The organism is Hymenobacter humi, assembly GCF_042665855.1.
Lineage (GTDB): Bacteria > Bacteroidota > Bacteroidia > Cytophagales > Hymenobacteraceae > Hymenobacter > Hymenobacter humi.
The window spans coordinates 1-111129 of record NZ_JBHTEK010000005.1; the positions used below are offsets into that span (position 1 = coordinate 1).

At 61.3% G+C, this 111129-nt stretch carries 115 protein-coding genes and 15 pseudogenes (1 of these 130 only partly in view); 74 read left to right on the forward strand and 56 right to left on the reverse strand.

Annotated elements, in window-relative coordinates:
* Positions 1 to 236: hypothetical protein (locus tag ACFQT0_RS28805; RefSeq protein WP_380206757.1), on the forward strand; the 236-nt coding region annotated here is incomplete at its 5' end.
* A 44-nt stretch (positions 237 to 280) separates the two neighbouring features.
* Here the strand turns inward: ACFQT0_RS28805 and ACFQT0_RS28810 are convergent.
* Positions 281 to 769: a hypothetical protein gene (locus tag ACFQT0_RS28810; RefSeq protein ID WP_380206758.1), complete on the reverse strand. Its 489-nt coding sequence runs from the start codon at positions 767 to 769 to the stop codon at positions 281 to 283.
* A 435-nt stretch (positions 770 to 1204) separates the two neighbouring features.
* Here ACFQT0_RS28810 and ACFQT0_RS28815 point away from each other — a divergent pair.
* A pseudogene (locus ACFQT0_RS28815) lies at positions 1205 to 2094 on the forward strand (glycoside hydrolase family 53 protein).
* A 55-nt stretch (positions 2095 to 2149) separates the two neighbouring features.
* The gene (locus ACFQT0_RS28820; protein ID WP_380206760.1) at positions 2150 to 2986 is read left to right on the forward strand and encodes a T9SS type A sorting domain-containing protein; all 837 of its coding nucleotides are present in this window, start codon (positions 2150 to 2152) and stop codon (positions 2984 to 2986) included.
* Here the strand turns inward: ACFQT0_RS28820 and ACFQT0_RS28825 are convergent.
* Positions 2926 to 3348, reverse strand: coding sequence for a nuclear transport factor 2 family protein (locus ACFQT0_RS28825; protein WP_380206762.1), 423 nt, complete (start codon positions 3346 to 3348; stop codon positions 2926 to 2928). The two genes, ACFQT0_RS28820 and ACFQT0_RS28825, sit on opposite strands and share 61 nt — an antisense overlap.
* A 1009-nt stretch (positions 3349 to 4357) precedes the next feature.
* On the opposite strand from ACFQT0_RS28825, the gene ACFQT0_RS28830 reads away from it, so the two are divergent.
* The gene (locus tag ACFQT0_RS28830) at positions 4358 to 4792 is read left to right on the forward strand and encodes an alkaline phosphatase family protein (protein WP_380206763.1); all 435 of its coding nucleotides are present in this window, start codon (positions 4358 to 4360) and stop codon (positions 4790 to 4792) included.
* A gap of 113 nt (positions 4793 to 4905) precedes the next feature.
* Positions 4906 to 5991: a hypothetical protein gene (locus ACFQT0_RS28835; protein WP_380206765.1), complete on the forward strand. Its 1086-nt coding sequence runs from the start codon at positions 4906 to 4908 to the stop codon at positions 5989 to 5991.
* 25 nt (positions 5992 to 6016) lie between these two features.
* On the opposite strand, the gene ACFQT0_RS28840 is transcribed toward ACFQT0_RS28835, so the two are convergent.
* The 5 genes and pseudogenes from ACFQT0_RS28840 to ACFQT0_RS28860 all read right to left on the reverse strand — a co-directional run bounded on the left by ACFQT0_RS28840 (position 6017) and on the right by ACFQT0_RS28860 (position 8698).
* On the reverse strand, positions 6017 to 6532 hold the full coding sequence (locus tag ACFQT0_RS28840) for a DUF4112 domain-containing protein (protein ID WP_380206767.1): 516 nt from the start codon (positions 6530 to 6532) through the stop codon (positions 6017 to 6019).
* 87 nt (positions 6533 to 6619) lie between these two features.
* On the reverse strand, positions 6620 to 7519 hold the full coding sequence (locus tag ACFQT0_RS28845; protein WP_380206768.1) for an alpha/beta hydrolase family protein: 900 nt from the start codon (positions 7517 to 7519) through the stop codon (positions 6620 to 6622).
* Positions 7520 to 7616: 97 nt separating this feature from the next.
* Positions 7617 to 7835 (reverse strand): annotated as a pseudogene (locus ACFQT0_RS28850) (TolB family protein); the annotation flags it as partial.
* Positions 7787 to 8011: a hypothetical protein gene (locus tag ACFQT0_RS28855; RefSeq protein ID WP_380206770.1), complete on the reverse strand. Its 225-nt coding sequence runs from the start codon at positions 8009 to 8011 to the stop codon at positions 7787 to 7789. The gene ACFQT0_RS28855 and the pseudogene ACFQT0_RS28850, both read right to left, overlap by 49 nt.
* An 81-nt stretch (positions 8012 to 8092) precedes the next feature.
* Positions 8093 to 8698, reverse strand: a complete 606-nt coding sequence (locus tag ACFQT0_RS28860) for a TolB family protein (RefSeq protein ID WP_380206772.1) — start codon at positions 8696 to 8698, stop codon at positions 8093 to 8095.
* 548 nt (positions 8699 to 9246) lie between these two features.
* Between ACFQT0_RS28860 and ACFQT0_RS28865 the strand changes: the two genes are divergently transcribed.
* From ACFQT0_RS28865 to ACFQT0_RS28905, 9 genes and pseudogenes are all read left to right on the forward strand, one after another.
* A complete protein-coding gene (locus ACFQT0_RS28865; RefSeq protein WP_380206774.1) occupies positions 9247 to 9417 on the forward strand; it encodes a hypothetical protein in 171 nt (56 codons plus the stop codon).
* Between the two features lie 1083 nt (positions 9418 to 10500).
* Positions 10501 to 11289, forward strand: a complete 789-nt coding sequence (locus ACFQT0_RS28870; protein WP_380206776.1) for a hypothetical protein — start codon at positions 10501 to 10503, stop codon at positions 11287 to 11289.
* Positions 11204 to 11806: a hypothetical protein gene (locus tag ACFQT0_RS28875; protein WP_380206778.1), complete on the forward strand. Its 603-nt coding sequence runs from the start codon at positions 11204 to 11206 to the stop codon at positions 11804 to 11806. Before ACFQT0_RS28870 ends, ACFQT0_RS28875 begins: the two co-directional genes overlap by 86 nt.
* Before the next feature lie 14 nt (positions 11807 to 11820).
* Positions 11821 to 12159: pseudogene (locus tag ACFQT0_RS28880) on the forward strand (carbohydrate binding domain-containing protein); the annotation flags it as partial.
* Positions 12160 to 12204: 45 nt separating this feature from the next.
* Positions 12205 to 12537 carry a T9SS type A sorting domain-containing protein gene (locus ACFQT0_RS28885; RefSeq protein ID WP_380206961.1) on the forward strand — a complete coding sequence of 111 codons (333 nt, stop codon included), beginning with the start codon at positions 12205 to 12207 and terminating at the stop codon, positions 12535 to 12537.
* A 504-nt stretch (positions 12538 to 13041) separates the two neighbouring features.
* Entirely contained in the window at positions 13042 to 14475 is a 1434-nt protein-coding gene (locus ACFQT0_RS28890; protein WP_380206780.1) for an SBBP repeat-containing protein, read from the forward strand.
* A gap of 7 nt (positions 14476 to 14482) precedes the next feature.
* On the forward strand, positions 14483 to 15130 hold the full coding sequence (locus ACFQT0_RS28895) for an Ig-like domain-containing protein (protein WP_380206963.1): 648 nt from the start codon (positions 14483 to 14485) through the stop codon (positions 15128 to 15130).
* Between the two features lie 131 nt (positions 15131 to 15261).
* On the forward strand, positions 15262 to 16002 hold the full coding sequence (locus tag ACFQT0_RS28900) for a lectin-like protein (protein WP_380206782.1): 741 nt from the start codon (positions 15262 to 15264) through the stop codon (positions 16000 to 16002).
* Positions 15993 to 16205: a T9SS type A sorting domain-containing protein gene (locus ACFQT0_RS28905; RefSeq protein WP_380206784.1), complete on the forward strand. Its 213-nt coding sequence runs from the start codon at positions 15993 to 15995 to the stop codon at positions 16203 to 16205. Before ACFQT0_RS28900 ends, ACFQT0_RS28905 begins: the two co-directional genes overlap by 10 nt.
* Positions 16206 to 16457: 252 nt before the next feature.
* On the opposite strand, the gene ACFQT0_RS28910 is transcribed toward ACFQT0_RS28905, so the two are convergent.
* The 8 genes and pseudogenes from ACFQT0_RS28910 to ACFQT0_RS28945 form a co-directional block, all read right to left on the reverse strand.
* Positions 16458 to 16865, reverse strand: coding sequence for a hypothetical protein (locus ACFQT0_RS28910; RefSeq protein WP_380206786.1), 408 nt, complete (start codon positions 16863 to 16865; stop codon positions 16458 to 16460).
* 406 nt (positions 16866 to 17271) lie between these two features.
* On the reverse strand, positions 17272 to 18810 hold the full coding sequence (locus ACFQT0_RS28915) for an aldehyde dehydrogenase family protein (protein ID WP_380206788.1): 1539 nt from the start codon (positions 18808 to 18810) through the stop codon (positions 17272 to 17274).
* A gap of 252 nt (positions 18811 to 19062) precedes the next feature.
* Positions 19063 to 20295 (reverse strand): NADP-dependent isocitrate dehydrogenase, encoded by a 1233-nt coding sequence (locus tag ACFQT0_RS28920; RefSeq protein WP_380206790.1) that lies wholly within the window; start codon positions 20293 to 20295, stop codon positions 19063 to 19065.
* Positions 20296 to 20756: 461 nt separating this feature from the next.
* A complete protein-coding gene (locus ACFQT0_RS28925; protein ID WP_380206792.1) occupies positions 20757 to 21209 on the reverse strand; it encodes a hypothetical protein in 453 nt (150 codons plus the stop codon).
* A 278-nt stretch (positions 21210 to 21487) separates the two neighbouring features.
* Complete coding sequence (locus ACFQT0_RS28930) at positions 21488 to 21757, reverse strand: hypothetical protein (protein ID WP_380206793.1); 270 nt, start codon at positions 21755 to 21757, stop codon at positions 21488 to 21490.
* A 13-nt stretch (positions 21758 to 21770) separates the two neighbouring features.
* Positions 21771 to 22457, reverse strand: coding sequence for a replication initiation protein (locus ACFQT0_RS28935; protein ID WP_380206794.1), 687 nt, complete (start codon positions 22455 to 22457; stop codon positions 21771 to 21773).
* An 899-nt stretch (positions 22458 to 23356) separates the two neighbouring features.
* Positions 23357 to 23797: a hypothetical protein gene (locus ACFQT0_RS28940; protein ID WP_380206796.1), complete on the reverse strand. Its 441-nt coding sequence runs from the start codon at positions 23795 to 23797 to the stop codon at positions 23357 to 23359.
* A 4-nt stretch (positions 23798 to 23801) separates the two neighbouring features.
* A pseudogene (locus tag ACFQT0_RS28945) lies at positions 23802 to 24527 on the reverse strand (ParA family protein); the annotation flags it as partial.
* A 1324-nt stretch (positions 24528 to 25851) separates the two neighbouring features.
* Between ACFQT0_RS28945 and ACFQT0_RS28950 the strand changes: the two are divergent.
* Positions 25852 to 26928 carry a site-2 protease family protein gene (locus ACFQT0_RS28950; RefSeq protein WP_380206798.1) on the forward strand — a complete coding sequence of 359 codons (1077 nt, stop codon included), beginning with the start codon at positions 25852 to 25854 and terminating at the stop codon, positions 26926 to 26928.
* A gap of 228 nt (positions 26929 to 27156) precedes the next feature.
* Here ACFQT0_RS28950 and ACFQT0_RS28955 read toward each other — a convergent pair whose 3' ends face one another.
* The 3 genes from ACFQT0_RS28955 to ACFQT0_RS28965 form a co-directional block, all read right to left on the reverse strand.
* A complete protein-coding gene (locus ACFQT0_RS28955; protein ID WP_380206800.1) occupies positions 27157 to 28590 on the reverse strand; it encodes a cell shape-determining protein MreB in 1434 nt (477 codons plus the stop codon).
* Positions 28591 to 29224: 634 nt separating this feature from the next.
* The gene (locus ACFQT0_RS28960) at positions 29225 to 30226 is read right to left on the reverse strand and encodes a TonB-dependent receptor domain-containing protein (protein WP_380206801.1); all 1002 of its coding nucleotides are present in this window, start codon (positions 30224 to 30226) and stop codon (positions 29225 to 29227) included.
* Complete coding sequence (locus tag ACFQT0_RS28965) at positions 30144 to 31475, reverse strand: TonB-dependent receptor (protein ID WP_380206803.1); 1332 nt, start codon at positions 31473 to 31475, stop codon at positions 30144 to 30146. The genes ACFQT0_RS28960 and ACFQT0_RS28965 overlap by 83 nt, the downstream gene beginning before the upstream one ends.
* Before the next feature lie 448 nt (positions 31476 to 31923).
* Here ACFQT0_RS28965 and ACFQT0_RS28970 point away from each other — a divergent pair, with 448 nt between their 5' ends.
* Positions 31924 to 32457 (forward strand): hypothetical protein, encoded by a 534-nt coding sequence (locus tag ACFQT0_RS28970; RefSeq protein ID WP_380206805.1) that lies wholly within the window; start codon positions 31924 to 31926, stop codon positions 32455 to 32457.
* 183 nt (positions 32458 to 32640) lie between these two features.
* Positions 32641 to 34458, forward strand: coding sequence for a sensor histidine kinase (locus ACFQT0_RS28975; RefSeq protein ID WP_380206807.1), 1818 nt, complete (start codon positions 32641 to 32643; stop codon positions 34456 to 34458).
* A 149-nt stretch (positions 34459 to 34607) separates the two neighbouring features.
* Here the strand turns inward: ACFQT0_RS28975 and ACFQT0_RS28980 are convergent, their stop codons facing one another.
* The 10 genes and pseudogenes from ACFQT0_RS28980 to ACFQT0_RS29025 all read right to left on the reverse strand — a co-directional run bounded on the left by ACFQT0_RS28980 (position 34608) and on the right by ACFQT0_RS29025 (position 41383).
* Positions 34608 to 35291 (reverse strand): DUF2254 family protein, encoded by a 684-nt coding sequence (locus ACFQT0_RS28980; protein WP_380206964.1) that lies wholly within the window; start codon positions 35289 to 35291, stop codon positions 34608 to 34610.
* Positions 35183 to 35416, reverse strand: coding sequence for a hypothetical protein (locus tag ACFQT0_RS28985; protein WP_380206979.1), 234 nt, complete (start codon positions 35414 to 35416; stop codon positions 35183 to 35185). The genes ACFQT0_RS28980 and ACFQT0_RS28985 overlap by 109 nt, the downstream gene beginning before the upstream one ends.
* Positions 35380 to 35931: a DUF2254 family protein gene (locus ACFQT0_RS28990; protein ID WP_380206809.1), complete on the reverse strand. Its 552-nt coding sequence runs from the start codon at positions 35929 to 35931 to the stop codon at positions 35380 to 35382. The genes ACFQT0_RS28985 and ACFQT0_RS28990 overlap by 37 nt, the downstream gene beginning before the upstream one ends.
* A gap of 196 nt (positions 35932 to 36127) precedes the next feature.
* Complete coding sequence (locus tag ACFQT0_RS28995; RefSeq protein ID WP_380206810.1) at positions 36128 to 36628, reverse strand: hypothetical protein; 501 nt, start codon at positions 36626 to 36628, stop codon at positions 36128 to 36130.
* Positions 36628 to 37340, reverse strand: a pseudogene (locus ACFQT0_RS29000) (acetate/propionate family kinase). The gene ACFQT0_RS28995 and the pseudogene ACFQT0_RS29000 overlap by 1 nt, the downstream one beginning before the upstream one ends.
* Positions 37337 to 39198: pseudogene (pta, locus tag ACFQT0_RS29005) on the reverse strand (phosphate acetyltransferase). Before pta ends, ACFQT0_RS29000 begins: the two co-directional pseudogenes overlap by 4 nt.
* Entirely contained in the window at positions 39195 to 39434 is a 240-nt protein-coding gene (locus ACFQT0_RS29010; protein WP_380206812.1) for an AAA family ATPase, read from the reverse strand. The pseudogene pta and the gene ACFQT0_RS29010 overlap by 4 nt, the downstream one beginning before the upstream one ends.
* Positions 39435 to 39523: 89 nt before the next feature.
* Positions 39524 to 39688: a DUF3606 domain-containing protein gene (locus ACFQT0_RS29015; RefSeq protein ID WP_380206814.1), complete on the reverse strand. Its 165-nt coding sequence runs from the start codon at positions 39686 to 39688 to the stop codon at positions 39524 to 39526.
* Positions 39689 to 39852: 164 nt separating this feature from the next.
* Positions 39853 to 40614 carry a pyruvate kinase gene (locus ACFQT0_RS29020; protein ID WP_380206816.1) on the reverse strand — a complete coding sequence of 254 codons (762 nt, stop codon included), beginning with the start codon at positions 40612 to 40614 and terminating at the stop codon, positions 39853 to 39855.
* On the reverse strand, positions 40607 to 41383 hold the full coding sequence (locus ACFQT0_RS29025; RefSeq protein ID WP_380206818.1) for a pyruvate kinase: 777 nt from the start codon (positions 41381 to 41383) through the stop codon (positions 40607 to 40609). The genes ACFQT0_RS29020 and ACFQT0_RS29025 overlap by 8 nt, the downstream gene beginning before the upstream one ends.
* Before the next feature lie 17 nt (positions 41384 to 41400).
* On the opposite strand from ACFQT0_RS29025, the gene ACFQT0_RS29030 reads away from it, so the two are divergent.
* From ACFQT0_RS29030 to ACFQT0_RS29070, 9 genes and pseudogenes are all read left to right on the forward strand, one after another.
* On the forward strand, positions 41401 to 41541 hold the full coding sequence (locus ACFQT0_RS29030) for a hypothetical protein (RefSeq protein ID WP_380206820.1): 141 nt from the start codon (positions 41401 to 41403) through the stop codon (positions 41539 to 41541).
* Positions 41542 to 42060: 519 nt separating this feature from the next.
* The gene (locus ACFQT0_RS29035; protein ID WP_380206821.1) at positions 42061 to 42747 is read left to right on the forward strand and encodes a phosphatase PAP2 family protein; all 687 of its coding nucleotides are present in this window, start codon (positions 42061 to 42063) and stop codon (positions 42745 to 42747) included.
* 986 nt (positions 42748 to 43733) lie between these two features.
* Positions 43734 to 44489 carry a hypothetical protein gene (locus tag ACFQT0_RS29040; protein ID WP_380206823.1) on the forward strand — a complete coding sequence of 252 codons (756 nt, stop codon included), beginning with the start codon at positions 43734 to 43736 and terminating at the stop codon, positions 44487 to 44489.
* Positions 44490 to 44530: 41 nt separating this feature from the next.
* Positions 44531 to 45184 carry a hypothetical protein gene (locus ACFQT0_RS29045; protein WP_380206966.1) on the forward strand — a complete coding sequence of 218 codons (654 nt, stop codon included), beginning with the start codon at positions 44531 to 44533 and terminating at the stop codon, positions 45182 to 45184.
* 290 nt (positions 45185 to 45474) lie between these two features.
* Positions 45475 to 45756, forward strand: a complete 282-nt coding sequence (locus ACFQT0_RS29050; RefSeq protein ID WP_380206825.1) for a universal stress protein — start codon at positions 45475 to 45477, stop codon at positions 45754 to 45756.
* On the forward strand, positions 45729 to 46187 hold the full coding sequence (locus ACFQT0_RS29055) for a hypothetical protein (protein ID WP_380206827.1): 459 nt from the start codon (positions 45729 to 45731) through the stop codon (positions 46185 to 46187). The genes ACFQT0_RS29050 and ACFQT0_RS29055 overlap by 28 nt, the downstream gene beginning before the upstream one ends.
* Entirely contained in the window at positions 46157 to 46354 is a 198-nt protein-coding gene (locus ACFQT0_RS29060) for a hypothetical protein (RefSeq protein ID WP_380206829.1), read from the forward strand. Before ACFQT0_RS29055 ends, ACFQT0_RS29060 begins: the two co-directional genes overlap by 31 nt.
* An 80-nt stretch (positions 46355 to 46434) precedes the next feature.
* Positions 46435 to 47076, forward strand: a complete 642-nt coding sequence (locus tag ACFQT0_RS29065; protein ID WP_380206831.1) for a hypothetical protein — start codon at positions 46435 to 46437, stop codon at positions 47074 to 47076.
* Positions 47077 to 47159: 83 nt separating this feature from the next.
* A pseudogene (locus ACFQT0_RS29070) lies at positions 47160 to 47741 on the forward strand (L,D-transpeptidase family protein); the annotation flags it as partial.
* A gap of 293 nt (positions 47742 to 48034) precedes the next feature.
* Here the strand turns inward: ACFQT0_RS29070 and ACFQT0_RS29075 are convergent.
* The 3 genes and pseudogenes from ACFQT0_RS29075 to ACFQT0_RS29085 form a co-directional block, all read right to left on the reverse strand.
* Positions 48035 to 49063 (reverse strand): HAD-IC family P-type ATPase, encoded by a 1029-nt coding sequence (locus ACFQT0_RS29075; RefSeq protein WP_380206832.1) that lies wholly within the window; start codon positions 49061 to 49063, stop codon positions 48035 to 48037.
* The gene (locus ACFQT0_RS29080) at positions 49027 to 49473 is read right to left on the reverse strand and encodes a hypothetical protein (RefSeq protein WP_380206834.1); all 447 of its coding nucleotides are present in this window, start codon (positions 49471 to 49473) and stop codon (positions 49027 to 49029) included. The genes ACFQT0_RS29075 and ACFQT0_RS29080 overlap by 37 nt, the downstream gene beginning before the upstream one ends.
* Positions 49474 to 49603: 130 nt before the next feature.
* Positions 49604 to 50533: pseudogene (locus ACFQT0_RS29085) on the reverse strand (HAD-IC family P-type ATPase); the annotation flags it as partial.
* A gap of 502 nt (positions 50534 to 51035) precedes the next feature.
* Between ACFQT0_RS29085 and ACFQT0_RS29090 the strand changes: the two are divergent.
* The 21 genes and pseudogenes from ACFQT0_RS29090 to ACFQT0_RS29190 form a co-directional block, all read left to right on the forward strand.
* Positions 51036 to 51875, forward strand: a pseudogene (locus ACFQT0_RS29090) (BON domain-containing protein); the annotation flags it as partial.
* Between the two features lie 112 nt (positions 51876 to 51987).
* Positions 51988 to 52098, forward strand: a pseudogene (locus ACFQT0_RS29095) (hypothetical protein); the annotation flags it as partial.
* Positions 52099 to 52252: 154 nt separating this feature from the next.
* Positions 52253 to 52486 carry a BON domain-containing protein gene (locus ACFQT0_RS29100; protein ID WP_380206836.1) on the forward strand — a complete coding sequence of 78 codons (234 nt, stop codon included), beginning with the start codon at positions 52253 to 52255 and terminating at the stop codon, positions 52484 to 52486.
* A 155-nt stretch (positions 52487 to 52641) separates the two neighbouring features.
* A complete protein-coding gene (locus ACFQT0_RS29105; RefSeq protein WP_380206838.1) occupies positions 52642 to 52788 on the forward strand; it encodes a hypothetical protein in 147 nt (48 codons plus the stop codon).
* Between the two features lie 20 nt (positions 52789 to 52808).
* Positions 52809 to 53633: a universal stress protein gene (locus ACFQT0_RS29110; RefSeq protein WP_380206840.1), complete on the forward strand. Its 825-nt coding sequence runs from the start codon at positions 52809 to 52811 to the stop codon at positions 53631 to 53633.
* A 118-nt stretch (positions 53634 to 53751) separates the two neighbouring features.
* Positions 53752 to 54630, forward strand: a complete 879-nt coding sequence (locus ACFQT0_RS29115; protein WP_380206842.1) for a universal stress protein — start codon at positions 53752 to 53754, stop codon at positions 54628 to 54630.
* A gap of 230 nt (positions 54631 to 54860) precedes the next feature.
* Positions 54861 to 55433: pseudogene (locus ACFQT0_RS29120) on the forward strand (P-type ATPase); the annotation flags it as partial.
* 13 nt (positions 55434 to 55446) lie between these two features.
* The gene (locus ACFQT0_RS29125; RefSeq protein ID WP_380206844.1) at positions 55447 to 56634 is read left to right on the forward strand and encodes an HAD-IC family P-type ATPase; all 1188 of its coding nucleotides are present in this window, start codon (positions 55447 to 55449) and stop codon (positions 56632 to 56634) included.
* A gap of 118 nt (positions 56635 to 56752) precedes the next feature.
* On the forward strand, positions 56753 to 57523 hold the full coding sequence (locus ACFQT0_RS29130) for a cation transporting ATPase C-terminal domain-containing protein (RefSeq protein ID WP_380206968.1): 771 nt from the start codon (positions 56753 to 56755) through the stop codon (positions 57521 to 57523).
* A 368-nt stretch (positions 57524 to 57891) separates the two neighbouring features.
* Positions 57892 to 58131, forward strand: coding sequence for a YgaP family membrane protein (locus ACFQT0_RS29135; protein ID WP_380206846.1), 240 nt, complete (start codon positions 57892 to 57894; stop codon positions 58129 to 58131).
* Positions 58132 to 58276: 145 nt separating this feature from the next.
* Positions 58277 to 58537 (forward strand): hypothetical protein, encoded by a 261-nt coding sequence (locus tag ACFQT0_RS29140; protein ID WP_380206848.1) that lies wholly within the window; start codon positions 58277 to 58279, stop codon positions 58535 to 58537.
* A gap of 48 nt (positions 58538 to 58585) precedes the next feature.
* On the forward strand, positions 58586 to 59041 hold the full coding sequence (locus ACFQT0_RS29145; protein ID WP_380206849.1) for an Hsp20/alpha crystallin family protein: 456 nt from the start codon (positions 58586 to 58588) through the stop codon (positions 59039 to 59041).
* Positions 59042 to 59187: 146 nt separating this feature from the next.
* On the forward strand, positions 59188 to 59337 hold the full coding sequence (locus ACFQT0_RS29150; protein WP_380206851.1) for a universal stress protein: 150 nt from the start codon (positions 59188 to 59190) through the stop codon (positions 59335 to 59337).
* Complete coding sequence (locus tag ACFQT0_RS29155) at positions 59334 to 60014, forward strand: universal stress protein (protein ID WP_380206853.1); 681 nt, start codon at positions 59334 to 59336, stop codon at positions 60012 to 60014. Before ACFQT0_RS29150 ends, ACFQT0_RS29155 begins: the two co-directional genes overlap by 4 nt.
* Before the next feature lie 89 nt (positions 60015 to 60103).
* On the forward strand, positions 60104 to 60526 hold the full coding sequence (locus ACFQT0_RS29160; protein WP_380206855.1) for a spore germination protein GerW family protein: 423 nt from the start codon (positions 60104 to 60106) through the stop codon (positions 60524 to 60526).
* A gap of 154 nt (positions 60527 to 60680) precedes the next feature.
* Positions 60681 to 62461 (forward strand): annotated as a pseudogene (locus tag ACFQT0_RS29165) (ABC transporter ATP-binding protein).
* A gap of 49 nt (positions 62462 to 62510) precedes the next feature.
* Complete coding sequence (locus tag ACFQT0_RS29170; RefSeq protein WP_380206857.1) at positions 62511 to 63371, forward strand: multicopper oxidase domain-containing protein; 861 nt, start codon at positions 62511 to 62513, stop codon at positions 63369 to 63371.
* 3 nt (positions 63372 to 63374) lie between these two features.
* Positions 63375 to 64541, forward strand: a complete 1167-nt coding sequence (locus ACFQT0_RS29175; RefSeq protein WP_380206858.1) for a multicopper oxidase domain-containing protein — start codon at positions 63375 to 63377, stop codon at positions 64539 to 64541.
* A gap of 206 nt (positions 64542 to 64747) precedes the next feature.
* Positions 64748 to 65179 carry a hypothetical protein gene (locus ACFQT0_RS29180; protein ID WP_380206860.1) on the forward strand — a complete coding sequence of 144 codons (432 nt, stop codon included), beginning with the start codon at positions 64748 to 64750 and terminating at the stop codon, positions 65177 to 65179.
* 56 nt (positions 65180 to 65235) lie between these two features.
* Positions 65236 to 65400 carry a hypothetical protein gene (locus ACFQT0_RS29185; protein ID WP_380206862.1) on the forward strand — a complete coding sequence of 55 codons (165 nt, stop codon included), beginning with the start codon at positions 65236 to 65238 and terminating at the stop codon, positions 65398 to 65400.
* The gene (locus ACFQT0_RS29190; protein ID WP_380206864.1) at positions 65397 to 65618 is read left to right on the forward strand and encodes a hypothetical protein; all 222 of its coding nucleotides are present in this window, start codon (positions 65397 to 65399) and stop codon (positions 65616 to 65618) included. Before ACFQT0_RS29185 ends, ACFQT0_RS29190 begins: the two co-directional genes overlap by 4 nt.
* 52 nt (positions 65619 to 65670) lie before the next feature.
* On the opposite strand, the gene ACFQT0_RS29195 is transcribed toward ACFQT0_RS29190, so the two are convergent.
* The 13 genes and pseudogenes from ACFQT0_RS29195 to ACFQT0_RS29255 form a co-directional block, all read right to left on the reverse strand.
* Complete coding sequence (locus ACFQT0_RS29195) at positions 65671 to 65913, reverse strand: hypothetical protein (RefSeq protein ID WP_380206866.1); 243 nt, start codon at positions 65911 to 65913, stop codon at positions 65671 to 65673.
* Positions 65914 to 65921: 8 nt separating this feature from the next.
* Positions 65922 to 66686 carry an MlaD family protein gene (locus tag ACFQT0_RS29200; RefSeq protein WP_380206868.1) on the reverse strand — a complete coding sequence of 255 codons (765 nt, stop codon included), beginning with the start codon at positions 66684 to 66686 and terminating at the stop codon, positions 65922 to 65924.
* Between the two features lie 54 nt (positions 66687 to 66740).
* Complete coding sequence (locus ACFQT0_RS29205; protein WP_380206870.1) at positions 66741 to 67034, reverse strand: hypothetical protein; 294 nt, start codon at positions 67032 to 67034, stop codon at positions 66741 to 66743.
* Positions 66944 to 67450, reverse strand: a complete 507-nt coding sequence (locus tag ACFQT0_RS29210) for an ABC transporter ATP-binding protein (RefSeq protein ID WP_380206872.1) — start codon at positions 67448 to 67450, stop codon at positions 66944 to 66946. The genes ACFQT0_RS29205 and ACFQT0_RS29210 overlap by 91 nt, the downstream gene beginning before the upstream one ends.
* Positions 67451 to 67539: 89 nt before the next feature.
* Positions 67540 to 67962 (reverse strand): MlaE family ABC transporter permease, encoded by a 423-nt coding sequence (locus ACFQT0_RS29215; protein WP_380206874.1) that lies wholly within the window; start codon positions 67960 to 67962, stop codon positions 67540 to 67542.
* Complete coding sequence (locus tag ACFQT0_RS29220) at positions 67953 to 68297, reverse strand: MlaE family ABC transporter permease (protein ID WP_380206875.1); 345 nt, start codon at positions 68295 to 68297, stop codon at positions 67953 to 67955. The genes ACFQT0_RS29215 and ACFQT0_RS29220 overlap by 10 nt, the downstream gene beginning before the upstream one ends.
* 51 nt (positions 68298 to 68348) lie before the next feature.
* Positions 68349 to 68630, reverse strand: a complete 282-nt coding sequence (locus tag ACFQT0_RS29225) for a universal stress protein (protein ID WP_380206877.1) — start codon at positions 68628 to 68630, stop codon at positions 68349 to 68351.
* A gap of 5 nt (positions 68631 to 68635) precedes the next feature.
* A complete protein-coding gene (locus tag ACFQT0_RS29230) occupies positions 68636 to 68905 on the reverse strand; it encodes a hypothetical protein (RefSeq protein ID WP_380206879.1) in 270 nt (89 codons plus the stop codon).
* Complete coding sequence (locus ACFQT0_RS29235) at positions 68883 to 69248, reverse strand: universal stress protein (protein WP_380206881.1); 366 nt, start codon at positions 69246 to 69248, stop codon at positions 68883 to 68885. Before ACFQT0_RS29235 ends, ACFQT0_RS29230 begins: the two co-directional genes overlap by 23 nt.
* Before the next feature lie 231 nt (positions 69249 to 69479).
* On the reverse strand, positions 69480 to 70625 hold the full coding sequence (locus ACFQT0_RS29240) for a putative PEP-binding protein (RefSeq protein ID WP_380206970.1): 1146 nt from the start codon (positions 70623 to 70625) through the stop codon (positions 69480 to 69482).
* The gene (locus tag ACFQT0_RS29245) at positions 70510 to 70959 is read right to left on the reverse strand and encodes a PEP-utilizing enzyme (protein ID WP_380206972.1); all 450 of its coding nucleotides are present in this window, start codon (positions 70957 to 70959) and stop codon (positions 70510 to 70512) included. The genes ACFQT0_RS29240 and ACFQT0_RS29245 overlap by 116 nt, the downstream gene beginning before the upstream one ends.
* Positions 70957 to 71927 (reverse strand): annotated as a pseudogene (locus tag ACFQT0_RS29250) (PEP/pyruvate-binding domain-containing protein); the annotation flags it as partial. The pseudogene ACFQT0_RS29250 and the gene ACFQT0_RS29245, both read right to left, overlap by 3 nt.
* 43 nt (positions 71928 to 71970) lie before the next feature.
* Positions 71971 to 72912 carry a universal stress protein gene (locus tag ACFQT0_RS29255; RefSeq protein ID WP_380206883.1) on the reverse strand — a complete coding sequence of 314 codons (942 nt, stop codon included), beginning with the start codon at positions 72910 to 72912 and terminating at the stop codon, positions 71971 to 71973.
* 78 nt (positions 72913 to 72990) lie between these two features.
* Between ACFQT0_RS29255 and ACFQT0_RS29260 the strand changes: the two genes are divergently transcribed.
* Genes ACFQT0_RS29260 through ACFQT0_RS29270 form a run of 3 tightly spaced genes read left to right on the forward strand, consistent with a single transcriptional unit; the run spans position 72991 to position 75329 of the window.
* Entirely contained in the window at positions 72991 to 73671 is a 681-nt protein-coding gene (locus tag ACFQT0_RS29260; RefSeq protein WP_380206885.1) for an MBL fold metallo-hydrolase, read from the forward strand.
* Complete coding sequence (locus tag ACFQT0_RS29265; protein WP_380206887.1) at positions 73632 to 74468, forward strand: MBL fold metallo-hydrolase RNA specificity domain-containing protein; 837 nt, start codon at positions 73632 to 73634, stop codon at positions 74466 to 74468. The genes ACFQT0_RS29260 and ACFQT0_RS29265 overlap by 40 nt, the downstream gene beginning before the upstream one ends.
* A 30-nt stretch (positions 74469 to 74498) precedes the next feature.
* Entirely contained in the window at positions 74499 to 75329 is an 831-nt protein-coding gene (locus ACFQT0_RS29270; protein WP_380206889.1) for a DUF6544 family protein, read from the forward strand.
* Here the strand turns inward: ACFQT0_RS29270 and ACFQT0_RS29275 are convergent.
* Positions 75326 to 75757: an LOG family protein gene (locus ACFQT0_RS29275; protein ID WP_380206891.1), complete on the reverse strand. Its 432-nt coding sequence runs from the start codon at positions 75755 to 75757 to the stop codon at positions 75326 to 75328. The two genes, ACFQT0_RS29270 and ACFQT0_RS29275, sit on opposite strands and share 4 nt — an antisense overlap.
* A complete protein-coding gene (locus ACFQT0_RS29280; protein ID WP_380206893.1) occupies positions 75655 to 76101 on the reverse strand; it encodes an LOG family protein in 447 nt (148 codons plus the stop codon). The genes ACFQT0_RS29275 and ACFQT0_RS29280 overlap by 103 nt, the downstream gene beginning before the upstream one ends.
* 311 nt (positions 76102 to 76412) lie before the next feature.
* Here ACFQT0_RS29280 and ACFQT0_RS29285 point away from each other — a divergent pair, with 311 nt between their 5' ends.
* From ACFQT0_RS29285 to ACFQT0_RS29295, 3 genes and pseudogenes are all read left to right on the forward strand, one after another.
* Complete coding sequence (locus ACFQT0_RS29285; protein WP_380206894.1) at positions 76413 to 76913, forward strand: DUF1003 domain-containing protein; 501 nt, start codon at positions 76413 to 76415, stop codon at positions 76911 to 76913.
* A 99-nt stretch (positions 76914 to 77012) separates the two neighbouring features.
* Positions 77013 to 77907, forward strand: a pseudogene (locus ACFQT0_RS29290) (2-hydroxyacid dehydrogenase).
* Between the two features lie 237 nt (positions 77908 to 78144).
* Entirely contained in the window at positions 78145 to 79116 is a 972-nt protein-coding gene (locus tag ACFQT0_RS29295) for a YihY/virulence factor BrkB family protein (protein WP_380206896.1), read from the forward strand.
* Positions 79117 to 79163: 47 nt separating this feature from the next.
* Here ACFQT0_RS29295 and ACFQT0_RS29300 read toward each other — a convergent pair whose 3' ends face one another.
* On the reverse strand, positions 79164 to 79541 hold the full coding sequence (locus ACFQT0_RS29300; RefSeq protein ID WP_380206897.1) for a cupredoxin domain-containing protein: 378 nt from the start codon (positions 79539 to 79541) through the stop codon (positions 79164 to 79166).
* 11 nt (positions 79542 to 79552) lie between these two features.
* Positions 79553 to 81817 (reverse strand): heavy metal translocating P-type ATPase, encoded by a 2265-nt coding sequence (locus tag ACFQT0_RS29305; RefSeq protein WP_380206899.1) that lies wholly within the window; start codon positions 81815 to 81817, stop codon positions 79553 to 79555.
* Positions 81818 to 82228: 411 nt separating this feature from the next.
* Between ACFQT0_RS29305 and ACFQT0_RS29310 the strand changes: the two genes are divergently transcribed.
* The 11 genes and pseudogenes from ACFQT0_RS29310 to ACFQT0_RS29360 all read left to right on the forward strand — a co-directional run bounded on the left by ACFQT0_RS29310 (position 82229) and on the right by ACFQT0_RS29360 (position 91117).
* The gene (locus ACFQT0_RS29310; RefSeq protein WP_380206900.1) at positions 82229 to 82669 is read left to right on the forward strand and encodes a hypothetical protein; all 441 of its coding nucleotides are present in this window, start codon (positions 82229 to 82231) and stop codon (positions 82667 to 82669) included.
* Positions 82670 to 83100: 431 nt separating this feature from the next.
* Positions 83101 to 83592 (forward strand): heavy metal-binding domain-containing protein, encoded by a 492-nt coding sequence (locus tag ACFQT0_RS29315; protein WP_380206902.1) that lies wholly within the window; start codon positions 83101 to 83103, stop codon positions 83590 to 83592.
* Positions 83528 to 83881, forward strand: a complete 354-nt coding sequence (locus ACFQT0_RS29320; protein WP_380206904.1) for a hypothetical protein — start codon at positions 83528 to 83530, stop codon at positions 83879 to 83881. The genes ACFQT0_RS29315 and ACFQT0_RS29320 overlap by 65 nt, the downstream gene beginning before the upstream one ends.
* Positions 83882 to 83930: 49 nt before the next feature.
* On the forward strand, positions 83931 to 84734 hold the full coding sequence (locus ACFQT0_RS29325; protein WP_380206906.1) for a DUF305 domain-containing protein: 804 nt from the start codon (positions 83931 to 83933) through the stop codon (positions 84732 to 84734).
* A 130-nt stretch (positions 84735 to 84864) separates the two neighbouring features.
* Positions 84865 to 86079 carry a TolC family protein gene (locus tag ACFQT0_RS29330; RefSeq protein ID WP_380206908.1) on the forward strand — a complete coding sequence of 405 codons (1215 nt, stop codon included), beginning with the start codon at positions 84865 to 84867 and terminating at the stop codon, positions 86077 to 86079.
* 1 nt (position 86080) lies between these two features.
* Positions 86081 to 86695: a hypothetical protein gene (locus ACFQT0_RS29335; protein ID WP_380206910.1), complete on the forward strand. Its 615-nt coding sequence runs from the start codon at positions 86081 to 86083 to the stop codon at positions 86693 to 86695.
* On the forward strand, positions 86679 to 87431 hold the full coding sequence (locus ACFQT0_RS29340; RefSeq protein ID WP_380206912.1) for an efflux RND transporter periplasmic adaptor subunit: 753 nt from the start codon (positions 86679 to 86681) through the stop codon (positions 87429 to 87431). Before ACFQT0_RS29335 ends, ACFQT0_RS29340 begins: the two co-directional genes overlap by 17 nt.
* A gap of 38 nt (positions 87432 to 87469) precedes the next feature.
* Positions 87470 to 87823, forward strand: a complete 354-nt coding sequence (locus tag ACFQT0_RS29345) for a hypothetical protein (RefSeq protein ID WP_380206914.1) — start codon at positions 87470 to 87472, stop codon at positions 87821 to 87823.
* Between the two features lie 72 nt (positions 87824 to 87895).
* A pseudogene (locus ACFQT0_RS29350) lies at positions 87896 to 90049 on the forward strand (efflux RND transporter permease subunit); the annotation flags it as partial.
* Between the two features lie 25 nt (positions 90050 to 90074).
* Positions 90075 to 90953 (forward strand): efflux RND transporter permease subunit, encoded by an 879-nt coding sequence (locus ACFQT0_RS29355; RefSeq protein WP_380206916.1) that lies wholly within the window; start codon positions 90075 to 90077, stop codon positions 90951 to 90953.
* 8 nt (positions 90954 to 90961) lie between these two features.
* Positions 90962 to 91117: a hypothetical protein gene (locus ACFQT0_RS29360; protein ID WP_380206918.1), complete on the forward strand. Its 156-nt coding sequence runs from the start codon at positions 90962 to 90964 to the stop codon at positions 91115 to 91117.
* Between the two features lie 319 nt (positions 91118 to 91436).
* Here ACFQT0_RS29360 and ACFQT0_RS29365 read toward each other — a convergent pair whose 3' ends face one another.
* On the reverse strand, positions 91437 to 92429 hold the full coding sequence (locus ACFQT0_RS29365; protein WP_380206920.1) for a 2-hydroxyacid dehydrogenase: 993 nt from the start codon (positions 92427 to 92429) through the stop codon (positions 91437 to 91439).
* Between the two features lie 967 nt (positions 92430 to 93396).
* Here ACFQT0_RS29365 and ACFQT0_RS29370 point away from each other — a divergent pair.
* Together ACFQT0_RS29370 and ACFQT0_RS29375 are read left to right on the forward strand one after the other, a co-directional pair.
* Positions 93397 to 94086: a site-specific integrase gene (locus ACFQT0_RS29370; protein ID WP_380206922.1), complete on the forward strand. Its 690-nt coding sequence runs from the start codon at positions 93397 to 93399 to the stop codon at positions 94084 to 94086.
* A gap of 84 nt (positions 94087 to 94170) precedes the next feature.
* The gene (locus ACFQT0_RS29375) at positions 94171 to 95871 is read left to right on the forward strand and encodes a M28 family metallopeptidase (protein WP_380206924.1); all 1701 of its coding nucleotides are present in this window, start codon (positions 94171 to 94173) and stop codon (positions 95869 to 95871) included.
* Positions 95872 to 96253: 382 nt separating this feature from the next.
* Here ACFQT0_RS29375 and ACFQT0_RS29380 read toward each other — a convergent pair whose 3' ends face one another.
* Positions 96254 to 96799, reverse strand: coding sequence for a hypothetical protein (locus ACFQT0_RS29380; RefSeq protein ID WP_380206926.1), 546 nt, complete (start codon positions 96797 to 96799; stop codon positions 96254 to 96256).
* Between the two features lie 384 nt (positions 96800 to 97183).
* On the opposite strand from ACFQT0_RS29380, the gene ACFQT0_RS29385 reads away from it, so the two are divergent.
* Both ACFQT0_RS29385 and ACFQT0_RS29390 read left to right on the forward strand, forming a co-directional pair.
* Positions 97184 to 98125, forward strand: coding sequence for a glycoside hydrolase family 53 protein (locus ACFQT0_RS29385; protein ID WP_380206928.1), 942 nt, complete (start codon positions 97184 to 97186; stop codon positions 98123 to 98125).
* 55 nt (positions 98126 to 98180) lie between these two features.
* On the forward strand, positions 98181 to 98885 hold the full coding sequence (locus tag ACFQT0_RS29390) for a T9SS type A sorting domain-containing protein (protein WP_380206929.1): 705 nt from the start codon (positions 98181 to 98183) through the stop codon (positions 98883 to 98885).
* A 72-nt stretch (positions 98886 to 98957) separates the two neighbouring features.
* Here ACFQT0_RS29390 and ACFQT0_RS29395 read toward each other — a convergent pair whose 3' ends face one another.
* Positions 98958 to 99380 (reverse strand): nuclear transport factor 2 family protein, encoded by a 423-nt coding sequence (locus tag ACFQT0_RS29395; protein WP_380206762.1) that lies wholly within the window; start codon positions 99378 to 99380, stop codon positions 98958 to 98960.
* A gap of 609 nt (positions 99381 to 99989) precedes the next feature.
* Between ACFQT0_RS29395 and ACFQT0_RS29400 the strand changes: the two genes are divergently transcribed.
* Positions 99990 to 100826, forward strand: a complete 837-nt coding sequence (locus ACFQT0_RS29400; RefSeq protein WP_380206974.1) for a sulfatase-like hydrolase/transferase — start codon at positions 99990 to 99992, stop codon at positions 100824 to 100826.
* A 113-nt stretch (positions 100827 to 100939) separates the two neighbouring features.
* On the forward strand, positions 100940 to 102025 hold the full coding sequence (locus ACFQT0_RS29405) for a hypothetical protein (RefSeq protein ID WP_380206765.1): 1086 nt from the start codon (positions 100940 to 100942) through the stop codon (positions 102023 to 102025).
* Positions 102026 to 102050: 25 nt separating this feature from the next.
* On the opposite strand, the gene ACFQT0_RS29410 is transcribed toward ACFQT0_RS29405, so the two are convergent.
* From ACFQT0_RS29410 to ACFQT0_RS29430, 5 genes are all read right to left on the reverse strand, one after another.
* Entirely contained in the window at positions 102051 to 102566 is a 516-nt protein-coding gene (locus ACFQT0_RS29410; protein ID WP_380206767.1) for a DUF4112 domain-containing protein, read from the reverse strand.
* A gap of 243 nt (positions 102567 to 102809) precedes the next feature.
* Entirely contained in the window at positions 102810 to 103436 is a 627-nt protein-coding gene (locus ACFQT0_RS29415) for an alpha/beta hydrolase family protein (protein ID WP_380206931.1), read from the reverse strand.
* On the reverse strand, positions 103433 to 103651 hold the full coding sequence (locus ACFQT0_RS29420) for a hypothetical protein (RefSeq protein ID WP_380206933.1): 219 nt from the start codon (positions 103649 to 103651) through the stop codon (positions 103433 to 103435). The genes ACFQT0_RS29415 and ACFQT0_RS29420 overlap by 4 nt, the downstream gene beginning before the upstream one ends.
* 4 nt (positions 103652 to 103655) lie before the next feature.
* Positions 103656 to 104138 carry a TolB family protein gene (locus ACFQT0_RS29425; RefSeq protein ID WP_380206935.1) on the reverse strand — a complete coding sequence of 161 codons (483 nt, stop codon included), beginning with the start codon at positions 104136 to 104138 and terminating at the stop codon, positions 103656 to 103658.
* A complete protein-coding gene (locus ACFQT0_RS29430; RefSeq protein WP_380206772.1) occupies positions 104126 to 104731 on the reverse strand; it encodes a TolB family protein in 606 nt (201 codons plus the stop codon). Before ACFQT0_RS29430 ends, ACFQT0_RS29425 begins: the two co-directional genes overlap by 13 nt.
* A gap of 547 nt (positions 104732 to 105278) precedes the next feature.
* Here ACFQT0_RS29430 and ACFQT0_RS29435 point away from each other — a divergent pair.
* The 4 genes from ACFQT0_RS29435 to ACFQT0_RS29450 all read left to right on the forward strand — a co-directional run.
* On the forward strand, positions 105279 to 105449 hold the full coding sequence (locus ACFQT0_RS29435; protein WP_380206774.1) for a hypothetical protein: 171 nt from the start codon (positions 105279 to 105281) through the stop codon (positions 105447 to 105449).
* Positions 105450 to 106531: 1082 nt separating this feature from the next.
* Positions 106532 to 108568, forward strand: a complete 2037-nt coding sequence (locus ACFQT0_RS29440) for a T9SS type A sorting domain-containing protein (protein ID WP_380206937.1) — start codon at positions 106532 to 106534, stop codon at positions 108566 to 108568.
* A 504-nt stretch (positions 108569 to 109072) separates the two neighbouring features.
* The gene (locus ACFQT0_RS29445) at positions 109073 to 110506 is read left to right on the forward strand and encodes an SBBP repeat-containing protein (protein ID WP_380206780.1); all 1434 of its coding nucleotides are present in this window, start codon (positions 109073 to 109075) and stop codon (positions 110504 to 110506) included.
* Positions 110507 to 110512: 6 nt separating this feature from the next.
* A protein-coding gene (locus ACFQT0_RS29450; RefSeq protein WP_380206976.1) for an Ig-like domain-containing protein crosses the window boundary here: on the forward strand, positions 110513 to 111129 show its 5' portion. 259 nt of this gene lie beyond the right edge of the window; 617 of the gene's 876 nt are visible here — the first part of the coding sequence; the start codon lies at positions 110513 to 110515; the stop codon falls past the right edge of the window.

Here is a 111129-nt window from a genome sequence, read left to right on the forward strand (position 1 = left end):
AGTCGAAGCATCACTACCGCGCCATCTGTCATGCTCAGGCACGAAGCATCTTCTCCCGGCTCACCGATTCGTACAAACGTGAGAAGGTCCTTCGCGCTGCTCAGGATGACAGCCGTAGCGTGCAAGATGCTTCGACCAACTCAGCGTGGTCTCCCATTTTACTGCCTATGCGGTTGAGCTACTTCCGTGGTTCAACCTTGAAATCTTACAAGTGCCCCTGGCTCAATATTCAGTAATTGCGCATGCGGGCATTAAGGTGCTAAAGCCATTGGGCAGACGCCTACCGGGCCGGAGTGCTGAGCAGGTCCGGGAGTCCTTTACGTTGAGCCGCGCAAACTTTTGGACTCGGCTGAAGCGTGCGGTTGTTTGCTCCAGGCTCGTCGTCTTTCGGCAGCCGGTCGGGTACCTGGGTTTGCAGCCGCTCAAAGACGGTGGCGGCAATGTCCATGTAGCCGAGCAGTAGCAGGTAGAGCTGTTTTTTCTCGTCATCGGCGTAGCCTTTTACGCGAATGGCTTTGGTCAGCGTGTCGAGTTGCGTGGTTTCGTCGATAAACAAGTCCTGAAGCGCGCGACGTTGCCGCCAAAAGCCGTCAAGCTGCTCGGCGCTGGCCGTTGATGTAGAAAAGGGAAATTCCAGGGTAAAAGCTACAGCCTGGACAAACTTTGCCTCGGCCTCATACACGGTGGCCAGGTGCTTTTGAAGACTGGTCCACAACCCTGTCCGGGCTTTGTCGAAGGTGCTGGAGACGGTCGGGGCGTTTTCACTCATGGGAATGGCTCGAATGGGTAACGCTACAAAGGTACCCGCCAAAGGCCCTGCTGTTGAGCCCGTGGCTCAACCTGCCCGAGAGGCAGGCGGCCATTTGCGCCGAGGAAATGTATGCTGACTGACAGTAAATCCTCGAGTTGCTTGAGAAGATATTGATACAGCGGGTTTGGTGTGCAATCAGTAACCGTCGAGTAATTTGCAGGCAGGGATGAATTCGTAATTGCGCCCGACTGCTGCAAAAACGATGGCCAATTACATGGCTTATTGCCAAAAGCTAGCCGCTATATCTGATTTCACTACATGAAGAATAATCTACCTTTTTACTCCGTCCGCCAGGGATTATTACTGAGTGCCTGCCTTTTCGCGTCGCTCTTTTCTTTTCGAGTGAGCGCGCAAACGTTTGCCAAAGGCGCCGATACCGGCTGGCTTCAGCAGATGGAAGCCAACAACTACCTGTTTTACAACGACCAGGGCGTGCAGCAAGACTGCTTTCAAATCCTGAAAGACAAAGGCATCAACTCCATCCGGCTGCGCGTGTGGGTCAATCCGTCGATGGTGGACTGGGTGAACGGCCATTGCAGTCCCGCCGAGGTGGTGACCATGGCCACGCGAGCCAAAAACATGGGTTTCCGCATCATGATTGACTTCCACTACAGCGACAGCTGGGCCGACCCAAGCAAGCAAACCAAGCCCGCCGCCTGGGCCAGCCACAGCTTCCCGCAATTGCTGGACGATGTGTACAACCATACCTACAGCGTGATGAACGCACTGAAGGCCAACGGCGTGACTCGGAATGGGTGCAGGTGGGCAACGAGATACCCAACGGCCTGCTCTGGCCCGAAGGCAGCACCTCCAATTTTGCCCAGCTCACCCAGTTCCTCAACAAGGGCTACGACGCCGTGAAGGCCGTGAGCGCCACCTCGAAGGTGGTGGTGCACCTCGACAAGGGCAACGACAACGCGCGCTTCCGCTCGTTCTTCGACCGCCTCACCACCAACGGCGGCAAGTACGACGTCATCGGCATGTCGTATTACCCCTACTGGCTCAACCAGGACTACACGGCTTCCATCAGCAGCCTGCAGTACAACCTGACCGACATGGCCAGCCGCTACGGCAAGGAAGTGGTGGTGGCGGAAGTGGGCGGCGACTGCACCAACGCGCCCCAGAACGCCTACGACATGCTGGTGGCCGTGCAAAACGCTGTCTTTGCCGTGCCGAACAGCAAGGGCCTGGGCCTGTTTTACTGGGAACCCGAAGGCTACCGCAGCTTCAGCGGCTACCAGCTTAGCGCCTGGGGCAACGACGGCAAGCCTCGCCTGCACTAAACGCATTTCTGGTGACGCCCGCCATGCCGGCTCCCCCGCCCCCAGCACCAACCTGGTGGCCAATCCCGGCTTCGAGGCCAACGGGGCCGCCACCCAAACCCCCACAGGCTGGACCAGTTGGGCCAATACCACCGCCAACTACGCGGCCGACTATACCGAAACAGGCGGCCAGGCCAGCACCTACCGCCTCACGCACTGGCTGGGCTCGGCCTACCAGGCAAGCACCTACCAGCTGAAAACCGGCCTGCCGACTGGCACCTATACCCTCAAGGCCTGGGTGCAGAACGGCGGGGGCCAGAACGTTTGCCAGCTCTACGCCAAGAACTTCGGCGGCACCGAGAAGAACCTCGCCCTGCCCGTTACCAGCACCTGGACCCAGATTCAGATTACGGGCATTCAGGTGAGCAACGGCCAGTGCGAAATCGGCCTCTGGTCCGATGCCAACGCCGGCAACTGGTGCAGCATCGACAACGTGGAGCTCATCTCGACGAGCACGGTTACGGCAGCAGCTAAGACTTTAACGGACTCAAACACCAGCCTCTATCCAAATCCGGTGGCTGAGTCGCTCACCCTAAAGCTTCCCGCCGGTCTGGCCGCCGCGACCATTCGCATCTACTCGGCCACCGGGCAAATCGTATTCACCCAGGCCCTCACGGCCACGGGGCAGCGCGTGGACACGTCGCGCCTGCCCACCGGTATCTACCGCTGCGGCTGCTGGGCAACGGACGAACCGAAACGCACAAGTTCGTCAAGCTGTAGCGCCCTCCGCGTGATAAGCGGAAGGGCCAACATAGTAGCTTCCACGCAGAAGCCAAGGCCCCGACCTATGCCCTACATTGCCATATGGCTGCTGCGCTGGAACGCCTGCCCAACCGCGGCAGTATCGGTGTAGACCTGGAAGTGCGCCACTTTGCCATCGCGCAGGCGTAGGACGTGGGCCCACTCCTCTTCCATTGGCTGCCCAGTGGCGCGAACGTGGCCTTTGCCGTAACCCAGGGCCACTACAGTATCGCCTTGGGCGATGCACTCCTGCACTTCAAAGCGCTCAAAATCCATGGCCTCGTGCAGCTTGGCAAAGAACCGGCCCACTTCTTCCTTGCCCCGGTACACGCCGGCATAGGGTATAAGCGCCGCCGAGCCGGGAACAATGAATTCAATGTCTTCGGTGTACAATTTCAGCAGGTTAGCAATGTCGCCTTTGCTAAACAGGGCGTATCCCTCCTGCGCTACTTGGGTGTTTTGCTGCTCGTTCATGGCTGGGGAGTTGGAATAAGTGAGTTTTCTGGAGCGTCTTTTCCTTGCGCTTTCGGCAACCGCTTCTTTAGAAGGTTGAGCTAACTCAAGCCGCAGAGATAAGGCTCTCTAGGTCAATGCCGTCGCTCTGTGAATTTAACCAAATTTGCGCTGCTTTGCAAGAGGTATTCCTGCGAGCCGCCTGGTGGGGCTGCCCCTAATAAATAGAAAGCAATGCCATACCATCGGGGTGCAGACGAGCATTGGTGGACCAACTTTATTCCCTAGACTTCACAATGAAGGCCTTCAGCTTAGGGAGGCAAAGCAGCATGGCTCAATTCCATGCTGGCACGGTATGATAAAGACGCGAAAATATTGTAACTTAATAATGAGATTAGCAGTCGCTTGTGCTTGGTGGAGCCAGGTAGGGCGTTGCGTGACTTAGATGATTGGCCTGATTCCACGTTGAATTCTGTCCTGAGCCATGGCTTTCTTTTCACCTTCCGGGCGGTGGAGCCGCCTTCGCATATCCGCCCGCTGGGTGAAGTATGGATTATGCAGTTGGTTTTTCTGTTTTCCGGTGCGGTGCCGGCGCCTCCTAAAAAAAGCTTCGCACCAAGAATGTCATCATCGTGGTCATCGACGGGCCCCGGTATTCCGAAACCTGGGGCAAGGTGCCGGGCCTCATTCCCAACATGGCCACCCGGCTCAAGCCGCGGGGGGTGTTCTTTCCCAACTTCTACAACAAAGGATTCACGTACACCAATTCAGGCCACGTGGCCCTGACCACGGGCATCAACCAGCCGATTGACAATTTTGACCAGGAACTGCCGGCGCAGCCGTCCATATTCCAGCTCTGGCGCAAGGCCACCGGCAAGCCCGCGACTGCCGCCTGGCTCATCACCAGCAAAGACAAGCTGCACATACTGGCCAACACCCTGAACCCGGAGTGGGCTGACCAGTACCCTCCTTCCATCGACTGTGGCGTGAGCGGGCCCGGCACCGGCTACCGCGCCGACTCCTCACCCTGGTGGCCGTCAAGCGCATTCTCACGACCTACAGCCCCAACCTGGTGCTCATCAATTTCATGGAGCCCGATGGTTTTGCTCACGCCGCCAACTGGCCGTACTACCTCCGGGGCATCGAGCGCGACGACCGCTACGTCATGCAGCTTTACGACTTTCTACGCAAGAGCAAAACCTACCGCAACAACACGGCCTTGTTCATCACCAACGACCACGGCCGCCACCTCGATGGCATTGGGGCGGGGTGGGTAGAGCACGGCGATGGCTGCGAGGGCTGCCGCCACATCAGCCTACTGGCCCTGGGGCCTGATTTCAAACAAGGACGGACGATAGCTGATACCACTACCCTGGTAGACATCCCGTCCACCATCGCTACTATGCTGGGCTTGCCTTTCCCACAAGGCCAGGGCAAATCCATCGGCGGTCTTTTTAAGCGTTGAAAACCATGAGTATTAGACCGGGCGCCTAAACGCTTTCAGGCCGCTCCGCCGTTGGGCAATGCCCTCGTTGCGTAGTTCCCCGAACGGCCGCCCGGCGCTTTCCTACTGCTGCGATGCATGCGCTGCTACAGGTTCTGGCTAGCTTCGTCCTGCTGCTTTTTCAGCCGGTAGCGGCTCCTGTCGGCCTGGTGCAGCCGTCGGGCTCATCCCCTTCCGCTAATCCTTTCTTTGCTAAGGAATCCCTTGTTGAGCTCACGCTGACTTTACCGCACGACTGCATCCTCAATGACCGCGGGCCCTCCCCGGGTACCCATTCGGCTGCGCTTTCCTATCAGGAGGCCAATGGCGCCCCGCGGTCGGTTCCGGTACTGGTTCAGGTGCGCGGCAACCGCCGCAAAGACCCCGCCGTGTGCGACTTTCCGCCGCTGCTGGTCATCTTCCCGCCCGCTTCGAGGACCGGTACGATATTCGGTCCGGTCGAGGAGCTGAAACTGACCACCCACTGCCTTTCAGATACCTATACGCTACGAGAATACCTGGTGTATAAGCTCTACAACGTCCTGACGGACTTCAGCTACCGGGTGCGGTTGTGCCGCATCACCTACCAGGATGCCGAAAGACGAGAGAAGGCCTCGGTGCACTACGGCTTTTTCCTGGAGAATACCGGTGCGCTGGCCCAGCGCAATCAGGCCAAGGCGGTGCCCAAGCAGCTGTTTATCACCATGGATAATCTGGACCAGACCACCGCCGCGACCATGACCATTTTCCAATACATGATTGGCAACACGGACTGGTCGGTTCCTTTTCGCCACAACATCCGGCTCCTGACTCAAAACGTGCAGACCCCGCCCCTGCCGGTGGCGTATGATTTTGATTATTCCGGACTAGTGATGGCCCCATATGCCGTGCCGCCCGAGCAGCTGGGCATTACCTCGGTCCGGCAGCGTCTTTATCGGGGCTTTGACTTCCCGCCGGCAACCTTCGCCCATGTGCGCGACATGTTCAACGCCCGCCGGGCTGCGCTGTACGACGTGTACCTCCGCTGCCCTTACCTCAGCGCCGAAGAACAGGAGTTTGCCACCCGCTACCTCAATGGGTTTTACAAGGTGCTCAACGACCCCAAGGACTTCGAGCGCAACATCGTGCGGGTGGGGCGCCGCAACCAGAAGCAGTACACCCACATCCGCGGCTACGATTAAAGTTGAGCCAGCGAAACGTGCGGGGCTACGTGTTTATAATCGGATGGGCATCGAAGTAGTGCCACACCCACCGCAGCACGGCCACGCTGCCCCAGGCCACTAGCCCAAACACCACCAAAAAGCCCAATAGCAGGAGTGCCACCAGCCCCTTGCCGCTGCCCCGGTGCCGGCCTTCGGCATAATGGCGCCGCAGCAGGGCCACGTTGCGCTCATTGCTTTTGTAGGCGAAATCAAACAGGTTGCCCAGGATGGGAATGGCGCCCACCACGGTATCGAGCAGGATGTTGAGGGCCATGCGCACCACCACCGCGCCGCTGGCCCCGTGGCGCAGCATGGTCAGTAGCAGCGTGACCGAAACGGCCATGGTCGATAAATCGCCGACCACGGGCAGCAGTCCCAGCAAGGGGTCGAGCCCAAACCGGAACCGCGTGCCGGGCAGCTGAAACTGGCTGTCCATTAAGCGGGCCACGCGCGCCACCCAGCGCAGCCGCTCATCGGCCTCAAAAGGCGGAGACTGGTGCGGACGATTGGGCTGGAGCATGTACTTGAATGTGTTGATTATTGACGCCTATGCGCCACTCTGCAAACGAAGGACGCTGCTGCTAGCAAATGGCCCGATGCTGCTTTGTCAAGCTGGAGTACCTGGAATTAGCTCACCGCGGCTACTCCCCGACGAGACAGCACCTTTCGGCATGAGGTACTGGTTGTACCAGGCCAGGTAGCGGGCGTAGCGGTCTTTCACGTAGCTGGGGGTGGTGATGCCGTGAAACTGCCCAGGATAGATTACCAGCTGGGTGGGCACGTTCAGGCTCTTCAGCGCTTGGTACATCTGCTCGGTGTTGAGCAAGGGCACGTTGTAATCCTTCTCCCCGCACACAAAGAGCGTGGGCGTTTTGATGCGGTCGGCGTGGAAGAAGGGGTAGGAAACGCGCATGTACACGTCGGGATTTTTCCAGGGTGTGCCCAGCTCGGTTTCGTAGTCCCGGATGTACTGGTCGGTGCCGTAGCCGGCCAGCACGTTGGCGATGCTGGCGCCGCTCACGGCGGCTTTGAAGCGCTGGTCGCGCGCGATAACCTGGTCGGTCATGATGCCGCCGTAGCTCCAGCCGCCCACGCCCAGGCGCTCGGGGTCGGCCAGGCCCTGCGCCACGGCGTAGTCCACCACGGCCAGCACGTCGTCGGTGTCCTTGTTGCCCCAGTCGGCATAAATAGCCTTGCTGTACTCCAGGCCCCGGCCCGAGCTTCCGCGCGGATTGGCCACCACCACGGCGTAGCCGTTGGCGGCGAAATACTGCCACTCAAACGAAAACCCGTGCCCAAACTGTGCCACCGGTCCTCCATGTATACGCAGGAGCGTGGGATACTTGCGGCCCGCCGCATACCCCACGGGCTTCACCATAAAGCCGCTCACGAGCGTGCCGTCCTTGCTCTTGGCCTGGATGGGCTCGACGGCGCCGAGCGTAATGCCGCGCAGCCACGTATCGTTTTGCTTGGATAGGGCCGCAGCGCCGCTTTTTGCTGAGGGCATACACTTCGGTAGGCTGCTGAGCCTGGCTGCTGAGCACCACCAACTGCCCGGTGCGGGCCAGCGAAAAGTCGTTTACCTCCCGGGCACCGGCCAGCACCCGCTCAATTTTGCCGCCCGCGACTGGAACGCGCGCCAGCGATAAGGCGCGGTCGTCTTCGAGCAGAAAGTACAGGCTCTTGCCATCGCGCGCCCATTGCGGCTTGGTGGTGTTGCGGTCGAGGCCGGCGGTGAGGGCGCGGGCGGGCCCGCCACTCACGGGCACCACCATCAGCTGGTGCAGGGCATACACGAGCTGCTCCCGCGGGCCGCCTTGCACAAAGGCGATGGTACGTCCGTCGGGGCTCCAGGCCGGGCGGCTGCCGTAGCCGGGGCGCTATCGGGCACTTCGTTGGTGAGCAGAGGCCGGGCGGTGGCGCCGGCCTGGGCATCGATGAGGTACAGGTCGAAGTTGTCGTGCCGGTCGGGGTCGGGGCCGCGTTTGCTGGAAAACACCAGCCTGCTTGCCGTCGGGGCTCCAGGCCGGCAGGTGCTCGTCGTACTGGCCCGGGGTGAGGTTGACGAGCTTGCGGCTGGCTACGTCGAACACGTAGAGGTGCTGACGCTGCTTGTTGAGGTAGCCATCGATGTCCTGCTTGAACTGGAACCGGTCGATGACGATGGGCGGTGCGGTTTTCTTTTGGTTTTCTGGGCGGCCGTGAGCGAGTCGGGGTCGGCGTCGCGGATGATGAGCGCCAGACGCAGACCATCGGGCGACCACACGTAGTCCGAGACGCTGCCCTTGAGCTTCGTGACTTTCTCGGCTTCCCCGCCCGCGCGGTTGAGCAGCCAGAGCTGGGCGTCGCCGCCATCTTCCTCGCCGCGGCTCGACACGAAGCTTAGGTATTTGCCGTCGGGGCTGAAGCGGGGCTTGCTCTCGCTGCTCGGGCTGGTGGTCACGCGCAGGTTCTGGGAGCCGTCGGTGCGGGCCATCCACACGTCCGCATCCCGTTTATCAGTGGCCGAATCGGCGCGGGTGACGGTGTAAGCGGCCCATACGCCATCGGGCGAAAGCTGCGGGTCGGCCACGTCCCGCATCCGGCTCAAGTCGCTTAGCCTCAGGGCCCGCGGGGCGGTCTGGGCCAGAAGCGTGGTTGAGGGCAGCGAAAGAGCCGCGAGCAAAGTCAGGGTATAAAGTCTCATATCAATATGCAAGAAAACAGGCCGGCAATGGGCAGGCGCATCCGTTTGGCGAAGCTACGGCGCCCTGCCGCATTTGCGCGAATGTAGCAGGGCAAGCATCCTGATTGTCACCTTCTATATGAGATAGGCTCGCCCGGGGTGGCCCTCCAATCGAGCATTTGAGCACGACTCCAAACTACTCCCTCTACCAGCACGGCTAAAACAGCAGCTTACCATGTCTGCCCTTCATTTCCCCATTACTGCCGACCTTTGCGGAAATATACCTTCACCTATTCTTCTGCTTTCTGGTTATGGCTGATGATTCGTCGCGTTTGTATTTCGAGAATTCTGTGGGCCGGGTATCCGAAAAAGCGGTGGGCCGCCGGGGAGGCCACGTGATAGTAGAGTACCATGCCGGCCCCCGCCGTATGGGCGAGCTTCAGACCTTGCTTGGCCACGCCAAGCAGGCTGCTAACCCGCCGCGGCTGGCACAAATTCCTCGGTGACCAGCGACTGCTCTCTCCTTCACCGACGAAGAGTTTGAGTGGCTTTCGCAGTACTGGCTCCAAATGGCCCAACAGCGCAACCGGGCCTGTTACGGTGCCGTGCTGCTGCCTACGCCCGTTTTCGCCACTCTGCCCAGCGAGCAAGTCAGCAGCGAGGGGCAGGTGGCGGCCATGACGTACCGGCTCTTTGAGGACCACGCCTCTGCCGAAGAGTGGCTGGGTTCTTTGCCTTAATTATCAGGGAGAGTTCTCTGAATTAAATTGAACTATTGAAATAGTCAACTTGGTGAAATAACCAATTTCTTAACGAATATGGGTTATAAAGAGATTCAAACAGTAATCAATATAGCGCAGCTCAAATAACAGCTCAATTAGGTGATTAAGTATAGAGTAATCACCTCTTATTCGAGCCAGAAATGTTGCGCAGGTTTTATTAAAACAAATAGTACTAATTGGTACAAACTGCATTAGGGCTTTGTACCAATTTAGACTGCATATTGAGTTGTGTGATAAATTTATCTTAGTTACTCCTAGAACTCGGTATATAACTTTTGGCACTCCAGAATCTTTAGCTGCGCCATGGTTCAAAAGCTTTACTTTCAAGTTATTAATTCATATTAAATAATTTGCTTGAGGTATATATAAAGTAGCTTTAACAAGCTCCATTGGTCGCTCGAGACTCAGGTATAAATACCTCCCGGTTGATACCACTTTAAGTCTGAATAGCACACCATAAATTGGATAGAGCCAAGGCATAAAATGCCCTGGCATACCAGTTATCTATTGGCTGATAACTGTAACTCAAGGCTAATTATAGCAAGGCATAACAGCTGATTGGACCAGCTACATCAGGCTGTTTCCATTCATGGCTGCCGTAGGGCTAACTTCAGTATTATATATATTGATTAACTTGGTTAATCTCCTGTATTTCAGTTGCCTGAGAATGTTTCAGGCTAGTTCAATATGCATGGCAGCATCAATTAATTAGGTGCTCAAATTGTTGAGCAGAACGCCTTAAGGGGCGATTTGCCCAAAATTGTACTTACAACATTTTGGCATCGTGGCACTGTCGGGGTTATGTTGCTGTTAAGCGCAACACTCGACCCGCCAGATGTATGCTGCTGCCCAAATGGGCCTATATGGTGACGGGGACGGGCTTCGGCCGCTGCGAATACGGCTTAACCAGCGCCGATTTCTTGGACTTAACCAACCCCTTATACCATGAACACCTTTACAAAATGGGCCTGCTTGCTTCTTGGGGCAAGCCCTGTCTTAGCCAGTGCCCAAAGCACCCTCCCTGTAAAAACGGATTCCATCGTGGCGAATGGCGTCGCCAACAAGTTTGGCATCAACCTCAACGCTGGCATGGACGCCGACGCGAACCGGGCCGGCGGCGCGCGTCCGCTGGCTCAGGCCTTGAAGGAAATGGGCGCACGCCGGTTGCGCTTCCCCGGGGGCGAGAAGTCAAACTTTTACGTGTGGGCCTCCGCGCCGTATTCCTCGGCTGCCTCGGCGCACTGGGTGCCCGGCAGCTATTATGCCGGCGTGTCCCAAAACACCCAGAACGTTGACCAATTTATGACCATGTGCTCGGAGGCGGGGGCCCAGGCGCATATCAACGTGGCGTATAACCCCGCCGCAGGCCTCGATGAGCAAGTGGCCGCCGCGTGGGTCCGGTATGCCAACCTCACGAAGGGCTACGCCATCAAGTACTGGGAAGTGGGCAACGAGATGTGGAACGGCAAGGGGCTGAGCGCGGAGCAGGCCGGTGCCATTGCGGCGCGCTACGCCGCTGCCATGAAAGCAGTCGACCCCAGCATCAAAGTGGGCATCAGCCTGGAACAACCAATGGGGCTATCAGACCATTCTGCAGGCTGCGCCGAATATAGATTTTGTCACGTGCAGCAATTATTCCACGTCGCGGTACGCATCGTACAGCACGTATGCGAACACGCCCAACGTGGACCTGCTCGAAGATGCCCGCAAAGCAGTCAATGCTGTGGGGAGCTCGGGAAAGACGGTGGTGGTTTCGGAATTCAACGCCATCAACTGGTACGAGGGCTGGGGCAAGACCAACGACCTGGGCCATGCCTTGGTCAACTTTGAAACCATCGGCCAGCTCATGACGGCCCCCACGATTGACTACGGTGCTTTGTGGAACACCCGCTGGTTTGAGCAGGGACAGAATTCTGTCAGCCTGTACACGGCCCTGGACAACTCGAATGGCCTGCAGGCTTCGGGGATGGCGCTGGCCGTGTGGGGCCGGTTTATAAAGGACCAACTTGTTCGCAGCAGCAGCAGCCCTACCGTGAAAACGTACGCGGCCTACGATGCCCGAACCGGCCAGCTCAACCTGTTTTTGGAAAACAAATCCGAACAGAATCAGCGCGTTACGGTCCCCATCACCTCGCCCAATACCTACACCTCTGGTGCCGTGTGGCAGCTGCGCGGCACCAGCCCCGGCGACCCCTCCCCTACCTGGTCGGCCACTGGCTCAGTAGCCTTGGCAGGCAATACCCTTGCGAACCTGGAGCTGCCCGCTGTTTCCGTAACGGTGGTTTCGCTTTCCAGCGCTGGAGCTAGCCCCTCCCTGCCCCCGCCCCTGTCCCCACCCCCTCCTTAAACCGGGTAAGCAATGGCGGCTTTGAAGATGGTTCGCTGGCGCCGTGGTCTTCCTGGCTCAATGGCGGCCAAACCGGCCTGAGCAACGCCACCCGGCGCGCCGGCAGCGCCGCGGCGTGGGCCGGCGGCGGAATGGCCTATTTGTACCAGGTGGTGCAGGGCCTGACGCCCAACACCACCTATACGCTGACGAGCGATGTGGCCGTGCACACCACCAGCGGTGCATCGGCCTGGGTCGGCGTAAAAAACACGGGTGGCACCTCGCCGAGCCAGGAGGTATTTGAAACCAACGGCAGCTGGCGCCCGACGTCCCTGACCTTTACCACCGGCAGCAGCCAGACCACGGCAGAAATCTACCTCTGGAACAGCGACCCCACCACCTGGGCCTGGATTGATGAAGTGCATCTCTACGAAACCGCTAATAGCAGCCAAAGCGCCAGTAATGCGGCATCGCTTCGCTCGGCTGAGGCCAACCCACTCGCCAGCACCGCACCGCAGATATATCCCAATCCCTTTCACTCGACGTTGCAAGTTGAGCTGAGGGATTCGCAAACCGTAGCCAACGTGCAGCTGCTGGATGCGCGTGGAGCCGCCATTCAAGGCATTAAAGTTCAGAAAGACGGCCAGCGTGGTCAGGTCTTCGCCCCGGCTACGCTGCCGGCAGGATTGTACCTGCTTCGTCTGACTACCAAGGAAGGGAAAACGACGGTTCACAAAGTTGTGAAGCAGTAAGCTGCAGGTTGGGGCAATTTCTGACTGAGCTAATTCCGGGTGTAAATGTTCGCAAGCATTTACACCCGGAATTAGCTCAATTCTTAAGGATTGAACAACCTTCTGGCGTAACGAGACGCCAGTCGCCTGACAACTGCAGGCAAGCAGCAATGGCGTAGTTATACGGATTGTTTTGCAAGTGTAAAATAAGGATATTTAGTTAATGCTCAGGGCTTAACCTCCTCCCTGGCGTCTATCCTTATGCTGGCAAACAATACGCGCTATCTAGCCTCCGTAATCAGCTTGCTGTTGCTGGCGCCTTCCGTCTTCGGCAGCTCCTGCATTGGCCTTGCTGATGTTCCCCAGCTGGGAAAACGGGTCCCGGGCTTTGACGAGAGGCTCGGCGCCCGGCCTTCAGCCTCATGGTGGCTGCGTGACGCCCACGTTTCCCACAAGCCGTCTGCACCTGCCCGGAGTGTTGCCCACCAGCAACAACAAGCGTCAGAACAGGTGCAACCCGAATGGGTGGCCCGGTACAATGTGCTTACTAACTCGAACCGGGTAGGCAGCTACGAGCTAGCGCGGGATGTAGCTGTGGATGCGGCGGGCAACGTGTATGTCACGGGTCTCTCGGTGGTGGGCAACAGCCAGGCCGGGCTGGACTATGTGACGGTGAAGTATGCCCCCACCGGCCAGCAGCTGTGGGCTGCCCGCTACAATGGCCCAACCAATAACCAGGACGAAGCCCGCGCGCTGGCCGTGGACGCCGCCGGCAATGCCTACGTCACGGGCATCACGACTAGAGCGGCCGGCAACACCGACTATGCCACGGTAAAGTATTCGCCCACCGGCCAGCAGCTCTGGGTAGCCTACTACGACGGCCCAGCCAACGGCTCAGAGCAGGCCTGGGCCATTGCCGTGGATGCCGGCGGCAACGTGTACGTAACCGGCGACTCGGCCGGGGCCGGCACCTCGGGCGACTATGCCACCGTCAAGTATTCGGCGAGCGGCCAGCAGCTGTGGGCAGCTCGCTACAACGGGCCCACCAGTGGCGGCGATTATGCCCAGGCCCTGGGCCTGGACGCCGCCGGCAACGTGTTTGTGACGGGCATCTCTTACCGCGACGATAACAGCACCTCGGGCGATTTCGCCACGGTGAAGTACGCACCCACCGGCGAGCAGCTGTGGGCCGCCGTGTACAACAGCCCCGCAAATGGCTACGACGAAGGCCGCATCATCGCGGTGGATGCGGCCGGCAACGCCTACGCCACGGGCTACTCTCACCCGGAGGCTGTGGACAGCCCCGGCGACTACCTGACCATTAAGTATTCGGCGGGTGGGCAGCAGCTCTGGACGGCCCGCTACAATGGGCCGGGCAACGACTTCGACTACCCCGAAGCCACGGCTGTGGATGCCGGCGGCAATGTGTACGTGACGGGCCTGTCCACCGGCACGGCCAGCGGCACGGACTATGCCACCATCAAGTATTCGCCCGCAGGCCTGCGGCAGTGGGTGGCCCGCTACAACGGCCCGGCCAATCAAGCCGACGCGGCGCGGGATGTGGCCGTAGACGCAGTAGGAAACGTGTACGTCACAGGTTCAAGCATGGGCGTGAGCAGCGGCAACGACTACGCCACAGTGAAGTATGCTCCCAATGGCGCCGAGCTCTGGGCAGACCGCTACAACGGCACAGGCAATGGCAGTGACGAAGCCGAGGCAATTGCCGTGGATGCCGCGGGCAATGCGTATGTCGCCGGTTTTTCCACCGCGCCGGATTTCGCCAGTGGGCTCGATTTTGTTACTCTCAAATATGCGTCTTCTACCACGCCCTGCAGCCCAACGGCCCAGCAGCCCATGGCTGCCCCCGACGAGTTTACGACCCTCTGCGGCCCCCTCACCTTTACCGCCGCTCAATTGCTGAGCAACGACACCTACCCCGGCGGCCGCCCCTGCAAGTAGCCCAGGCCTGAGCAACCCCAGCTCGGGCACACTTGTGACCAAGTCCGACGGCAGCTTCGCCTACACACCCCCGCCCGGGTTTGTGGGCACGGCCACGCTCACCTACACGGTGCAGGAAACGGGGCCGGTGCTGGCCTCGCCGGCCACGGGCCACTACTACGAGTTCGTGAACGCCCCCGGCATCTGCTGGACGGCTGCTCAGGCTGCCGCCGCTGCCCGCAGCTACCTAGGCATGCAGGGCTACCTGGCCACCATCACTTCTGCCCCTGAAAAAGACTTTCTGGTGGGCCACGGCGCGGGCCAGTACTGGTTCGGAGCGTCGGATGATGCCTTGGAGGGTGACTGGCGCTGGAAAACCGGGCCCGAAGCTGGCCAGCTGTTCTGGCGTGGGTTGGCCGGCGGCGTGAGCTCGGGCTACGCCAACTGGCTACCCGGCGAGCCCAACGACTTCAAAAACGAGTGGCGGCCGGCCGGCGAAGACTTCAGCATGCTCTACGCGAATTCGGGGTGGTGGAACGACCTGGCTCAATGCGGCGAAGGCGGCACCGTGAGCGGCTACCTCGTGGAATACGGAGGACTGGAAGCCTGCACCCCGGTGCTGTTTGCTACGGGCACCATTACCATTACGGTACCCGGGCCCTGGCGGCGCCCGTAGTCAATCCGGAGTTTTACCAGTTCAGCCGGCTCACGCCCAGGCCGTCCTTTGCCCTTACGCCAGCCGGCCTGTTAGCCAACGACGTTGACCCTGGGACGCCCCTGCAGGTAGGCGAGCTCGGCCCGCCCCGCGTGGGTCAGCTCTACCCCTCCATCGTGGGTGGCGCCAGCGACTTCCGCTTCAACTACTTACCGCCCTACTGGTTTGTTGGGACCGACACGATTAATTACGTCGTAGAGCTGGCCGGGCCGGTGCACGCCTCACCGGCCACGGGCCACTACTACGAGGTGGTGAGCGCCCCGGGCATCTGCTGGTCGGATGCGCAGGCCGCGGCCGCAGCGCGCACCTACCAGGGCATGCGGGGCTACCTGGTCACCATCACCACGGCGGCCGAATCAAAATTTCTGAAGCGCTTTGGGGGCAACCGCTGGATAGGTGCCTCCGATGAGGCCGTGGAGGGCGACTGGCGCTGGAAAACGGGCCCTGAGGCTGGCCAGCTGTTCTGGCGCGGCGGCCCCACCGGCGCGGCGCTGGCCTACAGCAACTGGAGCCCCGCTCAGCCCGACGATTTCCGCAACCAGTGGCGCCCGGAGGGCGAAGACTACGCCATGCAGTATTCCGGCTCGGGCTTGTGGAACGACTTGTCAGACTGTGCCGACGGCAGTACCATTGACGGGTACATCGTGGAGTACGGGGGACTGGATGCCTGCACCCCGGTGCTCTATGCCGTGGGCACTATTACCATTGCCGTGCCCTCGTACTCCGGGCTGTTCCTGACCGCCGATGACACCGCAGCGCCTTCCCCGGCGTTGAGCCAACCCGGCTCGAAGCCGCGCCCAACCCCAGCTCCGGCCACTTCCGGGTGCAGGTGACGGCCGGCGCAACCGGCCCGGCCCAACTCGACCTGTTTGACGTGCAAGGGCGGCGGCTTCGTTCGCTCTTCGCGGGAGAGCTGTACAGCGGCGAGCGGCGCGAAGTAAGCGTGACGGTGCCAGAATTAGCCCCGGGACTCTACTTGGTGCGCCTGCAAACCGGCCAGCAGCTGCAGTATCTGCGCGTACTCATCCAGCAATAGCCCGTTTGGCGCTATCCGCGCTTCTGCCCACCAGTAGCGCTGCTTTGAACCACGCTGTGGCAGCCTGCTGGTCGTTTGCGGCGTCTTCGAGCAACTCACGGACCTGGTCATCTTTGCCACCTTTCTCTTTACTTCCTGCTGGCCGGGGCCGTCCTGCGGATGACGTCGCATACAGCAAAATGGGCATTCCGGCAAGCAAGGGCATATATGCCCCGGCCTGCCGGAATGGCCTACCTTGTCAATAACGTTGAGCTAATGCCGAACATTGGCGACTGCCTCGCCAGCCTTGGGCTGCGCGAGTTCGGGCACCGAAATGGTGGTCTGCGTCTGGCTCTGCACCTGCACGTTGTAGCGGTATTTCTCACGTCCTACGCGCAGCAGGACAGCGTACCGGCCGGCAGGCACATTCTGGAAACTAAGCTTGGAACCGTAGGAAGGTTGGTAGTTCACCTCGTTGACCAGGCAGTTGTTGTTGTCGAGCGACACCACCTTGAGCTGCATGCGTTGCTGAGCGGGATTGTCGACGGTCATCCACAAGCTCTGGGCGTTGGGCTGTTGCGCCTTGACTGAAGGAACTTCCTGAGCCGAAGCCGAGCCGGCACAGCCCAAGGCCACCAGCCCACCAAGCAAGAGGGCCCGGAAAGAGGACGCGGAGCGCAAGGACTGAGCGCGTGAGGAAATGGCAGCAGCGGCGAGCGGCTGTATAGTGCGGAGGGAGGTTGAACGTTTCATGATTGCAGAAAAAAGGTGAGGTTGAAAAAAGTAGCAGCTTAGACACTCATAGTACTGGGTGACCAACAGTACAAATGTATCACAAGTACTGTGTAAAGCAAGGTACTGTTTCAAAGAATTTGACTCAACCTGCTGTACTGTCAGATTACCCACTGATTACCAGTTATAAAATTTTTCAACTAACCGTGTATACCCACAATACCTATTTCTCTTGAGCCACAAACAAGTGAACCCCTCTTTTAGCAGCACCGCGAATGGTGAGCTAAAAGAGGGGTCCGACTATGTGAAAGCTGCTTACCGCTCCGGCCAGGAGCGTGGGTAGCAGCCAGGCAGCTTAAATCTTCTCCGGTAGCAGCAAGGCATCTTCAAAGTTGCCCAGCACTACTTTCTTGCCTTCCGTTACGGCTTCGACCAGCAAGGCGCCACCAACGAAAGCGCCTTTCCAGGACTCGCCAAGGCCGCCGAACACTTCGTCGCGGTCGCCGCGCGAGCGGAGCTTGTTGATGCCCACCTTGAAGGCCCGCACCTCCTTGGCCGTGCGGGCGGCCCACTTGGCGTCGTCGCTGGCAAGGGCGGCCACCAGAGCCCCGTTGGAGATGTTCATTTCGCCCACCAGCTCTTCTACCCGGTCCACGAGGATAATGGAATCGATGGGGCCGAAGGGCTCTTTGAAGTAGAGCTCACTCTGGCGCGGCAGGTTCACTAGGGCCCGCGGGGCGCGGTAGGCCGACATGTCCTGGTTGGGCAAAAACAGGCTCTCGTCCAGCTTGCCCTCGAAGATGGGGGTGGCACCGGTTTTCAGCGCGTCGGCGTAGAGGCGGTCGAGGTCCTCGGCCTGGGCTTTGTTGATTACCGGGCCAAACGCGAGGTCGGGCAGGGGGTCGCCGGCACCATCCACCAGCGTGGGGTTGCCCACTTTCAGGCTGCGAATGGAGTCCCAATAGGTTTCCAGGAACTGCGGAAACAGCCGCCGCTCCACCACGAAGCGCACGTAGGCCGTGCAGCGCTGCTTGCCGTAGTCGTAGCCCTTCTTGAGCTGGTCGCCCAGGCTGGTCCAGTCCGAGTAGTTCCAGATGCCGTAGGTGTTCACGCCTTCCATCTCCAGCATGTAGCGCTTGTCGACCGAGGTGAGGGCGTCGGCAATGTTGCGGCCGTTGTAGCGCCCGCCCACAAAGCTCAGGCAGTCGACCGCGGGGTTCTTCACCAGTACATCGCTCAGCTCGCCGCCGGAGCCGCTCACCAGGGTTACGGGCAGGCCGCAGCGCCGGGCTATGGCGAAGGTCAGGCTGAGGGAAATAAAGCCGCCGTCGGTGGGCGTTTTGGCAATCACGGCATTGCCGCAGAGCACCTGCACCAGCACTGCGTGCAGCAGCACGGAGAAAGGGTAGTTCCAGGAGGCAATGTTGCTCACCAAGCCCAGCGGGGTGCGCTCGGCCAGCATGCGCTCGATGTTGTCGAGGTACCATTGCACGCCTTCGATGCAGCGGTCGATGTCGGTGAAGCCCAGCTTGTAGGTTTTGCCGATTTCCCACATCACGAGCTTGCCAATCAGCTCCACGTGCTCGCGCAGCTGGTTGAGGCAGTCCTGCACCTGGGTTTTGCGCTGGTCGAGGTCGGTGGCGGCCCAGCCGGCCGCTTCGCCTTTGGCAAAGTGCACGGCGCGCAGGGCGGTGGCGTGGTCGAGCATGGGCAACGCGCCCAGGGTGCTGCCGTCGATTGGCGAGGTGAAGTCGCGGGGCTGGCCGGGCTCCTGCCAGCGGCCGCCCATCAGGTTCAAAAACTTGCCGTCGGCGCCGAATACTTCCGGCGTAATGGACTTCATCTGGTTCAGCAAACCGCCGAACTCGACCTGAGGCGAAACAATTTTGGGCATACGTGACGTCGAAAAATGGAGTAAAGGTGGCCGGCCTGCTGGCTCAACCTGGCGCAGCCCCTGGGGCGCAGCCGCAAGGTATTACGCAATGCGGCTCTGCCCTAACCGTGTGTTGTCATATCTGTTTGGCGACCTGTGCCGAAGCCCTGCACCGCCAAGAGGGTTCTCTGACACGCCCTGGTCTTGCGCCGCCACAAAAAAGCCCACCCGGAAACCGGATGGGCTTTTTGTCATCGGTCAAGGGCCTTGAGTTTACTTGCCCAGTTTTGCCTTTAGGTTTTCGTCGAGCGCCGCCAGAAACTCCTCGGTGTAGAGGTAATCGCGGCCGTGCTCTACTTTGTTGCCGTGGATGCAGACGGCGAGGTCCTTGGTCATCTTGCCGCTTTCCACGGTTTCGATGCACACGGTTTCCAGGGCTTTGCAGAAGTCGATGAGCTCCTGGTTGCCGTCGAGAATGCCGCGGAACTCCAGGCCGCGGGTCCAGGCGAAGATGCTGGCGATGGGGTTGGTGGAGGTAGGCTTGCCCGCCTGGTGGTCGCGGTAGTGGCGCGTCACGGTGCCGTGGGCGGCTTCAGCTTCCATGGTCTTGCCGTCGGGCGTTACCAGCGTCGAGGTCATCAGACCCAGCGAGCCGAAGCCCTGCGCCACGGTGTCGCTCTGTACGTCGCCGTCGTAGTTTTTGCAGGCCCACACGAAGTTGCCGTTCCATTTCAGGGCCGAGGCCACCATGTCGTCAATCAGGCGGTGCTCGTAGGTGATGCCGGCCTCCTTGAATTTGGCCGTGTAGTCCTGCTCGTAGATTTCCTGGAAGATGTCCTTGAAGCGGCCATCGTATTTTTTCAGGATGGTGTTTTTGGTACTCAGGTACAGCGGCCAGCCTTTCATCAGCGCTTGGTTGAAGCAGGCGTGGGCAAAGCCCCGGATGGACTCGTCGGTGTTGTACATGGCCAGGGCCACGCCGTCGCTTTTGAAGTCGTAGACGTTGAACGACTGCACTTCGCCGCCGTCTTCGGGCGTGAAGGTGATGGTGAGCTTGCCCTTGCCTTTGGTCACGAAATCGGTGGCGCGGTACTGGTCGCCGAACGCGTGGCGGCCGATGCAAATCGGGGCCGTCCAGTTGGGCACGAGGCGGGGCACGTTGCTCATCACAATGGGCTCGCGGAACACGGTGCCGTCCAGGATGTTGCGGATGGTGCCGTTCGGCGACTTCCACATCTGCTTAAGATTGAACTCCTTCACCCGCTCCTCGTCGGGCGTGATGGTGGCGCACTTGATGCCCACGCCGTACTGCCGGATGGCGTTGGCCGAATCGATGGTGACTTGGTCGTTGGTTTCGTCCCGGTGCTCAATGCCCAAATCGAAGTACTTGATATCCAGCTCCAGATACGGCGTAATCAATTTGTCCTTGATGAATTTCCAGATGATGCGCGTCATTTCGTCGCCATCCAGCTCAACTACCGGGTTTGCTACTTTAATTTTTGTCATTTCTTATTGGCTTCTGGTTTGTGGAGTTCCCCTACAACCTGGTACGCTTGGGTTGAAGCCCGCCAGGTTTTTCGTCTGGAATTCGACGAAGTGGTAACGACCGTTACCAGCGCCAATATTAAGGGACATTTACTTTTCCGGTTGCGCTTACGCTCCGGGCTCGTCCGGCAGCGGTGGAATGTTAGCCCAACCCGAAATTGATTTGACAGGCTTCCCGATAACCGGTTACGCCAGCGGAGCCCTGACAGCTTGCGCGTTATCAGTTCCTTCCAACGCCCTTGCGCGCATGCCTCACTTCCTTGCCCGGATTACGGAGCGGGCTCAATTAGCAAACACAGCAGCCAAATTCTTACCTCCTGGCTCAATGTTTTCGCGCTCGGTTGAGCTAATTGCAGGGCAGCGCAAGCCCCTCAGCCAACATAACCGTGCCCTTACCCGCCGGAAAAGCAATAATCATCGGCTTACTTTCTGATTTTATGCGGGCGGCGTAGCTCCTTGCCCTCGGGCGTAAAGGCAATGATGCTGCGGAGGCTGCTTTCGCAGACTTCGGCTTCGTAGGTCATTTCCCCCGAAGCCGCATTTACTACTTTGGCCGCTTTGCAAAAGTTGAGGTCCGGGTAACGGGTGGCCAGCCACTGGCGAATGGGAGCGGGCAGGGCGCTGGTTTCAATGGCGGTTACCGTGGCATCCAGGTCCCCGTTGTCGCGGTACCGGAGCTCGTGCTCGTCATCGCCCACCACGAAGTGGACCTCATACAGCCCGTGAATCCGGTTCCACTGCACCTTTGAGGCTGCCGGGTACTGCTTTTGCAGGGCCAGGAAAGCGAGCGGCGGCACTTCCTCGGAGGGAATTTGCTGGGCCAAGCCAACAATCGAGTGCACAAGAATGCCACAGAGCAGCAGGATGGTTTTCATGCCTGGTAAAGAGGGCTCCTCGGCGCCCACGACTTTAGTCAAACTGGTTTGGTCACGCTGTACGCCTGCGTGTGAAAGCCATCGCAACGGGTGTAAATGACATGGAGGACCACCGTACGCGCAGCTCCCGGCGCTGGGGCAAAGATGCAGCCCCTGCCCTGCCATTGCATTGACTATGCTCAGCTCAGGAGTTGAGTCTCGTCAGGCTTTTTCGGGTTGATTGCTACCCTGGTCGCACCCCTCCGTTAATTGAAATCAGCCGGCGTAATCTTCGCCCTCTAAGCGCCGGCGACTGACTTGCGCAGGCCCACCACCGTCAGAAACAGCCCGCCGGGGTTGCTCGTGGCCTTAACCTTCCCGGTTTTGAGCTTATAGCAAAACGCAAACAACTCATCTACCAACCGGGCCTCGCCCAGCACCTGCGCCACCAGCCGGGCATCGCGGATGTCAAGCTCCGCCAGCCGTTGGCGGGCCATCTGCTGGCGCGCATCGTCGAGTGGTTGCTCAAATGCCAGCGGCAGCTGCTGCGGAGCCTGCTGCTTAATCAAAAAGCGGATGCTCTCAAACGAGCGGCCTTTCTTGAGCAGGCTCGTAGCCGATGTGCAGGTCGGTGTGCTGGTTGATTTGGGTCACCGCCACATCGAGCACGTACTTCTGAAACATCGACACCTTGGTGTACTGCTCCGGTTCGAGGCCCTTGGGGTCCTTCAGGGCCAGCATCACCTTCAGGTCGTGCAGGCTGAAGGTGCGCGACTCGGACTTGTCTTTCCATTGGGAAACAATCTGATAGACGCGCTTGGCGTACTTGCTGCTCAAGCTAAAGGCCGCCTGCAGCCGGAAGCTGGTGAAGTTGCGCTTTAAGTCAATCAGATAGGGCCGGATTTTCTCCGAGATTTCCAGCTCAATTACCCCTTCTCCTTTGATGTATTCGGCCGAAGCCAGCAGGCCCACCTGCAGAATGCGCTTGTTGTCTTCGATAACGTACTCGCGGGTGCGTAGCGCCGAGGTGGCTTCCAAAAACTGCTGGTAGTTCCACTGCCGGCCCGTGAGGTGCTGCAGGTCCAGCACCCGTACCCGGTAGAAGGTGCCCACCCGGTCTTCCTTTTTGAGCAGCGAGAGCAGGTAAAAGACGATGTCCATCTCACAGGCCGTCATCTCATACCGGGCGGTGGTGATGGCGTTGTGCTGGCGGATTTCCAGCCCGGTGGTCGAACTGACGGTAGGATTCGTTAGGTCAGATACTTGCATACCCTGGCATTCGTGGAAAGGAAAGTAAAGATAGCCGCGAGCAGCCACAATGAAAGCGGAAAGGAAAGCTTTTTCTCAACGTGCTTTCCTTTCGCTTATAAAACCTTTCCTTTCCACTTATAAAACCTTTCCTTTCGCTTATAAAACCTTTCCTTTCCGCTTATAAAACCTTTCCTTTCGCTTATAAAACCTTTCTTTACGACCTCTGGGGGCCCTAACAATCAATCACTTATAACGCATACAAATAAGACAAATAACTAACAAATCTCACAACCTTGTGTGGGCGAAAAAAGCATTTAGAAAAAGGCAGGCCATCAGACGAGAAACAGACAACAAAAATGGGAAATGCACCCAGGCGCATTACGTGATTGCACTTTAATAATATTTATTATTAATTTTAATCCCAACCCTTCCTAACTGCTGCATTTCCAGCGTTAATTCAGCGCGTTCCATGCTCTTTGCCACACACCAAAGCCTAGCTTGAACCTTAGCGGGGCAAATAATAAGCTGGACCTAACCAACTTACTCTTTCTAAAGGAAAGTTTTTATAAGTGCCGCTGCAATCGCTACCAACTGCCCTCATTCAAATGACTCAAGCGCCCCTACAGCACATCTGCCCCTGCTAAAGGAAAGGTTTTATAAGCCACTTCTAGGTTTCTGCCAAGGCAAGCGAGAACGAAAGGAAAGTTTTTATAAGCCGCGAAACAACCTGAGCGGTTGAGAAAGCCTATTCCCAGCGCTACCGGAGCATGGCTACTTTCCTTTCGCTATAGCATGGACGTTTCACCCAAGAGCCCCTGCAGCCATGCAGCAGCGTAAGCCGGCAACCCCTCCCCTACCCTGGCTTTCAGCTTCAGCCAAAGCCTCATTCAACGTAAGCGAAACAAAGCACCACAGCCCTACCGATTCACCGTAGGCAGCTTGCCGGACTTGCGGAGTTGAGCATCCAGGAGGCGGTGGGCCATTTCCAGGTACTGCTTGATGTTAGTCGGATTATCGGTTCCGCCTTGCAGCAAGGCCAGCGTTAGCTTGATTTCGTGCACCACCGACTTCGAGAGCTTCACCGAATGCTCCTGGTCAGCAACGACGGCGGCCACGGGCGCAGGCGCCGCCTTAGCCGCCCGTGGCCGGGATACGGGCGCGGGGGCTGTGGTAGCCTCTACCGGAGGCTCGGGCGGGGCCACAGCCAGCTCAACCGGAGTGGGGGCCACGGCGACTGCCGCTGTACCGGCGGCCAGGGCGGTCTGCTCTCCTCCCATTCCGGCGCGGGCTTCCCGGCGGGCTTCTTCGGAAACCGGGATTCGGCCCCGGCGGGTTTCAATTTTGGCGGGCTTGAACATAGAACTAGGCGACAGAGGTGGTGGAAGAGGTGACAGTGGTGCCGGTTGAAGCCTGGCGGGCGGGCGGCTCGAGGCGAGCAATCAGCTCTTCGCAGAGGCGGCGAATTTCATCGGCCGTTTCCTTGTTGCCGCCGGCGTAGCGCAGCCACGCGGGGTTGAGCAGGCTGTAGAGCGTCGAGGCTCGCGAATAAGCCACGCGGTGGCTCAGATACGACCGGAAGCGCGCCAGGCCCAGCCCGTCGATGTAGTCGTCCATCTGCTTTTCCTCCCGGCGACCCGCCACACGCTTCGTCGACAAGCCGAAATACTGGAAGGCGATGCCGTGCGTATCGGCCGATTTCTTGATGGCCTCCAGGATGTTCATAAACTCGGCCGTAGACGCCCGGTCCAGGTAATCAGACACCAGAGGGATGATAACGGCGTCGCAAGCCGTGAGCACGTTGAACACGTCGTCGCCATCGGCCCGCCCCGGTACGTCGATGATAATCAGGTCGTAATCCTTAGCCGGGTCATCGATGAAGTCAAACACCTGCTCGAGCCCCAACGCAAATACCTCGTAGGGATATTGAGCCGTCGGGTTGGTTTTGAGGAGCTCGGCGTAATTGTCGGCGTCGACCTGCTCGCGGGTCTTCACGATGCTCTGCTGGTAGTCGCAGTCGAGCACGGCCACGCGCAGGCCGTATTCGGTGGCCAGAGGCGCGGCAAGCACCAGGGCCAGGGTAGATTTTCCGGAGCCCCCTTCTGGGTGGCGAAGCTGATGATTTTAGCCATTGGTTGCAACCAGGGGTTTGCCGGCAGGGCTTACTGTTTGGCCCGCTCGCACCCCTTGACAACAAATGTATGGTTGCGCTAGGAGAAGTGTACTAATGGAGAAAAATATTTTAAGAGAAGAAGAGACGTGTATAAGAAGAAATACAGAGAAGTAGTAAAGTAGAGAAGTGTAACTAGTGGATTCGGTAATAGATGCAGAAAAAATAGCTGGAAAGTAGAATAAGGGAAAAGTAGAATAAAGGAAAAGTAGAGAAAGATAAAAGTAAACTTCGATTCTTCTCTTTAAGTAGACACGTAGAGAAGAGTAAGCCAGAGAAACGCGTTTCTCTAAAGCGGAGATGATGTAGAGATAAATGGAATAGGAGAAGTAGAGAATAATACGAAGGGTAAGATAGAGAACTCCACCATTTTTATAAACTATGCTGATGTAATCAATTAGTGTAAAAGTGGATTTTGAGAAAAGTAGAGAAGTAGAACAAAATACGATGCAACGACAACTCACCGTTGGGCATGCATCCGATAAGGTAGAAGAAGAGAAGAGTAATGTTATAAAAGTAGAAAAGTAGAGGTTAACCCGTTTTTTAATTGAAGGACCTGAGTATTACAAGTACTAATTAGATAGAAGTGTATTTAAAGAGATGTAGAGAATCACCCGGCTATTTTCGGTCTAATTAGAGCTGAATGTTTTCGTGTAATAGTAGAGAAAAAGAGAAGTAGAACAATGATTGCATAAATTATAACTGCCTGATAGTAATAATTTTGTATATTAATTGATGGGTCGCTACCTGAGCAAGGCAAAGAATTTTATTCACGCCTCCTGTCATGCTGAGGTACGAAACATCTTCTCACGTTTGCACGACCTATTCAGCGGTGAGAAGGTCCTTCACGTTGCTCAGGATGACAGCCGTAGCGGTAGAAATGCTTTGACCAGCGCCCGCCAGATAAAGCAGGACCTTGCATCTTGCTGGCCATGTAGATTACCTCTTGGGGCCGGTTTTTTAATACCGTACTGCTGCTAAAGAAAAGCATGCAGGTGCAGGAATGAAGCGAAAGCAGGAGGGGAGGTGTAAGACTGTTCAGCTCAATTTATGACCTGATATCGGAGTTGCTTCAATGATATAAATCAATGCCGCTCATAACTGCTGTCATCGCCGGAACCTACTCAGGCGCCTATCTTTTGATTCCGATAATTCTGTCTCAACCACGCTCTTTGCCAAAGCTGCGGCCCGCGCAGAGCACAGCCTCCGGACCTCTTGGCTATTCATTTTTCTAGCTTCCATCACATGAAACATTCCTTGCGGATTGGCCGGATTGCTGGCATTCCAATCTTAATTCACTGGACCTTCCTGCTGCTGCTCGGCTTCATTATCTATTCCCAGGTGCTGCGCGGCAGCAGCACCGCGGCTACTTTGGCGGCGGTGGGCTTCGTGCTGGTGCTGTTTGCCTGCGTGGTGCTGCACGAGCTGGGCCACGCGCTTACGGCCAAACATTTTGGCTTTGTTACCCGCAAGATTACGCTGCTGCCCATTGGGGGCATTGCGAGTCTGGAGCAGCTGCCCGACTCTCCCCGGCAGGAGCTATTGGTGGCGCTGGCCGGTCCGGCCGTCAACGTGCTCATCGCGCTGGGCCTGTACCCTTTTGTATCGGGCGCGGCGTTTGCGGTGCCGGACATCGGCCGGTTAACCACGGCGCAGGATTTTGTGTCGGCGCTGTTTCAGCTCAACCTGACGCTGGCGCTGTTCAACCTGCTGCCGGCTTTTCCCATGGATGGGGGTCGGGTGCTGCGGGCCCTCTTGTCCTTCTGGCTCGACCGCCTGCGGGCCACCCGCTTCGCCGCGGGCCTGGGCAAGCTGATGGCGCTGGCCTTCGTGTTTTTTGGGCTGTTGAGCAATCCGTTTCTGGTGCTGATTGGGCTGTTTGTGTACTTCGGGGCCCACGCCGAAGCCCTGTCGGTGGAGTTCAACGAATTGCTGCGGGACTATACCGTGCGCAACGCCATGATGACCAATTTCCTGACCCTGGCGCCCACCGACAATGTGCAGGCCGCCGCCGACAAACTGCTGGCCGGCTCCGACCAGGACCTGCTGGTGGTGGACGCGGAGCGGGTGGTGGGAGTGATGCCGCGGCAGCTGATTTTGGAGGCCCTGCGCGAGAAGCGCCAAAGCGCGGCGGTGACCGAAGTGATGAAACGGGATTTTGAGACGGTGCAGGTGGGCGACAAACTGTCGCAGGTATTTGCCAACGCCATGCAGCAGTCGAACGCCTTTTATCCGGTGCTGGAAAACAACCGCCTTCAAGGCATCATCGACCTGAATAATCTTACCGAATTTGTGGCTATCCGGGCGGCTTTGAGTGCCTAGCCAATAAGATGAGGAGGATTCAAATGCAGGCAAGGAGGTTGAGCCGCTTGTTGACTTTATACCTGATAAAGCTTTGGCAACCACGGCTTGCTACCCAGCCATCAGTGATAAATGGCTCAATGCAATCTCACTCCCGCACCGAAACATCAGCTCAAGAAGACAGAAAAAAGACCGAAGCCTTTTGCAGGCTCCGGTCTTTTGATTTGAAACGCGGCTGGCCGCAGGTAGCTAGTAGGCGGTGTTCTGCGGGTCGAAATTGGTCCAGCCCTGGGTCCAGTTGGCGGTGCCGTTGAAGGCGCCCCGGTAGGTTACTTTGTCGAAGAAGCTGTCGGCTGCTTTGCCGGTGAAGACGGCGCCCGTGAGTAGGGGAGAGGTGCTGGCGAGCAGCAGGCCGGGGGCCGTCAGGTTGAAGGCGGTGGCGCTCAAGCCCAGCGTGCTCAGGTTGGCCCCGGCCACGACGGAGTTGTTTTTGCCAGCGGCGCTGAACCACTGCTCCACGTCGGCATCGGTGAAAGCGCCGGTGCCGGTGTTGTTGGCGGCTCGCAGCGGGCGGCTCGAATTGGCCAGCACCACGCCGGCCAGGTTCAGCCCGCCGTCCTGCACGTTAGCCCACGTGGCGGTGCCATCAAGGCGCAGGCCTTCGGGGTGGCCCACAAACACCGAATTGTAGACGCTGGTGGCGGTGTTGCGCCGCAGGTGCAACGCCGACTGGTACACGCCGCTGCCCGACTGCTGCGTGGCCGGGGGCGTGCTGCTCGTCAGCAGTACGGTTATGTTGCTGAAAACGGGGGCCGTGAGGGGCAGGCCGGCGTTGCTGCCCGTGGCGGGCGTGCCGGGGTTGAAATTGTCGGACTCGAAGCCGTTGGAGCCAGATTGGTCGGCGTACTGCGGGTCGCGCAGCGAGAGCCCGTACTGAATTTTGCCGGTGAAGCCAAAGTCCGTGTCGAAATCGTCGTCGAAGCCGCGGTAGGCCACCAGGTGCTTGGCGTTCACGGTGCCGCCAAACCACTCGTAGGAGTCGTCGCCGGAGTACGACACCTGCACATAGTCGATTTGAGTCCCCGAGCCCACGCCGTAGAGCGTCAGGCCGTTGATTTCGCTGTTAGCACCCGAGGAGAGAGGAATACCCGCAAACTCGATGCGCACGTACTTCAGGGTTCCGGAATTATCTGCAGAATTAGTGCCCCCGAAGGTGCCGCCGATGCCGCCCTCCGGCTGCGTAGACAGCGACTGGTTGATGGGCGCCGAGCCAATGAGTACTATGCCGCCCCAGTCGCCGTAGTTGCGGCTGCCGGGGGCTTTGGCCGAGGTAAATACTATCGGGTTAGTCTGGGTGCCCTCGGCCATAATCTTGCCCCCGCGGTCGATGATGAGCGCTCCTTTAGAGGCCTGGTCACCGAAGATTTTCGTGCCCGGCTCAATGGTGAGCGTGGCGCCGCTGCGCACGTACACGAAGCCTTGTAAAAGGTATTTCTCGTTGGCCCGCAGGGTGCGGCTCGTGGTGATGTCGCCCGTGATGATGACGCGGCCCGAGCCGTCGATGGGGCCGCTGGGCTCCTGCGCGGTAGGGGCGTTGTCGTTGTTGTCTTCGCAGCTGCTCAGCGAGGCCGTGGAAGCCAGGGCCAGCATGGCCAGCAACAACATTTTGGGGAAGCGTTTCATAGAGGAACTTGGGTGAAATGAACCAGGAGGAAGGGAAACCCGCTTGCGCGGGCTTACCAGGTGTAAGTCACACCCAGAGAGGTGTTGGAGCCGCGGCGGAAGCTGCGCACGGTCTGGTCGCCTTTGGAATACTGGTCGTTGCGGTCGGAGTCCTGCACCAGCTTCACGGGCTGGTTGAACAGGTCCTGCAGGGCGGCGCGCAGCTCCCAGTGCTTGGCCAGGCGCTGGGTGGCCACCAAGTCCACCACGTTGCGGGAGGCCTCGTACACGGTGGGGTTTACCACGGTGCCCACGGCGTAGATGCGCGGGCCGGCCACGTTGTACATGGCGCTGAGCTGGGTGCCGTGCGCTTCGTCGGTGTAGTAGGCGCCTAGGTTGATGAGGTAGGGCGACTGGTTTTGCAGCGGCCGGCGGCGGGTTTGCGTGTCGGTCACGTTCTGCGGCTCAACTCGGCCGCTGGCGTCGGGCACGCGCACGGTCTCGCCGAGGTCGATGCGGCTGAAGATGTAGGAGCCGTTGCCGACCACCGAAAAGCGCTGCAGCAGCGGGAGGTCGGAGAAGGAGCCCAGGGACTTGCGCACTTCCAGCTCAACCCCGTAGTTCTGCGCCGACTTGGTGTTCACAAACGCGTAGCTCAGGCTGTTGGCGCCCGAAGCCGTGGTGAGCAGGTAGTTTTCGATGGGGTTGGTGAAGTGCTTGTAGAACGCGCCCACCGTAATCTGCTCGCCGGTGGTGGGGTAGAGCTCCCAGCGCAAATCCAGGTTTTGCACCTTGGCCGTCTGCAGGGCGTAGTTGCCCTGGATGTCGGCGTTGAGGTTGAAGTCGTAGAAGCGGAACGGGGCCACTCGCGGAACTCCGGGCGGTTGATGGTGGAGGCGTAGGCCGCGCGCACCAGCATCCGGTCGTTGAGGTTGTAGGTCAGGTTGAGCGAGGGCAGGGGGCTGAAGATGCGCCGGCCGCCGTCGGTTAGGCCGCCGCCGCGCAGCTCGCTGGTCACCTGCTGGTCGTTGTATTCGCCGCGGAAGCCGGCCGTGCCCGTAAACTTGCCCACTGGCACGGTCACGCTGGCGTAGCCGGCCAGCAGGGTGTTGTGGGCGGCGTAGGAGTCGTTCGGGTCGGTGCCTTCTTCCAGCGTAAAGCCGCCATCGCGGCCCGTCAGGTTTTCGGGGGCAAACACCTGGCCCACCGGCAGGGTACGGGCCACACTGGTGTTGCCCACGCTGCCGTAGCCGAAGAACCGGGCGCTGAAGTCGCGGTCCTTGCGCTCGGTGTACAGGCCGGCTTTCAGCTTGATGCCGCCCTCGCGGTTGGTCGTGTCCTTGGTAAGCTGGTGCACCACGTTGACGGCCAGCGTGCTTACCCGCTCGTTGAGGTTGGAGAAGTAGCGGCCCGATTCGGTCAGGCTCGGGTCGTTGGGGGTCGAGACGCCAAACGGCGCGGGCGTGCTTTCGCCCTGCACCACCCCCAGGGGCCGGATGTAGCGCACCCGGCGCCAGTCGGGTTCGGTGCGGTGGGTGTAGGCAAAGCCGCCTACCCAGTTCAGCGTGGTTTTATCATCGGCCAGGCTCGTGGTTGCCGGCCAGCTGCCCGGAGTAGATGCTGCGGCTTTCGAAGCGCTGAGAATAAGCGCGCACATCGTTGCTGGTTTGGGTGATGTCCTGGCCTTCGCGCAGCACCGTTTCCGAGGTGCCCAGCTGGTTGAACAGGTTCTTGAATTCCAGCGTGTTGCGGCCGTTCAGGCGCAGCCAGAAGTTCTGCACCACGCCCAGGCGCACCTCGTTGCTGAAGAGCCGGTCGTTGTAGAACGAAGCCGCCTGGTTGCGGTCGGCTCCGTTTTCGTAGAAGCTCAGGCGGGCGTTGGTCGACTGGTGATAGTTGCCGTAGTTGAGGCTGGTGAGCGTGCCCACCTGCTTTTGGCCCGGCTCGAAGCGGCGGCCCATGTTGAACGACAGGCGCAAATCGGGCGCGGCTTTCAGCGAGTTCACACCCCAGCGGTTGGGCAGCTGCCGGGCGTAGGCCGCGCGCAGTCCGGTGGAGTAGTCGTCGCTCAGGCGCGTGGGCCAGTTGTTGGGAATTGTGCGCTTGCCGCTGTCGAAGCCCAGGAAGTCGTACTTGCCGCCCTCGGCCTGCTGCACCTGCTGGAAGGTGGTGCCCTGGCGGTAACCGCCCTGCAGGCTGAAGTTGGTGAAGTTCTCTTCCGGCGCGCGCTTGGTATACAGCTTGATAACGCCGCCGGCAAAGTCGCCGGGCAGCTCGGCCGAGCCCGATTTGAAAATCAGCATGCGGTCGATGACGTTGCTCGGAATCATGTCGAAGGCAAAAGCCCGGGTGTCAACTTCCGAGCTCGGCGTCATGACGTCGTTGAGCATCACGGCGTTGTAGCGCTGGGTGAGGCCGCGCACCAGCACAAAGCGGTTGTCCTGAATGGAAACGCCCGGCACCCGGCGCGCAATCTGCGCGGCGTCGCGGTCCTGGGACCGTACGATTTGCTCGGCCGAAACGCCCACGGCCACCGCCTGCGCGTTGCGCACTTCCGAAATCACGGCCACTTCCGTGTTGGTGCGCCGCTGGGCCGTTACCACCACCTCGTCGAGCGCTGCGGCGGCATCGTCGAGCGTCGTGTTGACCACGACCACCTTGCCGGCTTCCACCTGCAGGCTGGGGATGCTCTTGGGCTGGTACGACACCGAGCTGATGCGCAGGGTGTGCATGCCAGCCGGTACCTTGGCCAGCGAAAACGTGCCGTCCAAATCCGTGGCGATGCCGATGCTGGTACCGTCCACCACCACGCTGGCGCCAATAACGGGCTCCTGGGTTTTGGCCTCGCGCACGGTGCCCCGGATGGTGCCCCCGCTCTGCGCAAGGACAGTAAAGCTTGCTCCCAATGACAGGAATACAAGGGAAGTAACGAACGGGAGTCGAGGAGTTGCCATAGCAGTGAATTATGCTGCAAAGGTCCCCGGCTGGTGTTGCTACAAGTTGTTCGGAGTATTATCAAATCGTTGCTAAATGCCAGAAAACCATCCCTCGTCCAGCCCGGGCAGTAGCCCGATTGGCTAAGAGGCAGGCGCCTGGGTTCGGTAATCGACGGGTGAGCACAGCAGCTGAAAGTTGAGCCGTTTCCATACCCGGGTCGTTTGAATGGGATGTAGCACTGCCCCCTTTCATCGGCTGGGAACCGGTTGGTTTTAGCTCAACTTTCTACCCAACCAAGGCGGAAGGGGAGGGCTTGGCTTATCTCATAATTTATAATATATAGGATAATTAATTGCATCCTAAAAAGTAATGGCCACGTAAGCAAATACATTCCAATCACCTCTTAACCTCCGCATTATGAAAGCATTGCTGCTAATAATGCCCTTCGCGGCCTGCCTGTTGGGTAACTGTTCGAAAGAGGTGGTGCTGGAAGGGCCCCGCGCGGTGCAGGCTGCGGCGGGCTTCTCCCCACTTAGCCGGGCGGTGGTTATCAGCCACGCCGTACCGTTTAAGGGTGTGTTTGAGACAACCTCGGTTTCCCTCAGTGGTCCGCCCCGGCAGGAGCAGCGCATCACCGGCACGGGCCAGGCCTCGCACGTGGGCAAGGCCACCTTCGAGGCCTATTCTACGGTGGTGCTTACCCAAACGCCACCCTATGCACTGAGCGGTACCTCGACCATGACGGCCGCCAACGGCGACCAGCTGTTTTCGACCTTTACGGGCACTTCCATGCCGCAAGCCGATGGAAAGTTGCTGGTCACAATCCGGCACATTATCTCTGGCGGCACGGGCCGGTTCGACCGGGCCAGCGGCTACTACGTGGGGGTGACGCTGGCGGACCGGGCCAGTCCCAACGCCACCCTGCACCTGGAAGGTGAAATTGCGTACTAGCGACTATCCGGGCCGAGAGGAGAAGATTCTGGTTGTAAGTAGTATACTTCTGCTTGTAACACGCTGCCCGGATTCCTAAATTTGGAAATTACGGTCGACTCCGCTGCACCCGCCCCAGGCGAAGCAGATGGAAGCGGGTCGTTGGCAAAACCTGAAACCGTCTGGAGATGGCTTTACATCAGCATGAGCGCCGACCACCTGTTCAACGCCCCGCGGCCCACCGACACCGGTGAGCCCGCTTTGCTGCCCCAGCAGGTGCTGCAGGCCTTGCCGTGGGCCGTGCTGGTGCTCCAGCGGTCGGGTAAGTTCTCGCTGGTGAACGCACAGGCCGAACACCTGTTGGGCTGTGCGGCCGGCGCGCTGGTGGGCCGGCCGCTGGCCGAGGCGCTGCCCGACGACCTGCCCGCCGAAGTGCAGGAAGCCCTGCACGAAGCCGCCCGCGCGCCCGGGCCCGTCACCGGCGAGTTCTGGTTGCCCCGCCCCGAGTGCTGGATAGAAATGACCACCCAGCCCGGCCCCACCGAAGTGCTGGTGTACTGGCAGGACATCACCCGGCAGGTAAACCAGCGCCGGCAGCTGGGCACCGAGCTGCATTCCAGTCAGAGCCTGCTCGAGGCAACCTTCCACCGCTCGCCCCTGGCTATGCACCTGTTGCGCAGCGTGCGCGACGCCGAGGGCCAGATTACTGATTTCGAAGTGGTGATGGCCAATGCCGCGGCCGACGCCTTGGCCGGCCAGGCCATAACGGGCCGGCGCATGCTCGTCGACTGGCCCTTTGCGAGGGAAATTGGGCTATTCGATGCCGTGGTGAACACCACCGAAACCGGGGCGGCCCTCGACCTCGAACACTTCTTTCGTGCCCCCGGCATAGAAGGCTGGTACCGCTGGACGGCCGTGCAGCTCGGCGACGGTGTGGTAATGGCCATCGAAAACATTACGGCCCGCAAGCAGACCGAGCACGCAGTACAACAAACCAAAGACCTGCTCCAGGCAATGTTCAACGCCACCCTGGACAGCTTCGAAGTGCTGCAATGCGTGCGCGACGAAGCCGGCCACATCGTCGATTTTGAATGGGTGCTCACCAACGATGCGGCCCACCGCCTGCTCGAGCGCCGCGACTTAGTGGGCCTGCGCCTGCTGCAGGAAGAGCCCACGATGCGCTCCAGTGGCGTGTACGCGCGGTTTTGCGAGGTTGTGCAGCAGCAGCAGCCCCGCGACTTTGAGCTTTCTTACCCCGAGCCGCGCACCGAGACGTGGTACCACGTGGCCGCTGCGCCCTTCGGCGACGGCCTGGTGGTGAGCTGGCACGACATCACCGCCCGCCGCAACGCCACCGCCGAGCTCATGCGCCTGCAGCTGGTGCAGCAGCAGCAGCTGGCCAACGCCGTGCTCCATGCCCAGGAGGTGGAGCGCCGCCGCATTGCCGAAAGCCTCCAAAATGGCCTGGGCCAGCTGCTGTACGCCGCCCAGCTGCAGTTCGGCCAGCTGCCCGCCCTCACCGACCCCACGGCGCTGGCCTCCAGCCACGGCAAGGCCCTGCAGCTGCTCCAGACGGCCATTGCCCAAACCCGGACCATCTCCCATGAGCTCATCCCCACCATTCTGGAAGACTTTGGGCTGGTGGCGGCCGTGCGGGAAATATGCCAGGCCACCAGCACGCCCCAGTGCCGCCTCACCTGCGTGGCCGACGCCCTGCCGCAACTGCCGCCAGCCCTGGCGCTGGCGCTTTATCGCATGGCCCAGGAGCTGGCCACCAACATTGTAAAGCACGCCCAGTCGAGTACCGGCACTTTATCGCTGTTTCAGCGCCAGGGCTGGCTGGTACTGCAAGCCTACGACAAAGGCCAGGGGTTCGACAGCTCCCAGCCCCGGAATGCTGGCTCCGGCCTGAAAATAATCCAGAACCGGGTGCAGCTGCTCAACGGGCAGTTCCGGCTCCGCTCCTCGGCCGGGCGCGGTACCCTGGTGAGCGTGCTGCTGCCTCCCGCACCACAGCCCTAGCCTGCTCAACTATTGCCTGGGGTTGGCGGGCGCCTGGTCCTAAAGTTGAGCTAAAAGCCATGGCCACCGGCCGCTAAGACCCGAGCCAAAACATCGAGCCTTCGCCGTATGCGGACAAGCCTTCGCCGGATTCAGCTCAACCCATTCATTTACTCCCAATTAGGGCACAGCTCGTGGTATAGGGAGTGCACCTGCTCTCGCTCGTACTCCGTCTGAACGGTTGATAGCCCGCAGGCCAGCACCATTTCTGCCTGATGGCGCAACACCGTTTTGCGCTCGGCACGGATAACCTGCCCACCGGCCAGGGCCAACGCCCGCAACATGCGTTGCAGTACGGCCGGATTGCCCTGGGCATTAATGCGCACCAGGTCAAACGAGAGGCGGATATAGTCCTCAAAGGTGGGGGTGCTCACCACCAGGCGCAGCTGGCGGCCGTCGCCGCGCAAGGGCACCGGAAACTCCTGCCGGGCCAGCTGCCCACTGATTTCGCCCAGGTGGTCGACAGCCATGATGGCCGTGGTGGTGTCGTTGATGCCCGGCGAGAGGGCCTTGAGGGCAATGTCGACCAGCTGCTGGATGCCAAAGCCGATGTCCTGCTCGATGTTGCGGTGCCGGCCCAGGCTCACGTACTTCATGAAGTTTTCGGGCCACTCCGCGGGCCGGGGTGCATCCGGCTCGGGGTGCACGCTGAACAGCGGCTGGCCCTGTCCCACAAACGAGCCCACTATGAAATTGAGCCGCAGAATGGCCCGGTGGCGGATGGCCCACTGCAGCAGCCCTTCGACGTCGATGCGCTGGAGGTAGCCGAAGGCAGTGGCCGGCAGGGGTGCCAGCCGGCCTGCTCGGCCAGCAGGCGCTCGGCGGCGGCGGCCTGCGATTCTTCGGCCACGGGCTCGCCAAGGTGGTTGGGAAACAGGTCGTTTATTCCCTCCACGGTTTCGAGGGTGATGCGGCGCACGAGGGTGCCCGTTTGCAGCGATTCGGCGATGTGGTGAATGAAAAAACCAGGGCCGCCACGCCGCCCATGGCCAGCACCAGGCCCGCCAGCACGGCCGTGGAAGGCACGAACTTGCCTTCTTCGGGCCCGCGAATGGTGCCCAGCACCGCCAGGCAGTAAGCAAACACCCCGACGAAGTAGCCCATGATGAACTGGTTCACATCGTCGCGCATGAAGTTGCGCAGCACCCGCGGGGAGTACTGAGTGCTGATTTGGGAGAAAGCCGACAAGGTGACGGCAAAGGCAAGGGTAGCCACCGTGAGCATCGAGCCGGCGATGGCCGTGAGCATGCCGCGCGAGGCATCGGCCCCGATGCCGAATAGCAGCGGGAAAAACTTGGTGCCTTCCACCGTAGTGCGCGCGTCGTATCGCACCAGGCCATAAGCCCCCGCAATGGAGATGACCACCATCAGGCCCGGCACAAACCAGAGCGATTCGCGTAGCAGCTGCCAATATTTGAGAAATCCGAGCTTCATGCGAACGTTAGGTTAAAGCCAATAGGGCCAAGCGAATATAGCGTTGCCAACGCGTGTAATCTTCTCCCTCAAATTGAGCCGAGCCAGCAGGGAAGCAATTCACCCCGGGCCGCGCTCAGCTCAGGCCGAAAGGCTTTGCAGGGACGGCTCCGCCATGGCCCCACGTCTCGGGTGGTAAGTCTAGCCTGACAGCCGCCTAGTGGCTGGGTTCAGGACTTTCGAGCAGCGAAGCACACTGCCGGGCTATTTCCAGCTCTTCGTTGGTGGGAATCACCAGAATCCGCACCCGCGACCCGGCCCGGCTGATGTCGCGCAGCCCGGCCGAGCGTTGCTGATTGAGGTCTTCATCCAGCTCAATTCCGAAGAAGTTGAGCTGCTGACAGGCGCGGGAGCGCACCAGGGCATCGTTTTCGCCCACGCCGGCCGTGAATACCAGCGCATCGAGTCCGTTGAGCACGGCCGCGTAGGCCCCGATGTACTTGCGAATGCGGTAGGCATACAGGTCGTAGGCGAGCTCGGCTTTGGGGTCGCCCTGGTTGAGCGCCCGGGTGATGTCGCGCATGTCGCTGAAGCCCGTGAGGCCCAGCATGCCGCTTTCCTTGTTCAGCAGGGTGCTGACCTGGGCCGGCGTGTAGCCCAACTGGCTTTGCAGGAAAAGCACCACCGCGGGGTCGAGGTCGCCGGAGCGGGTGCCCATCACGAGGCCCGCCAGGGGCTGAAGCCCATGCTCGTATCCAAGGACCGGCCCTGGTGCACGGCGGCCATGCTGCAGCCGTTGCCGAGGTGCACCGTGATAATCCGGGCGTCGGGATTGCCGAGGTAGGCAGCGGCCTGGGCAGCCACGTACTGGTGGCTGGTGCCGTGAAAACCGTAAACGCGCAGCCCGTGCTCGGTGTACAGCCGCTCGGGCAGCGCGTAGCGGTAGGCGTACTCGGGCAGCGTTTGGTGGAAGGCCGTGTCGAACACCGCCACTTGCCGGGCCCGGGGAAAAGGCGCTCGGCCACTTCGATGCCGAGGTAGTTGGCGGGATTGTGCAGCGGGGCCAGGGCAAACAGCCCGCGAATGGCGGCTTTCACGGGCTCGTCGAGCAGCGTGGTGGCGGCAAAGGCTTCGCCGCCGTGCACCACCCGGTGGCCCACCACGTCGATTTCGCCGGGCTCGCGCAGGGCGCCCGCCACGGGGTCCGTGAGCAAGGCCACGACTTCGCGCAGCCCGGCTTCGTGGTCAGGCAGAGCCAGCGTCCGCTGCGTCACCTGCTCTTTGCCATCACGCTGGGTTTTGTGGGTGATGACCGCATTCTCCAGCCCAATGCGTTCGGCCAGGCCGCTGCACACGGGCTGCTCGGCCGGCCAGCGAAACAGCTGGTACTTGATGGAGCTGCTGCCCGAGTTCACGACGAAAATATTCATGCGGACAGCTGCTGGCTCTGAATGGCCGTGATGATGACCGTATTGAACACGTCTTCGACCGTGCAGCCGCGGCTCAGGTCGTTCACGGGTTTGTTGAGCCCCTGCAGCACGGGCCCGATGGCCAGGGCCCCGGTTTCGCGCTGCACGGCCTTGTAGGTGTTGTTGCCGGTGTTCAGGTCCGGGAAGATGAGCACGCTGGCCTGGCCGGCCACTTCCGAATCGGGCAGCTTCTGGCGGCCCACCAGCGGGTCCACGGCCGCGTCGTACTGAATGGGGCCTTCCACTTTCAGGTCGGGCCGTTTTAGGCGCACCAACTCGGTGGCCCGGCGCACTTTGTCGACGTCGGCCCCGGCCCCGGAATTGCCCGAAGAATAGGAGAGCATGGCCACGCGGGGCTCGATGCCAAATGCCTGGCTGCTGTCGGCCGACGAAATGGCGATTTCGGTCAGCTGCTCGGCCGTGGGGTTGGGGTTCACGGCGCAGTCGCCGAATACGGCCACCCGGTCGGGCAGGCACATGAAAAACACCGACGACACCACCGACACGCCCGGCTTGGTCTTGATGAACTGCAGCGCCGGCCGGATGGTGTGCTGCGTGGTGTGCACCGCCCCGGACACCATGCCGTCGGCGTGGCCTTTGTACACCATCATCGAGCCGAAGTAGGACACGTCGCGCAGCAGGTCGCGGGCCATGTCGTGGTTCACGCCTTTGTCCTTCCGCAGCTCGTAAAGGTCTCCACATAGTCGGCGTACTCCTCGGAGTGCACGGGGTCGACGATGCGCAGGTGGCCGGAGGGGAAGCTCAGCCCCAGGCGCTTGGCCGAGGCGGCTACCTCGGCCGGGTCGCCCAGAATGGTCAGGTCCACGATGTCTTGGGCGAGCAGTTGCGCGGCGGCTCGCAGAATGCGGTCGTCGTTGCCTTCGGGCAGCACCACGTGGCGGCGCTCACGCTTGGCCCACTGCAGCAGCCGGTACTGGAACATGTGGGGCGTGAGGCCCTGAGGGCGGAAGCTGACCAGCTTTTCTTCCAGGGCCCGCACGTCCACGTACCGTTCAAAGGTGCTCAGAGCCAGCTGAATCTTCTTCGGGTTATCTGGCGAAAAGCGCGAGCGAATGGCCGCCACCCGGGTAGTGGTTTCGAAGGAGCCGGTAGGCACCGCGAGGATGGGCAGCACGTTGGGCAGGCCCTCGAGCAGGCGGCGCAGGGGCTCGTCGGGCTCGGCCCCGGCCGTGAGCACGATGCCCGCCACCCGCGGATACGTGGACGACAAATTAGCCTGCAGCGCACACAGAATGATATCGCCCCGGTCGCCGGGCGTCACAATCAGCACGTTTTCCTGGAGGTAGTTCAGGAAGTTGGGCACCTGCATGGCCCCGATGACGTAGTGGTCGACCTGCCCGCCCAGCTCCGGCTCACCAAACAGGAGCTTGCCGCCGAGCTCGGCGAAGATTTCGCGCACGGTGGGGTGCAGCAGGTTAGGGTCGTCGGGGATGAGGGCGAGCAGCACGCCCTCGGGCAGCTGGCTGCGCAGCAGCGTGCGCACGTCGTCGACTTGCGCGGGCGCCACGCGGTTGGCCACTACCAGCAGCACCGGCACCTCGCGGCTCTCGAAGCCCTGGAGCTGCGTGAGCACCGCGCTGATAAGCTGGGCCGTGCTCTTGTCTTCGCCCGTCACGACCAGCACGACGGGAACCCCGAGGTTCTTGGCAATGGAGACGTTGGCGTCGAACTCGAACGCGATGCCGGCGCCCAAAAAGTCGCTGCCCTCCACCACGGTGAAATCGCAGCTGTCTTCCCACTCTTTGTACTTGCGGATGACCGTATCAATGAGCTCGCCTTGGGCACCGGCTTCCATCATCCGCAGGGCCTCGGCCCGGGTAAAGGCGTAGGGGAGGGGGAAGCAGGCGGCAGCTTGAAATACCGGTTTACGGTGTTGATGTGGGCGTCGGGCTGCTGCGCCGGGTCGTGGTCGATGAGGGGCTTAAAGAATCCCACCTGGCGGGCCTGGCGCAACAGCATGTTCACCAAACCCAGCACCACGAGGGACTTGCCGCTGTAGGGCTCCGCGGCGGCAACAAAAACAGCTTTCGTCATGCCTTAGCTAACGTAGCGGCCCGGCCCGACGTTGGCCATGTTCAGGTTTAGCTCAATTTCAAGCGCAAAGCTGGCCGGGCACCGCTGGCTTAGCGATTGAGGTAGGCTTGCACGTCGGCGGGCAGGGTGCCAACGGCCAGCACGGCATTGCGGAGCTGGGTTTCGGAGCAGCGCATGGCCTGGCACCAGTAGTTCACGGCAATGGTGGACTGGAGGTTGATGCGGGTGGGGTCGACGGTGGCGGGTGGTTGCAAGGGCAAAAGCAAAAGTGGAGAAAAGCAAAAACTTGGCAAGGCCAAACGGGAAGCGGGCCGCTAGGGTAAGGCCATCCCTAGGCTTCTTAGTTCCGCAAATGTCGGCCCAAGAGTTCAGCTTAACGCCGGGCGCCCGACATTCATTGCCCTAAAGCCGATTAATTTCATAGCCGCGCCGGGTCTGGTTCGGGCAGGAGTTGGGCTACGTGCAGGCTCCGGAGCATGGCGCTTTTCTTGTGCTGGTGCTGCTGCATGCGCCGGAAGATGCCGTCGAGGGTTTGCACGGCCTGCACCACCCGCGGGCCCTTGTTGAGCATGACGCACTCGGCCCGGTCGCTCATCGCCGCGTCGCTGATTTCGGCGCGCGAAGGCAGGCCACCGCTGGCCAGGCTTTCGAGCACCTGCGTGGCCCAGATGGCCGGCACGTGGGCCGCTTCGCACAGCCACAGGATTTCTTCCTGCACCTCGGCCAGCCGCTCAAAGCCACACTCCACGGCCAGGTCGCCGCGGGCAATCATCACGCCGCAGCTACGCGCCTGCATAGCGCTCAGCAAAAGGACTGGCAGCTGCTCGAAGCCCCGCTGCGTTTCGATTTTGAGGATGATGGACACGGGCCGGTCGGTGAGTTGGGCCAGGTGGTGCTGGAGCTGCTCCACGTCGGCCGGGCTGCTGGCAAAAGACAGCCCCACCATATCGGCGTGTTGAACTACGAAGGCCAGGTCCTCCAGGTCTTGGGCGGTCAGCGACGGCAGGGGCAGCCGGGTGTCGGGCAGGTTGATGCCCTTGTCGTTGCGCAGCTTCTCGCCCTTCAGCCGGGCCTGGGTGATGCGCACGTGCAGGGTGTCGGGCTCCACCTGCTCCACCACGCCGCCAATTTTGCCGTCGTCGAACCACACCCGCTCGCCTGGCTGCACGTGCTCAAGCACCTCCGGCAGCGAGCAGCCAATGGCCAGGGGCGGGTCGAGGGGGCGAGGGGCAGTGGCCGGCGGGTGAGCTGCAGCACATCGCCGGGGTAGAGCAGCAGCGCAGCTTCGAGGCGTGGCAGCCGAAGCAGGGTCGCCTTAGAATGGTGGGCCGAGAACTTGATTTCGGGAGCCAGGTAGGCGGTTTTTTCAGCTCAACCCACCAGCCGGCCTCCCCGCCGCTGCGCACCCGCAGCTTGCGCCGGCTGCCCCGCACATCCCGGAACCGGATAACCTCGCCGGGGCGTAGATTCTGCAGCCAGGCCTGCGGCAGGGCCAGGCTGGCGGCCGGCAGCGTCGGGGCCGGCGCGGGGTGTTCCTGGCTGGTCAGCCACAGGTGGGTCGGGGCCAGTACCCGCCCAAAATCGTCGCGGGTGGGGTTGAGGCGCAGCACGGCCGGGCCCGGCGGGAGGCCCGCGGTGCGCAGCTTGGCGCCGCCCAGGTCCATGCAGAGCTTGCAGGTTTTGCCGGTTTCCTGCTCGGCGCGGCGCAGGTGCGCTATCATCTGCTGCCACACGGCCACGTCGTCGTGCGCGCAGTTGATGCGCACGCAATCAGTGCCTTCGCGCAGCAGCTCCCGCACCAGGTTATAATCCGTAGCCGCCTCGGTGGGCAAGGTGACCATAATGCGCACGCCCCGGCTGGCGGGCACCGGCCCCAGCACGGCCTCGCTGTGTTGGGCCAGCAGCAGGGCGCCCCCGCGAAGGTTGGGGCGTCCGGGCTGGCGGGCCACGGGTCGGGCGCCCCGGGGTGGGCCAGCTCGTGCAGCACGGCCCACACCGCTTCGACACTGGCCAGGGCGTGGGCTTCGGCGCGGCCCAGCGACGAGAGGCCCAGCACGGCCAGCCGCTGCTGCAGGGGCGCAGGTCGCGGCGGCGCAGGGCCAGGTAGTGCAGCAGGTTCCGGGCGCTGCCGCGGAAGGCCGGATGTACTGGGGTTAGCCGGCCAGCGGCTTGCGCCGCAGCGTCCACCAGCTCCTGGCGAAGGCCGGTGAGCTCGGCCAGCAGGCTCGGCCACCTCGGCGGCGTGCCGGCTGTTAAACGAAGTGTCGAGAGGTTGGTCCGTCATAACTACGCGCTTGGGCAGCTCCTGCTCGGGTTGCCGCGCTGCCGCGACCTATAGGATTGTGTAAGGTCGCGATAATGCTCATTCCTTCAAAACACAGCTATAGTTTATGCGTCGAAAACGGGCCAGGGCCGCAGAAAATAGCCTGAGGGAAGGCAGCTGGCCCGGCTCCACTTTTTTACTTGTCCTTCCTTGGGTGGAGAGGTATTCCGAAACTATTATTTTCAAATGCCTGAAGCTTTAGGTAACTTCTGGCCCCTAACGAGAATGCGCACACGCCGTTCTGAGGGAAAACGATAAAGCATGGGGCTGCTTGCGCGTCCCTATCCGGCAGGTATTACGGTTATGGCCAGTCCGCGCTTTGTGATTGACACGCTGTACTGGCTTCGGCGCCACCAGGCCGGGCTGGGCCTGCTGGTGCTGGGGTGGCTGATTCCGTGGCTGATATTCGTGGATTTGGCGGAGAATGTGTGGCAAAGCGAGGGTTTCGTGCGCGACAAAGCCATACTGGCCTGGCTGCAAGCCCACCGGCACCCTTCCCTCGATGCCGGGGCGGTGCTGCTTTCCCGCCTGGGCGGCACGGTGGCCATGTGGACGTTTTGCCTGGGGCTGATAGGAGGGCTGCTGCTGGCCCGGCAACGCTGGCAGGCCGGGCTGGTGGGCGCCAGCATGGGCGGTACCTGGGTGCTGCACCTTACCGTGAAAGCCTGGCTCGAGCGAACCCGCCCCGCCGAGTGGGCTCCCCTCGTTGATGAGCCTCCTATTCCGGCCACGGTGTACTCCTTTCCGAGCGGCCATGCCATTGCAGCGGCGGCCCTCGCTACGGCGCTTATTCTCCTGCTTTGGCCCACACGCTGGCGCTGGCTGGCCTTTGCCCTGGGCACCACGTGGGCAGCGGCCATGGGCGTGGCCCGGATGTACCTCGGCGCGCACTATGCCTCTGATGTAGCCGCCGGCTGGGTTGGGTCCATTGGGTGGGTGATGGGCGTGTACCTGTTGTTTTTTCGAGCTTATGCGGCAGGCGAGAGGTAGCAGCGCCACCTCGCATTGCACCGGCTCGCTGCCATTATTGCTTAGCCCGCTGGCGGTTGCTTTTCCGGCCTTTGACTATTATCGTGTCTGCGCGGTGGCCTGCCGCTGGCTTTATGATATTGTTACCCTCCGTTTCCGGGGTAAAGCACCGCTGTCGTTCGGGTTTGTCGGCTCAGATTCTGTGGTACAGGCCGGAAGCACAACCAGCAGGATTCCCAGAGTTAATGCGGAGGTTGTCATGAGCGAAGCGGGTGACGGGTAAACGAGCAAATGCAGCCAACTGGAGATGTGTACTGGGCCGGAAGCAGGCTATTGAGCTACCCATCCTGCATCCTGGTACTGTACCACAAACGCAGCGGTGGCCTCGGGGTGCTCCATAGTAAATGCCTGTCAAATATCGGCCGCTAACCGACGCATGTCCCTGAGCAAGATTATGTCTATCAATAACTTTGCTCAATTGACTTAAGCTCTGCTCGCTAGCGGAGTCTGGCGTACTGCGCTCAGCTTGATGGCCTATTGGTATAGGCTCTTGGCGTTTTGGAAACAGATGCTGCGGCGTTGCTCGGCGGCTATCCTCACCAGCTCAGTAGTTATTCATGCAGGCTGCAGGCTTCCAGCATTTCAGGCTTGACAAAGGTCAGATAATGAGTTGAGGAGCATCATGGAAGCTCTGCAGATGCAAAAGCTACTTTTGGCCCAAGTCGCTCACTAGTACCATCCCCCTTCTCACACTTGCCGGCCTGGGCAAGCATCTGGTAAATATTTGCTTGTGCGGTTGCCGCAGGTTTCTGCCCAGAGCATGGTGGCGGCACGCGGGCCACTCAACGCCCAAGGCTCGGGCATAAGATTACCAGGCGAGCTCAGCCAATTAAGTGCTTTGCGCTACAAAATTGAGCTGACTTTCAATCCGGCTTTGTTTCAAAAGCAGGTACCGAAGCGAAAGGCGCGACGGGGATTTATCTCATCTTTTGCCTGGAGGTATGCGAATGTCTGCGTGTTTGTTGCTGGTTGTGGCCCTGTCGCTGGTGGCTCCGGCGCTTTGGCCAGCCAGTGGCCAGTCCGCCGGCGTGCAGCAACAGCCCATGCGCACTTTAGCTGCGGCCGACTCGGTGGCCGAACGCATCAAGGCCCGGTTCGATACGGCGGCCCGTTCGACTGGCTTCGGGGCACTGGCCGAGCCAACCCAGGCGGCCAGTTTTTATAGCCGACGAAATTTCCAGCCGGCCTGGACTGCGGGCGCCCAGCCCAATGCCACCGGGCAGGCGGCCCTCTCGCTGCTGGCGCAGGCCGCGGACTATGGCTTGCAGCCCCAGCGCTACCACTCCGCCACGCTTCAGGCCTTGGCCGACTCGCTCGGGCTGCCGGCGCCCCTGCCCGTGCAGGTAGACCGGCAAGCGCGCTTCGACGTGCTTCTTACCGATGGCCTGCTGCGCTTTGTGCGGCACCTGCGCCGCGGCCAACTCCACGCCCAGGTGGCCTCCCCCTGGAACGGAAAGGCAACTCGTTTCAGCCCGCGGCGTGGGTGGCTCAGGCGCAGGCCGCGCCTCAATTCCAGGTGGCCCTGCTGCGCTGCCAGCCCCAGCACCGCGAGTACCAACAGCTGCAAAAAGCCCTGGCCCGCTGGCGGAAAGAATCGACCGGACCCGCCACTCCGGCCCGGCTCCGGCAAGCCCAGCAGCTGGCCCTCAATCTGGAGCGCTGGCGCTGGCAGGCCATTCCCGACGCCGAATACGTGCTGGTGAACCTGCCCGCCTACCGGCTCGAAGTGGTGCGCCGCGGCCGGGTGCTGCACGCGCACCGCGTCATTATCGGCAAGCCCGGCACGCCGACGCCCACGTTCAGCAGCCGGTTTACCTCCTTCACGGTGGCGCCGGAATGGCACGTTCCGCAAAGCATCGCCACCCGCCAAATCCTGCCCTACCTGCAAGCCAACGCCCGTGCCGGTTCCGACCAGGACTTTCTGGCCGAGAACAACTACACGCTCTATAACGCCAAGGGCCAGCAGGTAAAGCCCACCGCGGTGAACTGGCTCAAGGTCACGCCGAAGAACTTTCCGTACACCATTCGCCAGAACCCGGGCTGTGGCAACCTGCTGGGCAACATTATTTTCCACTTCAGGAATCCCTACGGTTTGTACCTGAGCGATGCGTCGGAATTCCGGGAATTTGAGCGCCCGTACCGAGCGCTGGAGCAAGGCTGCATGCACCTGGACCGTCCCATGCGGCTGGCCGCCTACCTACTGGGCCCCGACACGGCCCGCGCGGCCCTACCCACCGAGGCCGAATGCGAAGTAGCGCCCACGCCGCGCAGCTTTTACCTCATGCGGCCGGTGCCGCTGCACGTGCGCTACGCCACCTGCGCGGTAATCGCGGGCAAGCTGCGGTTTTACCCCGATGTCTACGGCCAGGATGCCATCCTGCGCCGGCAGCTTTTTTAACGCAAATCATGTCCTGGCTTGACTTGCGTCATGGCGTTTGCCCTGGCTTTTCTGATAATTGCAGCCAGTATAGACTGTACCAGCGTAATTCCCCGCCGGACATGCTTGCTTTCTGCTTCCCGTCTGGGCCGGTTGATTCCTGCCTCGCCGACCTCGTTGCGCTACCCGCCGCCAAGCAACCCGCCTTGTTGGGCTAAGTCTTTAGCTGGGTGGCCCGGTTGCTACTGAGCAGAATTCTGCTGCATTCCTGCCGACGCCAGGCCCCCACTTCCCTCACTCAAGGTGCCGCCATGAAAACCATCCTTGTTCCAATCGACTTCACGGCCGCTTCCGACAACGCCTTGGTGTATGCTAACAAGCTGGCCGCGCGGCTCCCGGCCGAAATTGTGTTGGTGCAGGGCGGCTGCGGCGATGAGCTCACCCCGAGCAGCGTACGGCCGGGCTGCTCCGGCTCGAAGCACTGGTCGAGCGCCTGCGCTTTAAAGAATTGGACCGTCAGAGCGGAAGCCGCATTAAGTATACCTACCACCTGGCCACCGATGCCATGGCTGACGTGCTGCCCCAGGCGGTAGCTGTCTACCGGGCCAACCTCATCGTGACCGGGCTGGCCAATTGCGCCTCGTGCACCGCCGTCGGCGACACCTCCACGCTGCGGCCGAAGCTCCTAAGCTGCCCCGTCCTGATTGTGCCTCCCGGCCCCCAGGAATTGCCCGCGTACGTGGTAATAGCCGGCGATTTTGCCCATTTTCAGGCCCGCCAGCTGGCGTGGCTGCCGGCCATGGCCCGCAATGCCATCGCGCACTTCGACCTGCTGCACCTGCAGCCGCCCGGTGGCACGGGCCTGGTGCCCTTAAAAAGCCCTGCTGGTAGCCCACGCCTACCTGCCCAGCGCGGCCGTGAACCTGCTGCCCTGCGAAGATGCCCTGGACGGCATCAGCGAATTCTGCGCCCAGCAATCGGCCGAGCCTGCTGGTGCTGGCCACCGCCGACGCCGGTTTGCTGAGCCGCTTCTTTAATCCGCTGGCCACGCGGCACAATCCCTACCACCTGTGCATACCCGTGCTGCTGCTCCCCACCCGCAGCCCGCTCCCCGAAACCCCATTGAGCCAAGCCGAATGGAGTTTAGTAGCCGAGACGCAGCTCTTCGATATGTCCATGGAAACGCTGTAATCAAGCGTGAGCCTCCACCGTTTCCTGCTAAGGAATAAGCAGTTCAGTAACCCGAAATAGGGTGGCGCAGCCACTTTCAGGTGTTCTGGTTTCTAACTTTCCAAACGGTGTTCATCCGGATAGTATCGCTGATTTCTATCTTGCTGGTAGGCATTCTGCTGGTCTGGCAGCGCCGGCCTACCGTTCAGCCAGCGGGGTTGGAGCAGCATAGCCGGGGCCGGGTGCAGGCTTTCGCTGCGCCGCCTGCTCCGGAGCCCTCGGTCGATAGCCTGCTTAAGGTGCTGCTGGCTGTTGACACCACCGGCATCGGGAAAGCAGATACCCGATTGGGCTTGCAGGTTGGGCCAAGTGTACGAGCGTTTTACAGGGAGGCGCCCCAGCCGGTCTGGACGGCCGGCGCCGACAGCATCAATCCCAATGCAACCAACGCTTTGGGCCTGCTGGCCGATGCGGCCGCCTATGGCCTGCGTGCCGCCGACTACGGCGGTTCGCGCCTGCCGGCTCTGCGCGACTCGCTGAGCCGGTTTCCGGCCGGGCCCCGGCACCATCTGCAACAGGCGCGGCTCGAGATTTACCTGAGCGACGCCCTCCTGCGCTTTACGCTCGATTTGTACCGGGGCCGCTTGCGTTCGCAAACACTGTCGCCGCGGGAAAAGAGAGCAAAGCATCCTTTGAGCCGGCCAGGGCATTGCGCGCCGGCCTGGCCCGCGGCCGGCTGGTAGCGGCCGTGCAGGCCTGCCAGCCGCAGAACCGCGAATACCAGCAGCTGCAGGCGGCCCTGGCGCGTCGTTTCAAAGCACCACCGATGCCGGATACTGCCGCCCGCTGGCACGCCCAAAACCAACAAATCGCCCTAAATCTGGAGCGCTGGCGCTGGGAGGCAATTCCCGATGCCGAGTACGTGCTCATCAACATTCCGGCCTTCACGCTGCAGGTGGTGCGCGGGGGCCGGGTAGTGCAGCAGCACCGCGTGATTGTGGGCAAGCCCGAAACGCCCACCCCCACGCTCAGCAGCGCCATCTCCTATTTCACCACGGCTCCCGACTGGCACGTGCCCCGCTCCATTGCTCTTAAGGAAATTCTGCCCGCCCTCCGCAAAAACCCCGACTACCTGGCGCGTAACAACATGGTGCTCTACAGCGAGCGGGGCACCGTGCTGGACTCACACGGCATCAACTGGCGCCGGGTGACGCCGGGCAATTTCACCTATACCATCCGGCAGTCGGCGGGCTGCGACAATTCGCTGGGCAACATCGTTTTTCGCTTCCCAAACCCCTATTCCATCTACCTGCACGACACGCCGTTTCGCGACCTGTTTGCCCTGCCCGGGCGGGGCCTGAGCAGCCACGGCTGCATCCGGCTGCAGCAGCCCCTGAAGCTGGCGGCTTACCTGCTGCGCCGCGATGGGAGCAAGGAGCAGCTGCCCAACGAGGCCGCCTGTGCCCGTCAGGTGCAGTCCCGGGACTACCGGCTGAAGCGGCCCATGCCGCTGTACGTGCGCTACGCCACCTGCTCGGCCGAAGCCGGGAAGCTCACCTTTACGCCGACCCCTACCGGCGCGACCAGGCGCTGCGGCAGGCGCTTTTTCCCGCGTCGTCGGCCCCTGCGCAGCTCAATTAGCGAGGCGCCTGATTACTGGCTGATTCAAAAGCCGTGGCTTATTGGGGCTTGGCTACAGCTTTATAAAGCTCGAACCAGCCCGTGCTCAGGGCGGCCACGCCTGCGCAGGCCGCGAGCCTGTGGCCAGGTGAGCGACTGCAGCTGGAAAAACTCCTGCAGTGCCGGCACCGTCAGGCACAGGGCCAGCAACAGCAGCGTGAGGCCGAGCATGGCGGGCAGCAGCGGGTTGTGGTAGCGCCAGGTGGTGCGCAGCGTCTGCCCCCGGGAGCGGCTGACGAGGGTGAGCAGCACGTTGGCCAGCACCAGCGTGCTGAAGGTGAGCGTGCGGGTCAGCGTTTCCGAATAGCCCTGGGCTATGGCGTAGGCTGCCGTGCCCAGCACACCGGCGGCTACTACCAGACCTTGTACAATGCTGACGCCCAGCTCCCGCAGCTGCAGAAAGGATGAGGTGGCGGGCCGGGGCGGCCGCTGCATGGTGCCCGCTTCCATGGGCTCGTTTTCGAAAACAATGGAGCAGGTGGGCCCCATGAGCAGCTCCAGGAAAATGACGTGCACGGGTCCCAGCAGCACCGCGTACTGCCAGGCCAGGAGGGAGGGCACCAGCACCGTCAGTATCAGCGGGATGTGAATGGTGATGATGTACTGGACGGCCTTTTTGAGGTTGTTGTAAATCTTGCGTCCGAAGGCAATGGCGGTGACCATGTCGCTCAGGTCATCGTCGCGCAACACCAGGGCCGCGGCCTCGCGCGCCAGCTCGGTGCCGCGCTTGCCCATGGCCACACCGATGTGGGCCGCTTTCAGGGCCGGGCCGTCGTTCACGCCGTCGCCGGTCATGGCCACTACTTCTCCGTTGGCCTTCAGGGCCTCAATCACGCGCAGCTTGGCTTCCGGAAACATGCGGGCGTACAAGTCGACTTCGCTTACGCGCTGCTGCAGGGTAGTGGGGTCCAGTGCCAGCACTTCAGTGCCGGTGAGCACGGGCTCGGGGTGGCGCAGGCCTACCTGACGGGCGATGGCCGCGGCCGTGAGGGCGTTGTCGCCGGTTATCATCTTCACTTGCAGGCCGGCCTCGTAAAACTGCCGGAGCACAGCGGCGCTGGTGGGCTTGGGCGGGTCGGAAAAGCCACCAGCCCCACAAATTCCCAATTGAAATCTTCCTGGTCGTCGGGGAAAGTGGGCGGCGGAGCGGGGCAGTGCGCCACTCCAAGTACCCGCAGGCCGGTGGCGGCCATCTGGGTTAAAACTTCCAGGACGGCGGCCTGGGCCGTTGCCGGCAAGTGGCAACGTTCAACGATGCCTTCGGCAGCGCCCTTGCACGCCACGATGCGGTGGCCGGAGGCGTCGGCAAAGACGTGCGTCATCATGGGTGGGCGGCCGTCGAGCGGGTACTCGTGCACCATGTGGTAGTCGGGCCGCTCGTCGGGCGCGGCGGTTTGGGCGTAGGCCTGGTGCAGGGCTTGCTCCATGGGGTCGAAGGGCTGGGGCTCGCTCGCCCACATGGCCGTGGCCACCAGCCTGCCGGGCCGCTGGGCCCAGCGCCTGGCCTTCCTCAAAAGCCTGGGGCAACGGCTCGCCCGGGCAGTAGAGCTGGCTCAAGCTCATGCGGTTTTGCGTGAGTGTGCCGGTTTTGTCCACGCCGATGACGGTGGCTGAGCCCAGGGTTTCCACGGTTTGGGGGCGCTTGGTGATGATGCCCAGCTGCATAAGCCGCCAGGCCCCCAGGGCCATAAAAGAAGAAAGCGCCACGGGAATCTCCTCCGGCAAAATGGCCATGGCCAGGGTGAGCCCGTGCAGCAGCCCGTGCACCATACTGCCCGATTCCCACCAGTTGTAAACCCACACGAGCACGAAAGCCACCGCCCCGACGAGGGCCATGCGCCGCACAAACGCCCCCACCTGCTGCTGCAGGGGCGTGGGTGGGGTTTTAACATCGCCAATCAGCCCACCGATGCGCCCCAGGCGGGTGGCCGGCCCCACCGCCGTCACGCGCAGCACGGCCGTGCCGCCGTACACCGAAGAGCCGGCCAAAAGCTGCTGCTGGCCATCGGCGGTTTTGGTGACGGGCAAAGACTCGCCCGTCAGAAAAGACTCGTCGGCTTGCAGGTCGTGGGCATCGAGCACCAGGCCATCGGCCGCCACCTGTTCGCCTTCGGCTACCAGCAGCAGGTCGCCCACCACGACTTCGGTGGTGGGTATGGCGGCTTCGCGGCCCGAGCGGCGCACGCGGGCATGCGGCCGGGTCAGCTGCTGCAGCGCCTGCAGGGCGCGGTCGCTGCGGGCTTCCTGGTAGAGCGAGATACCGGCCACCAGGCCCGTAGCACACAGCAGCACAACGGCTTCGTGGTAGCTGCCAATTGCCAGGTACACCCCGGCCGTTACCACCAGCAGCACAAACATGGGCTCGAGCACCACACCGCGCACCAGGGTTGCCAGGCGGTTATTGCGGGCCGGCGCGAGGATGTTGGCCCCGAAAGCGAGGCGCTGCTGCAGCACTTCGGCCGGTTCCAGCCCGGCGAGCTCGGCAGTCATCGGCACGGATGCGGGAGGCGAAGGCAGCATGAGGTTAAGTGGGAAAGCCGGGGGCGGCCGGAGGAAAAATCGCGGGCGCCGGCTCAATTTACAAGACCCCGCCGGTACCAAAGTTCGGTTGGGCCGGCGGAACTGTGTGTTGACTAAAATCAAAGTCAACCTTGATAGTAGTCAAGGCTTAATGCAAGTGCATCGGGCATTTTTGCAATAGTCAACCTGCCTGGCAGGCCGGGCCAGCGGCACTGGCATCACCTCAGCTTTTACAGTCATGCTTACTACCTCGTTTTGGCTTGCCATGCTGCCCGTGGCCCTGATTTACCTCGCGGTGGCGTCTTTGGCGATGTTCGGATTGCGCGGCCGCAGCTCAGCTCATATGCCCCTTCACAGCGCGTAGGGCGGGTTTTCGATTTCCTTTTGCACTGGCCAGGGGCTGTGCAGCTCGGGCGGCCGTCGCTGGCTCTGCCCGGTTTCGGCCCCTGCTCAGGTCGCCTTTTTCTTCACCCCCATGAATCCGAAACCTGCTTATCCAGCCATGGAGGACCGCCTCTCCGATGCCGACATCACGGCGGCGGTAGAAATGCTGCTCATGAAGAAGGGGGTTTGCTCGTACCTGCTCAAAACCACCTGCCGCCATGGCATCGTGGAGCTGGTGGGCTTCACCGACAGCCTGCTTTCCCGCGAGCGGGCGGTTGACATTGCCAAGGCCGTGCGCGGCGTGCGGGGCGTTATCACCGAAATCAGCATCCGCACGCAGGACGTGCCCGACGAGGAGCTGCAGCTGCGCGTGGAGCACGCCATCCGGCAGGACCCGGCCGCCGGCGAATACAACGTGCGCTGCCACGCCCACGACGGGAAAGTGACCCTCGACGGCACGCTGCAAACCTGGGCCGAAGCCCGCCTGGTGCTGCGAGTGGTAAACGGGGTGCCGGGCGTGCGCCAGGTTATCGACCACCTGCGCGTGCGCGGCGGCGACGTCATCAACTCCGACGAGGAAATAACGGCCCAGATTCGGGAGTTTCTCATTTGGGACATCCGCGTGAAAAGCGCGCTGGTCGACATTCGCACCGAGCACGGCGTGGTGCACCTCTCCGGCACGGTGGGCACCAACGTGGAGCGCGACCAGGTGGTGGCCCTGGCCTACGTGGCCGGCGCGACCCGCGTGGACGCCCGCGATTTGGTGGTGGCGTACTGGGCCTTCGACAAAGCCCTGCGGCGCGAAAAATTCACCCCCAAGGCCGACGAGGCCATTGCCGAGGCCATCCGCGACACCTACCGCTACGACCCGCGGGTGCGGCAGCACGCGCCCACGGTGCGGGTGCGGGGCGGTGAGGTCACGCTGTCGGGGTCGGTGAGCAACCTGCAGGCCCGCCAGGCCGCCGAGGCTCGACGCCCGCAACGTGGTGGGCGTGTGGGACGTGCACAACCTGCTGCAGGTGCGCGCCCCGCAGGCCGCCACCGATGGCCACATCCAACAGCAGGTGAAGGTGGCGCTTGCCGCCGATTCGTTTCTGGGCCGCTACACCTTCACGGTGAATGTGAGCAACGGCAAGGCCCAGCTCTACGGCACCGTCGACTCGCACTTCGACCAGGAGCGGGCCGAGGAAGTGGCCAGCGGCGTCAATGGCGTGGTGGAGCTGGTAAACCACGTGCGCCTTTCGGCCGCCCGCGACGAGCCTTTTGCGCCGTCGTCGGCCTTCGTGGGGGCGCCACACACCCTCGCCACTGAGCAGCACCGAACCCGACTTTGTGATGGAGCAGCGCATTCGCACGCACTTCTACTGGTCGGCCATGCTGCACGACCAGGACATAAGCATCACGGTAGTCGATGGCCGCGTGACCCTCACCGGCACCGTGGAAACGTGGGTCGAGCGCAAGCGCGCCGCCACCGAAGCCTACGACTGCGGGGCCCGCGACGTGAACAACCACCTGCAAGTGCATGCTGCGGCAAAAACTTCCACTTCAGCCGAAAGCCAAGGCACATAAACTTGGCCTCAAGTAAAGATGTTCCGGTATTAATGATGTAAATTCACAGTTTATCACTAATAAGCTGAGCTATGAACTATCCTTCGTTGAAAACTTCAGCCCCCGGCTTTTTCAGAATGCTGCCGAGCTTGCCACGGCTACCCGCTACGGTTCGCATGCTCATCAGCGGCCCACCGGCTATATCCAGCCCAATATGTCGCGGGAAGCCGGCCAGCCTGCTGCTTGATGATACCCTCACAGAAGCCGCCGGCCTGGCCCGCAACTACGGAAGTGAGATGGATGCCTACGCCGGGTCTTACTAAGCCCTTTTTCCCTTCTTGCCATGACACCTGCCATCGTAGTTCTCACTGATTTCTTTGCCGTATCCAACCGGGCCCTGGCCTTTGCGGCGGGGCTGGCCGTGCCCCTGAAGGCCCACCTGGTGCTGCTGCACGTGCGGCACGACGGCCTGCTCTCGCCGGAAGAGTACGCCAAGAGCGAGCGGCACGATGCCAGCGAAGCCGAGCGGGCGCTTAAACAGCTGGCCAGCAGCCAGCCCGTGCCCACCGAGGTGGAGATATCAGATGACTTTCTGACCGATGCCGTGGCGGAGGCCGTGCGCCACCACAAACCCCAGATGCTGGTATTGGGCCGGCCCGGTACCGCCGCCACGCCGGTCGAAATCATCGCCGGGGCGGCCATGGATTTGCTGCGCACTGTGCCCTATCCGTTGCTGATAGTGCCCACGGTGGGTTGGGCTGGCTTTACGCCGCGCCGCCTGGTGATGGCCGTCGACGGCAACGACTTTGTGCTTTATGAACACCAGAACATAGTGGCTCAACTGCTGGAAGCCCTGCCCGACAGCACCCTCACCGTGCTGTACGTAAGCAATGAGAGAGACCAGCGCCAGGAAGACCAGCTGCGGGTGACGCATGCCATTCGAGAAAGCGGCTTCGATGCGCTGACCAAGGATGCCGAGCCCCGGATACTGTACCACTCCCACCCGGCGCAGGGCATCATGCAGGGAGCCACCGAGCTCGATGCCGATATGCTAGTGGTAGTAGCCCGGCGCCATAGCCTGCTGGGCAGCCTGTTTCATCGCAGTGTCACGGCCCAGCTCATTGGCGAATCGGCGCTTCCCATCCTGTTGCTGCCGGCTAAGGATTAACACTTTATCTGATATTTCGACTTCAGCAGAGAAACGCGGCTCAACTTCGGATTGGGCTCCAAGTTCTCCCGCCGTTTTCCACATTCACTCCCATTCACCAGCCCAAAGCCCCCTAGCCATGAATATTTCGCTGATAGTGATGACCAGCTTTTATCCGGCCGCGCAGCAGGCGGTGCAGTATGCCGACGTGCTGGCCGGCGCGCTAGGCGGGCAGGTGGTGCTGCTGCACGCCAACCGCGTGGCACTGTTCGACCCCTACGTGTTTGCGGGGGAAGGCTGGCGGCGGCAGGAGCTGGAAGGGGAGAAGGAGATTGAAACGCTGCTGCAGCGCCAGGCCGAGCAGCTGTGGTCGCCGGCCTCGGTGGAAATTGCCACCGACCTGCTGCCCGACGTAGCCCGCGACATGCTGGCCCGCTACCATCCGGCCCTGTTCGTGATAGGCCGCCCGGCGCCCGACCCCACCGGCCCCGAGCAGCTGAGCACCATTGTGCTGGAGCTGCTGCAGGCCGCGCACATCCCCATTCTGCTGGTGCCGCTGGGTAGCAAGGCGCACAACCCCGCTCAGAAAGTGCTGGTAGCGGCCGATACCGAAGAGTTTAACACGGCGGGCCCGGCCGATGCGGTGCACCTGCTGCTGGGCAGCGTGGGCACGCAGGGCGTGACCGTGGCCCACGTCTCGGTGCTGGAGGAGGACGAAAGCTGCGCCCACGCCCTGCAGGCCGTGAAGCGGAGCGGCCTGCTCGAGGGCATGCCCGAGCCCAGCCTGCGGGGCTACCAGTCGAAGAACCCCGCCGATGGCGTCTTCGAGGGCATACGCGATACCCAGGCCGATATGGTGGTGATGATGGCGCGCCCGCGCAGCTACCTGGGCGAGCTATTCCATAAGAGCGTGACCGTGCAGGTGATGCACGAAAGCCCCGTACCCGTGCTGGTAGTGCCCGCCACCAACCCGCCCGAGGAAAAAAGCCGGGCCGGCACCTTCAGGCCGAAGACGTGACTGTATGGCCCGGACTATCCTGATATTCACCCGGTAGCTTACCTTGTTCTGCCGCTTGCAGCTCACCGCCCCAGCCGTATGGCAGGCATAGGCAGAGCTGCGAGCGGCAGCACGTTTTGTTGAGCCAGAATGGCTGGTCGGCAAAGGCCGGAAGGGAGTCTTTCCAAAGGAAACCAGCTCAATTTGCGGCCAAATATTTCAGATAATCTTCTCGCTCAACTTTTCCCGAGATGTCTACCCTAGTTGAGCCCCAGGTTATCGAAAGCACCCCGCGCGCCACGGGCCTGACCGAGGCGGAAGCGCAGGCGCGACTGCGCCAGTACGGCCCCAATTCCGTCGACGCCCTCCCGCCGGAAAGCTGGGTGCGGGTGCTACTGCGCCAGTTCCGCAGCGTGATTGTGCTGGTGCTGGGCGCGGCGGCCCTGTTCTCGTTTATATTTCAGGACTACGCCGAGGCCTACGCCATTCTGGCCGTCATTGTCATCAACGCCCTGCTCGGCTTTGGGCTTGAGCGCAATGCGCAAGCCTCGATGGCAGCCCTGCGCCGGATGGGCATCATCACGGCCCGGGTGCTGCGCGACGGCCAGGTGCGCGCCGTGCCGTCGGACCAGCTCACCATGGGCGACGTGCTGCTGGTGGAAGCCGGCGAGGTGGTGGCGGCCGACGCCGAGCTGTACGAAGCCCAGCAGCTGCAGGTAAATGAATCGGCCCTTACCGGGGAATCGATGCCCGTGGAGAAAAGTCTAGCGCCGGTCGGCGCCGAAGTCGCCCTGGCCGAACAGCAGCACCAGCTATTTAAGGGCACGGCTGTGGTAAATGGCACGGGCCGGGCCCTGGTCACGGGCGTGGGCCGCAATACCCAGGCTGGGCGCCATCACGCAGATGGTGCAGCAGGCCGAACGCTCGGCCACGCCGCTCGAGGTGAAGCTCAACCACCTGGCCCGGCAACTGGTATTCATCACCCTGGGCCTGGCTGCGCTGTTTGTGGTAGGCGGGCTCGTAGAAGGGAAGTCGGCTTATACGCTGCTGAAAACGGCCATTGTGCTCGCCGTGGCGGCCATTCCCGAAGGGTTGTCCATCGTGGCCACGCTGGCCCTGGCCTACGGCATGCTCCGGCTGGCCCGCCGCAAGGTGCTGGTAAAGCGCCTGGCCGCCGTGGAAACCCTCGGCGGCACCGACGTCATCTTCACCGACAAAACCGGCACTCTCACCCAAAACCAGATGGCCGTGGACACGGTGTGGCTGCCCGAAGCCCGGCTGCACTTTCCCATGGAAGCGGGCCACGCGGCCCTGGCGGGCGAGTCTTACCAGCTGCTGCTGCGCGTGGCGGTGCTGTGCAACAACGCTTCGTATTCGCCCAATCAAAGCGAGGCCGCCCTGGGCGACCCGCTGGAAGTCGCCCTGCTGGCCCTGGCTCATCAGGATGGGTTCGACGTGCACGGCACGCAGGGCACGGCCGGCCGCCTGGCCGAGCAGCCCTTCAGCTCCGAAACCCGCCTCATGGCCACCCTGCACCGCCACGCCGGCGGCCAGGCGTGGGTGGCCGTGAAAGGCGCCGCCGAAGAAGTCCTGCACCATTGCACGCAGCAGCACACGCCCTCCGGCGCCCAGCCGCTGACGCCGGCCGAACGCCAGGAGTGGCTGCAGCGCGCCGAGCAGCTGGCCCAAACCGGCCTGCGCACCCTGGCCCTGGCGTACCGCGTGCTGCCCAGCGAAGACGAGCCCGAGTGGGCCGAAGAGCTGACCTGGCTGGGCATTGTGGCCTTTCTCGACCCGCCCCGGCCCGAGGTGGTGCCGGCGCTGGACGCGTGCCGGCGGGCGGGCATCCGGGTGCTGATGGCCACCGGCGACCACCCCGCCACGGCCCTCACCGTGGCCCGGCAGGTGCATTTGGTACGCGAGGGCGAAGAGGTGGCCGTGACGGGCACGGACCTGCCGGCCCTGCTCGCGCAGCCCCACGGGGCCGAAAACCCCTTTGGCGCGCCCGGGTGTTTGCCCGCGTGAGTCCGGCCCAGAAGCTGGACTTGATAAGCCTGTACCAGGAGCACGGGCACGTGGTGGCCATGACCGGCGACGGCGTAAACGACGCCCCCGCCCTCAAAAAGCCGACATCGGCGTGGCCATGGGGCAGCGGGGCACGCAGGTGGCCAGCGAGGCCGCGGCCCTGGTGCTGCGCGACGACTCCTTTGCCTCCATTGTGCTGGCCGTGGAGCAGGGGCGCATCATCTTCTCCAACATCCGGCGGTTTGTGCTCTACCTCGTCTCGTGCAACCTGAGCGAAATCCTGGTGGTCACGGCCACCAGCCTCATCGCCACGGGCACGGGCCTGCTGCCGCTGCAAATCCTGTTTTTGAACCTGCTCACCGACGTATTTCCGGCCCTGGCGCTGGGCGTGGGGCGCGGCAGCCCCAACGTGATGAACCACCGCCCCCGCGACCCGAAGGGCCCCGTGATGCGCCCCGGCGACTGGGGCCTGGCCGTGGCCTACGGCGTGCTGATGACGGCCTTGCTGGTAGGCAGCTACTATGTAGGTCGCCATCAGTTTAAGCTGACGCCGGACGAGGCCACGGCCGTGCTCTTCTACGGGCTGGCCGCCGCCCAACTGGTGCACGTGTTCAACATGGCCGGCATCGGGACCCCGCTGCGCGAGAACGACGTGCTGCGCAACCGCTACGTGTGGATGGCGCTGGGGCTGTGCACGGGCTTGCTGCTGCTCACCTATTACCAGCCCTTTTTACATGAGCTTCTGGATATTCAAACGCTTAACCCCGAGGCCCTGCTGCTCATCGGGGGCCGGCGGTGCTCATGCTGGTGCTGGGCCAGGGGCTGGGCTTCCTGCTTTCCTGGTGGCAGCATCGCCGCCCAGCCCAAGAGGCTTCGCCAAATGCCGTAGAGCGGCCCGGCCAGCAGTAGCCGCCCAGCCAGCTCAACGAGCCGGGCTGCCCCCGAATTCCACCGGCCAACAGCAGCCGCCAGCTGAAGAGCCCAGGAGCTACCGAAGCCTATGCTTAGGGGTGAGGCCTGGTGCTAAAGGGGCAGGGAAGACGGACGGTTGAGCTAGCTGCGCGTGAGACTGCCTGGGTCTTGCGAAAATTGGTAACTACACTCATTTTGAATAACATACATCATCCTGGGGTTTGACAATAGTCATAGCATTTCGCGGGTGTAAAGGCGATTTTTGATTGCTTTCGTTGGCGCGGCCGGCCTGGTAGTTTCCGGCCGGGCGCGCGGCCGAGCGGGCCCGGCCATGCCGGGCCACGGATGTTTTTCCATCAGCGCCTGACCATCATGCACCAGAACGTAGGATTTGCCGACCGGATGCTGCGCATCCTCCTCGCCGCCTTCATGTCGGCGGGTTTGCTTGCCCGCGGGATAACCGGGCCCCTTTTTCTGGCCTGGATGACGATTCCGCTACTGCTGCTCATCACCGGGGCGTCGGGCTACTGCCCACTTTACGGCCTGCTCGGCATCAGCACGTACCACCCAACTTTGAAAAAATGACCCAGCCGGTCGTGGGCAGGTGTGGCGCTGGCTCAATTTCCCGGCAAGGCAACACTCGATGAACAAGCCCTTGACAGCTAAGGCCTATGAGTTGGCATGAAGCTTCATTCAGCATCCATTCTTTTCATCCTTAACTCCCCATCCCATGAATCCCTCCGTGAAATCTTCCCTGCCGGCCCTGCTCGCCTTTGGAGCGGCTTCAGCTGCGGGCATGGTGGCGGCGGTGCTGCTTGCCCCGGCTTCGGGGCACCACCTGCGCACCCGCATGGCCGCCCGCATCCATTCCTGGACCAAGCTCCTGACCGGGCGCCATCGTGACCACGGCGCCCATGGCCCGGGTGCCGCGCTGCCTTCAACCGAGCGCAACCTGTCCATGCAGCCCGACCACCTGCTATCAAAACGGTAATCCAAAAGCTCAAACCATCACTTTTCCATCTTTATTTCTTAAAACGCCATGACTAATATTCAGAGATATCAGGATTCGTTTTTCAATGTCACGCCCAACCGCTTGAGCACCATGCTCGACCGGTTCTTTACGGAGGCCCTGCCCTCGGGCACCCAGATGACGCGCTTTACGCCCAAGGTCGACACCTACGAAACCGACAAAAGCTACAACATCGACGCGGTGCTGCCCGGGGTGAAGGAAGAAGACGTCAAGGTCAATTTTGACCAGGGCTACCTCACGATTTCGGGCGAGCGCAAGTTTGAAAACGAGCGCAACGAGCGCCAGTATCACGTGGTGGAAAGCTCCTACGGCTCGTTCCAGCGCTCCTTTCAGCTGCCCAACGCCGCCGAGGCCGAAAAGATAGAAGCCACTTTCAATAACGGCGTCCTGCACGTGGAAGTCCCCAAAACCGAGCAGAAGCGCACCCAAAAGCAGATTCCCATCAAGAGCGAAAAGAAGAAGTAAGCGGGCGCCTGCTGCCATGCGGGTGACCGGGCCAGCCTCCGGACGGGTAGCCAGCTCAATATTTGAAATTGGCCTCGTGGCGGGCTCGGGCCGCTCATTTTTTATTACCACCTGCCGGCGCCTGCACACCGGCCAACCCCTTTATCATGGAACCGACGTTTGTAGTTCTGACCGATTTATCGCCTTCCTCGGAAGTGGCGCTGGCGTACACTTCCCGCCTGGCCAAGCACGTGCATGCGCACCTGGTGCTCCTGCACGTGTACCAGGACCCCTGCTGGAGCCCGAAGCCGCCATGATGGCCGTGCCCGCCATTCAGTATAATCGCAGCCAGGCGATGACCGAGCTGCTTGCCCGCACCCAGCGGCTCGACGTGCCGGCGCAGGCCGAAATGTCGACCGAAACGCTGGGGCTGTCCATTGAAGACATTGTGCAGCGCTACCACCCGGTGCTGCTGGCTTCCGGCCGCGAAGAGCCTCACAACGTGCTGGACCGCTTTCTGACCAATCTGGCGCTGCCCGTGCTGCAAGACGCCCGCTACCCCCTGCTGGTGGTGCCCGAGGGCTGGAAAGACCAGGGCCTGCCCGAGCGCATAGCCGTGGCTGCCGATGGCCACTCGTTCTGGCTGACGGCCCCTTCGCTGGCCTTGGCCGGTCTGATGGAAGCTTTGCGCCCCACTGCCACCACGGTGGTGCATGTGGCCGCCGCCCACGGCCCCTCGCAGGCCAATGTGGGTCTGGAATCGGTGGTACGGACGGGGCTGTTCGGCGCACTCGACGGCAACCACCTCTACGAGCTGCGGGAAGAAGGCACCGCGGAAGGCATTGTGCACGCGGCAAGGGAATTAAATGCCCAGCTCTTGGTCGTGATGGCCCGGCCGCACACCTTCCTGGGTGGGCTGTTTCACCGCAGCATCACGGCCCAAATCATGCGGCACAGCCCCATTCCGGTGCTGGTGCTGCCCACGATGCCCTAAATCTTTTGGTGGGCGGCCGGCATAAGCCAGCTGCCCAATTGCCAGATAATCAGTTTGTATTAGTTTGTCAACCTCCTAAATTTCGTGTTATGAACCCTGTTGGAACCGACCTCTTCGATGCAAACGCAGCCCCCGCCAACTCGATGGTGGAACGCCTGGCTCAAATCCTGAGCAACTCCGTTTCGGCCAGGACTGTATTTTCCACGCCCGTCGAGCGCGACGGCGTCACGGTTATTCCCGTGGCCCGGGCCTACTATGGCTTTGGGGGCGGCAGCGGCACGAGTCCCAAAGCCGGCCCCGGCAGTGGGGGAGGGGGCGGCGCCTCCATTATGCCGATGGGCTACATCGAGATAAAAGATGGCAGCACCCGCTTCCGCGGCATTCGCCGGTCGGCCGTGCCATTGGTGGCCGTGAGCGGGATGGTAGCGCTGCTGCTGCTGCGCAGCATCCCGGGCTTGTGGCGGCGGCCCCGCATTGGCGCCGAGAAAGGGCGCGCCCAGCGGGTGTATTAATGGGTCTGGTTTCTTGTTAAGCTCAGATAAATAGGCCCGTGCGCAACTTCCTGCTTCTGCTTATCCGGCGGCGCACCTGCCTGTGAACTGAGTCGGGTTCTTCGCAGCCTGGCGCCTGGCGGCGCCGCTCTTTCCTTTTTTAATCGGCCCTGTCATGAACTTGTGGCAGATTATCCGGCGCCTGATTCCCTACGTACGGCCGTACCGGGGCCTGGTGGCGGCCACCTTGCTGCTCACGCTCATCGGGTCGCTTACGGCTCAGGTCAACCCCTTCGTGCTGCGCTACACCGTAGACGGCGTGCAGCGGCTGCTGGCCCGGGGCCAGGGCCTGGCTGCCGGCATGCCGCTGCTCCTGACCGTAAGCGCTATACTGCTTATCAAAGAGCTGGTAGATAGTTCATTGAGCTTCGGGCAAAAGTATTTCGGCGAGCAAATCCGGATTTATGTGTCGAGCACGCTTTCGCAGGAGGCGGTGCGGCGCATCCTGTCCTACCGGCTGGGGTTTTATGCGGAGCTGGGGAACCAGACCGGCCGCCTGCAAACCCGGCTCGACAAGGGCGTGGACGCGCTGATGAAGCTGGTGCAGGACATGTTTATCGACATCCTGCCGCTGGTGGCCAATGCCCTGGTGGCCCTGGGCATCATGTTCGCCGCCAGCGTGGAGCTGGGCCTAGTGGCCCTGGCCGTGCTGCCGGTCTACTTCGGGTTGAGCTACTGGCAGGCCTCCCGGCTCAGCGGCGTGCGCCGCCACATGCGCCACCTCAAAGAAGACAAAAACCACGGCCTGCTCAACTTAATCGACTCGGCCGTGGTCATCAAGAGCTTTGTGCGCGAAGGGTACGAAGAGCAGAAGCAAAACCTGATGCAGCTGCAGCTTCGGCAGGCGCAGCTGAACATGCGCAAAACCAACTACCTCTTCGATGGCCTCAAATCATTTGTGGAGCAGCTGGGCGTGGTGTTCATCATCGTGCTCACGGCTTACCTGGTACTGGCCGGCCGCATGTCGCTGGGCGCCATCATGTTCCATATCATGCTCTTTCACAACGTGTCGGCCCCCATTCGGCAGCTGCACCGCATGTACGACGAGCTCAACGAAGTGCACACCTACTCGGAGGCTTTTTCGAGATGCTCGACGCGCCCGGTGCCGAGGAGCAAAGCGGCCCGCTGCAGCCCGCGCAGCTGCGCGGCACCTTCGAGCCTGCGCCACGTCGATTTCACGTACCCCGGCGGCGCGCAGGCCCTGCACGACGTGAGCCTGACCATCGAGGCCGGCAAAACCACCGCGCTGGTGGGCCTGAGCGGGGCCGGCAAAAGCACCGTGCTCAACCTGCTCTGCAAGTTCTACCCGCCCGACCGCGGCGAGCTCCTGCTCGACGGCCACCCCTGGCGGAGTACGACACCCACGCCCTGCGGCAGCAAATCGGGCTGGTACTCCAGAAAAACCACATTTTCAAGGGCACCGTCGATGAAAACATCCGCTACGGCCTGATGGAAGCCAGCGCCGAGCAGGTACAGGAAGCCGCCCGGCAGGCCCACCTGCACGAGCAAATCATGCAGCTGCCCGCGCAGTACCAGACCGATGCGCAGCAGCTCTCGGGTGGGCAGCAGCAGCGCATCGCCATTGCCCGGCTGTTTCTGAAAAACCCGCCCATCATCTTCCTCGACGAGCCCACCGCCAGCCTCGACGCCGTGACCACCGAACAAATCAAGGCCAGCATCGATGCCCTCAAGCGGGGGCGCACGGTGGTCGTGATTTCCCATAGCCTTTCGCAAATCGTGGACGCCGACTTCACGTTCGTGCTCGACCAGGGCCGCGTGGTGGAAGACGGCACCCACCAGGAGCTCTACGACCAGCAGGGCGCCTACCGCCGCATTTTCGACGCCTCGGCCCGCAGCCTCAACATCGAGAAAATAGCCCGCACCCTCACTTACTAAGCGGCCTTTTCAGCTCAACTCATTAGCCACTACTTAATCATTATGAAAAATGAAAACGTACCGCTTACCCTTCAACCTTCTTGCCTGGGCCTGCCTGCTGGGGTGCCTCTTATCCGCCCGCCTGGGGCCGGCCCAGGCGCTGCTGTCGCCGGATGCGGTTCCGAAGTTCGTTAACGCCCTGCCCATCCCGTCGGTTATAAACACCACCAACTCCGGGAAGAAGTCTATCACCCTGACCGTCTCGCAGTTTGAGCAAGACCTGCTGGGCCTGAAAAAACCGGACGGCAGCCCCTTGCTTACTACCGTGTGGGGCTACAATGGCCAGTACCCCGGCCCCACCATCCTGGCCAAAAAGGACCAGCCCGTGAGCGTGCGGTGGCTCAACCGGCTGGTGGACGCCGCCGGCCAGCCCCTGCCGCACCTGCTGCCGGTAGACCAGTCCATCAGTTGGGCCAATCCGCCCACGCCCGGCGTGCCCATCGTCACGCACCTGCACGGCGGCCACACCGAATCGGCCAGCGACGGCCTGCCCGAGGCCTGGTACACGCCGTTTGCCCAAAGCACCGGGCCCGTCTTTAGTAAAGGCGAAAATATCCCTTATTACTACGAAAACAGCCAGGACGCCGCCACCTTGTGGTACCACGACCATGCCCTGGGCATCACCCGGCTCAACGTGTACGCCGGTCTGGCGGGTTTCTACCTGCTCACCGATGGCTTCGAGAACGGCCTGCGCCACAGCGGGCGGCTGCCCGATAGCCGGTACGATATCGGGCTGGCCATTCAGGACCGGCTGTTTACGGCCGACGGGCAGCTGTTTTATCCGTCGGAGCCCGAAGAAGAGGATGCCCCGCGGCCGAGCATTCTGCCGGAGTTTTTCGGCGACATCATCCTGGTGAATGGCAAGGCCTAGCCGGTGCTGCCGGTGGAGCCCCGGCAGTACCGCTTCCGCCTGCTGAACGGGTCGGACTCCCGCTTTTATCACCTCAAGCTCACCGAAGGCCTGAGCATGTGGCAGATAGCGTCCGACAACGGCCTGCTGCCGCAACCCGTGGAGCAGGAGCTGCTGCTGCTTGCTCCCGGCGAGCGCAAGGAGGTCATCATCGACTTCTCTAACTCTGCTCTGAGTGGTAAAACCATCATTTTCACCAACGATGCTAATACGCCCTACCCCGACGGCGACCCGGTCGATGCGGACGACAGCCAGGCGCAAATCATGGCGTTCCGGGTTGAGCTGCCGCTGAATCGCGACTATCCGCTCACGCCGGTGCCCGCCTCTTTCCATAAGCCCCTGCCCGCTGTCGCTTCAGCTACCAACGTGCGCAAGCTGATACTGGTGGAAGGTGAGGACGAGCATGGCCGCCTCCTGCCCATGCTCGGCACCCTGGACGGCGGCCCCATGCGGCACGAAGACCCCATTACCGAAACTCCGGCCCTGAACAGCACCGAAATCTGGGAGATTTACAACTTCACCCCCGATGCGCACCCCATCCATTTGCACCTGGTTTCGTTCCGCGTGTTGAGCTCCCAGGACATGACGGGCACCGTAAACCACGAAACCGGCGAAGTCTCCAACGTGCAGCTACAAGGGCAGCTTCTGCCGCCGGAGCCCGGGCAGGCGGGCAAAAAAGATACCTATCCCGTAGCGCCCGGGCAGATGACCCGCCTGCTGGCCACCTTCGATAGAGCCGGCCTGTACGCTTGGCACTGCCACATTCTCTCGCACGAAGACCACGACATGATGCGGCCTTACTTCGTGGGCAGCCCGCAAGTAACCCAATCCGGCCACAGCCAGGTGGGTGATGCCAGCGGCCCGGCTTGGCGCAACAGCCCTTTCCAGATTTACCCCAACCCCTTTACCAGGTTTGCCAACCTGCAGCTGAACGTGGCCGAAGCCTCGGCGGTGGCGGTGCGCCTCTTCGACCTAAGCGGCCGCCTGGTGCGGCAGCTGCCAGCCCGCCAACTGCCCGCCGGCCAGCACCTCCTTCCGATTGATGGCACCAACCTGCAAAGCGGTATGTACCTCTGCGAGCTGCAGGTCGGGCCTCAGTTTTACCGTCGTCGGATAGTGGTCGCTCAATAATAAGTTGGGGAGAAGTCTCTTTGTCTTCTTCTCTCTTTCTATGCTTCTCTACCTTGTAGGTGACCTAATCTCAAGAAGAAGGGCAGGAGCCAGGCTTCTTGAGATTAAGCTTAGAGTATGACGGGAACGCCATTTCCATAATATCCCAAACACACTCTTAGTATTCAAAGGCAAATGTTTAGGGAAAGAAATACCGTAGCCTGGCCATGACAAAGCACGAATGTTCAGCTTTGGTTAAACCGTATGCTGAGTGGCTGAAAAGTCGTTCTGCCTTGCACCTGTTGCTACTGCTCGGCTTTGCTTTGTTTCACACATCGTGCGTCAATACAAGGGTGATTGATGCAGTGCGAATACGCAAAGGCCAAACGCTTTATCAGAATGTGCAAGGTGCAAGTAACTCAACTTCGGTGAACGCAGTGGTGCTGCCCAAAAGCACGCTGGCACAACTGAGTCTGGTTGAAGCCGGAGTTGCCATCAAGGTTTTGCCGCCGGCAGTGGGAGCAGATTCGGCGGCCCTTCGTTTCTTTTTCCCTATGCGGATAAGCCTGCCAGCAAGGGGAATGCCGGGTATTACGCTGGCCAAAAGCTGCGGTTCTATGAGTCCTACCCCATTTTTCAGGCCATTACTGTTCCGGTAAAGCTGCGGCCGGCTCTGCACGATACGCTGGAGTACCGGGCCGCCGGAGGCTTCGATGTGGGCATCTCCTGGGGCTGGAAACACTCCTTTCACACCTACCGCAACGTGTACCACCAGCCCACTGGCCAGTTCCTGAGCAAGAAGATTTCGCAGTTCTCCATCGTGCCCGGCGCCTTTCTCACGCTGGGCACCGAGGAGCTGAACATGGAAAAAAGAACGTGAAGCAGCCCATCGGCTACATCCGGGAAGTGCCCATCCTGTCTCCGGGAGGCTTCCTGGTGCTCGGCGTAAACCGCGTAAACGTGGGCCTGGCTCTGGGAGCCGATTTCACTTTTGGGTCGGCGGCCCGCGTCTGGATTTACCAGGGCAAGCCTGGGTGGGCGTGGTGCTCAGCCTGGATTTGCTGCAGGGCCACGACCCGTTCGACTTGTGACTTTTAGCGCAATTTAAACCGGAGCCGCCCGTAAGGCTGTGTCGCGAGCTGCTGCCACTTCAAACCCAAAGAACCTCTACCGCAAAGTCGTGGCCTGAGCCGGCTCCTGCACCTGGGACTGTTTGGCCTGCTTCTTTTTGGCGGCGGAGGTAGCCGCGCACCAGGAAGTTGTGCTGCAGGGCATCCATGGTGCGGTTGAAGCCGGCCGTGCCCTGCTCCACGTTTTGCACGGTTTGACGCAGCTGGCGGCTCATGGAGGTGTCGGCCAGCAGCGTGTTGAGCGGCCCGGAATCGTTTTCCACCTTTTGCTTCAGGCCGGCCAGGGTGGTGGCGAGGGTATCGGAAGAGCGGGCCAGCTGGCGGGAGGTGTGGTGGAGCTGGCCGGCAAAAACGGTGTCAGTGAGCAGAAATCCCGCGGGGCCGCGGCCCTGGCGCACCCCCGCGTGAGTAGTTTCACATCGTGAGCGGCCCCCTGCAGCTGAGACGCGGCGCTGGCGGCACTGCGCACGCTCTGGCGCACGTTGGCTACCAGCTGCCGGTCGTCGAGCAGGCTCCAGAGGGCAGTGCTGTTGTTGAGCTTATGGCTGACCTGCCCCAAATCGCGGGTGATGCCGACGAGGTTCTTGTTCGACACGTTGAGGGTTTTGAGCATGTCGTCGATGCCCAGCGGCGAGGTGGTTGCAAGCCGGTCGCCGGGCTGGATGGGCTGGGCCGGTGCCGGCACTGCGCTCAGGTTCACGATGGTGTTGCCCACCAGGCCGTCGGTGCCGATGGAAGCCACGGCGTTCTTTTTCACAAACGGCTGCACGTCGCGGTTCAGGCTCATCACCACGCGAACGGTGCTGTCGTTCACTATCTGAATGCGGCGCACCGTGCCCACCGGAATGCCCGCCAGGCGCACGTTGTTGCCGGTGAGCAGCCCCGACACGTTGCGAAAATCAGCCTCCACGTCCATGGAAGAGCTGAACAGGTTTTGCTTGCGCCCCAGCAGAAACAGCAGGGCCACCAAGCTCGCCAGCCCGACCATCACAAACGCGCCCAGGCGCAGGTTATTAGCGGCAGAAGATTCGGGCATGGCCGGGATATTGAAAATGCGAATGGCAAATGGACGAGCCGCGAACGGCCTGCCTCAGGCAAAAAAATCGTGGATGGCCGCGTCGTCGCGCTGCTCCAGTTCGGCAAAGCTGCCCTCGGCGTAGTTGCGGCCTTCCACCAGCAGGGCCACGCGGTCGGCGGTGAGCCGCACGCAGTTCATGTCGTGCGAGATGATGAGGGCCGACGTGTTGTACTTGTGCTGCACTTCCCGAATCAGCTGGTCGATTTCGCGGGCCGTCACCGGGTCGAGGCCGGTGGTGGGCTCGTCGTAGAGAATGATTTCGGGCCGCAGGATGAGCGTGCGCGCCAGGGCAATGCGCTTGCGCATGCCCCCGACAGCTCGGCGGGCATCATGTCGGCGGTGTGGCCCAGGCCCACGTCGTCGAGGGCGTGGCGCACCAGCTCGTCTTCCTCGCCGGGGCCGTGGGCCAGCCAGTGCCGCCGCAGCGGAAACAGCAGGTTGTCGCGCACGGTCATGGAGTCGTAGAGGGCGTTGCTCTGGAACAGGAAGCCCACCTTGGCGCGCAGCTGGTCGAGGGCGGCGTGGTCGAGGGTCGACACGTCCTGGCCCAGCACCGTAATCGTGCCCTCATCAACTTCCAGCAGCCCGATAATGCACTTGATGAGCACCGATTTGCCGGAACCGGACTTGCCCAGCACCACCACGTTTTCGCCCCGGTGCAGCGTCAGCGAGAAGTCGCGTAGCACGTGGTTGTCGCCAAACGACTTGCTCACGTGCGACACCGTCAGTACTTCATCCCCGGCCGCGGGGCGGCCGCGGCGGCAGGAGTGGGCTGCAGAGTGGGTTCGGGGGTCATGGCCGGGGCACGCGGTTAGTTCAGGCCCAGCAGGCCGGTGATTTGCACGGCCAGCAGGTCGAGGATGAAAATGACCAGCGACGACACCACCACGGCCGTGTTGGCGGCCTGGCCCACGCCTTCGGTTCCTTTGTCTGAGTTATAGCCTTTGTAGCAGCCGATTACGCCCACGGCAAAGCCGAAAAAGAAGGTTTTAATGACGGCCGGCACCACGTCGCCAAAAGCCAGGGCCGAAATGATGTTGTTGGTAAACAGCGCCAGCGTGGTCACGCCCTTCATGTTGATGCCGAGGTAGGAGGCATACAAGGCAATGACATCGGCTATAATGGTGAGAATGGGCAGCATGAGCGTGGTGGCCATCACGCGGGTGGCCACCAGGTACTTAAAGGGGTTGGTGCCCGATACTTCCATCGCGTCAATCTGCTCGGTCACGCGCATCGAGCCCGCTCGGCCCCGATGCTGGAACCGATTTTGCCCGCGAATATGAGGGCCGTGATAATCGGCCCCATTTCGCGGATGATGGTGAGCCCCACCATGGCCGGTATCCACGCCTCGGCCCCGAATTGAGCCATGGTAGGCCGGCTCTGCAAGGTGAGCACGATGCCCATGATAAATCCCGTGACGCCCACGAGCGGCAGCGATTGGTAGCCAATTACATAGCACTGGCGCAGCAACTCCTGCACCTCGTAGCGCGGCCGAAACCCTTCCCGAAAGAAGCGGGCCGCAAAGCGCGACATGGCGCCGGTTTCCTGCAGAACAGCGGTGTTACTCATAGGGGTAGCATTTAGGCATGGCGCAGCAGCAGAGGAAGTTGAGCTGACAGTTTACTGGGGCTGACGTTGGCTGTAAGTCGTGGGCTGCTCCGGCTCAACTTGCCGCGGCTCCAGGGTAGGGAGCACCAGCAGGGGCACCGGGCATATGCGGGCCACCTCCGACACCACCCCCAGGCCCAGCACGCTGCCCATAAAGCCCCGGGGGTGGGCCAGGAGCACCAGCAAATCGGCCTGCACGTCCAGCGCGGCCTGGATTATGCCGGCGCTGCGCGACTCGTGCGGCAACTCGTAGGTAACCCAATGGCTGCCAGTCAGCAGACCACTCTGCCGCACATGGGCTACGGCCTGGTCGAGGCTGTGCTTTTCAAACCCATTCGTGGGGGCTGCGGGTCCACGTGCACCAGACAGAAAGTGGCAGGCCAGCTTTCCAACAGGGGTTCGATGGCCCGGGCGGCCGGACTGAGCTGGAAGTCGGCCTCGTCGGCGGCCACGGCTACCAGCCTGGGCAGGCCCGGGTCCTGGGCCGCGCCATCGGGCACGAGCAGCAGGGGCAGGCCGGTGTCGCGCAGCAAAGGCAGGTACTGATTAGCCAGGAGGTTGTCGACCACGTCCTGTTCGGGCGCGAGGGCCATCGCCACCAGGCTGGGGCCGCCACCGCTCAATCTGGTCGTGGAGCAGGTTGTGCACGCTGCCCCCGCCATTCACGACGGTGGTGGGCACCGGGAGCAGGCGCGCCAGCTCGGCCATGGCTGCTTCGGTATCCCGTTGCAGCTGCGTGTAATATTCCTCCGGCAGCGTCACCAGGCCGATTTCCGGCTCCAGCAGGGGTTCCGGCTCCATATACATCAACACCAGCTCGCCGCCTACGGCCGCGGCCAGCAGCCCCGCGAAGTGAGCCGCCCGGTGCGAAGCCGGAGACAAATCGGTGAGCATTAAGAATATCGGTTTCATGGCGAGGCGATGAAGGAGGCGCTGGCCGATAACAGGTGCCGGTAGCCTGCGTTGAGCTGGAAAATTGCCGAGTTCGGAAGTTGTAGAATGTCTGGAATTAGTATTCTGAAATTAAGCAATTTACTCGGAAGCAGCAAGCCAGCAGGCGGATGCATCCGACCTCTACTTAGAAGGGTAGTACAGGAATGGTGATGTTATTCAGGCAGCTAACTGAGCAATGTTCTGAGCTTCTTAAATCGGCACGGCATGGCCGAATTCCGCATCCTGCTTTTCATCCCGATGCGGGTCGCGTGCCAGCGCCTGCTCGGCTTCCACCATGTTGGCCATGCCTTTGAGCAGGGCATCGGGCGTGAAGGAAATGGTGTCGATGCCCTGCTCTACTAGAAAGCGGGCAAACTCGGGGTAGTCGCTCGGGGCCTGGCCGCACAGGCCAATGGGCCGTCCGCAGGCTTTGGCCGTGGCAATTACCTGGGCTAGCATCCGCGTCACGGCCTCGTTGCGCTCGTCGAACAGCCCGCTCACGATGGCCGAATCCCGGTCGAGCCCCAGCGTGAGCTGGGTCAGGTCGTTGGAGCCGATAGAGAAGCCGTCGAACACGGCCGCGAAGTCCTTGGCCAGGATGACGTTGCTGGGGATTTCGGCCATCACGTACACTTCCAGGCCTTCTTCGCCGCGCCGCAGGCCGAACTCCTCCATCAGGGCCACCACCTGCTTGCCTTCGGCCACGGTGCGGCAGAAAGGCACCATCACCTTCACGTTGGTGAGGCCCATGCTCAGGCGCACGCGCTTCAGGGCCTCGCACTCCAGCCGGAAGCCCTCGCGGTACTGCGGGCTGTAGTAGCGCGACGCGCCCCGGAAGCCCAGCATGGGGTTCTCCTCCTCGGGCTCAAACTGCCGGCCACCCAGCAGGTCGGCGTACTCGTTGGTCTTGAAATCGCTGAGGCGCACAATCACCTCCCGCGGGTAAAACGCTGCTGCCACAAACCCCAGGGCTTGCGAGAGCTGGTCGATAAAGTACTCCGGCTTGCTTTCGTAGCGGGCTGTAAGGGCCGTAATGGTTTCGCGTGCCTGCGGGTCCTGGAGCTGGTCGAAGGCCACCAGCGCCATGGGGTGCACGCGGATGGCGTTATTAATCACGAATTCCATGCGCATCAGCCCCACGCCCTGGCTGGGGTAGCGGGCCAGGTGCAGGGCCCGGTCGGGGTCGGCGAGGATGAGCAGGGGCCTGGTGCGGGGCCTCACCACGTGCTCCAGGTCGATTTCAGTTTCCTGCCAGGCTAGGGCGCCCTCGTACACTTGGCCCATGTCGCCCTCGGCGCAGGACACGGTGATGAGCTGCCCGTCCTGGATGGCTTCGGTGGCGTTGAGCGTGCCCACCACGGCCGACAGCCCCAGGCTCGCGCGCCACAATGGCCGCGTGGCTGGTGCGCCCGCCTTTGTTGGTCACGATGACGGAGGCCTTGCGCATGACGGTGTTCCAGTCGGGGCTGGTGATGTCGGTCACCAGAATGTCGCCCTGCTGCAGGCGGTGGCCGTCGGCTGGCGAAGCGAGGATGCGAGCCGTGCCGCTCACAATCTGGTTGCCCACGGCCTTGCCCGCGGCCAGCACCGTGCCCTTCTGGGTGAGGCGGTACTCGTGCAGACGCAGGGCCTGCCGGCCGTGGTGAATGGTTTCGGGCCGGGCCTGCACGATGTACAGCTCGTTGGTCATGCCGTCTTTGGCCCATTCGATGTCCATGGGCATGCCGTAGTGCTCCTCAATCTGCAGGCACCAGCGGCCGAGGTGCTCGGCTTCGGCGTCGGTGAGCACGAAGGTTTCGCGCCGTTCCCGGGGCGTGTCGGTGTTCTTGATGCCGGCCACTTGGTCGGTCACCTGCGCGTAGTGCATGGTCTTGGCCTTGTCGCCGAGCTTGCGGGTGACCAGCGCGCGCTTGCCCTGGCGCATGGCGGGCTTGAACAGGTAGTATTCGTCGGGGTTCACGGCGCCCTGCACCACGTTTTCGCCCAGGCCCCAGCTGCCGGTGAGGTAAATCAGATTTTCATGGCCGGTTTCGGGCTCGATGGTGAAAGCCACGCCGGCCGAGGCCAGGTCGGAGCGCACCATGGTTTGCACGCCCACCGACAGGGCCACCTGCATGTGGCTGAACCCGTTCTGGATGCGGTACTTGATGGCCCGGTCGTTGAACAGCGACACGTAGCACTGCTGGCAGGCTCTCAGCACGGCCTCCACACCGCGCACGTTCAGGAAGGAGTCGTGCTGGCCGGCAAAGCTGGCGGTGGGCAGGTCCTCGGCGGTGGCGCTGCTGCGCACGGCCACCTGGGTTTCGTGCGAGTACTCGGCGCTCAAACTCCGGTAAGCGTCGGCAATTTCGTCGGCTACCACCCGCGGCAGGGTGCCGCCCTGCACCAGCGCCCGGGCCTGCGCCCCAATCTCCTGCAAGTTGCTGAACTCCTTCTCCTCGACGCGGGCCAGCAACGCCGTGAGGGCTCGCGCAGGTTGTTTTCGTCGAGAAACAGCCAGTAGGCGGCCGCCGTGGTGGCAAAGCCATCGGGCACGTTGATGCCCTGGGCGCTGAGCCGGTTGAACAGCTCGCCCAGGGAGGCGTTTTTGCCACCCACCAGAGCCACTTTGTCGTTGGAGAGCTCCCGAAAAAACAGAGTATAAGCAGCTTGTGGCATGGTGGGGTGTTTTAGATGAGGTAAAGGAACTGGGCAGGGGATACTATTGCGCCGGCAGTACCAGCACGGGCAACGTGCTGTGCAGCAGCACCTGCGCGGTCACGCTGCGGTGGAACAGATTGCCAAAAAAGCTGCGATGCCGGGCGATGAGAACCAGAAGGTCGTACTCCCCGCTCTCGGCCTCGGAGAGGATGCCCTCGCTCAGGCGCTGCGAAACCACCGAGCGGTACTGCACCGGCGCGCTGAGCCCTTGCGCCAGCCCCGCCTGGATAACCGTCTCGCCGGCCGGCACGGGTATGGCATCGGGGTCGCTTTCCTGTTCCACGTGCAGCACCGTAAGCTCAGCCTTCACTGCGCTGAGCAGGTGGTGGGCGGCCTCAGCCGTTGGGCTGAGCTTGAAGGGCTCGCCATCGACCGCAATGAGCACCCGCCGGGGCAGGACATTGCTGGCTACCGAGTGCGGCACCACCAGCAAGGGGTAGGGGGCCAGGCGCAGCAGGTCGAGGCAGGTGGTTTGCACCACTTCGTCGGGCAGGTTGGAGTAATCTGCACGGCCCAGCACGATGATGGCCGGGTGGTTGCGGCTGGCGGCGTCGGCCGCGGCGGAGGCCACCATGCCGTGGCCGACTTCGGCCACTACGGGTACGGCCAGGTCAGAAGCTACGCTATTCAGGGCGAGGGTAATGGCTTCCTTGCTCAGGTTGGAAAGCTGACTGGTGAACATTTCCGGGTCCAGAATGGAATCGCGGCGCACGTGCAGCAGCACCAGCCGCGCCCCGAGCGGCTCGGCTAGGTTGGTGGCGTAGTCGAGGGCCCGGTTGGCCGCCTTAAAAAGTCCGTAAGTACGATTAGCGAGGCGGTCATAAGCAGGAGCAAACAGGTGCGGAATGCATCCGCAAGTACCGCGGCTAGACCGGGGATGTCCATGGTCAAAATCATTGGGCATGTTGACTTTCATCATGTTGGCTCCGGGGTAGGCCCGCACCTTTGCCCAGCCGATTACGGCAGGGCCCGGCCCCGACCCCTAGCCTGTGGCGGCTTCACCTCCTTGCGCTGCACGCTCATGGCTACTCCGCTAAAACCTTCAGCCCAACCCCGAAAGGCTGGCGCAAGCTCCAGTCGAAAGCCCACGGCCGCCCGGCTTCGGGTAATCCTGCAGTTTCTTGGCGCGGCCCGCTGCGTGACGGGTTCCAAGTTCCTGCTCACGCTCACGCAGGGCACCACCAGGCGGCAGGTGCTGGTGGATTGCGGCTTGTTTCAGGGCCTGAAGGAGCTGCGCCTGCGCAACCGGGAGCCCCTGCCGCTGGTGCCGGCCGAGGTAGACGCCGTGGTGCTCACGCATGCCCACATCGACCACTGCGGCTACCTGCCCAAGCTGGTGCAGGACGGCTTTCGGGGGCGCATATTCTGCACCGAGCCCACTGCCGACCTGCTGAGCATCATGCTCCTGGACTCGGCCAAGCTGCAGGAAGAAGAAGCCGACTTTGCCAACGAAAGAGGCTACTCGTCGCACCATCCCGCCACGCCCCTCTACTCCCAGGCCGACGTGCTGAACGTGCTGCCCCTGGTAGAAAGCATGGGCTACGACGCGCCCATCTCTCTGTTCGACGGGGCCCTCAGCCTCAACTTTCGGGAGGCCGGCCACATCCTGGGCTCGGCCATTGCCGAGGTCACGGTACAAGGACCGGAGCAGCGCAAGCGCTGGTGTTTTCCGGCGACCTGGGCCGGTATAATAGCCCCGTGATGCACGACCCGGCGGCCATCACCCGGGCCGATGTCCTGCTGGTGGAGTCCACGTACGGCGACCGGAATACCCACCTCAACGACCCCGAAGCCGAGTTGGCCCGGGTGGTGAACGAGGCCGTGGAGCGCGGGGGCGTACTGGTCATCGCAGCGTTTGCCCTGGGCCGCACGCAAACCCTGCTGTATTACCTCAAAAAGCTGCGTGCGGAAGGCCGCGTGCCGATGGTGCCGGTGTACGTGGACAGCCCCATGGGCACCCGCGTCTCCGACCTGTACCCGCGGCACCCCACTGCTCACCGCCTGGGCCATGGCAACGTATTAGACTTCAGCGGTATGCATATTATAGCCGAAGCGTGGAAATCCAAAGCGCTCAACCATCGGCTGGGGCCCTCCATCATCATTTCGGGCAGCGGCATGTGCACCGGCGGGCGCATTCTGCATCACCTCTCCCACCACCTGCCCAAGCCCGAGGACACGCTGTTGCTCATCGGCTACCAGGCCGAGGGTACGCGCGGCCGCCAGCTGCAGGACGGCGAACCGGCCGTGAAGATATTTGGGCAAATGGTGCCCGTGCGCTGCCAGATTGAGCGGCTCGACGGCTTCTCAGCCCACGCCGACTGCCAGGAGCTCCTACGGTGGCTGGGCCAGTTTCGGGAGCCGCCCAAGCGCACTTTCGTGGTGCACGGCGAGCCCGCGGCGGCCGAGGCCCTAGCCCGGGCCATGCGCGAGCAGTTGGGCTGGGCCAACGTGAAAGTGCCCGATTACCTGGAAACCGAAGTCCTGTTTGACGGCCTCTGAGGCATGGGAAAGCTGGGTAAAATACGCGCCATGAACTATCAGAAACCCTGGGTGGTGGCTTGGGCGGCGTTCGCTGCGGCTGTAGCGGCCTTTGTGATGGCCCGGGCTCGGGCCGCCCGGCAGCTGCGCGAGGATGTGGTGCGGCTCTTTGTTCAAGCTGATGCCGATACATCTTCGATATACCACGAAGCCCAACTGGTGGGCTTGCCCGCGCCCGTGCAGGGTTATTTCCACCACGTGCTGTGCGACGGGCAGCCCTACCTGCGCGGGCTACGCCTGCAGCACGCGGGCCAGTTCAGGACCGGCATGGAGAAGGACTGGGTGGATATAAAAGGCGAGGAGTATATGACGGCCGACCCGCCCGGCTTTATCTGGCAGGGCACCACCCGGCAGTTCACGGCCCGCGACGAATACGTGGCCGGGCGGGGGCGCCTCGAGGTGCGGCTATTGGGCGCCTTGCCCGTTCTCGTGGCCCACGGGCCGACTTATGACAAGGGCGAGCTGCTGCGCTGGCTGGGCGAAAGCGTCTGGATGCCCACGGCCCTGCTCCCCGGCCCGCGGGTGCGCTGGGATGCGGCGGATGAGCACACAGCCCGGCTCACGCTTACGCTTGCGGGCCAAACGGTGTCGTACCTGGTGCGCTTCAACGAGCAACACGAAATTGAGCAAATCGAAACCCAGCGCTACCAGGCCGAGGGCCGGCTGTTGCCCTGGGTGGGCCGGCTCAGCGACTACCAAATGGTGCAGGGCGTGCGCGTGCCCATGCAGCTGGAGGGAAGCTGGGTGATTGACAGCCAAAGCAAGCCTTATGCCCGCTTCGTGGTGCAGGAGCTGGCGTACGACCAGCCCAGCCCATTTTAAGAAACGCTCTTATTCCTGAGCCACCACCAGCGCCGGGCCGGCTTGTTTGAGAAGAGCTTAAACTTCACCACCGCGTGCTGTTCGATATGAGCCAGGGCTTCTTCCACCGAATCGGTATACTTGAGCAGCTGCAAATCGACTGGCGCCACCATGCCCTGCTCTTCCATGCTGGCCAGCAGCGCAAGCAGCGGCTGCCAGTAGGCGCGCCCCACCACGACCACGGGGAAATTGAGAATCTTTCGGTTTTGAATCAGGGTCAGGGCTTCGAACAGCTCGTCGAGGGTGCCCAGGCCGCCGGGCATGATGACAAACGCGAACGAGTACTTCACCAGCAGCACCTTGCGCACGAAGAAGTACTGGCACTCGAGCCACGTGTCGAGGTAGGGGTTACGGTTTTGTTCGTGCGGCAGCACGATGTTGCAGCCCACCGAGGGGCCCCCGCCTCGCGGGCGCCGCGGTTGGCGGCTTCCATAATGCCCGGCCCGCCCCCGGTCATCACCGTAAAGCCCTGCCGGCTCAGGCCGGCGCCCAGCTCCCGGGCCAGGGCGTAGTACGGCGAGCTTTCGGCCACTCGGGCCGAGCCGAACACCGACACGCACGGCCCCACAAACTGCAGCGCCCGGAAGCCGCGCAGGAACTCGCGCAGCACCGTCCACAGAAAGCGCATTTCGCGGCGGCGCGGGTACGGGCCCTCCAGAAACCGCCGCTCTTCCCGGCTCGGGGCCGGGCCGGCGTGCCCGGGGGCGTTGGGAGGTGGGGGCGGCGTATTCATCGGCAGCAAAGTAGGGCCTGGCAAACCAAGCAGTTGGCATTAGGCCAATAATTATTTATCTTCCATACCCGCGCCACTTCCGTCATGCCTCGTCGTACCCTTTCGAAAACGTTCGTTAGCAGTTGTTCGCACCAGGTTTTCCCGGTGAGCGAGCAAGTGAGCGGCCGCATGCTGCGGCCGGCCCTGCTGCAGCTCGTTCAGCTGGACCACCCCGATTTCACGGCCGACGATTCGCTGGCCATGTCGGAGCTTAACGAGTACCGGCGCAAGTACATCCAGAGCTACCTGCTGCGCGAGGTGGGGAGCTCAACGTGCTGGAGCGCACCGTGCTGGAGCACCTGCAGAACGACCACACCCTCACCGACAAGCTGGAGGAAGAAGGGGTGCCCCTCACCCTGGGCCAGCGCATGGCCGACCGGATTGCGACTTTTGGCGGGAGCTGGACATTCATCGGCCTCTTTTTTGGCGTTTTGCTGCTGTGGATTGGGCTAAATGCCTGGGTCTTCGCCAACCGCGGGTTTGACCCCTACCCGTTTATTCTGCTCAACCTATTGCTCTCGTGCATCGCCGCGCTGCAGGCACCGGTGATTATGATGAGCCAGAACCGGCAGGAGGAAAAAGACCGGCAGCGGGCCAAAAACGACTACATGATAAACCTGAAGTCGGAGCTGGAGATTCGCATGCTCCACGAAAAGCTCGACCACCTCATCATGCACCAGCAGCAGGACCTGCTCGAAATCCAGGGCATTCAGGTGGAGATGATGAATGACATCCTCAACCGCTTCGAGAGCCCGGGCATTCCGGCCAAGTAGCCTAGTCTAACGCTATGAAGACCACCGTGTTCAGTTCGTACCCCTTCGAGCAGACTTACCTGACCCGGGCCGCGCAGGGGCAGCACGAGCCTGCGCTTTGTGCCGGCCCCGCTGGGCCCGGATACGGTGGCGCAGGCGCAGGGCAGCGAGGCCGTGGCCATCTTCCGGAACGACGACGCCTCGGCACCGGTGCTCGAGCAGCTTGCCGCCCTGGGTGTGCGGGGCGTGGCGGTGCGCGCGGCGGCCCACGACCACCTAGACCTGCCCGCCGCCAAACGCCTGGGTTTGCGCGTGGCCAACGTGCCCGACAGCGCCCTTCACGCCGTAGCCGAACACGCCGTGGCGATGATTCTGGCCCTGAGCCGCCGGCTCCGCCAGGCCGACCAGCAGGTGCGGGCCTACGACTTCCGGCTCGACAACCTCGTAGGGTTCGACCTGCACGGCAAAATCGTGGGCATCATCGGCTGCGGACGTATTGGCAGCGCGGTGGCGCGCATTCTGCACGGCTTCGGCTGCATGCTGTTGGGCTACGATGTGCAAACCAACGCCGACCTGCGCAAAAACTACAACCTAGCCTACGTGCCCCTGGAGCAAATCTTCGCCGAGGCCGACATCGTCACCATTCACACCCCTGAACGAGCAGACCCGGCACCTGATTGATGCCGCGGCCCTGGCCCACATGAAGCCGGGGGCCATGCTCATCAACACCAGCCGCGGCGCCGTGGTCGACACGGCCGCGGCCCTGCAGGCGCTGCAGTCGGGCCAGTTGGGCTACCTGGGGCTCGATGTGTATGAGCACGAAAAGGACCTGTTCTTTAGCAACCACTCGGAGGATGGGCCACGCGACCAGCTGTTTGCGGCGCTGCTGGCGCAGCCCAACGTGCTGGTAACCGGTCACCAGGCCTTTCTAACCCGGGAGGCCCTGAGCAACAGCGCCGACGCAACCATCCGCTCCCTCTCGAGCCTGGGCCCGCAACGAACCCTCGCGCACTGAGCTATGATGGCCTCGCTTTCCGGTTCAGGAATATAAGGTTTCGCCTGGGCCGCCAACGTGCTCAATCTTTTAAGTCGCCCTACTCAAGCTTGCTGCTTACGTATTCATAGTCAACTGGCTACCGCTATGGAATGCAAGCACGGCACTGCCGGAACGAGGGATTTCGCGTGTATTCCAGTCTTGTTATAGTTGACGGGTTCTGGTCAGCACCTAAACTGGTAAACTATCCATCCAGCCATGACACAGGTTACTGCAAAAGGCCTCGTGGAGGTATTCCAGCAGTCGGGGGCCGGCTTTGCGCGCGACAAAGTGCCCAAGATGAGCGCCGCGCTGGCCTACTATGCCATATTTTCGTTGGGGCCCATGCTGATGGTCATCATCTTCACCACGGCCCTGCTCTGGCAGCAGCAGGCGGTGGAAGGCAGCCTGTACGGGCAGATTAAGGAGCTTCTAGGGGATGAGGTGGCCTTGCAGGTGCAGGAGATAATCAAGAATGCGGCCCTTCACGGCCACAACACGCTGAACGCCTTCATTGGCATTGCAACCCTGCTCGTAGCTGCCACGGGCCTTTTTGCCGAGATGCAGGACTCGATAAATACCATCTGGCAGCTCAGGATTCGGGAAGATGCCGGGTGGCGGTACCTATTGAAAACCCGGGTTACTTCTTTTCTGCTTATCATCAGCCTGGGCTTCCTGCTCATAGTCTCGCTGGTAATCAGCGGGGTGGTGGAGGGGCTGATGGGCAAGCTTCAGGAGTTGTTTCCCGGCCCCACGGTCATCCTGGTTTATGCGGCCAACCTGCTGGTTACTTTGTTAATCACTACGGTGCTGTTTGCCATTATTTACAAAGTGCTGCCCGACGCCATCATCCGGTGGAAAGACGTGGCGGTGGGGGCCCTGTTCACGGCGGTGCTCTTCATGGTGGGCAAATTTGGCATTACGCTCTACCTCACGCGCAGCAATGTGGGCAGCGCCTACGGCGTGGCCGGGTCTCTGGTGGTGTTGCTGTTATTTATCTATTACTCCACTATCCTTCTGTATCTGGGAGCCGAGTTCACGAAGTACTATGTCCTGAAATACGGCATTGAGATTCGGCCAGTCAAAGCCGCCGTGCTGGTGCAAACGGTGCAGGTAAAAAGTAAAGCAGCCAGCCTGCAGGCCAATGAAGAAACCAGGGTAATTGCCGAAAGCCCGACCCAAAAACAATGAAGCCCTTTTGAAGCAAGGGGATGGCGCCTGTTCGACTTAAGAGCTGACTATTTCACAACCAGACTGCCGCGCAGCATGCCCATGCCGCAGGTAAACTCAAACTTGCCCGCTTGCTGGGGCAGCAGCTCCACCATGGTCGTTTTGAAGGCGGGCAGCTCGCGGCGAATGCTGAAGTCGGGCATGAGCAGCTCCTCGGAACAGCTGTTTTCCTCGTCGCGGTAAAAGCTGATTTGCACGGGCTTACCCCGTTCTACTTCAATGATGTCGGGCGAGTAGCCACCCTTCACCGTGACGGCCACTTCCTGCACCCCACTCGAAGTAGACACGGCCGCGGCGGTTTGCCGGGCCGAAAAGAAAAAGTACCACAGCACAAAGGCCGCCAGGGCCAGTCCGCCCAGGGTCACCATGATTTCGGAAGCATCCATGAGCACGGGAATTAATGAGCTTGAAAGGAGCGCAGGCGCAACGAATTGGTGAGCACCGACACCGAGCTCAGGGCCATGGCCCCGGCGGCAATCATCGGCGAAAGCAGCCAGCCGAACACGGGATACAACAGGCCCGCCGCGATGGGGATGCCCAGGACGTTGTAGATGAAGGCGAAAAACAGGTTCTGCTTGATGGTGCGGATGGTTTGCCGGCTCAACTCAATGGCCGTCACCACCCCGTTCAGGTCTGAGCGCATGAGCGTAATGCCCGCCGCTTCCATGGCCACGTCGGTACCCGAGCCGATGGCTAGCCCAATATCGGCCTGGGCCAGGGCGGGCGCGTCGTTGATGCCGTCGCCCACCATGGCCACGGTGCGCCCTTCGGCCTGCAGCGCTTTTACTTTGGCGGCTTTGTCGCCGGGCAGCACCTCGGCAAAGAAGCGCTTGATGCCTACCTGCCCGGCCACCTGAGCCGCCGTTTGGGGGTTGTCGCCGGTCATCATCACCACTTCCAAGCCCAGGGCCTGCAGCCTTTGGATGGCGGCCACGGTTGTATCGCGCACGGTGTCGGCCACACCTACCAGCCCCACGGCTTGGCCCGCGACGGCTACGTAAAGCACCGTTTTGGCCTGAGCCAGTAATTGCTCAGCCTGGGCCGCTAAGTCTTCGGAAAGGCTAATGCCTTCGTCGGCGAGCAAGCCCCGGTTGCCGATGAGCACGACCTGCCCGTCTACGGTGGCGAAGGCACCTTTGCCCTCCACGGCCCGGAAGGCGGTGGCGGTAGCTTTCTCGGGGGCGTTGGCATCGGCGTAGCGCACCACGGCCTCGGCCAGCGGGTGCTCCGATTGCCGCTCTACGGCCGCAACCAGCTGCAGCAGGCGACTATTATCTTGGCCGGGGGCCACAAAATCGGTCACGGCCGGCTCGCCCCGGGTGATGGTGCCGGTTTTATCGAGCAGCACGGTGTTCACCTGGTAGGCTTTTTCCAGGGCTTCGGCGTTGCGAATCAATACGCCGTGCTCGGCTCCTTTGCCGGTGCTCACCATGATGGCCGTCGGCGTAGCCAAACCCAGCGCGCAGGGACAGGCGATGATGAGCACGGCCACAAAGTTGACCAAAGCCAGCGGCAGCCGCGTAGCCACCGGAGCCAAGTCAAACCACAGCACAAACGTGAGGATGGCAATAACCACCACCGTAGGCACGAAGATGGCGCTGACCTTATCGGCCAGCCGCTGAATGGGCGCGCGACTGCCCTGGGCATCTTCCACCATTTTCACAATCTGGGCCAGCATGGTGTCGGCGCCAACTTTGGTCACGCGGAAGCGGAAGGAGCCGGTCTTGTTCAAGGTGGCGCCAAACACGGGGTCACCTTCTCGCTTCTCCACTGGCAGGCTCTCGCCGGTGAGCATGGCCTCGTCGATTGAGGAGTGGCCGGCGGTCATGATGCCGTCGGTGGCCACCTTTTCGCCGGGGCGAACCACTACGATGTCGCCGAGCTGCACCTGCTCGATGGGCAGGTCCACTTCCTGGCCATCGGCGCGGGCCACGCGGGCGGTTTTGGCCTGCAGCCCGAGGAGGGATTTCATGGCCGCGGAGGTCTGGGTTTTGGCCCGCATCTCCATCACCTTGCCCAGGAGAATCAGGGCGATAATGGTGGCCGTGGTGTCGTAATACACTTCGGGCAGTATGCCGCGGCTCATGAAAAAGTCGGGCACTACCGTGGCAGCCAGGCTATAGATAAATGCGGCCCCGGTGCCCACGGCAATGAGGGTGTCCATGTTGGCCGCCCGGTGCTTGAAGCCATTCCAGGCCGACACGTAAAACTCGCGGCCGCTGTACAGCAGCACCGGCAGGGTGAGCGCGAGCAGGCCGTAGTTGAGCCACTGCATGTTGATGCGCTGCATCATGGCCGGCCACAGCATAAGCATGCTCAGCGGCATGATGATGGCGGCCAGGACCACGGCCACCCAGAAGCGGCGCTTGAGCTTTTGGTAGGCAATGGCTTTCTGGCGGTCTATTTCGGCGCTGCGCTCGGCCGCGCTGGTGTCGGGGGCGCGCTCGGTTACGCCGTAGCCGGCCTGCACCACGGCTTCTTTGAGCGTGGCGGGCGTGGCCTGGTCGGGCAGGTAGTGCACCGTGGCTTTCTCAGTCGCGAAGTTTACCATGGCGCTTTGCACGCCGGGCGTGCGGCTCAGGGACTTCTCCACGAAGGACGCGCACGAGGCACAGGTCATGCCTTCGATATCGAGCGTCGTCGTTTTAGGGGCGTCAGGCATAAGTTATCAATTGAGCTGAGCGATGGCACGCTGTAAGTGCAGCGACTTCCGGGCACAGTGGGATGGTACAAAGGAACGGGGTTGCTTTCCCGCAGTTCGTATGAAATCCCAAACAAATCTTGCACAATTTCAATCCCTCGCAAACGCATAGAGGACCACATAATTCTGCTTCAGACTTGCATAATCCGGGTCAAGCGGCGCTAGATAGAGGCTGGATTAAGGCTCTATAAATCACCGGCACAGTTCCAGACAAGCTGCTTTCGCAAAAGAGCGCTCGACGCTGGGGCCAGCGCTGAAACCATCGGGCGGAATGTTAAGTTAAGAAGCAGCCTAACGCTTCCCGGATAAGTATTCTACTTTTGCGGTTGCTTACTGCCTGTCATGTTCCGTAGCCTGTTCCCTTTCCGCCGTTTGCTGGCGACGTCCTTTCTGGTCGTCTTCGTCAACGTGTTTGTGGGGCAGTGCTGGTGCGCGACGCTCAACCCCGAAGTGGCGGGCCATGCGGCTAATGTTCCGGCCAAACCGGCGGCTCAACCTGCTCATGGTGGGTGCCACGGCCATAGCGCCGTAACCAAGAACAAGCCGGCCAAAGCCGCTCACAAGCACAAGTCCAGTAGCAAGCACGACTGCTGCAAGGACAAGTCGGCCTCGCTGCTGTCCTCGCTAATCACCCCCGGCGAGAAGCACTTGCTCGTGGCGGCCCCCGCCTTGCTGCCGGCGGTGGAGGAGTATTTCTTCCCACGCTTCGTGGGCAAATGGGACCGCACCGCCAAGGTCGCGCTGGTGCCTCCCCGGCATTTAAAGCCCAAAATTCCTGACATCCGCATCTTCATCCAGTCGCTGACTGTCTGATGCTTCGACGCGCCTAAGGCTCGCGCCGGCATAGCTACGCTATGACCGGGGCGGGCCTTTTCGTTTGCGCAACCCAGCCCGACCTTGTCGGCGGCATCCCCTTTTTCGTCCTGGGTTTAGTGCTTCATCAAAGCAAGTGGTGCGCTGACGTGGCCGTTGCTCAGGCAGTATGCGCCGGGCCGAGGCCGTTGGCAATAACTGCAATTTCAAGCCACGCCAGCCCTCTCTACTGTATCCCAATCTTCAATTCGCTCTTTCTGTTATGTCCCGCATTCCCGTTTTCCTGCTGGCCTTGGTCAGCTTATTTATCACCGCCAGCCTGCTCTTCCGATTCTGCTTCGAGCAGCGCCACCAATGCCGTAACCACGCCCACCGATGGCCCCGCGGCTGGCACGGCCGAGCACAGCGGCGGCCACATCTACTCCTGCCCGATGCACCCGGAGGTCACCAGCACCAAGGCCGGAGAGAAGTGCCCGAAATGCGGCATGAAGCTGGAGCACACCGACAAAGTAGCAAATGTCAAGACGTACGCCATGAAGCTGGTGCCCACGCCGGATGAGCTAACGGCCGGCCAGCCCGCTACGCTGGCCTTCACGCCCCGGGAAGTGGGCAATGAAAATGCCCCAGTGCCACTGTCCGTGGTGCACGAAAAGAAAATTCACCTCATCATCGTGAGCAAAGACCTGGGCCAGTTCTACCACGAGCACCCCGAGTACACGGCCGAGGGCAACTACCAGGTAAAGTACACCTTTCCCAAAGGCGGGCAATACGTGTTGTTTCAGGACTATACGCCCGATGGGGCCGGCCACCAGCCTGGGCCGCCAGCCCATCACGGTAAAAGGCACGGCTTACGCGCCAGTGAAGTTCGAAAACGACGACATGCAGTGGGAAAAGGGCGGCTACCAGGCCACCCTGGCGTTTGACAAGCTGCTGCAGGTCGGCCAGCCCCTGGCCATGAAAATCAACATCAGCAAAGGTGGCCAGCCCGTCACGGACCTCGACAATTACCTTGGGGCGCTGGGCCACGTGGTGGTCATCAGCGAAGACACCGAGCAATACCTGCACGTGCACCCCAACGAGCAAGCCGACAAAGGCCCGGCCATTGGCTTCAATACCAACTTCGAAAAGCCCGGCCTCTACCGCGTATTCCTGCAGTTCAACCACGGCGGGCAGATTCACACCGGCGACTTCACCATCAACGTGAAGGCCTAACCAGTAGCTAAACACCAAACCCCTCATTCAACCTTAACTCCCTCTAACCATGAAAATCTCCGCTTATTTCCTGGCTTCTCTCAGCGCCGGCACCTTGCTGCTCGCCAGCTGTGAAAGCAAGAAAACCACTGAAACCAGCACCACCAGCACGGAAACCACCGTCGCCACCGATACCGCTGGCATGCATGACCACATGGCGGGCATGCACGGGAGTGGCGGTACCGGCATGATGGCCGTGATGAACACCATGATGCAAAACATGAACGGCGAGAAGATGGCTGGCAACACCGACCATGACTTCGCCCACATGATGATAGCCCACCACCAGGGAGCCGTAGACATGGCGGCGCTCGAGCTCAAAGAAGGCAAAGACGCCACCCTCCGCGCCCTGGCCCAGAAAATCAGCGACGACCAGAAAAAGGAAATCCAGGCCCTGGAAGCCATTGCCACCCGCCTCGACGGCGCGCCGTCGAACTACAAGCCCGCCGACGCGAATGACCCCTTCACCCGGCAGATGAAGGAGTCGATGGACACCATGATGAAAGGCATGGGCGCCGGCAGCGGCAACGTCGACCAGGACTTTGCCGCCATGATGGTGCCGCATCATCAAAGTGCCATTGATATGATTAAAGCCGAGCTGGCCCACGGCCGCGACACCAAGCTCAAGGAAATGGCGCAAAAGATGGCCACTGAGCAGCAGAAGGAAATTGAGCAGCTCAAGACCTGGCTCGCCAAAAATGGTGGCAAGGCCGTGGGCGCCGCCTACATCTGCCCAATGAAATGCGAAGGCAGTGCCAGCGACAAGCCCGGCGACTGCCCGTCCTGCGGCATGGCCTTGGTAAAAAAGGCATAGCTGGGCCCCGGTTTAGGCTTTCCATTCAACGGGTTATGTTAATGGAAGGGCCCGTTAATGCGACTGCTTATTCAGCACCGCAACTCACTCTTGTTGTATGAGCTTCCTTAGAAGTAGCGTTTTTCTTTCCTTGTCCGCAAGCCTGCTGCTGGGGCTGGTGGGCGGCGTGGCCCCGGCGCGGGCGCAAACGGCCTTCATCAGCCTCGACAGCGCGGAAGCGCTGACGTTGCGGCGGCACCCGCGGCTGCGGCAGTCGGAGCGGGAAATCGAGGAGCAGCGCGCCCTCAGGCGGGGCAGCTTTGCGCCGGCCAATCCGGACTTCCTGTTTTCGGCGCCCACCGGCGAGCGCTGGGCGCCGGGCGTGGTGCAGACCATCGACCTGCCCAACGTGTACCGGCGGCAGCGCCAGGTAGCCCAGGCCGGCATCACGCTGGCCGAGCGCGGCCGGGACGTGAGCCGGGCCACTGTGCTGCGCGATACCCGGCTGGCGTACCTGGGCTTGCAGTTTGCCGAGGCCCAGGTTCGGCAGCTGTCTTATCAGGACAGCCTGTATCGGGCGCTGCGCATAGCCACCGACCGCCTCTTTGCAGCCGGGGAGGTGACGTCGTTGCAGCGCATCAGCACCGACGCGGAAGCCCGCCAGATAAACGTGTTTTTGCAGCAGGCTCAGGTTGATTTGCAGGCCGCGCAGCGGCGCCTGGGTTTGCTATTGGGCCGTCCTTCCGTTGCCCTGGTTACTGGTTCCGACCTGGGCCAATCCGGCCCGGCGCTGGCCCTGGCAGCTGCGGGAGCGCTGCGCAATTTGCCGCTGGAAGACAGCAGCGCGCTGGTGCGCAGTCCCACCCTGGCGTATGCTTCCCAGAGCGTAGCCCTCAGCCAATCGGGCATTAGCCTGGTGCGCGCGCGGCGCACGCCGGCCCTCACCGTGGGCTATCAGAATCAGGCCTATGAAAACTCTAGCCTGAAGTACCGCTTTCAGTTTGGGGTGTCGGTGCCGGTCTGGTTCTGGACCTACCGCTCCCAGCTGCAGGCCGCCACGGCCCGCGCCCAGGCGGCGGGCTTCCAGCTGCAAACCCAGCAGCTGGAGCTGGGCAGCCAGTACCAGCAGGCCCTGGCCGACACGCGCAAGTTCACGGCTTCCCTGAGCTACTACGCACAGACGGGGCTGCCCCAGTCGCTGGCCATCATCAGCCAGTCGCAGCGCCTCTTTCGGGCCGGCGAAATCAGCTACCTGCAGCTCATCCAAAGCCTGAACCAGGCTTTTACCATTCAGAATAATTATCTGACCACCCTGCGCGACTACCGCCGGGCCGTGGTTGAACTCACTTACCTGCGGGGCGACTAACATGAAACAGCTCATAATTCTGCTGCTGGGCCTGCTACTGGCCGGCGCCGCCCAGGCCCACGGGGGCGAGGACCACGGCGAGGGCGCCAAGGCCTCGGCCCCGGGCCGCGCCACCTCCTTTTCGGTGGCGGCGCTCTCCGAGAAGTTCGAAGTGCTGCTGCGCTACGAGCCCCTGGAAGGCGGCCAGCCCGCCGACCTGCGCCTGTTCCTGTCCGACTACGCCACCAACGCCCCCATCAAGGGCGCCAAGCTCACGTTGACCAACCCGGAAGACGCCCAGCTCAAGTGGGCCGTGACTGAAAAAGAGCCCGGTATCTACCTCGTGGAAGGGCAGTTTCCGGCCAATAAAGCCTACAGCTTCGCGGCCAACATCGTGGCCGGGGAGCGGGCCGACCTGCTGCTGCTATCCGGCATCAAGGTGGGGGAAAAGCTGCCCGTAGCTGAGGAAACCACGGCGCCAGGTGCTTCGATTTTTTCTTCATGGAAAACCATCCTCGCGCTGGTAGGGGCCTTTGTGCTCGGCATCGGCCTCGCGGCGCTGGTTTTGCATCGGCGGCGTGGCGCTGCTGTTCAAACTTCAACTTCTACTCCCGCTATCTATGAAAACCAGGCTTAAACTGCTGGCCGCTACGGCCGCTGGCGCGCTCGTGCTCACACTGATGCTGCCCCCGCCGGCCATGGTATTGGGCCACGGTGGCGAAGACCACGGCAGCACGGCTCCGGCTAGCACCGGGGTGGCCCTCACCGACGAGGTGCTGCTGCCTAAGGAAAGCCAGTTTCTGTTTGGGGTGCGCACCAACCTGGCCAGCTATTCCACTACCTACACCCGGGCGACGCTCTTCGGTACGGTTTCGGCCGCGGCGGGTGGCGAGGGCCGTATCGTAGTACCGCAGGCGGGCCGCGTGGTGAGCTTGCCCGCGCGCGTGGGCCAGCAGGTGCGGGCCGGCCAGGTGCTGGCCGTGGTGGAGCAAACGCTGGATGCCACCCAGCAGATTGGGCTGAGCACCGAGCGGGCCAACGCCCAGGCGGAGCTGCGCGCGGCCCAGCAAGACTACGCCCGCCTGCAGTCCATAGCCGACATCGCGGCCCGCAAGGACGTGGTAGCTGCCGAGCTGCGCCTGCGGCAGGCCCGTCAAAATGCCCGTATCTACAATGGTCAGTCTCAGCAGCGGCGCACGAGTATCACCTCGCCCATCAGCGGCACCGTGGACGTGTTCAACCTCGCGGTGGGCCAGCAGGTGAACCAGGGCGACGAGCTGTTTCGGGTGCTCAACCCCGGCAAGCTCCGGGTCGAAGCCCAGGTATTTGCCCAGGACCTGGAAAAATTACGCCCGGCGCCGAGTTTCGGGTAGAAGGGCTGCAGGGCCAGGCCGGCGCCCCGGCCCGGCTGGTGGTCTTCAGCAACGCGGTGAACCCCGTGAACCAGGCCCGCCAGCTGATTCTTGAGCTGGACGCTACCGCCGGCAGCGCCTACCGCGCCGGCCAGGCCGTGAACGTGCAGGTGCTGGGCCAGAGCGAGTCCGGCAAGCCCCGCCTGGTGGTGCCCACCTCGGCCGTTACCGATTTGAATGGCAAGCCGGTGGTGTTCGTGCACACCCAGCCCGAACAGTTCAAGATTCGCTACGTGCAGCCGGGCGCCAAAAACGGACAGCAAACGGTGCTCCTGCAGGGCCAGGTAAATGAAAACGACCGGGTGGTGACGGCGGGCACTTACCAGCTCAAGTCTATCTACCTCAACCAATGATTTTTTAAGCCATTAGCTAATAGCTGTTAGCAGTTAGCTTTTTTCACTCAGTACTGAACCATCAGCTGACAAATGCTTGATAAGATAATCCGGTTTGCTTTGCAAAACCGCCTGCTGATGCTGGCGTTTGCCGCGGGCTTGCTCATTGCCGGCACCTTCACCGCCCGCCAGCTGCCCGTAGACGTGCTGCCCGACCTGGACCGCCCCCGGGTAACAGTCTTCCTGGAATCGCCGGGCATGGCCCCGGAGGAGGTGGAGGCGCTGGTGACCTTGCCCGTGGAAACGGCGCTGAACGGCGCCACCGGCGTGTCGGCCGTGCGCTCCAACTCGGCCATTGGGCTGGGCATGGTGTTCGTGGAGTTTGACTACGGCACCGACATTTTCACGGCGCGCCAGATTGTGTCTGAAAAGATGCAGACCGTGGCCGAGCAGCTGCCTACGGGCATCACGCCCGTGCTCGGCCCCATCTCCTCGGTGATGGGCCAGATAATGCTGGTGGGGCTCTCGGGCGGCGCCCAGACCAACGCGGCCGACTTGCGCACCCTGGCCAACTACACCGTGCGCCAGCGCCTGCTCAGCATCCCCGGCGTGGCCCAGGTCATTCCCATTGGCGGCGACAACCTGCAGTACCAGGTGTTGCTCGACATGCCCCGGCTCAACGCCGTGGGGCTGACCATCACGCAGGTAGAAGACGCCCTGCGCCGCTCCAACCTCAACACCACGGGCAACTTCTTTGACCGCAATGGCTCCGAAGTTCTGATTCGCAACCTGGGCCGGCTGCGTTCAGTCGAGGATATTGAAAACATCATCGTCGGCTACCGCGAAAACTCCCCTATCACGGTGAAGCAGGTGGCCAACGTGGCGTTCGGTGCCCGTTTTAAGCGCGGCGATGGCAGCGTTAACGGTCGGCCGGCGGTGATACTCAGCATCGAGAAGCAGCCCGGCGCCGCCACGGTAGGCCTGACCGAAGCCGTGGAAAAGGCCCTCGTTGAGCTAAAGCCTTCGCTGCCGCCGGACATGCAGGTAAATACGCGGCTCTTCAAGCAGGCCGATTTTATTGAGTCGTCTATTACGAACGTAGAGGATGCTCTGCGCGACGGCGCCATTCTGGTCGTTATCGTGCTGTTTGCGTTTCTGCTCAACGTGCGCACCACCTTTATCTCGCTGGTGGCCATTCCGTTGTCGCTGCTCGTTACGGCGCTGGTATTTCGCGCGGCGGGCATCAGCATCAATACCATGACGCTGGGCGGCCTAGCCATTGCCATCGGCGAGCTGGTCGACGACGCCATTGTGGACGTGGAAAACGTGTACCGGCGCCTGCGCCAGAACCAGGCTTTGCCGGCTCCCCGGCCCGCCCTGCAGGTTATTTACGCCGCTTCATCGGAAGTGCGCAACTCCATCGTATACGCCACAATCATCGTGGTGCTGGTGTTTCTGCCGCTGTTTGCCCTTGAGGGCATGGAGGGCCGCATCTTCGCGCCCCTGGGCATAGCCTACATCACGAGCATTGTGGCCTCGCTGTTCGTTTCCCTTACCGTGACGCCGGTGCTCTGCTACTACCTGTTGCCCAGGATGAAGCAAATCAGGCAGGCCGAGCAGGAGGGTGGGCTGGTGCGCTGGCTCAAGGGCAAGGACACCCGCCTGTTGAGCTGGGGGCTAGCCCGGCCCAGGCTGGTGCTGGGCTGCGCGGCCGTCCTCTTTGTGCTTTCGGCCGCCATGGTGCCGTTCTTCGGCACTGAGTTTCTGCCTCCCTTCAATGAAGGCTCCCTCACGGTGAACTTCTCGGCTCCGGCGGGAACCTCGCTGGCCGAGTCGAACAAGCTCGGTACGCTGGGCGAAGAGCAGATGCTCAAAATTCCGGAAGTGGCCTACACCGCCCGCCGCACCGGCCGCGCCGAGCTCGACGAGCACGCCGAATCCGTGAACAACTCGGAAATTGAAGTGGCATTCAAGAGCGAAGAAGAACTGGAGAAAGAGGGCATAAAGATGCGCAGCAGGGAGGAAATCCTGGCGGACTTGCGCGAGCGCCTGGGGTTGATAACCGGCGTGAACGTGAACATCGGCCAGCCCATCTCGCACCGCCTCGACCACCTGCTTTCTGGCGTGCGGGCGCAGGTCGCCATCAAGGTGTTTGGCAACGACCTGCTGGATTTGCGCCGCTACGCCAACGAGGTGCGCGCCGCGGCCGGCACCGTGCCGGGCGTGGTCGACCTGCAGGTGGAAAAGCAGGTGCAAATTCCGCAGCCTGCTGGTGCGCCCCCGCGATGCCGCCCTGCGCGCGTATGGCCTGGAACGCGGCCAGGTGGTGGCCACGCTGCAAACCCTGTTTCAGGGCGAAGTGGTGTCGCAGATGCTCGATGGGCAAAAGCGCTTCGACCTCGTCGTGAAGCTGCCCGAAAACCAGCGCAACGATGTGGAAACCATCGCCGGTACCCGCATCGAAACCCCGTCGGGCGCGCTCATTCCCGTGAGCCAGGTGGCCGACGTGAGCTACGAGCCCGGCCCGAACACCATCAACCACGAAAACACCCAGCGCCGCATCACCATCTCCATGAACGTGGCCGGGCGCGACCTCGGGAGCACGGTGCAGGAGGTGCAGGCGCGCATCCGGGAGCAGGTGAAGCTGGCACCGGGCTACTACCTCACCTACGGCGGGCAGTTTGAGAGCCAGCAGTCGGCCTCGAGCAAGATTCTCTGGTTGAGTTTGTTCTCACTCGCGGGGATTTTCCTGGTGCTGTACTCACACTTCAAGTCGACGCTGATGGTGGGCCAGATAATGCTCAACATTCCGCTGGCGCTTATTGGCTCAGTGGTGGCCGTGCTACTCACCGGCGGCACGTTTAGCATTGCCTCGCTGGTGGGCTTCATCACGCTCACGGGCATCGCCTCGCGCAACGGCATCATGATGATTTCCCACTACATCCACCTCGTGGAGCACGAAGGCGAGAAGTTTGGCAAAGGAATGATAGTGCGCGGCTCGCTGGAGCGACTGGTGCCCGTGCTGATGACGGCGCTTGTGGCGGCGCTAGCCCTCGTGCCCCTCACCCTGGCCAAGGATGCGCCCGGCAAGGAAATCCTTTACCCCGTGGCCACCGTCATTCTCGGGGGCTGCTTTCTTCCACACTGCTAGACATCATCGTGACGCCGGTGGTGTTCTGGATTTTCGGCGAAAAAGCGCTGGCTCAATACCAGCGCGGCCACAGCGAAGTGAGCCTGGATACGCACCCATCCGAGCTGGATGCTCAGCCGCTCACGCCGCCATCCGACTTAAACCCGGTGCAGCCGGCTATATGAGTCAGCCTCGACCGCACCGATAACTGTGTTCTGACGGCCCGCTCCACGGCCAGGGGTTCTGAACATGCCGAGCGCATTCTGCGTGAATGTGCCTAGGTATGGAAAGCCTGCGGCAACGAATGCGCAAAACACGGGCAGCACCTGGAGCAGTGCCGCATGTGTGCCGATACCTGCAAGCGGTGCGACGAAACGTGCTGATAGGGCGTAGCCGCCTAAGCACGGTTCTTCCAAAGCAACGTGGGCGACTAAAGTACAGGCCGGGGCTATTGTGCGTCATAGCCTACCCGTAATGGCTAAGCTCCGGCCAGTTACTAAAACGTCAGGGCCGCACCTGATTGGTCAGCGCTTTGCCCTGCTCAAAATCGCTGATGTTTTGCAGCGTAATCTCCGCAATGTTTCGCATGGCCTCGGTAGTGAAAAAGGCCTGGTGCCCGGTGATGAGCACATTGTTGAAGGACAGTAGCCGCATAAAGACATCATCCTGAATCACCTTGGCCGACTGGTCTTCAAAAAACAGGTTGCCTTCTTCCTCGTACACATCCAGGCCGAGGTATTTGATTTTCTCGCACTTCAGTCCCTTTATCACGGCTTTGGTATCGATGATTCCCCCGCGGCTGGTGTTGATGAGCATGACCCCGTCCTTCATGCGGGCGATGGACTCCTCGTTGATTAAGTGCAGGGTTTCGGGCGTGAGCGGGCAGTGCAGCGAAATGATGTCGGACTCGGCATAAAGGCGGTGGAGGTCGGTGAATTCGACGCCCAGCGCCACCGCTTCTTCGCTCTGGTTTACATCAAAGCCCAGCACCCGGCAGCCAAATCCCTTGAGGATGCCAGCGGTAACGCGGCCTATCTGGCCCAGACCGATGAGGCCCACCGTTTTCCCGTGCAAGTCAAACCCCATCAGCCCCGTTAAGGCAAAGTTTCCCTCCCGCACGCGGTTGTAGGCCCGGTGGGTTTTGCGGTTTAGGGTAAGAATGAGAGCCAGGGTGTGCTCGGCCACGGCGTAGGGCGAGTAGGCCGGAACCCGCACTACCGATAGTCCGAGCTCTCCGGCAGCTATAAGGTCCACGTTGTTGTAGCCGGCGCAGCGCAGGGCTATGAGTTTTACGCCCAACGCAGCCAGCTCCTGCAACACCGCGGCGCTCACCACATCGTTGACAAATACGCACACTGCTTCGGCTCCCTTAGCGAGCACGGCGGTGGTACTATTGAGTGGAACCTCCAGAAAATTGATATCATGCCCGAACGCCTGAGCAGCTTCTCGAAAAAACTGTTGGTCGTAAGGCTTGGCATTAAATAAGGTAACGTTCATGCGGAATAAAGATTAATAAATTGGGTAGGCGCAAAGCTCTAAAAGCTAGCGAACTAAGGTTGAGCAGCACCTTGCCAAACTCATTTAGATTACACCGCGGTTAACAGGCCTTGTATGCTAGGCTCATTAAAAAAGCTCCTAACCTGATTCTGACATGGGAACTAGTAGTAAGCAGCTGCGCCCTTCCTGTAAAGGAAGGTGTTAATTAATGAGAAGTAAGCTCGGGATGAAAACGACCATAAGGCAGCTTGACCTTACACTAACTCTGATGTACTTGCGCTTGGTGTTGTCGTCCAAGCTTGGGAGTAGCATCGAGGAAAGCTTGTTAAGTCGGCAGCTTGTCGCGCCGGGCTCAATCGGCACAAGTGCCAGCAGGCGTCATCAGAATCAGCCCAACCCTTGATGTCAGGCTGCTTCCCAAAGGGGCAGATGGGGAGCCAGCTGGGTGCACCGCCTCGGTTTTAATTTCCGCATCAGGCGGCGTGGGCCGGCGTGGGGTAGCTCTGCTGAACGGGTATGTACACTGACCTGAAAGTAGCCCTTACATGCATCCTGCTTCGGTCCGTCATTTCTAGCATTCATCGACTTCAACCTTCAGAAACATTAGGTCCGATAATGTTTACTTATCGGACCTCAATGGTATATTTGCTTTTGCCCATTAAAAGTCGCCTTTTACTCCTTTATTAATAGGTCACATGGAAAACGGTTCTGCGCTCTCGATTCCGGACAGCTCAACTACGGCCCTTGCGCATCTGGCCGAGCACACTTCCCGCTACGTTGAGGCCGGACTCAGCGGTGCCGCCAATACCGCCAAAGCGTACGCCGGAGATTTGAAACGCTTCGGGCTGTGGTGCGCCGAGCATGGGCTGGTGCCGTTGCCTGCCTCAGTCGATACCCTGGCCGGCTTCGTTACGCACCTGGCCGAAACCGGAAAAAGGTCTCGACCATACAGCGGCATTGCGCGGCCGTGGCCAAGGCTCATGCCTTGCAAGGCCTCGACTCGGCCACCGACGACAAGAAGTTCAAGGTGCTCATGGAAGGCATCGCCCGCCTGAAGGGTGTGCGACAGAAACAGGCGCCAGCTTTTACCCTGGCCAACTTTAAACGCACGGTGAAAAGCATCGACGGCAAAACGCTGGCGGGTTTGCGCGACCGGGTGATTTTGCTGCTGGGCTTTACGGGTGCTTTTCGGCGGTCCGAGCTAGCCGCGCTGAATGTGGAGGATTTGTCTTTTTCCGAAGAAGGACTCATTGTGAATCTGGCCAAGAGCAAAACCAACCAGTATGGCGCTTCGGAAGAAAAAGCCATTTTCTACTCCCCGGATTTCAAGCTCTGCCCCATCCGCACGCTGCAGGCCTGGGTGCAGCGGCTCGACCGCACCTCGGGGCCGGTATTCGTGTCTTTCCGCAAGGGCGAACGGCTCACCGATAGGCGGCTGACGGACAAGCACCTTAACCTGATAGTGCAGCGCTACCTCGGCCCCAAGTACTCGGCTCACTCCCTCCGGGCTTCCTTTGTGACCGTGGCCAAGCTGGCCGGCGCCGACGACTCGGAAGTGATGAACCAGACCAAGCACAAAACCAGCGAGATGATTCGCCGCTACACGCGCCTGGACAATGTGCGACAGCATAATGCCGCCCAGAAACTGGGCTTATGATGCATCAATAATAGTAGTACCTTGAGCCGACAAACACCATAGTGTCAGCCATCAACTCAATTGTTTATGACCTTCCTTAATCCTGTGCGTTCGCTAGCTTTACGGCTGATGCCAGTTGGGCTGCTGGCCCTGGCCCTGCCCGGTTGTCAAACCAACTCTACCAAAGAGACGACTGTTGAAGCCACTGCTCCACCGGCTGCGGGCGCCACGGGAGATTCTGCGGCGGCATCCGGTGCCATCACAACCGCCGATGTGAAGGGCTACCTGCAGGCCGTGGCCTCGGATGAAATGTTGGGGCGCAAGCCTTTTACCGCGGGTGAGGAGCGCATCACCGCCTACCTGGCGGCACAGTTTAAGCAGCTGGGCCTGCAGCCGGGGCCGAGCGGCAGCTATTTTCAGCCCGTGCCCATGGTGGAGATAACCGCCACGCCCGCGCCCACTATGCAGATTCAGGGCAAAGGCGAGAAATTGAGCCTGCAATACAAGACCGATTACGTGGTGTTTACCCAGCGGGAGCAGCCCACGGTGGCCGTGACCAATTCGCCCATGGTATTTGCCGGCTACGGCGTGGTAGCGCCCGAGTACGGGTGGGACGACTACGCCGGCCTGGATGTGAAGGGCAAAACCGTGGTGGTGCTCGTCAACGACCCGGGCAATGCTGGAAACGATACCACCTTGTTTAAAGGCAAGGCGATGACGTATTACGGCCGCTGGACTTATAAATACGACGAAGCGGCGCGGCACGGGGCCGCTGCAATACTAATCGTGCACGACACCAAGCCCGCCGCGTATCCCTGGAGCGTGGTGCAGAGCGGGGCCCTGGGCCCCAAGCTGCGGCCCCAGACGCTTGACCGTGGAGCCAGCAAGTGCGCAATTGAGGGCTGGGTGACGCTCGACGCGGCCAAACGCCTGTTCACCGCGGCCGGCCAGAACTACGAAGCCCTCTATGCTGAAGCCAACAAGCGCGGCTTCCGCCCGCGGGCCCTGGGCCTGAACATGAGCACCAGCCTGCAAAACAAGCTTCGTCGTCAGACTTCCAAAAACGTGCTTGCCGTGCTGCCCGGCACTACCCGGCCCAGCGAGTACATCATCTATTCCGCTCACTGGGACCATTTCGGCGTGGGCAAACCCATTGCCGGCGATTCCATCTACAACGGGGCCGTGGACGACGGTTCGGGCCTGGCCGCCCTGCTCAGCATAGCCAAAGCCTTTAAAAATGCGAAGGAAAAGCCGGCCCGCAGCATCGTTTTTCTGGCCGTAACCGGCGAAGAACAGGGCCTGTTGGGCTCGGCCTACTATGCCCAACACCCGGTGTTTCCGCTCGCCAAAACCGTGGCTGACTTGAACATGGACATGCTATGGCCCTACGGACCTATGAAGGACCTCACGGTCATCGGCTACGGGCAGTCGGAGCTGGAAGACTATGCCCGCGCCGCGGCTAAAGAGCAGGACCGCTACGTGATGCCCGACCAAACGCCCGAAACGGGCATGTTCTACCGCTCCGACCATTTCAATTTCGCGCACGTCGGAGTGCCTTCGCTTTACGCCAGCGGCGGCTTCGAAAGCCGCACCCAGGGCAAGGAGTACATCGCCGAAAAGCGCCAGAATTACACCACCAACATGTACCACAAGCCGGCCGACCAGTACGACCCCTCCTGGGACCTGACCGGTATAGCTCAGGATGCGCAGCTCTACTTCCGCGTTGGCCAGCGCTTGGCAGGCGAGACAACCTTTCCGCAATGGCGGGCCGGCTCGGAATTCAAAGACGCGCGCAAGAAGAAGTAAGAGAATGTCAGCCTTGCTTTTCTAAAGTTGAATCATCTGGTTTTGCAGGCCAGCTAATCCTAACAATGTGTCTAAGGTGCAAGAAGGCCCAGCCGTCTATTAACGGCTGGGCCTTCTTGCTGTTCAGAGTCTAGCCTGACATGCCCTCAAGCTGAGCGAAGTCGAAGCATCACTACCGCGCCATCTGTCATGCTCAGGCACGAAGCATCTTCTCCCGGCTCACCGATTCGTACAAACGTGAGAAGGTCCTTCGCGCTGCTCAGGATGACAGCCGTAGCGTGCAAGATGCTTCGACCAACTCAGCGTGGTCTCCCATTTTACTGCCTATGCGGTTGAGCTACTTCCGTGGTTCAACCTTGAATAAACTTAAGTGCCCCACAGCTCAATATTCAGTAATTGCGCATGCGGGCATTAAGGTGCTAAAGCCATTGGGCAGACGCCTACCGGGCCGGAGTGCTGAGCAGGTCCGGGAGTCCTTTACGTTGAGCCGCGCAAACTTTTGGACTCGGCTGAAGCGTGCGGTTGTTTGCTCCAGCTCGTCGTCTTTCGGCAGCCGGTCGGGTACCTGGGTTTGCAGCCGCTCAAAGACGGTGGCGGCAATGTCCATGTAGCCGAGCAGTAGCAGGTAGAGCTGTTTTTTCTCGTCATCGGCGTAGCCTTTTACGCGAATGGCTTTGGTCAGCGTGTCGAGTTGCGTGGTTTCGTCGATAAACAAGTCCTGAAGCGCGCGACGTTGCCGCCAAAAGCCGTCAAGCTGCTCGGCGCTGGCCGTTGATGTAGAAAAGGGAAATTCCAGGGTAAAAGCTACAGCCTGGACAAACTTTGCCTCGGCCTCATACACGGTGGCCAGGTGCTTTTGAAGACTGGTCCACAACCCTGTCCGGGCTTTGTCGAAGGTGCTGGAGACGGTCGGGGCGTTTTCACTCATGGGAATGGCTCGAATGGGTAACGCTACAAAGGTACCCGCCAAAGGCCCTGCTGTTGAGCCCGTGGCTCAACCTGCCCGAGAGGCAGGCGGCCATTTGCGCCGAGGAAATGTATGCTGACTGACAGTAAATCCTCGAGTTGCTTGAGAAGATATTGATACAGCGGGTTTGGTGTGCAATCAGTAACCGTCGAGTAATTTGCAGGCAGGGATGAATTCGTAATTGCGCCCGACTGCTGCAAAAACGATGGCCAATTACATGGCTTATTGCCAAAAGCTAGCCGCTATATCTGATTTCACTACATGAAGAATAATCTACCTTTTTACTCCGTCCGCCAGGGATTATTACTGAGTGCCTGCCTTTTCGCGTCGCTCTTTTCTTTTCGAGTGAGCGCGCAAACGTTTGCCAAAGGCGCCGATACCGGCTGGCTTCAGCAGATGGAAGCCAACAACTACCTGTTTTACAACGACCAGGGCGTGCAGCAAGACTGCTTTCAAATCCTGAAAGACAAAGGCATCAACTCCATCCGGCTGCGCGTGTGGGTCAATCCGTCGATGGTGGACTGGGTGAACGGCCATTGCAGTCCCGCCGAGGTGGTGACCATGGCCACGCGAGCCAAAAACATGGGTTTCCGCATCATGATTGACTTCCACTACAGCGACAGCTGGGCCGACCCAAGCAAGCAAACCAAGCCCGCCGCCTGGGCCAGCCACAGCTTCCCGCAATTGCTGGACGATGTGTACAACCATACCTACAGCGTGATGAACGCACTGAAGGCCAACGGCGTGACTCCGGAATGGGTGCAGGTGGGCAACGAGATACCCAACGGCCTGCTCTGGCCCGAAGGCAGCACCTCCAATTTTGCCCAGCTCACCCAGTTCCTCAACAAGGGCTACGACGCCGTGAAGGCCGTGAGCGCCACCTCGAAGGTGGTGGTGCACCTCGACAAGGGCAACGACAACGCGCGCTTCCGCTCGTTCTTCGACCGCCTCACCACCAACGGCGGCAAGTACGACGTCATCGGCATGTCGTATTACCCCTACTGGCTCAACCAGGACTACACGGCTTCCATCAGCAGCCTGCAGTACAACCTGACCGACATGGCCAGCCGCTACGGCAAGGAAGTGGTGGTGGCGGAAGTGGGCGGCGACTGCACCAACGCGCCCCAGAACGCCTACGACATGCTGGTGGCCGTGCAAAACGCTGTCTTTGCCGTGCCGAACAGCAAGGGCCTGGGCCTGTTTTACTGGGAACCCGAAGGCTACCGCAGCTTCAGCGGCTACCAGCTTAGCGCCTGGGGCAACGACGGCAAGCCTCGCCTGCACTAAACGCATTTCTGGTGACGCCCGCCATGCCGGCTCCCCCGCCCCCAGCACCAACCTGGTGGCCAATCCCGGCTTCGAGGCCAACGGGGCCGCCACCCAAACCCCCACAGGCTGGACCAGTTGGGCCAATACCACCGCCAACTACGCGGCCGACTATACCGAAACAGGCGGCCAGGCCAGCACCTACCGCCTCACGCACTGGCTGGGCTCGGCCTACCAGGCAAGCACCTACCAGCTGAAAACCGGCCTGCCGACTGGCACCTATACCCTCAAGGCCTGGGTGCAGAACGGCGGGGGCCAGAACGTTTGCCAGCTCTACGCCAAGAACTTCGGCGGCACCGAGAAGAACCTCGCCCTGCCCGTTACCAGCACCTGGACCCAGATTCAGATTACGGGCATTCAGGTGAGCAACGGCCAGTGCGAAATCGGCCTCTGGTCCGATGCCAACGCCGGCAACTGGTGCAGCATCGACAACGTGGAGCTCATCTCGACGAGCACGGTTACGGCAGCAGCTAAGACTTTAACGGACTCAAACACCAGCCTCTATCCAAATCCGGTGGCTGAGTCGCTCACCCTAAAGCTTCCCGCCGGTCTGGCCGCCGCGACCATTCGCATCTACTCGGCCACCGGGCAAATCGTATTCACCCAGGCCCTCACGGCCACGGGGCAGCGCGTGGACACGTCGCGCCTGCCCACCGGTATCTACCAGCTGCAGCTGCTGGGCAACGGACGAACCGAAACGCACAAGTTCGTCAAGCTGTAGCGCCCTCCGCGTGATAAGCGGAAGGGCCAACATAGTAGCTTCCACGCAGAAGCCAAGGCCCCGACCTATGCCCTACATTGCCATATGGCTGCTGCGCTGGAACGCCTGCCCAACCGCGGCAGTATCGGTGTAGACCTGGAAGTGCGCCACTTTGCCATCGCGCAGGCGTAGGACGTGGGCCCACTCCTCTTCCATTGGCTGCCCAGTGGCGCGAACGTGGCCTTTGCCGTAACCCAGGGCCACTACAGTATCGCCTTGGGCGATGCACTCCTGCACTTCAAAGCGCTCAAAATCCATGGCCTCGTGCAGCTTGGCAAAGAACCGGCCCACTTCTTCCTTGCCCCGGTACACGCCGGCATAGGGTATAAGCGCCGCCGAGCCGGGAACAATGAATTCAATGTCTTCGGTGTACAATTTCAGCAGGTTAGCAATGTCGCCTTTGCTAAACAGGGCGTATCCCTCCTGCGCTACTTGGGTGTTTTGCTGCTCGTTCATGGCTGGGGAGTTGGAATAAGTGAGTTTTCTGGAGCGTCTTTTCCTTGCGCTTTCGGCAACCGCTTCTTTAGAAGGTTGAGCTAACTCAAGCCGCAGAGATAAGGCTCTCTAGGTCAATGCCGTCGCTCTGTGAATTTAACCAAATTTGCGCTGCTTTGCAAGAGGTATTCCTGCGAGCCAGCCTGGTGGGGCTGCCCCTAATAAATAGAAAGCAATGCCATACCATCGGGGTGCAGACGAGCATTGGTGGACCAACTTTATTCCCTAGACTTCACAATGAAGGCCTTCAGCTTAGGGAGGCAAAGCAGCATGGCTCAATTCCATGCTGGCACGGTATGATAAAGACGCGAAAATATTGTAACTTAATAATGAGATTAGCAGTCGCTTGTGCTTGGTGGAGCCAGGTAGGGCGTTGCGTGACTTAGATGATTGGCCTGATTCCACGTTGAATTCTGTCCTGAGCCATGGCTTTCTTTTCACCTTCCGGGCGGTGGAGCCGCCTTCGCATATCCGCCCGCTGGGTGAAGTATGGATTATGCAGTTGGTTTTTCTGTTTTCCGGTGCGGTGCCGGCGCCTCCTAAAAAAAGCTTCGCACCAAGAATGTCATCATCGTGGTCATCGACGGGCCCCGGTATTCCGAAACCTGGGGCAAGGTGCCGGGCCTCATTCCCAACATGGCCACCCGGCTCAAGCCGCGGGGGGTGTTCTTTCCCAACTTCTACAACAAAGGATTCACGTACACCAATTCAGGCCACGTGGCCCTGACCACGGGCATCAACCAGCCGATTGACAATTTTGACCAGGAACTGCCGGCGCAGCCGTCCATATTCCAGCTCTGGCGCAAGGCCACCGGCAAGCCCGCGACTGCCGCCTGGCTCATCACCAGCAAAGACAAGCTGCACATACTGGCCAACACCCTGAACCCGGAGTGGGCTGACCAGTACCCTCCTTCCATCGACTGTGGCGTGAGCGGGCCCGGCACCGGCTACCGCGCCGACTCCCTCACCCTGGTGGCCGTCAAGCGCATTCTCACGACCTACAGCCCCAACCTGGTGCTCATCAATTTCATGGAGCCCGATGGTTTTGCTCACGCCGCCAACTGGCCGTACTACCTCCGGGGCATCGAGCGCGACGACCGCTACGTCATGCAGCTTTACGACTTTCTACGCAAGAGCAAAACCTACCGCAACAACACGGCCTTGTTCATCACCAACGACCACGGCCGCCACCTCGATGGCATTGGGGCGGGGTGGGTAGAGCACGGCGATGGCTGCGAGGGCTGCCGCCACATCAGCCTACTGGCCCTGGGGCCTGATTTCAAACAAGGACGGACGATAGCTGATACCACTACCCTGGTAGACATCCCGTCCACCATCGCTACTATGCTGGGCTTGCCTTTCCCACAAGGCCAGGGCAAATCCATCGGCGGTCTTTTTAAGCGTTGAAAACCATGAGTATTAGACCGGGCGCCTAAACGCTTTCAGGCCGCTCCGCCGTTGGGCAATGCCCTCGTTGCGTAGTTCCCCGAACGGCCGCCCGGCGCTTTCCTACTGCTGCGATGCATGCGCTGCTACAGGTTCTGGCTAGCTTCGTCCTGCTGCTTTTTCAGCCGGTAGCGGCTCCTGTCGGCCTGGTGCAGCCGTCGGGCTCATCCCCTTCCGCTAATCCTTTCTTTGCTAAGGAATCCCTTGTTGAGCTCACGCTGACTTTACCGCACGACTGCATCCTCAATGACCGCGGGCCCTCCCCGGGTACCCATTCGGCTGCGCTTTCCTATCAGGAGGCCAATGGCGCCCCGCGGTCGGTTCCGGTACTGGTTCAGGTGCGCGGCAACCGCCGCAAAGACCCCGCCGTGTGCGACTTTCCGCCGCTGCTGGTCATCTTCCCGCCCGCTTCGAGGACCGGTACGATATTCGGTCCGGTCGAGGAGCTGAAACTGACCACCCACTGCCTTTCAGATACCTATACGCTACGAGAATACCTGGTGTATAAGCTCTACAACGTCCTGACGGACTTCAGCTACCGGGTGCGGTTGTGCCGCATCACCTACCAGGATGCCGAAAGACGAGAGAAGGCCTCGGTGCACTACGGCTTTTTCCTGGAGAATACCGGTGCGCTGGCCCAGCGCAATCAGGCCAAGGCGGTGCCCAAGCAGCTGTTTATCACCATGGATAATCTGGACCAGACCACCGCCGCGACCATGACCATTTTCCAATACATGATTGGCAACACGGACTGGTCGGTTCCTTTTCGCCACAACATCCGGCTCCTGACTCAAAACGTGCAGACCCCGCCCCTGCCGGTGGCGTATGATTTTGATTATTCCGGACTAGTGATGGCCCCATATGCCGTGCCGCCCGAGCAGCTGGGCATTACCTCGGTCCGGCAGCGTCTTTATCGGGGCTTTGACTTCCCGCCGGCAACCTTCGCCCATGTGCGCGACATGTTCAACGCCCGCCGGGCTGCGCTGTACGACGTGTACCTCCGCTGCCCTTACCTCAGCGCCGAAGAACAGGAGTTTGCCACCCGCTACCTCAATGGGTTTTACAAGGTGCTCAACGACCCCAAGGACTTCGAGCGCAACATCGTGCGGGTGGGGCGCCGCAACCAGAAGCAGTACACCCACATCCGCGGCTACGATTAAAGTTGAGCCAGCGAAACGTGCGGGGCTACGTGTTTATAATCGGATGGGCATCGAAGTAGTGCCACACCCACCGCAGCACGGCCACGCTGCCCCAGGCCACTAGCCCAAACACCACCAAAAAGCCCAATAGCAGGAGTGCCACCAGCCCCTTGCCGCTGCCCCGGTGCCGGCCTTCGGCATAATGGCGCCGCAGCAGGGCCACGTTGCGCTCATTGCTTTTGTAGGCGAAATCAAACAGGTTGCCCAGGATGGGAATGGCGCCCACCACGGTATCGAGCAGGATGTTGAGGGCCATGCGCACCACCACCGCGCCGCTGGCCCCGTGGCGCAGCATGGTCAGTAGCAGCGTGACCGAAACGGCCATGGTCGATAAATCGCCGACCACGGGCAGCAGTCCCAGCAAGGGGTCGAGCCCAAACCGGAACCGCGTGCCGGGCAGCTGAAACTGGCTGTCCATTAAGCGGGCCACGCGCGCCACCCAGCGCAGCCGCTCATCGGCCTCAAAAGGCGGAGACTGGTGCGGACGATTGGGCTGGAGCATGTACTTGAATGTGTTGATTATTGACGCCTATGCGCCACTCTGCAAACGAAGGACGCTGCTGCTAGCAAATGGCCCGATGCTGCTTTGTCAAGCTGGAGTACCTGGAATTAGCTCACCGCGGCTACTCCCCCGACGAGACAGCACCTTTCGGCATGAGGTACTGGTTGTACCAGGCCAGGTAGCGGGCGTAGCGGTCTTTCACGTAGCTGGGGGTGGTGATGCCGTGAAACTGCCCAGGATAGATTACCAGCGGGTGGGCACGTTCAGGCTCTTCAGCGCTTGGTACATCTGCTCGGTGTTGAGCAAGGGCACGTTGTAATCCTTCTCCCCGCACACAAAGAGCGTGGGCGTTTTGATGCGGTCGGCGTGGAAGAAGGGGTAGGAAACGCGCATGTACACGTCGGGATTTTTCCAGGGTGTGCCCAGCTCGGTTTCGTAGTCCCGGATGTACTGGTCGGTGCCGTAGCCGGCCAGCACGTTGGCGATGCTGGCGCCGCTCACGGCGGCTTTGAAGCGCTGGTCGCGCGCGATAACCTGGTCGGTCATGATGCCGCCGTAGCTCCAGCCGCCCACGCCCAGGCGCTCGGGGTCGGCCAGGCCCTGCGCCACGGCGTAGTCCACCACGGCCAGCACGTCGTCGGTGTCCTTGTTGCCCCAGTCGGCATAAATAGCCTTGCTGTACTCCAGGCCCCGGCCCGAGCTTCCGCGCGGATTGGCCACCACCACGGCGTAGCCGTTGGCGGCGAAATACTGCCACTCAAACGAAAACCCGTGCCCAAACTGTGCCACCGGTCCTCCATGTATACGCAGGAGCGTGGGATACTTGCGGCCCGCCGCATACCCCACGGGCTTCACCATAAAGCCGCTCACGAGCGTGCCGTCCTTGCTCTTGGCCTGGATGGGCTCGACGGCGCCGAGCGTAATGCCGCGCAGCCACGTATCGTTTTGCTTGGATAGGGGCCGCAGCGCCGCTTTTTGCTGAGGGCATACACTTCGGTAGGCTGCTGAGCCTGGCTGCTGAGCACCACCAACTGCCCGGTGCGGGCCAGCGAAAAGTCGTTTACCTCCCGGGCACCGGCCAGCACCCGCTCAATTTTGCCGCCCGCGACTGGAACGCGCGCCAGCGATAAGGCGCGGTCGTCTTCGAGCAGAAAGTACAGGCTCTTGCCATCGCGCGCCCATTGCGGCTTGGTGGTGTTGCGGTCGAGGCCGGCGGTGAGGGCGCGGGCGGGCCCGCCACTCACGGGCACCACCATCGCTGGTGCAGGGCATACACGAGCTGCTCCCGCGGGCCGCCTTGCACAAAGGCGATGGTACGTCCGTCGGGGCTCCAGGCCGGGCGGCTGCCGTAGCCGGGGCGCTATCGGGCACTTCGTTGGTGAGCAGAGGCCGGGCGGTGGCGCCGGCCTGGGCATCGATGAGGTACAGGTCGAAGTTGTCGTGCCGGTCGGGGTCGGGGCCGCGTTTGCTGGAAAACACCGCCTGCTTGCCGTCGGGGCTCCAGGCCGGCAGGTGCTCGTCGTACTGGCCCGGGGTGAGGTTGACGAGCTTGCGGCTGGCTACGTCGAACACGTAGAGGTGCTGACGCTGCTTGTTGAGGTAGCCATCGATGTCCTGCTTGAACTGGAACCGGTCGATGACGATGGGCGGTGCGGTTTTCTTTTGGTTTTCTGGGCGGCCGTGAGCGAGTCGGGGTCGGCGTCGCGGATGATGAGCGCCAGACGCAGACCATCGGGCGACCACACGTAGTCCGAGACGCTGCCCTTGAGCTTCGTGACTTTCTCGGCTTCCCCGCCCGCGCGGTTGAGCAGCCAGAGCTGGGCGTCGCCGCCATCTTCCTCGCCGCGGCTCGACACGAAGCTTAGGTATTTGCCGTCGGGGCTGAAGCGGGGCTTGCTCTCGCTGCTCGGGCTGGTGGTCACGCGCAGGTTCTGGGAGCCGTCGGTGCGGGCCATCCACACGTCCGCATCCCGTTTATCAGTGGCCGAATCGGCGCGGGTGACGGTGTAAGCGGCCCATACGCCATCGGGCGAAAGCTGCGGGTCGGCCACGTCCCGCATCCGGCTCAAGTCGCTTAGCCTCAGGGCCCGCGGGGCGGTCTGGGCCAGAAGCGTGGTTGAGGGCAGCGAAAGAGCCGCGAGCAAAGTCAGGGTATAAAGTCTCATATCAATATGCAAGAAAACAGGCCGGCAATGGGCAGGCGCATCCGTTTGGCGAAGCTACGGCGCCCTGCCGCATTTGCGCGAATGTAGCAGGGCAAGCATCCTGATTGTCACCTTCTATATGAGATAGGCTCGCCCGGGGTGGCCCTCCAATCGAGCATTTGAGCACGACTCCAAACTACTCCCTCTACCAGCACGGCTAAAACAGCAGCTTACCATGTCTGCCCTTCATTTCCCCATTACTGCCGACCTTTGCGGAAATATACCTTCACCTATTCTTCTGCTTTCTGGTTATGGCTGATGATTCGTCGCGTTTGTATTTCGAGAATTCTGTGGGCCGGGTATCCGAAAAAGCGGTGGGCCGCCGGGGAGGCCACGTGATAGTAGAGTACCATGCCGGCCCCCGCCGTATGGGCGAGCTTCAGACCTTGCTTGGCCACGCCAAGCAGCTGCTAACCCGCCGCGGCTGGCACAAATTCCTCGGTGACCAGCGACTGCTCTCTCCTTCACCGACGAAGAGTTTGAGTGGCTTTCGCAGTACTGGCTCCAAATGGCCCAACAGCGCAACCGGGCCTGTTACGGTGCCGTGCTGCTGCCTACGCCCGTTTTCGCCACTCTGCCCAGCGAGCAAGTCAGCAGCGAGGGGCAGGTGGCGGCCATGACGTACCGGCTCTTTGAGGACCACGCCTCTGCCGAAGAGTGGCTGGGTTCTTTGCCTTAATTATCAGGGAGAGTTCTCTGAATTAAATTGAACTATTGAAATAGTCAACTTGGTGAAATAACCAATTTCTTAACGAATATGGGTTATAAAGAGATTCAAACAGTAATCAATATAGCGCAGCTCAAATAACAGCTCAATTAGGTGATTAAGTATAGAGTAATCACCTCTTATTCGAGCCAGAAATGTTGCGCAGGTTTTATTAAAACAAATAGTACTAATTGGTACAAACTGCATTAGGGCTTTGTACCAATTTAGACTGCATATTGAGTTGTGTGATAAATTTATCTTAGTTACTCCTAGAACTCGGTATATAACTTTTGGCACTCCAGAATCTTTAGCTGCGCCATGGTTCAAAAGCTTTACTTTCAAGTTATTAATTCATATTAAATAATTTGCTTGAGGTATATATAAAGTAGCTTTAACAAGCTCCATTGGTCGCTCGAGACTCAGGTATAAATACCTCCCGGTTGATACCACTTTAAGTCTGAATAGCACACCATAAATTGGATAGAGCCAAGGCATAAAATGCCCTGGCATACCAGTTATCTATTGGCTGATAACTGTAACTCAAGGCTAATTATAGCAAGGCATAACAGCTGATTGGACCAGCTACATCAGGCTGTTTCCATTCATGGCTGCCGTAGGGCTAACTTCAGTATTATATATATTGATTAACTTGGTTAATCTCCTGTATTTCAGTTGCCTGAGAATGTTTCAGGCTAGTTCAATATGCATGGCAGCATCAATTAATTAGGTGCTCAAATTGTTGAGCAGAACGCCTTAAGGGGCGATTTGCCCAAAATTGTACTTACAACATTTTGGCATCGTGGCACTGTCGGGGTTATGTTGCTGTTAAGCGCAACACTCGACCCGCCAGATGTATGCTGCTGCCCAAATGGGCCTATATGGTGACGGGGACGGGCTTCGGCCGCTGCGAATACGGCTTAACCAGCGCCGATTTCTTGGACTTAACCAACCCCTTATACCATGAACACCTTTACAAAATGGGCCTGCTTGCTTCTTGGGGCAAGCCTGTCTTAGCCAGTGCCCAAAGCACCCTCCCTGTAAAAACGGATTCCATCGTGGCGAATGGCGTCGCCAACAAGTTTGGCATCAACCTCAACGCTGGCATGGACGCCGACGCGAACCGGGCCGGCGGCGCGCGTCCGCTGGCTCAGGCCTTGAAGGAAATGGGCGCACGCCGGTTGCGCTTCCCCGGGGGCGAGAAGTCAAACTTTTACGTGTGGGCCTCCGCGCCGTATTCCTCGGCTGCCTCGGCGCACTGGGTGCCCGGCAGCTATTATGCCGGCGTGTCCCAAAACACCCAGAACGTTGACCAATTTATGACCATGTGCTCGGAGGCGGGGGCCCAGGCGCATATCAACGTGGCGTATAACCCCGCCGCAGGCCTCGATGAGCAAGTGGCCGCCGCGTGGGTCCGGTATGCCAACCTCACGAAGGGCTACGCCATCAAGTACTGGGAAGTGGGCAACGAGATGTGGAACGGCAAGGGGCTGAGCGCGGAGCAGGCCGGTGCCATTGCGGCGCGCTACGCCGCTGCCATGAAAGCAGTCGACCCCAGCATCAAAGTGGGCATCAGCTGGAACAACCAATGGGGCTATCAGACCATTCTGCAGGCTGCGCCGAATATAGATTTTGTCACGTGCAGCAATTATTCCACGTCGCGGTACGCATCGTACAGCACGTATGCGAACACGCCCAACGTGGACCTGCTCGAAGATGCCCGCAAAGCAGTCAATGCTGTGGGGAGCTCGGGAAAGACGGTGGTGGTTTCGGAATTCAACGCCATCAACTGGTACGAGGGCTGGGGCAAGACCAACGACCTGGGCCATGCCTTGGTCAACTTTGAAACCATCGGCCAGCTCATGACGGCCCCCACGATTGACTACGGTGCTTTGTGGAACACCCGCTGGTTTGAGCAGGGACAGAATTCTGTCAGCCTGTACACGGCCCTGGACAACTCGAATGGCCTGCAGGCTTCGGGGATGGCGCTGGCCGTGTGGGGCCGGTTTATAAAGGACCAACTTGTTCGCAGCAGCAGCAGCCCTACCGTGAAAACGTACGCGGCCTACGATGCCCGAACCGGCCAGCTCAACCTGTTTTTGGAAAACAAATCCGAACAGAATCAGCGCGTTACGGTCCCCATCACCTCGCCCAATACCTACACCTCTGGTGCCGTGTGGCAGCTGCGCGGCACCAGCCCCGGCGACCCCTCCCCTACCTGGTCGGCCACTGGCTCAGTAGCCTTGGCAGGCAATACCCTTGCGAACCTGGAGCTGCCCGCTGTTTCCGTAACGGTGGTTTCGCTTTCCAGCGCTGGAGCTAGCCCCCTCCCTGCCCCCGCCCCTGTCCCCACCCCCTCCTTAAACCGGGTAAGCAATGGCGGCTTTGAAGATGGTTCGCTGGCGCCGTGGTCTTCCTGGCTCAATGGCGGCCAAACCGGCCTGAGCAACGCCACCCGGCGCGCCGGCAGCGCCGCGGCGTGGGCCGGCGGCGGAATGGCCTATTTGTACCAGGTGGTGCAGGGCCTGACGCCCAACACCACCTATACGCTGACGAGCGATGTGGCCGTGCACACCACCAGCGGTGCATCGGCCTGGGTCGGCGTAAAAAACACGGGTGGCACCTCGCCGAGCCAGGAGGTATTTGAAACCAACGGCAGCTGGCGCCCGACGTCCCTGACCTTTACCACCGGCAGCAGCCAGACCACGGCAGAAATCTACCTCTGGAACAGCGACCCCACCACCTGGGCCTGGATTGATGAAGTGCATCTCTACGAAACCGCTAATAGCAGCCAAAGCGCCAGTAATGCGGCATCGCTTCGCTCGGCTGAGGCCAACCCACTCGCCAGCACCGCACCGCAGATATATCCCAATCCCTTTCACTCGACGTTGCAAGTTGAGCTGAGGGATTCGCAAACCGTAGCCAACGTGCAGCTGCTGGATGCGCGTGGAGCCGCCATTCAAGGCATTAAAGTTCAGAAAGACGGCCAGCGTGGTCAGGTCTTCGCCCCGGCTACGCTGCCGGCAGGATTGTACCTGCTTCGTCTGACTACCAAGGAAGGGAAAACGACGGTTCACAAAGTTGTGAAGCAGTAAGCTGCAGGTTGGGGCAATTTCTGACTGAGCTAATTCCGGGTGTAAATGTTCGCAAGCATTTACACCCGGAATTAGCTCAATTCTTAAGGATTGAACAACCTTCTGGCGTAACGAGACGCCAGTCGCCTGACAACTGCAGGCAAGCAGCAATGGCGTAGTTATACGGATTGTTTTGCAAGTGTAAAATAAGGATATTTAGTTAATGCTCAGGGCTTAACCTCCTCCCTGGCGTCTATCCTTATGCTGGCAAACAATACGCGCTATCTAGCCTCCGTAATCAGCTTGCTGTTGCTGGCGCCTTCCGTCTTCGGCAGCTCCTGCATTGGCCTTGCTGATGTTCCCCAGCTGGGAAAACGGGTCCCGGGCTTTGACGAGAGGCTCGGCGCCCGGCCTTCAGCCTCATGGTGGCTGCGTGACGCCCACGTTTCCCACAAGCCGTCTGCACCTGCCCGGAGTGTTGCCCACCAGCAACAACAAGCGTCAGAACAGGTGCAACCCGAATGGGTGGCCCGGTACAATGTGCTTACTAACTCGAACCGGGTAGGCAGCTACGAGCTAGCGCGGGATGTAGCTGTGGATGCGGCGGGCAACGTGTATGTCACGGGTCTCTCGGTGGTGGGCAACAGCCAGGCCGGGCTGGACTATGTGACGGTGAAGTATGCCCCCACCGGCCAGCAGCTGTGGGCTGCCCGCTACAATGGCCCAACCAATAACCAGGACGAAGCCCGCGCGCTGGCCGTGGACGCCGCCGGCAATGCCTACGTCACGGGCATCACGACTAGAGCGGCCGGCAACACCGACTATGCCACGGTAAAGTATTCGCCCACCGGCCAGCAGCTCTGGGTAGCCTACTACGACGGCCCAGCCAACGGCTCAGAGCAGGCCTGGGCCATTGCCGTGGATGCCGGCGGCAACGTGTACGTAACCGGCGACTCGGCCGGGGCCGGCACCTCGGGCGACTATGCCACCGTCAAGTATTCGGCGAGCGGCCAGCAGCTGTGGGCAGCTCGCTACAACGGGCCCACCAGTGGCGGCGATTATGCCCAGGCCCTGGGCCTGGACGCCGCCGGCAACGTGTTTGTGACGGGCATCTCTTACCGCGACGATAACAGCACCTCGGGCGATTTCGCCACGGTGAAGTACGCACCCACCGGCGAGCAGCTGTGGGCCGCCGTGTACAACAGCCCCGCAAATGGCTACGACGAAGGCCGCATCATCGCGGTGGATGCGGCCGGCAACGCCTACGCCACGGGCTACTCTCACCCGGAGGCTGTGGACAGCCCCGGCGACTACCTGACCATTAAGTATTCGGCGGGTGGGCAGCAGCTCTGGACGGCCCGCTACAATGGGCCGGGCAACGACTTCGACTACCCCGAAGCCACGGCTGTGGATGCCGGCGGCAATGTGTACGTGACGGGCCTGTCCACCGGCACGGCCAGCGGCACGGACTATGCCACCATCAAGTATTCGCCCGCAGGCCTGCGGCAGTGGGTGGCCCGCTACAACGGCCCGGCCAATCAAGCCGACGCGGCGCGGGATGTGGCCGTAGACGCAGTAGGAAACGTGTACGTCACAGGTTCAAGCATGGGCGTGAGCAGCGGCAACGACTACGCCACAGTGAAGTATGCTCCCAATGGCGCCGAGCTCTGGGCAGACCGCTACAACGGCACAGGCAATGGCAGTGACGAAGCCGAGGCAATTGCCGTGGATGCCGCGGGCAATGCGTATGTCGCCGGTTTTTCCACCGCGCCGGATTTCGCCAGTGGGCTCGATTTTGTTACTCTCAAATATGCGTCTTCTACCACGCCCTGCAGCCCAACGGCCCAGCAGCCCATGGCTGCCCCCGACGAGTTTACGACCCTCTGCGGCCCCCTCACCTTTACCGCCGCTCAATTGCTGAGCAACGACACCTACCCCGGCGGCCGCCCCTGCAAGTAGCCCAGGCTGAGCAACCCCAGCTCGGGCACACTTGTGACCAAGTCCGACGGCAGCTTCGCCTACACACCCCCGCCCGGGTTTGTGGGCACGGCCACGCTCACCTACACGGTGCAGGAAACGGGGCCGGTGCTGGCCTCGCCGGCCACGGGCCACTACTACGAGTTCGTGAACGCCCCCGGCATCTGCTGGACGGCTGCTCAGGCTGCCGCCGCTGCCCGCAGCTACCTAGGCATGCAGGGCTACCTGGCCACCATCACTTCTGCCCCTGAAAAAGACTTTCTGGTGGGCCACGGCGCGGGCCAGTACTGGTTCGGAGCGTCGGATGATGCCTTGGAGGGTGACTGGCGCTGGAAAACCGGGCCCGAAGCTGGCCAGCTGTTCTGGCGTGGGTTGGCCGGCGGCGTGAGCTCGGGCTACGCCAACTGGCTACCCGGCGAGCCCAACGACTTCAAAAACGAGTGGCGGCCGGCCGGCGAAGACTTCAGCATGCTCTACGCGAATTCGGGGTGGTGGAACGACCTGGCTCAATGCGGCGAAGGCGGCACCGTGAGCGGCTACCTCGTGGAATACGGAGGACTGGAAGCCTGCACCCCGGTGCTGTTTGCTACGGGCACCATTACCAT

What these genes read in the sequence shown, in the direction of transcription:
- ACFQT0_RS28810 (WP_380206758.1), bottom strand. Translation starts at nt 769, where the DNA reads ATGAGTGAAAACGCCCCGACCGTCTCCAGCACCTTCGACAAAGCCCGG.
- ACFQT0_RS28825 (WP_380206762.1), bottom strand. Translation starts at nt 3,348, where the DNA reads ATGAACGAGCAGCAAAACACCCAAGTAGCGCAGGAGGGATACGCCCTG.
- ACFQT0_RS28835 (WP_380206765.1), top strand. Translation starts at nt 4,906, where the DNA reads ATGCATGCGCTGCTACAGGTTCTGGCTAGCTTCGTCCTGCTGCTTTTT.
- ACFQT0_RS28840 (WP_380206767.1), bottom strand. Translation starts at nt 6,532, where the DNA reads ATGCTCCAGCCCAATCGTCCGCACCAGTCTCCGCCTTTTGAGGCCGAT.
- ACFQT0_RS28845 (WP_380206768.1), bottom strand. Translation starts at nt 7,519, where the DNA reads ATGCCCTCAGCAAAAAGCGGCGCTGCGGCCCTATCCAAGCAAAACGAT.
- ACFQT0_RS28860 (WP_380206772.1), bottom strand. Translation starts at nt 8,698, where the DNA reads ATGAGACTTTATACCCTGACTTTGCTCGCGGCTCTTTCGCTGCCCTCA.
- ACFQT0_RS28865 (WP_380206774.1), top strand. Translation starts at nt 9,247, where the DNA reads ATGGCCCAACAGCGCAACCGGGCCTGTTACGGTGCCGTGCTGCTGCCT.
- ACFQT0_RS28915 (WP_380206788.1), bottom strand. Translation starts at nt 18,810, where the DNA reads ATGCCCAAAATTGTTTCGCCTCAGGTCGAGTTCGGCGGTTTGCTGAAC.
- ACFQT0_RS28920 (WP_380206790.1), bottom strand. Translation starts at nt 20,295, where the DNA reads ATGACAAAAATTAAAGTAGCAAACCCGGTAGTTGAGCTGGATGGCGAC.
- ACFQT0_RS28925 (WP_380206792.1), bottom strand. Translation starts at nt 21,209, where the DNA reads ATGAAAACCATCCTGCTGCTCTGTGGCATTCTTGTGCACTCGATTGTT.
- ACFQT0_RS28935 (WP_380206794.1), bottom strand. Translation starts at nt 22,457, where the DNA reads ATGCAAGTATCTGACCTAACGAATCCTACCGTCAGTTCGACCACCGGG.
- ACFQT0_RS28940 (WP_380206796.1), bottom strand. Translation starts at nt 23,797, where the DNA reads ATGTTCAAGCCCGCCAAAATTGAAACCCGCCGGGGCCGAATCCCGGTT.
- ACFQT0_RS28950 (WP_380206798.1), top strand. Translation starts at nt 25,852, where the DNA reads ATGAAACATTCCTTGCGGATTGGCCGGATTGCTGGCATTCCAATCTTA.
- ACFQT0_RS28955 (WP_380206800.1), bottom strand. Translation starts at nt 28,590, where the DNA reads ATGAAACGCTTCCCCAAAATGTTGTTGCTGGCCATGCTGGCCCTGGCT.
- ACFQT0_RS28960 (WP_380206801.1), bottom strand. Translation starts at nt 30,226, where the DNA reads ATGTGCGCGCTTATTCTCAGCGCTTCGAAAGCCGCAGCATCTACTCCG.
- ACFQT0_RS28970 (WP_380206805.1), top strand. Translation starts at nt 31,924, where the DNA reads ATGAAAGCATTGCTGCTAATAATGCCCTTCGCGGCCTGCCTGTTGGGT.
- ACFQT0_RS28975 (WP_380206807.1), top strand. Translation starts at nt 32,641, where the DNA reads ATGAGCGCCGACCACCTGTTCAACGCCCCGCGGCCCACCGACACCGGT.
- ACFQT0_RS28990 (WP_380206809.1), bottom strand. Translation starts at nt 35,931, where the DNA reads ATGAAGCTCGGATTTCTCAAATATTGGCAGCTGCTACGCGAATCGCTC.
- ACFQT0_RS28995 (WP_380206810.1), bottom strand. Translation starts at nt 36,628, where the DNA reads ATGGGCACCCGCTCCGGCGACCTCGACCCCGCGGTGGTGCTTTTCCTG.
- ACFQT0_RS29010 (WP_380206812.1), bottom strand. Translation starts at nt 39,434, where the DNA reads ATGACGAAAGCTGTTTTTGTTGCCGCCGCGGAGCCCTACAGCGGCAAG.
- ACFQT0_RS29035 (WP_380206821.1), top strand. Translation starts at nt 42,061, where the DNA reads ATGGCCAGTCCGCGCTTTGTGATTGACACGCTGTACTGGCTTCGGCGC.
- ACFQT0_RS29040 (WP_380206823.1), top strand. Translation starts at nt 43,734, where the DNA reads ATGTCTGCGTGTTTGTTGCTGGTTGTGGCCCTGTCGCTGGTGGCTCCG.
- ACFQT0_RS29050 (WP_380206825.1), top strand. Translation starts at nt 45,475, where the DNA reads ATGAAAACCATCCTTGTTCCAATCGACTTCACGGCCGCTTCCGACAAC.
- ACFQT0_RS29055 (WP_380206827.1), top strand. Translation starts at nt 45,729, where the DNA reads ATGGCTGACGTGCTGCCCCAGGCGGTAGCTGTCTACCGGGCCAACCTC.
- ACFQT0_RS29080 (WP_380206834.1), bottom strand. Translation starts at nt 49,473, where the DNA reads ATGTGGGCGAGCGAGCCCCAGCCCTTCGACCCCATGGAGCAAGCCCTG.
- ACFQT0_RS29100 (WP_380206836.1), top strand. Translation starts at nt 52,253, where the DNA reads ATGGAGCAGCGCATTCGCACGCACTTCTACTGGTCGGCCATGCTGCAC.
- ACFQT0_RS29105 (WP_380206838.1), top strand. Translation starts at nt 52,642, where the DNA reads ATGCTCATCAGCGGCCCACCGGCTATATCCAGCCCAATATGTCGCGGG.
- ACFQT0_RS29110 (WP_380206840.1), top strand. Translation starts at nt 52,809, where the DNA reads ATGACACCTGCCATCGTAGTTCTCACTGATTTCTTTGCCGTATCCAAC.
- ACFQT0_RS29115 (WP_380206842.1), top strand. Translation starts at nt 53,752, where the DNA reads ATGAATATTTCGCTGATAGTGATGACCAGCTTTTATCCGGCCGCGCAG.
- ACFQT0_RS29125 (WP_380206844.1), top strand. Translation starts at nt 55,447, where the DNA reads ATGGCACGGGCCGGGCCCTGGTCACGGGCGTGGGCCGCAATACCCAGG.
- ACFQT0_RS29130 (WP_380206968.1), top strand. Translation starts at nt 56,753, where the DNA reads ATGGGGCAGCGGGGCACGCAGGTGGCCAGCGAGGCCGCGGCCCTGGTG.
- ACFQT0_RS29135 (WP_380206846.1), top strand. Translation starts at nt 57,892, where the DNA reads ATGTTTTTCCATCAGCGCCTGACCATCATGCACCAGAACGTAGGATTT.
- ACFQT0_RS29140 (WP_380206848.1), top strand. Translation starts at nt 58,277, where the DNA reads ATGAATCCCTCCGTGAAATCTTCCCTGCCGGCCCTGCTCGCCTTTGGA.
- ACFQT0_RS29145 (WP_380206849.1), top strand. Translation starts at nt 58,586, where the DNA reads ATGACTAATATTCAGAGATATCAGGATTCGTTTTTCAATGTCACGCCC.
- ACFQT0_RS29150 (WP_380206851.1), top strand. Translation starts at nt 59,188, where the DNA reads ATGGAACCGACGTTTGTAGTTCTGACCGATTTATCGCCTTCCTCGGAA.
- ACFQT0_RS29155 (WP_380206853.1), top strand. Translation starts at nt 59,334, where the DNA reads ATGATGGCCGTGCCCGCCATTCAGTATAATCGCAGCCAGGCGATGACC.
- ACFQT0_RS29160 (WP_380206855.1), top strand. Translation starts at nt 60,104, where the DNA reads ATGAACCCTGTTGGAACCGACCTCTTCGATGCAAACGCAGCCCCCGCC.
- ACFQT0_RS29170 (WP_380206857.1), top strand. Translation starts at nt 62,511, where the DNA reads ATGAAAACGTACCGCTTACCCTTCAACCTTCTTGCCTGGGCCTGCCTG.
- ACFQT0_RS29180 (WP_380206860.1), top strand. Translation starts at nt 64,748, where the DNA reads ATGACAAAGCACGAATGTTCAGCTTTGGTTAAACCGTATGCTGAGTGG.
- ACFQT0_RS29200 (WP_380206868.1), bottom strand. Translation starts at nt 66,686, where the DNA reads ATGCCCGAATCTTCTGCCGCTAATAACCTGCGCCTGGGCGCGTTTGTG.
- ACFQT0_RS29205 (WP_380206870.1), bottom strand. Translation starts at nt 67,034, where the DNA reads ATGCGCAAGCGCATTGCCCTGGCGCGCACGCTCATCCTGCGGCCCGAA.
- ACFQT0_RS29215 (WP_380206874.1), bottom strand. Translation starts at nt 67,962, where the DNA reads ATGCGCGTGACCGAGCAGATTGACGCGATGGAAGTATCGGGCACCAAC.
- ACFQT0_RS29220 (WP_380206875.1), bottom strand. Translation starts at nt 68,297, where the DNA reads ATGAGTAACACCGCTGTTCTGCAGGAAACCGGCGCCATGTCGCGCTTT.
- ACFQT0_RS29235 (WP_380206881.1), bottom strand. Translation starts at nt 69,248, where the DNA reads ATGAAACCGATATTCTTAATGCTCACCGATTTGTCTCCGGCTTCGCAC.
- ACFQT0_RS29245 (WP_380206972.1), bottom strand. Translation starts at nt 70,959, where the DNA reads ATGACCAACGAGCTGTACATCGTGCAGGCCCGGCCCGAAACCATTCAC.
- ACFQT0_RS29260 (WP_380206885.1), top strand. Translation starts at nt 72,991, where the DNA reads ATGGCTACTCCGCTAAAACCTTCAGCCCAACCCCGAAAGGCTGGCGCA.
- ACFQT0_RS29270 (WP_380206889.1), top strand. Translation starts at nt 74,499, where the DNA reads ATGAACTATCAGAAACCCTGGGTGGTGGCTTGGGCGGCGTTCGCTGCG.
- ACFQT0_RS29280 (WP_380206893.1), bottom strand. Translation starts at nt 76,101, where the DNA reads ATGAATACGCCGCCCCCACCTCCCAACGCCCCCGGGCACGCCGGCCCG.
- ACFQT0_RS29295 (WP_380206896.1), top strand. Translation starts at nt 78,145, where the DNA reads ATGACACAGGTTACTGCAAAAGGCCTCGTGGAGGTATTCCAGCAGTCG.
- ACFQT0_RS29300 (WP_380206897.1), bottom strand. Translation starts at nt 79,541, where the DNA reads ATGGATGCTTCCGAAATCATGGTGACCCTGGGCGGACTGGCCCTGGCG.
- ACFQT0_RS29305 (WP_380206899.1), bottom strand. Translation starts at nt 81,817, where the DNA reads ATGCCTGACGCCCCTAAAACGACGACGCTCGATATCGAAGGCATGACC.
- ACFQT0_RS29315 (WP_380206902.1), top strand. Translation starts at nt 83,101, where the DNA reads ATGCACCCGGAGGTCACCAGCACCAAGGCCGGAGAGAAGTGCCCGAAA.
- ACFQT0_RS29325 (WP_380206906.1), top strand. Translation starts at nt 83,931, where the DNA reads ATGAAAATCTCCGCTTATTTCCTGGCTTCTCTCAGCGCCGGCACCTTG.
- ACFQT0_RS29335 (WP_380206910.1), top strand. Translation starts at nt 86,081, where the DNA reads ATGAAACAGCTCATAATTCTGCTGCTGGGCCTGCTACTGGCCGGCGCC.
- ACFQT0_RS29340 (WP_380206912.1), top strand. Translation starts at nt 86,679, where the DNA reads ATGAAAACCAGGCTTAAACTGCTGGCCGCTACGGCCGCTGGCGCGCTC.
- ACFQT0_RS29365 (WP_380206920.1), bottom strand. Translation starts at nt 92,429, where the DNA reads ATGAACGTTACCTTATTTAATGCCAAGCCTTACGACCAACAGTTTTTT.
- ACFQT0_RS29380 (WP_380206926.1), bottom strand. Translation starts at nt 96,799, where the DNA reads ATGAGTGAAAACGCCCCGACCGTCTCCAGCACCTTCGACAAAGCCCGG.
- ACFQT0_RS29395 (WP_380206762.1), bottom strand. Translation starts at nt 99,380, where the DNA reads ATGAACGAGCAGCAAAACACCCAAGTAGCGCAGGAGGGATACGCCCTG.
- ACFQT0_RS29405 (WP_380206765.1), top strand. Translation starts at nt 100,940, where the DNA reads ATGCATGCGCTGCTACAGGTTCTGGCTAGCTTCGTCCTGCTGCTTTTT.
- ACFQT0_RS29410 (WP_380206767.1), bottom strand. Translation starts at nt 102,566, where the DNA reads ATGCTCCAGCCCAATCGTCCGCACCAGTCTCCGCCTTTTGAGGCCGAT.
- ACFQT0_RS29430 (WP_380206772.1), bottom strand. Translation starts at nt 104,731, where the DNA reads ATGAGACTTTATACCCTGACTTTGCTCGCGGCTCTTTCGCTGCCCTCA.
- ACFQT0_RS29435 (WP_380206774.1), top strand. Translation starts at nt 105,279, where the DNA reads ATGGCCCAACAGCGCAACCGGGCCTGTTACGGTGCCGTGCTGCTGCCT.